General features: G+C 35.2%; 112 protein-coding genes and 1 pseudogene (1 of these 113 running past the window's edge). 65 read left to right on the top strand and 48 right to left on the bottom strand.

What is annotated here, in order from left to right:
* Nucleotides 1-280: 280 nt before the first annotated feature.
* Genes glmS through FNW17_RS00015 form a run of 3 tightly spaced genes read right to left on the bottom strand, consistent with a single transcriptional unit; the run spans nt 281 to nt 4,579 of the window.
* Nucleotides 281-2,128, bottom strand: coding sequence for a glutamine--fructose-6-phosphate transaminase (isomerizing) (glmS, locus tag FNW17_RS00005; RefSeq protein ID WP_143389135.1), 1,848 nt, complete (start codon nt 2,126-2,128; stop codon nt 281-283).
* A 9-nt stretch (nt 2,129-2,137) separates the two neighbouring features.
* Nucleotides 2,138-3,751, bottom strand: a complete 1,614-nt coding sequence (locus FNW17_RS00010) for a DUF4270 domain-containing protein (RefSeq protein ID WP_144070584.1) — start codon at nt 3,749-3,751, stop codon at nt 2,138-2,140.
* A 21-nt stretch (nt 3,752-3,772) separates the two neighbouring features.
* Nucleotides 3,773-4,579, bottom strand: coding sequence for a glycogen/starch synthase (locus FNW17_RS00015; RefSeq protein WP_143389133.1), 807 nt, complete (start codon nt 4,577-4,579; stop codon nt 3,773-3,775).
* 108 nt (nt 4,580-4,687) lie between these two features.
* On the opposite strand from FNW17_RS00015, the gene panC reads away from it, so the two are divergent.
* The 6 genes from panC to FNW17_RS00045 all read left to right on the top strand — a co-directional run bounded on the left by panC (nt 4,688) and on the right by FNW17_RS00045 (nt 12,574).
* Nucleotides 4,688-5,536, top strand: a complete 849-nt coding sequence (panC, locus tag FNW17_RS00020; RefSeq protein ID WP_143389132.1) for a pantoate--beta-alanine ligase — start codon at nt 4,688-4,690, stop codon at nt 5,534-5,536.
* A gap of 14 nt (nt 5,537-5,550) precedes the next feature.
* Complete coding sequence (gene panD / locus FNW17_RS00025) at nt 5,551-5,901, top strand: aspartate 1-decarboxylase (protein ID WP_143389131.1); 351 nt, start codon at nt 5,551-5,553, stop codon at nt 5,899-5,901.
* Nucleotides 5,902-6,069: 168 nt separating this feature from the next.
* A complete protein-coding gene (locus tag FNW17_RS00030) occupies nt 6,070-7,218 on the top strand; it encodes an alpha/beta hydrolase (RefSeq protein ID WP_143389130.1) in 1,149 nt (382 codons plus the stop codon).
* Entirely contained in the window at nt 7,218-8,579 is a 1,362-nt protein-coding gene (gene radA / locus FNW17_RS00035) for a DNA repair protein RadA (protein WP_144070585.1), read from the top strand. Before FNW17_RS00030 ends, radA begins: the two co-directional genes overlap by 1 nt.
* Nucleotides 8,580-8,627: 48 nt before the next feature.
* On the top strand, nt 8,628-10,265 hold the full coding sequence (locus tag FNW17_RS00040; RefSeq protein ID WP_144070586.1) for a carboxylesterase/lipase family protein: 1,638 nt from the start codon (nt 8,628-8,630) through the stop codon (nt 10,263-10,265).
* Between the two features lie 347 nt (nt 10,266-10,612).
* Nucleotides 10,613-12,574 (top strand): transglycosylase domain-containing protein, encoded by a 1,962-nt coding sequence (locus FNW17_RS00045; RefSeq protein ID WP_144070587.1) that lies wholly within the window; start codon nt 10,613-10,615, stop codon nt 12,572-12,574.
* Nucleotides 12,575-12,831: 257 nt separating this feature from the next.
* Here FNW17_RS00045 and FNW17_RS00050 read toward each other — a convergent pair whose 3' ends face one another.
* The 3 genes from FNW17_RS00050 to FNW17_RS00060 form a co-directional block, all read right to left on the bottom strand.
* On the bottom strand, nt 12,832-13,869 hold the full coding sequence (locus FNW17_RS00050; protein WP_144070588.1) for an aldo/keto reductase: 1,038 nt from the start codon (nt 13,867-13,869) through the stop codon (nt 12,832-12,834).
* Nucleotides 13,870-13,971: 102 nt separating this feature from the next.
* Nucleotides 13,972-14,913, bottom strand: a complete 942-nt coding sequence (locus FNW17_RS00055) for an OmpA/MotB family protein (protein WP_143389124.1) — start codon at nt 14,911-14,913, stop codon at nt 13,972-13,974.
* 46 nt (nt 14,914-14,959) lie between these two features.
* Nucleotides 14,960-15,724, bottom strand: a complete 765-nt coding sequence (locus FNW17_RS00060; RefSeq protein WP_143389123.1) for an exodeoxyribonuclease III — start codon at nt 15,722-15,724, stop codon at nt 14,960-14,962.
* Between the two features lie 115 nt (nt 15,725-15,839).
* Here FNW17_RS00060 and FNW17_RS00065 point away from each other — a divergent pair, with 115 nt between their 5' ends.
* Complete coding sequence (locus tag FNW17_RS00065) at nt 15,840-17,642, top strand: GNAT family N-acyltransferase (RefSeq protein ID WP_143389122.1); 1,803 nt, start codon at nt 15,840-15,842, stop codon at nt 17,640-17,642.
* A 94-nt stretch (nt 17,643-17,736) separates the two neighbouring features.
* Here FNW17_RS00065 and FNW17_RS00070 read toward each other — a convergent pair whose 3' ends face one another.
* The 4 genes from FNW17_RS00070 to FNW17_RS00085 form a co-directional block, all read right to left on the bottom strand.
* Nucleotides 17,737-18,201, bottom strand: coding sequence for a DUF2752 domain-containing protein (locus FNW17_RS00070; protein WP_143389121.1), 465 nt, complete (start codon nt 18,199-18,201; stop codon nt 17,737-17,739).
* A complete protein-coding gene (locus FNW17_RS00075; protein WP_143389120.1) occupies nt 18,176-18,559 on the bottom strand; it encodes a DUF4234 domain-containing protein in 384 nt (127 codons plus the stop codon). Before FNW17_RS00075 ends, FNW17_RS00070 begins: the two co-directional genes overlap by 26 nt.
* Nucleotides 18,560-18,629: 70 nt before the next feature.
* Nucleotides 18,630-19,037, bottom strand: coding sequence for a DUF805 domain-containing protein (locus FNW17_RS00080; protein ID WP_144070589.1), 408 nt, complete (start codon nt 19,035-19,037; stop codon nt 18,630-18,632).
* Between the two features lie 143 nt (nt 19,038-19,180).
* Nucleotides 19,181-20,134: a 2-hydroxyacid dehydrogenase gene (locus FNW17_RS00085; protein WP_144070590.1), complete on the bottom strand. Its 954-nt coding sequence runs from the start codon at nt 20,132-20,134 to the stop codon at nt 19,181-19,183.
* 165 nt (nt 20,135-20,299) lie between these two features.
* Here FNW17_RS00085 and nhaA point away from each other — a divergent pair, with 165 nt between their 5' ends.
* Complete coding sequence (nhaA, locus tag FNW17_RS00090; protein WP_144070591.1) at nt 20,300-21,475, top strand: Na+/H+ antiporter NhaA; 1,176 nt, start codon at nt 20,300-20,302, stop codon at nt 21,473-21,475.
* Nucleotides 21,476-21,548: 73 nt separating this feature from the next.
* Here nhaA and proC read toward each other — a convergent pair whose 3' ends face one another.
* From proC to FNW17_RS16205, 10 genes are all read right to left on the bottom strand, one after another.
* Nucleotides 21,549-22,325, bottom strand: a complete 777-nt coding sequence (proC, locus tag FNW17_RS00095) for a pyrroline-5-carboxylate reductase (protein ID WP_143389116.1) — start codon at nt 22,323-22,325, stop codon at nt 21,549-21,551.
* A gap of 93 nt (nt 22,326-22,418) precedes the next feature.
* Nucleotides 22,419-23,771 (bottom strand): magnesium transporter, encoded by a 1,353-nt coding sequence (mgtE, locus tag FNW17_RS00100; protein ID WP_143389115.1) that lies wholly within the window; start codon nt 23,769-23,771, stop codon nt 22,419-22,421.
* Nucleotides 23,761-24,540, bottom strand: coding sequence for a 16S rRNA (adenine(1518)-N(6)/adenine(1519)-N(6))-dimethyltransferase RsmA (gene rsmA, locus FNW17_RS00105; RefSeq protein ID WP_143389114.1), 780 nt, complete (start codon nt 24,538-24,540; stop codon nt 23,761-23,763). The genes mgtE and rsmA overlap by 11 nt, the downstream gene beginning before the upstream one ends.
* A 66-nt stretch (nt 24,541-24,606) precedes the next feature.
* Nucleotides 24,607-24,927, bottom strand: a complete 321-nt coding sequence (locus FNW17_RS00110; RefSeq protein ID WP_144070592.1) for a hypothetical protein — start codon at nt 24,925-24,927, stop codon at nt 24,607-24,609.
* A 65-nt stretch (nt 24,928-24,992) separates the two neighbouring features.
* A complete protein-coding gene (locus FNW17_RS00115; protein WP_143389112.1) occupies nt 24,993-25,304 on the bottom strand; it encodes a DUF4286 family protein in 312 nt (103 codons plus the stop codon).
* 84 nt (nt 25,305-25,388) lie between these two features.
* Nucleotides 25,389-27,167, bottom strand: a complete 1,779-nt coding sequence (locus FNW17_RS00120) for a tetratricopeptide repeat protein (RefSeq protein WP_144070593.1) — start codon at nt 27,165-27,167, stop codon at nt 25,389-25,391.
* 187 nt (nt 27,168-27,354) lie between these two features.
* On the bottom strand, nt 27,355-28,626 hold the full coding sequence (gene serS, locus FNW17_RS00125) for a serine--tRNA ligase (RefSeq protein ID WP_143389110.1): 1,272 nt from the start codon (nt 28,624-28,626) through the stop codon (nt 27,355-27,357).
* Between the two features lie 269 nt (nt 28,627-28,895).
* On the bottom strand, nt 28,896-29,435 hold the full coding sequence (locus FNW17_RS00130; protein ID WP_143389109.1) for a DMP19 family protein: 540 nt from the start codon (nt 29,433-29,435) through the stop codon (nt 28,896-28,898).
* 135 nt (nt 29,436-29,570) lie between these two features.
* Entirely contained in the window at nt 29,571-29,798 is a 228-nt protein-coding gene (locus FNW17_RS00135; protein WP_143389108.1) for a CDGSH iron-sulfur domain-containing protein, read from the bottom strand.
* A gap of 118 nt (nt 29,799-29,916) precedes the next feature.
* Complete coding sequence (locus FNW17_RS16205; RefSeq protein WP_185964749.1) at nt 29,917-30,087, bottom strand: hypothetical protein; 171 nt, start codon at nt 30,085-30,087, stop codon at nt 29,917-29,919.
* Nucleotides 30,088-30,434: 347 nt separating this feature from the next.
* Between FNW17_RS16205 and FNW17_RS00140 the strand changes: the two genes are divergently transcribed.
* Entirely contained in the window at nt 30,435-31,322 is an 888-nt protein-coding gene (locus FNW17_RS00140; RefSeq protein ID WP_144070594.1) for a 3-keto-disaccharide hydrolase, read from the top strand.
* 233 nt (nt 31,323-31,555) lie between these two features.
* On the opposite strand, the gene FNW17_RS00145 is transcribed toward FNW17_RS00140, so the two are convergent.
* Nucleotides 31,556-31,867, bottom strand: a complete 312-nt coding sequence (locus FNW17_RS00145; RefSeq protein WP_143389106.1) for a hypothetical protein — start codon at nt 31,865-31,867, stop codon at nt 31,556-31,558.
* Nucleotides 31,868-32,109: 242 nt separating this feature from the next.
* On the opposite strand from FNW17_RS00145, the gene metG reads away from it, so the two are divergent.
* The 5 genes from metG (at nt 32,110) to FNW17_RS00170 (ending at nt 37,805) form a co-directional block, all read left to right on the top strand.
* Nucleotides 32,110-34,182, top strand: coding sequence for a methionine--tRNA ligase (metG, locus tag FNW17_RS00150; protein ID WP_143389105.1), 2,073 nt, complete (start codon nt 32,110-32,112; stop codon nt 34,180-34,182).
* Nucleotides 34,183-34,264: 82 nt separating this feature from the next.
* Complete coding sequence (locus FNW17_RS00155) at nt 34,265-34,951, top strand: HAD family hydrolase (RefSeq protein ID WP_144070595.1); 687 nt, start codon at nt 34,265-34,267, stop codon at nt 34,949-34,951.
* A 158-nt stretch (nt 34,952-35,109) separates the two neighbouring features.
* A complete protein-coding gene (locus FNW17_RS00160) occupies nt 35,110-36,366 on the top strand; it encodes an OmpA family protein (RefSeq protein ID WP_144070596.1) in 1,257 nt (418 codons plus the stop codon).
* 133 nt (nt 36,367-36,499) lie between these two features.
* Nucleotides 36,500-37,129, top strand: a complete 630-nt coding sequence (locus tag FNW17_RS00165; protein WP_143389102.1) for a chloramphenicol acetyltransferase — start codon at nt 36,500-36,502, stop codon at nt 37,127-37,129.
* Between the two features lie 160 nt (nt 37,130-37,289).
* Nucleotides 37,290-37,805: a ferritin gene (locus FNW17_RS00170; protein ID WP_143389101.1), complete on the top strand. Its 516-nt coding sequence runs from the start codon at nt 37,290-37,292 to the stop codon at nt 37,803-37,805.
* 370 nt (nt 37,806-38,175) lie between these two features.
* On the opposite strand, the gene FNW17_RS00175 is transcribed toward FNW17_RS00170, so the two are convergent.
* Nucleotides 38,176-38,508, bottom strand: a complete 333-nt coding sequence (locus FNW17_RS00175) for a single-stranded DNA-binding protein (protein WP_126563066.1) — start codon at nt 38,506-38,508, stop codon at nt 38,176-38,178.
* 232 nt (nt 38,509-38,740) lie between these two features.
* Here FNW17_RS00175 and FNW17_RS00180 point away from each other — a divergent pair, with 232 nt between their 5' ends.
* From FNW17_RS00180 to FNW17_RS00250, 15 genes are all read left to right on the top strand, one after another.
* Nucleotides 38,741-40,045: a TIGR00341 family protein gene (locus tag FNW17_RS00180; protein ID WP_185964803.1), complete on the top strand. Its 1,305-nt coding sequence runs from the start codon at nt 38,741-38,743 to the stop codon at nt 40,043-40,045.
* A 77-nt stretch (nt 40,046-40,122) separates the two neighbouring features.
* Complete coding sequence (locus FNW17_RS00185) at nt 40,123-41,655, top strand: carbon-nitrogen hydrolase family protein (RefSeq protein ID WP_143390499.1); 1,533 nt, start codon at nt 40,123-40,125, stop codon at nt 41,653-41,655.
* Entirely contained in the window at nt 41,655-42,203 is a 549-nt protein-coding gene (locus FNW17_RS00190; protein WP_143390498.1) for a YfiT family bacillithiol transferase, read from the top strand. Before FNW17_RS00185 ends, FNW17_RS00190 begins: the two co-directional genes overlap by 1 nt.
* A gap of 364 nt (nt 42,204-42,567) precedes the next feature.
* Nucleotides 42,568-42,918, top strand: coding sequence for a hypothetical protein (locus FNW17_RS00195; protein ID WP_144070597.1), 351 nt, complete (start codon nt 42,568-42,570; stop codon nt 42,916-42,918).
* 16 nt (nt 42,919-42,934) lie between these two features.
* A complete protein-coding gene (locus FNW17_RS00200; RefSeq protein ID WP_235893224.1) occupies nt 42,935-45,325 on the top strand; it encodes a M20/M25/M40 family metallo-hydrolase in 2,391 nt (796 codons plus the stop codon).
* A gap of 80 nt (nt 45,326-45,405) precedes the next feature.
* Nucleotides 45,406-46,089, top strand: a complete 684-nt coding sequence (locus tag FNW17_RS00205) for a hypothetical protein (RefSeq protein ID WP_144070598.1) — start codon at nt 45,406-45,408, stop codon at nt 46,087-46,089.
* Between the two features lie 120 nt (nt 46,090-46,209).
* A complete protein-coding gene (locus FNW17_RS00210; protein WP_144070599.1) occupies nt 46,210-47,067 on the top strand; it encodes a L,D-transpeptidase in 858 nt (285 codons plus the stop codon).
* A 61-nt stretch (nt 47,068-47,128) separates the two neighbouring features.
* The gene (locus tag FNW17_RS00215; RefSeq protein WP_144070600.1) at nt 47,129-47,986 is read left to right on the top strand and encodes an NAD(P)H-binding protein; all 858 of its coding nucleotides are present in this window, start codon (nt 47,129-47,131) and stop codon (nt 47,984-47,986) included.
* Between the two features lies 1 nt (nt 47,987).
* Nucleotides 47,988-48,911 carry a DMT family transporter gene (locus FNW17_RS00220; protein WP_235893225.1) on the top strand — a complete coding sequence of 308 codons (924 nt, stop codon included), beginning with the start codon at nt 47,988-47,990 and terminating at the stop codon, nt 48,909-48,911.
* 55 nt (nt 48,912-48,966) lie between these two features.
* Complete coding sequence (locus tag FNW17_RS00225) at nt 48,967-49,632, top strand: SCO family protein (protein WP_143390492.1); 666 nt, start codon at nt 48,967-48,969, stop codon at nt 49,630-49,632.
* Between the two features lie 82 nt (nt 49,633-49,714).
* Nucleotides 49,715-49,948 carry a FeoA family protein gene (locus FNW17_RS00230; RefSeq protein ID WP_143390491.1) on the top strand — a complete coding sequence of 78 codons (234 nt, stop codon included), beginning with the start codon at nt 49,715-49,717 and terminating at the stop codon, nt 49,946-49,948.
* 6 nt (nt 49,949-49,954) lie between these two features.
* Nucleotides 49,955-52,057 (top strand): ferrous iron transport protein B, encoded by a 2,103-nt coding sequence (feoB, locus tag FNW17_RS00235; RefSeq protein ID WP_143390490.1) that lies wholly within the window; start codon nt 49,955-49,957, stop codon nt 52,055-52,057.
* Between the two features lie 80 nt (nt 52,058-52,137).
* Nucleotides 52,138-54,363 carry a TonB-dependent receptor family protein gene (locus FNW17_RS00240; RefSeq protein ID WP_143390489.1) on the top strand — a complete coding sequence of 742 codons (2,226 nt, stop codon included), beginning with the start codon at nt 52,138-52,140 and terminating at the stop codon, nt 54,361-54,363.
* A gap of 372 nt (nt 54,364-54,735) precedes the next feature.
* Nucleotides 54,736-55,221, top strand: coding sequence for a PAS domain-containing protein (locus FNW17_RS00245; protein ID WP_143390488.1), 486 nt, complete (start codon nt 54,736-54,738; stop codon nt 55,219-55,221).
* A 13-nt stretch (nt 55,222-55,234) separates the two neighbouring features.
* Entirely contained in the window at nt 55,235-55,360 is a 126-nt protein-coding gene (locus FNW17_RS00250; protein WP_143390487.1) for a FeoB-associated Cys-rich membrane protein, read from the top strand.
* Here FNW17_RS00250 and FNW17_RS00255 read toward each other — a convergent pair.
* Together FNW17_RS00255 and FNW17_RS00260 are read right to left on the bottom strand one after the other, a co-directional pair.
* Entirely contained in the window at nt 55,354-56,013 is a 660-nt protein-coding gene (locus tag FNW17_RS00255) for a metal-dependent transcriptional regulator (RefSeq protein ID WP_143390486.1), read from the bottom strand. The genes FNW17_RS00250 and FNW17_RS00255 overlap by 7 nt on opposite strands.
* 128 nt (nt 56,014-56,141) lie before the next feature.
* Entirely contained in the window at nt 56,142-58,013 is a 1,872-nt protein-coding gene (locus FNW17_RS00260) for an Nramp family divalent metal transporter (protein WP_143390485.1), read from the bottom strand.
* Nucleotides 58,014-58,105: 92 nt separating this feature from the next.
* Between FNW17_RS00260 and FNW17_RS00265 the strand changes: the two genes are divergently transcribed.
* The 13 genes and pseudogenes from FNW17_RS00265 (at nt 58,106) to FNW17_RS00320 (ending at nt 71,067) form a co-directional block, all read left to right on the top strand.
* Nucleotides 58,106-60,382 (top strand): TonB-dependent receptor, encoded by a 2,277-nt coding sequence (locus tag FNW17_RS00265; RefSeq protein WP_144070602.1) that lies wholly within the window; start codon nt 58,106-58,108, stop codon nt 60,380-60,382.
* Nucleotides 60,383-60,430: 48 nt separating this feature from the next.
* Nucleotides 60,431-60,895 (top strand): thioredoxin family protein, encoded by a 465-nt coding sequence (locus FNW17_RS00270; RefSeq protein WP_144070603.1) that lies wholly within the window; start codon nt 60,431-60,433, stop codon nt 60,893-60,895.
* A 141-nt stretch (nt 60,896-61,036) separates the two neighbouring features.
* Nucleotides 61,037-61,447 (top strand): BrxA/BrxB family bacilliredoxin, encoded by a 411-nt coding sequence (locus tag FNW17_RS00275; RefSeq protein WP_144070604.1) that lies wholly within the window; start codon nt 61,037-61,039, stop codon nt 61,445-61,447.
* Nucleotides 61,448-61,593: 146 nt separating this feature from the next.
* Nucleotides 61,594-61,980 carry a hypothetical protein gene (locus tag FNW17_RS00280; RefSeq protein ID WP_143390481.1) on the top strand — a complete coding sequence of 129 codons (387 nt, stop codon included), beginning with the start codon at nt 61,594-61,596 and terminating at the stop codon, nt 61,978-61,980.
* 124 nt (nt 61,981-62,104) lie between these two features.
* A pseudogene (trhO, locus tag FNW17_RS16210) lies at nt 62,105-63,139 on the top strand (oxygen-dependent tRNA uridine(34) hydroxylase TrhO); the annotation flags it as partial.
* Between the two features lie 63 nt (nt 63,140-63,202).
* Nucleotides 63,203-64,417 (top strand): peptidase U32 family protein, encoded by a 1,215-nt coding sequence (locus FNW17_RS16215; RefSeq protein WP_185965256.1) that lies wholly within the window; start codon nt 63,203-63,205, stop codon nt 64,415-64,417.
* Entirely contained in the window at nt 64,417-64,647 is a 231-nt protein-coding gene (locus tag FNW17_RS00290) for a ferredoxin (RefSeq protein ID WP_143390479.1), read from the top strand. Before FNW17_RS16215 ends, FNW17_RS00290 begins: the two co-directional genes overlap by 1 nt.
* A 184-nt stretch (nt 64,648-64,831) precedes the next feature.
* Nucleotides 64,832-66,151 carry a PSP1 domain-containing protein gene (locus FNW17_RS00295; RefSeq protein WP_144070788.1) on the top strand — a complete coding sequence of 440 codons (1,320 nt, stop codon included), beginning with the start codon at nt 64,832-64,834 and terminating at the stop codon, nt 66,149-66,151.
* Entirely contained in the window at nt 66,135-66,614 is a 480-nt protein-coding gene (locus FNW17_RS00300) for a gliding motility lipoprotein GldH (RefSeq protein ID WP_143390478.1), read from the top strand. Before FNW17_RS00295 ends, FNW17_RS00300 begins: the two co-directional genes overlap by 17 nt.
* A gap of 9 nt (nt 66,615-66,623) precedes the next feature.
* Nucleotides 66,624-68,936: a penicillin-binding protein 1A gene (locus tag FNW17_RS00305; protein WP_143390477.1), complete on the top strand. Its 2,313-nt coding sequence runs from the start codon at nt 66,624-66,626 to the stop codon at nt 68,934-68,936.
* 189 nt (nt 68,937-69,125) lie between these two features.
* Nucleotides 69,126-69,824: a CoA transferase subunit A gene (locus tag FNW17_RS00310; protein ID WP_144070606.1), complete on the top strand. Its 699-nt coding sequence runs from the start codon at nt 69,126-69,128 to the stop codon at nt 69,822-69,824.
* A 68-nt stretch (nt 69,825-69,892) separates the two neighbouring features.
* Nucleotides 69,893-70,351, top strand: coding sequence for a hypothetical protein (locus FNW17_RS00315; RefSeq protein ID WP_144070607.1), 459 nt, complete (start codon nt 69,893-69,895; stop codon nt 70,349-70,351).
* A 59-nt stretch (nt 70,352-70,410) separates the two neighbouring features.
* On the top strand, nt 70,411-71,067 hold the full coding sequence (locus FNW17_RS00320) for a CoA transferase subunit B (RefSeq protein WP_144070608.1): 657 nt from the start codon (nt 70,411-70,413) through the stop codon (nt 71,065-71,067).
* 86 nt (nt 71,068-71,153) lie between these two features.
* Here FNW17_RS00320 and FNW17_RS00325 read toward each other — a convergent pair whose 3' ends face one another.
* Both FNW17_RS00325 and tnpA read right to left on the bottom strand, forming a co-directional pair.
* A complete protein-coding gene (locus FNW17_RS00325) occupies nt 71,154-72,755 on the bottom strand; it encodes a fumarate hydratase (RefSeq protein WP_143390473.1) in 1,602 nt (533 codons plus the stop codon).
* A gap of 346 nt (nt 72,756-73,101) precedes the next feature.
* Entirely contained in the window at nt 73,102-73,563 is a 462-nt protein-coding gene (gene tnpA / locus FNW17_RS00330) for an IS200/IS605 family transposase (protein ID WP_143390472.1), read from the bottom strand.
* Between the two features lie 49 nt (nt 73,564-73,612).
* On the opposite strand from tnpA, the gene FNW17_RS00335 reads away from it, so the two are divergent.
* On the top strand, nt 73,613-73,822 hold the full coding sequence (locus FNW17_RS00335; RefSeq protein WP_144070609.1) for a hypothetical protein: 210 nt from the start codon (nt 73,613-73,615) through the stop codon (nt 73,820-73,822).
* Nucleotides 73,823-73,934: 112 nt separating this feature from the next.
* On the opposite strand, the gene FNW17_RS00340 is transcribed toward FNW17_RS00335, so the two are convergent.
* The 14 genes from FNW17_RS00340 to hemA all read right to left on the bottom strand — a co-directional run bounded on the left by FNW17_RS00340 (nt 73,935) and on the right by hemA (nt 88,284).
* A complete protein-coding gene (locus FNW17_RS00340; RefSeq protein WP_144070610.1) occupies nt 73,935-75,374 on the bottom strand; it encodes a nucleoside recognition domain-containing protein in 1,440 nt (479 codons plus the stop codon).
* A 184-nt stretch (nt 75,375-75,558) separates the two neighbouring features.
* Nucleotides 75,559-76,272: a 3'-5' exonuclease gene (locus FNW17_RS00345; protein ID WP_143390470.1), complete on the bottom strand. Its 714-nt coding sequence runs from the start codon at nt 76,270-76,272 to the stop codon at nt 75,559-75,561.
* A 103-nt stretch (nt 76,273-76,375) separates the two neighbouring features.
* A complete protein-coding gene (locus FNW17_RS00350; protein WP_144070611.1) occupies nt 76,376-78,733 on the bottom strand; it encodes a glycoside hydrolase family 3 N-terminal domain-containing protein in 2,358 nt (785 codons plus the stop codon).
* Nucleotides 78,734-78,823: 90 nt separating this feature from the next.
* A complete protein-coding gene (locus FNW17_RS00355) occupies nt 78,824-79,333 on the bottom strand; it encodes a methylated-DNA--[protein]-cysteine S-methyltransferase (protein WP_144070612.1) in 510 nt (169 codons plus the stop codon).
* Nucleotides 79,334-79,471: 138 nt separating this feature from the next.
* Nucleotides 79,472-79,876: a c-type cytochrome gene (locus tag FNW17_RS00360; RefSeq protein WP_143390467.1), complete on the bottom strand. Its 405-nt coding sequence runs from the start codon at nt 79,874-79,876 to the stop codon at nt 79,472-79,474.
* Between the two features lie 2 nt (nt 79,877-79,878).
* A complete protein-coding gene (hemB, locus tag FNW17_RS00365) occupies nt 79,879-80,874 on the bottom strand; it encodes a porphobilinogen synthase (RefSeq protein ID WP_144070613.1) in 996 nt (331 codons plus the stop codon).
* 56 nt (nt 80,875-80,930) lie between these two features.
* The gene (gene hemF / locus FNW17_RS00370) at nt 80,931-81,833 is read right to left on the bottom strand and encodes an oxygen-dependent coproporphyrinogen oxidase (protein ID WP_143390465.1); all 903 of its coding nucleotides are present in this window, start codon (nt 81,831-81,833) and stop codon (nt 80,931-80,933) included.
* Entirely contained in the window at nt 81,833-82,666 is an 834-nt protein-coding gene (locus tag FNW17_RS00375; RefSeq protein WP_143390464.1) for a BRO-N domain-containing protein, read from the bottom strand. Before FNW17_RS00375 ends, hemF begins: the two co-directional genes overlap by 1 nt.
* A gap of 51 nt (nt 82,667-82,717) precedes the next feature.
* The gene (locus FNW17_RS00380) at nt 82,718-83,098 is read right to left on the bottom strand and encodes a hypothetical protein (RefSeq protein ID WP_143390463.1); all 381 of its coding nucleotides are present in this window, start codon (nt 83,096-83,098) and stop codon (nt 82,718-82,720) included.
* A 9-nt stretch (nt 83,099-83,107) separates the two neighbouring features.
* Entirely contained in the window at nt 83,108-84,136 is a 1,029-nt protein-coding gene (gene hemE / locus FNW17_RS00385; protein ID WP_143390462.1) for a uroporphyrinogen decarboxylase, read from the bottom strand.
* Between the two features lie 41 nt (nt 84,137-84,177).
* Nucleotides 84,178-84,840, bottom strand: coding sequence for a uroporphyrinogen-III synthase (locus FNW17_RS00390; protein WP_144070614.1), 663 nt, complete (start codon nt 84,838-84,840; stop codon nt 84,178-84,180).
* 3 nt (nt 84,841-84,843) lie between these two features.
* Nucleotides 84,844-85,986: a PDDEXK nuclease domain-containing protein gene (locus FNW17_RS00395; RefSeq protein ID WP_143390460.1), complete on the bottom strand. Its 1,143-nt coding sequence runs from the start codon at nt 85,984-85,986 to the stop codon at nt 84,844-84,846.
* A gap of 7 nt (nt 85,987-85,993) precedes the next feature.
* Nucleotides 85,994-86,923, bottom strand: a complete 930-nt coding sequence (gene hemC / locus FNW17_RS00400; RefSeq protein WP_143390459.1) for a hydroxymethylbilane synthase — start codon at nt 86,921-86,923, stop codon at nt 85,994-85,996.
* Nucleotides 86,924-86,979: 56 nt separating this feature from the next.
* Nucleotides 86,980-88,284, bottom strand: coding sequence for a glutamyl-tRNA reductase (hemA, locus tag FNW17_RS00405; protein WP_143390458.1), 1,305 nt, complete (start codon nt 88,282-88,284; stop codon nt 86,980-86,982).
* A gap of 224 nt (nt 88,285-88,508) precedes the next feature.
* On the opposite strand from hemA, the gene FNW17_RS00410 reads away from it, so the two are divergent.
* The 7 genes from FNW17_RS00410 (at nt 88,509) to FNW17_RS00440 (ending at nt 94,973) form a co-directional block, all read left to right on the top strand.
* A complete protein-coding gene (locus tag FNW17_RS00410; RefSeq protein WP_144070615.1) occupies nt 88,509-89,381 on the top strand; it encodes a helix-turn-helix domain-containing protein in 873 nt (290 codons plus the stop codon).
* A 24-nt stretch (nt 89,382-89,405) separates the two neighbouring features.
* The gene (locus FNW17_RS00415; protein ID WP_143390456.1) at nt 89,406-90,506 is read left to right on the top strand and encodes a PDDEXK nuclease domain-containing protein; all 1,101 of its coding nucleotides are present in this window, start codon (nt 89,406-89,408) and stop codon (nt 90,504-90,506) included.
* A gap of 94 nt (nt 90,507-90,600) precedes the next feature.
* Nucleotides 90,601-91,614, top strand: coding sequence for a ferrochelatase (gene hemH, locus FNW17_RS00420; protein WP_143390455.1), 1,014 nt, complete (start codon nt 90,601-90,603; stop codon nt 91,612-91,614).
* Between the two features lie 27 nt (nt 91,615-91,641).
* On the top strand, nt 91,642-92,196 hold the full coding sequence (locus FNW17_RS00425) for a CopD family protein (protein WP_143390454.1): 555 nt from the start codon (nt 91,642-91,644) through the stop codon (nt 92,194-92,196).
* 3 nt (nt 92,197-92,199) lie between these two features.
* Entirely contained in the window at nt 92,200-93,672 is a 1,473-nt protein-coding gene (locus FNW17_RS00430) for a sensor histidine kinase (RefSeq protein ID WP_235893226.1), read from the top strand.
* Nucleotides 93,673-93,684: 12 nt separating this feature from the next.
* Nucleotides 93,685-94,467 (top strand): enoyl-CoA hydratase/isomerase family protein, encoded by a 783-nt coding sequence (locus FNW17_RS00435; protein ID WP_144070616.1) that lies wholly within the window; start codon nt 93,685-93,687, stop codon nt 94,465-94,467.
* Nucleotides 94,468-94,574: 107 nt separating this feature from the next.
* Nucleotides 94,575-94,973 (top strand): hypothetical protein, encoded by a 399-nt coding sequence (locus FNW17_RS00440; RefSeq protein ID WP_144070617.1) that lies wholly within the window; start codon nt 94,575-94,577, stop codon nt 94,971-94,973.
* A gap of 69 nt (nt 94,974-95,042) precedes the next feature.
* Here the strand turns inward: FNW17_RS00440 and FNW17_RS00445 are convergent, their stop codons facing one another.
* The 4 genes from FNW17_RS00445 to FNW17_RS00460 all read right to left on the bottom strand — a co-directional run bounded on the left by FNW17_RS00445 (nt 95,043) and on the right by FNW17_RS00460 (nt 98,497).
* On the bottom strand, nt 95,043-95,696 hold the full coding sequence (locus FNW17_RS00445) for an HD domain-containing protein (protein ID WP_144070618.1): 654 nt from the start codon (nt 95,694-95,696) through the stop codon (nt 95,043-95,045).
* 139 nt (nt 95,697-95,835) lie between these two features.
* The gene (locus FNW17_RS00450; RefSeq protein WP_143390450.1) at nt 95,836-96,822 is read right to left on the bottom strand and encodes an acyl-ACP desaturase; all 987 of its coding nucleotides are present in this window, start codon (nt 96,820-96,822) and stop codon (nt 95,836-95,838) included.
* Nucleotides 96,823-96,890: 68 nt separating this feature from the next.
* The gene (locus FNW17_RS00455; protein ID WP_143390449.1) at nt 96,891-97,625 is read right to left on the bottom strand and encodes a lysophospholipid acyltransferase family protein; all 735 of its coding nucleotides are present in this window, start codon (nt 97,623-97,625) and stop codon (nt 96,891-96,893) included.
* A 137-nt stretch (nt 97,626-97,762) separates the two neighbouring features.
* On the bottom strand, nt 97,763-98,497 hold the full coding sequence (locus tag FNW17_RS00460; RefSeq protein WP_143390448.1) for a lysophospholipid acyltransferase family protein: 735 nt from the start codon (nt 98,495-98,497) through the stop codon (nt 97,763-97,765).
* Nucleotides 98,498-98,623: 126 nt separating this feature from the next.
* Here FNW17_RS00460 and rnpA point away from each other — a divergent pair, with 126 nt between their 5' ends.
* The 4 genes from rnpA to FNW17_RS00480 all read left to right on the top strand — a co-directional run bounded on the left by rnpA (nt 98,624) and on the right by FNW17_RS00480 (nt 102,399).
* Nucleotides 98,624-99,016, top strand: coding sequence for a ribonuclease P protein component (gene rnpA / locus FNW17_RS00465; RefSeq protein WP_143390447.1), 393 nt, complete (start codon nt 98,624-98,626; stop codon nt 99,014-99,016).
* A gap of 63 nt (nt 99,017-99,079) precedes the next feature.
* Entirely contained in the window at nt 99,080-99,967 is an 888-nt protein-coding gene (locus FNW17_RS00470; protein WP_144070619.1) for a DUF4349 domain-containing protein, read from the top strand.
* Between the two features lie 3 nt (nt 99,968-99,970).
* The gene (locus FNW17_RS00475) at nt 99,971-101,608 is read left to right on the top strand and encodes a S41 family peptidase (RefSeq protein WP_144070620.1); all 1,638 of its coding nucleotides are present in this window, start codon (nt 99,971-99,973) and stop codon (nt 101,606-101,608) included.
* On the top strand, nt 101,608-102,399 hold the full coding sequence (locus FNW17_RS00480) for an OmpA family protein (RefSeq protein WP_144070621.1): 792 nt from the start codon (nt 101,608-101,610) through the stop codon (nt 102,397-102,399). Before FNW17_RS00475 ends, FNW17_RS00480 begins: the two co-directional genes overlap by 1 nt.
* Before the next feature lie 566 nt (nt 102,400-102,965).
* Here the strand turns inward: FNW17_RS00480 and FNW17_RS00490 are convergent.
* The 4 genes from FNW17_RS00490 to FNW17_RS00505 all read right to left on the bottom strand — a co-directional run bounded on the left by FNW17_RS00490 (nt 102,966) and on the right by FNW17_RS00505 (nt 107,762).
* Nucleotides 102,966-103,412, bottom strand: a complete 447-nt coding sequence (locus FNW17_RS00490; RefSeq protein ID WP_144070622.1) for a GNAT family N-acetyltransferase — start codon at nt 103,410-103,412, stop codon at nt 102,966-102,968.
* A gap of 9 nt (nt 103,413-103,421) precedes the next feature.
* Nucleotides 103,422-104,399, bottom strand: a complete 978-nt coding sequence (locus FNW17_RS00495; protein WP_144070623.1) for a DUF4837 family protein — start codon at nt 104,397-104,399, stop codon at nt 103,422-103,424.
* Nucleotides 104,400-104,478: 79 nt separating this feature from the next.
* Nucleotides 104,479-106,467, bottom strand: coding sequence for a LysM peptidoglycan-binding domain-containing protein (locus tag FNW17_RS00500; RefSeq protein WP_143390439.1), 1,989 nt, complete (start codon nt 106,465-106,467; stop codon nt 104,479-104,481).
* Between the two features lie 107 nt (nt 106,468-106,574).
* Entirely contained in the window at nt 106,575-107,762 is a 1,188-nt protein-coding gene (locus FNW17_RS00505) for a phosphoglycerate kinase (protein ID WP_143390438.1), read from the bottom strand.
* Nucleotides 107,763-108,655: 893 nt separating this feature from the next.
* Between FNW17_RS00505 and FNW17_RS00510 the strand changes: the two genes are divergently transcribed.
* The 11 genes from FNW17_RS00510 to FNW17_RS00560 all read left to right on the top strand — a co-directional run.
* Nucleotides 108,656-109,801, top strand: coding sequence for a DNA polymerase III subunit (locus FNW17_RS00510; protein ID WP_143390437.1), 1,146 nt, complete (start codon nt 108,656-108,658; stop codon nt 109,799-109,801).
* A gap of 4 nt (nt 109,802-109,805) precedes the next feature.
* The gene (locus tag FNW17_RS00515; protein ID WP_143390436.1) at nt 109,806-110,189 is read left to right on the top strand and encodes a DoxX family membrane protein; all 384 of its coding nucleotides are present in this window, start codon (nt 109,806-109,808) and stop codon (nt 110,187-110,189) included.
* Nucleotides 110,190-110,359: 170 nt separating this feature from the next.
* Nucleotides 110,360-110,869 carry an acyl-CoA thioesterase gene (locus tag FNW17_RS00520; RefSeq protein WP_143390435.1) on the top strand — a complete coding sequence of 170 codons (510 nt, stop codon included), beginning with the start codon at nt 110,360-110,362 and terminating at the stop codon, nt 110,867-110,869.
* Nucleotides 110,870-110,958: 89 nt separating this feature from the next.
* The gene (locus tag FNW17_RS00525) at nt 110,959-111,297 is read left to right on the top strand and encodes a type II toxin-antitoxin system RelE/ParE family toxin (protein ID WP_143390434.1); all 339 of its coding nucleotides are present in this window, start codon (nt 110,959-110,961) and stop codon (nt 111,295-111,297) included.
* Nucleotides 111,287-111,601, top strand: coding sequence for a helix-turn-helix domain-containing protein (locus tag FNW17_RS00530; RefSeq protein ID WP_235892962.1), 315 nt, complete (start codon nt 111,287-111,289; stop codon nt 111,599-111,601). The genes FNW17_RS00525 and FNW17_RS00530 overlap by 11 nt, the downstream gene beginning before the upstream one ends.
* A gap of 145 nt (nt 111,602-111,746) precedes the next feature.
* Entirely contained in the window at nt 111,747-112,046 is a 300-nt protein-coding gene (locus FNW17_RS00535) for a nucleotidyltransferase family protein (protein ID WP_143390433.1), read from the top strand.
* Nucleotides 112,039-112,752 carry a GNAT family N-acetyltransferase gene (locus tag FNW17_RS00540; RefSeq protein WP_144070624.1) on the top strand — a complete coding sequence of 238 codons (714 nt, stop codon included), beginning with the start codon at nt 112,039-112,041 and terminating at the stop codon, nt 112,750-112,752. Before FNW17_RS00535 ends, FNW17_RS00540 begins: the two co-directional genes overlap by 8 nt.
* Before the next feature lie 206 nt (nt 112,753-112,958).
* Nucleotides 112,959-113,963: a recombinase RecA gene (recA, locus tag FNW17_RS00545; protein WP_143390502.1), complete on the top strand. Its 1,005-nt coding sequence runs from the start codon at nt 112,959-112,961 to the stop codon at nt 113,961-113,963.
* A gap of 190 nt (nt 113,964-114,153) precedes the next feature.
* Entirely contained in the window at nt 114,154-114,564 is a 411-nt protein-coding gene (locus FNW17_RS00550) for a hypothetical protein (RefSeq protein WP_144070625.1), read from the top strand.
* Nucleotides 114,565-114,576: 12 nt separating this feature from the next.
* On the top strand, nt 114,577-115,119 hold the full coding sequence (locus FNW17_RS00555; RefSeq protein WP_143390430.1) for an RNA polymerase sigma factor: 543 nt from the start codon (nt 114,577-114,579) through the stop codon (nt 115,117-115,119).
* Nucleotides 115,116-115,343: the beginning of a hypothetical protein gene (locus FNW17_RS00560; protein WP_144070626.1), read on the top strand. 1,173 nt of this gene lie beyond the right edge of the window; 228 of the gene's 1,401 nt are visible here — the first part of the coding sequence; the start codon lies at nt 115,116-115,118; its stop codon lies off the right edge, out of view. Before FNW17_RS00555 ends, FNW17_RS00560 begins: the two co-directional genes overlap by 4 nt.

Below are 115,343 nucleotides of genomic sequence, written 5' to 3' on the forward strand. Positions count from 1 at the left end.
GGTATTTTGAAGAAAAATTATTCGATAGGCTAGTAATAGCAAGCATTACAGGGTTATGACTAAAAACGGACAATCAAAAAAAAAATTTAATATTATACAATTTCATTATAAATAGTCTTTTTAAAAAACATTAAACTAATTTATGATATTTAGTTAAATTAATGCGATTTGTTATGCGTGCATATAAAATAATATCTTGAAAATGGTGTTTTCATAAAAAATAGACAAAAAAAAAAGCGAGATAAAAACCTCGCTTTGGATGGAAACAGTAGAATATTACTTACTCAACCGTAACTGATTTAGCTAAATTACGCGGCTGATCAACATTACAGCCTCGCATAACGGCAATATGATACGATAATAATTGCAACGGTATTGTAGTGATTAATGGTGATAAAGCATCCGAAGTTTCAGGAATTTCAATGATATAATCTGCCAAACCTCTTACTTGTGTATCTCCTTTTGTAACCACTGCTATAATAATACCGCTACGCGATTTAATTTCTTGAATATTACTAACAATTTTGTCATAATGTCCTTGTTTTGGTGCAATAACAATAACTGGCATATGCTCATCTATCAAAGCGATTGGACCATGTTTCATTTCGGCCGCAGGATACCCTTCGGCGTGAATATAAGAGATTTCCTTTAGTTTCAATGCACCTTCGAGCGCAACTGGAAAATTATATCCTCTTCCTAAATACAAACAGTTTTGAGTGTTTTTGAAAATCGCAGCTATTTCTTTCGCTTTTGCATCTGTTTCCAAAGCTTCTTTTACTTTTTCAGGAATAATTTCTAATTCTTGTAAGTATCTATGAAAATCCGTTTTAGACAATGTCCCTTTGGCTTTAGCCAAACGTAACGCCATCATTATCAATACTGTGATTTGCGTAGTAAATGCTTTTGTCGAAGCCACTCCAATTTCTGGACCTGCATGAGTGTGTGAACCTGCGTGTGTTTCTCTAGAAATTGAAGAACCAACCACATTACAAACTCCATATACAAAAGCTCCTTTTTCTTTGGCCAACTTAATTGCCGCCATAGTATCAGCAGTTTCTCCAGATTGAGAAATGGCAATTACTACATCTTTTCTGTTGATAATTGGATTCCTATATCTAAACTCAGAGGCATACTCAACTTCAACAGGAATTCTGGTAAATTCTTCAAATATATATTCAGCTACAAGTCCTGCATGCCAAGAGGTTCCGCAAGCGACAATTATTATTCTTTCGGCGTTCAGAAATTTTTCTAAATTATCCTCTACTCCCGACATTTGAATAATACCTTCGTTTGCATGAAGTCTTCCGCGATAAGTATCAGTAATAACGCTAGGTTGTTCGTAAATTTCTTTTAACATAAAGTGGTCGTAACCGCCTTTTTCTATTTGCTCCAAATTCATTTGAAGCTCTTGAATATAAGGATCAACTAAAGAATCGTCTTTAATTTTTCGAACTTTCATAGGTTTGTGCAATCTAATATTAGCCATTTCTCCATCTTCTAAATAAACTGCATTCGAAGTATATTCGATAAATGGTGAAGCATCAGACGCAATAAAGTACTCGCCTTCTCCAATTCCTATTGCCAATGGGCTTCCCAAACGGGCAACCACAATTTCATCAGGATTTTTTCTGTCAAAAACAGCTATTGCATAAGCTCCAAAAACTTGGTTTAATGCTACTTGAACTGCTTTTCCCAGTTTTAGATTTTCCTTTTTTTGAACTTCTTCGATAAGATTTACCAGAACTTCGGTATCGGTATCTGAATGAAAAACATAACCTCTTTTTATTAATTCTATTTTAAGAGGTGCATAATTTTCGATAATTCCGTTATGAATAATTACTAAATCTCCTGAATTAGAAACATGAGGATGAGAATTCACATCATTTGGAACTCCGTGTGTTGCCCAACGAGTATGACCAATACCAATAGTTCCATTTGTGGAAATTTCGTTTGCTGCTTTTGCTTCAAGATCAACAACTTTGCCTTTTGTTTTAGAAAGTTTTATATTGTCTCCGTCATATAACATAACGCCAGCACTATCATAACCTCGATATTCCAATCTTTTTAATCCTTTTATCACAATAGGATAAGCTTCTCTGTAGCCAATGTATCCAACAATTCCACACATAGTTTTGGTTTATTTAGGTTTTGTATAATAAATTTCTAGTTGTAATCTTTTGCTGTAATTTGCATCAGTATCGGGAAAGTTACTACCGTAAAGGATTGTTCCTAGTGGATTCATAACACTTGCTTTGGGGGCTTTTGAAATAAAAGCATTTCCTGTCTTCAACATTTTGAACTCTGCAAAATTCATATCTTCGGTTACGACAACGCCTAGCTTAACATTTTTTGCTTCAGAATTTTTTACAAGGTTTCTAATGTGATTCGTAATATTCATTTTATAAGAAACCCCTCTTTTTAATGTTGCATTTTTAGTTAAATATCCACCAAATAGATATTTAGAGGTGTTTTTATTTGCGGTTGATGCACCTAAATAATAATCCAAAATAGTAGTGTTGTTGGTATAATCATACAAGTATATTCGGTCTGGCTCGTAGCTATCTTTCATTGTTTTAGCATCAATATGAAAAATAAGATTGGCATCATTAATCAACCATCCTTCTTTTCTCATTTTATCCAATTCATCCGAAACATTGTTTGGACCTGTTAGGTTTCCGTTTGCATCATATCCTATCAAATCCTTTTTTTCAAATAGCTCTAAAACCGCTAATGATCCTTCGCCTCCTTTTAAATACAATTTTTGATCACCAAGATCTCTATTTGGATTGCCTGTAATTGAAGTATAATCAGTATTTGGATTGCTTTGTTCTAGCAAACTCGCAGTGGCCCCTGACATATTAAGAATTAAGGTTTTTTCGACTCTAGTGACTGGGGTTGTAGATGAATCTTCTTTATATTTGATTGTTATGGTTCCTTTTTTAAAATTAATCACGGCTAAACTTCCTTTGTCAGCACCTGATTGTTCTACTTTGAAATACAAACCTCTGAAATATTTATCAAAAACATTTTGAACGGATAGTGTACCTGTTGGAGCGTTAAAAATTTTATTTTGAAAAAAAGCAACATTCAATTTTAATCGCATACCAGGCGCTGAATAAGAAATTGTTTCTTTTTCAGCAGCATCTTTTGTCGTGACAGAATTTTGAGCAGGATTATAGAAAAACTCATCATTTTGTGACTTGTCGGAATCATCATTCAAACGATTTCCAATTTTATAATTATCGAAATCAGAATTTTGATTGGTATAAAAAGTTTGAGCCACACCGTCGCTATCCATATCAAGACCTGACTCAAAAACACTCAATTTGATTTTTGCCAATTTTTCTCCATATATAGAGTCCAAAACATAAGTATTTCCACCTGTAGTAATTGCTGCTGTTTGAGTAGCATCTACAAAATAAGGCACATCAATATATACACTTTCAATTAATGGATTTGCTCCAAAAGTTGGATTTAATGTTCCTAAAGCTAATTGAGTTACGAAGTTCGCAGTTGTTTTACCAAAAGCAGGATTGTCATAAATTCCCAATGCATTTACATCAAGATTATCAGATTCTATTGGGATAATTTTTTCGTTGTGAGCCACCACATTCGATGGGTATTTGACTAATTCGAAATTATTATCACCAATTAATGCGTCTCCAATTGCACTGTACTCTTTGTCACAAGATACAAAAAGAAGGATGCCTGCAATAAATAATAGGGACTTGAAAAGGGAATTATTGTGCATGTTTACTAGAAAATGTTTAATTTATAGAACAAAATTTTTATAAAAGTTAGAATACGTTTCAGCAAATTTATCTTTCGAGGCGAAAGGTAAAAAAGGTTTTCCTGAAGATTCTATAAATTTTGTTAAACTTGGTGAGAGGTTTTCTGATGCGATAATCACAGCGTCAGAATGAATGATGGTGGCTCTCATAATGCTTTCGTAATCTGGAGATTCTAAATCTGCAATTGATTCATTCGGAATACCATCAAATTTTATTTTATTGATCATTTCAATATCCAAAGTTCCTTCGAAAGACTGACTGTAAACCGATGTTACGATTTTTGTGTCGGAAAATAAGGCTTCATTTTTATAAAAATGTTTCATATAAATGGGCAACATTGCAGCCATCCAACCATGAACATGAATAATATCGGGAACCCAATTCAATTTTTTTACAGTTTCAACAACGCCTTTGGCAAAGAAAATAGCTCGTTCATCGTTATCTGGAAACATCACTCCATCTTCATCTGTAAATGTGGCTTTCCGTTTGAAATATTCGTCATTATCAATGAAATAAACCTGAATTCTTTCTTTTGGGATAGAAGCTACTTTTATAATCAAAGGCATATCCAAGTCGTTTACTACCAAATTCATCCCCGAAAGTCGAATTACTTCGTGCAATTGATGCCTTCTTTCGTTTATATTACCATACCTTGGCATGAAAATTCTAATTTGTCCACCTTGATTATTAATCATTTTTGGCACTTCGTAAGACATTGAAGAAACCTCATTTTCAGCTAGATAGGGCACCACTTCAGATGATACATATAATATCCTCTTATCTTCCATATTGTAAATTACTTAATTTATTGGCAATAAAAACCATGCAAAATTACAAAAATTTATGCAGTTATAGACTAAAATCTTATGTTTGCATATTATATCAACAAATAACCTATGCATATTTTCTACGGAAAAGCAGCTTTGATAGACTTTCTAAAATCTATTAAAACAAACCATTCATCCATCGGCTTTGTACCCACTATGGGCGCATTACACCAAGGCCATTTATCATTGATGAAACAATCAATAGCAAATAACAACACTACTGTGATGAGTATTTTTGTCAATCCTACCCAGTTCAATAATCCCGATGATCTTGCAAAATACCCGAGAACACTAGAAGATGACCTAAAAAAAATTAGTACATTAAGTCCCGAAATTATAGTTTTTGCCCCGACTGTTGATGATGTTTATGAAGGAAAACCTTCGTCGCAATTTTTCAATTTTGACGGTTTAGAAAATCAGATGGAAGGCAAATTTAGACCCGGACATTTCAACGGAGTGGGAACAATTGTAAAACGTCTGTTCGAAATTGTTCAACCTACAAACGCCTATTTTGGTGAAAAAGATTTTCAACAATTGCAAATTGTGAAGAAAATGGTCGAAAAAACCAAGTTAAAAGTCAACGTAATTGGCTGCCCAATTTACCGAGAGGCCAACAAATTAGCAATGAGCTCCAGAAATGCACTTTTATCTCCTGAAGAAAAACAGGAAGCTTCATTCATCTACAAAATATTAATCGAATCTAAAGAAAAATTCAAAAAACAGAGTGCTAAAATGGTAACTGAATGGGTTCAAAAAGAATTTGATAAAAATAATACATTCACTTTAGAATACTATCAAATTGCCGACGAAGAAACGTTGCTTCCTTGCATAAGAAAAAACAAAAACAAGAAATATCGCGCTTTTATAGCCGTATTTGTCAACAATATTCGATTGATTGATACCATTTCATTAAATTAATTTACTTTTGCACCATGCAAATACAAGTAGTAAAATCAAAAATTCACCGTGTAAAAGTCACTGGAGCCGATTTAAATTATATCGGTAGCATCACTATTGACGAAGCATTAATGGAGGCTGCCAATCTCATTGAAGGCGAAAAAGTATCGATTGTAAACATCAATAATGGTGAGCGTTTTGAAACTTATGTCATTATTGGCGAAAAAAATTCAGGCGAAATAACACTCAATGGTCCCGCAGCTCGAAAAGTGCAAAAAGACGATATCATCATCATCATTTCCTATGCAACTCTAGATTTTGAAGAAGCCAAAACCTTCAAACCATGGATTCTTTTTCCTAATGAAACTGACAATTCATTGACTTAATCTTTAGTATTTATCCTCAAAATCCAGGCAACGTTTCTAATTTGACCTTTTTAGATACATTCACTTTTATCTTGTTCTACTTTTAAAAAAGCAAATAAAATTAGTATATTGCTACTCTTTTCGAACCTTATAATTCGGAAGAATATTAATTTCCAAACCCCTGAAATTATGAAGCAAATAGTACTATTTTTGTTTTTTTCAACTTCCCTGTTTTCACAAAAAACAATTGAAATATTCGAATCAAACAAATTAGGCAAAAGTCGAGAAATCACAATTGGCCTGCCTGATTCTTATGAACAAAACCCAAACAAAAGCTATCCAATACTTATTTTACTCGATGGAGATTACTTGTTCGACCCTTTTTATGGCGCTCTGAACTATGGTGCCTACTGGGAAGATATGCCCGAAACCATCATCGTTGGTATTAGCCAAAACACAAATGAGGAACGAGTAGACGACAGCAATTATGATGACGCAAACGGCTTACCTTCAGGAAAAGGTGCCGCTTTTTTCAGTTTTATTGGTAGCGAATTGCTTCCTTATATCGAAAAAAAATACCGTGTTGCCCCATTCCGAATTATTGCCGGACACGACACCACTGCTGGTTATTCAAATTTTTTTCTATACAAAGATTACTCCATATTTAATGCCTATATTTCTTTAAGTCCAGAACTAGTTCCTGAAATGGACACCATAATTCCAGAACGGTTTTCCGCATTAAAACAACCTCTTTTCTACTACCAATCTACCGGCGATGGCGACATAAAAGAACTTTTGGAAGACGTAAAAAAACTGGATGCTAACATTAAAACCGCCAACAATCCACTGATTAATTACAAATACGACCAATTCAAAGGAGCTTCACATTATTCTGCCGTTCTTTATTCGATTCCAAGTGCATTGAACCAAATTTTCGAATGCTACAAACCGATTTCAATGACTGAATTTTCAGAAAAAATAGCCATCCTTCCAAACGGACAAGTAAAATATTTGACCGATAAATACGATCTCATTACCAAAATTTTAGGACTAAAAGTTGCCATTAGAATATCCGATTTCAAAGCTATCGAAGCCGCAATTCTAAAAAATAAATCCTACACAGAATTAGATAAATTAACCGAATTAGCTCGAAAAAATTATCCAAAATCTATGCTCGCCGATTATGAAATAGGTCTAATGCATGAGAAATTGGGAGATTCAAAAAAAGCGGCAAAAGCCTATCAAAAAGCATCTCAATTAGATGAAATTGGGGATTTAACCAAAGATATGATGCTAGAGAAATTTGACGAGATGCAAAGTCTAACACCCAAAAAATAATGTCCAAAGTAAAAACTTCCTTTTTTTGCCAAAACTGTGGCGCTCAATATTCGAAATGGCAAGGCCAATGCAACTCCTGCAAAGAATGGAATACCATTGCTGAGGAAATTATTCAAAAAGAAGAAAAAGTAGCTTGGAAAACCGAATCGGCTTCCAATTCCAAAGCGCCAAAACCTTTGCGAATCAACGAAATTGACTCCGCCCAAGAAATCCGAATGAACACTACTGACGGCGAACTCAATCGCGTATTGGGAGGCGGCATTGTTCCTGGTTCCTTAATACTTTTGGGAGGCGAACCCGGCATTGGAAAAAGTACACTTTTGCTCCAAATTTCATTAAAACTTCCTTATAAAACCTTATACGTTTCGGGTGAAGAAAGTCAGAAACAAATAAAAATGCGTGCTGAAAGAATCACGCCAAACGGCGACAATTGCTACATTCTGACCGAAACCAAAACCCAAAATATCTTCAAACAAATTGAAGCCATCGAACCCGAAATCGTCATCATCGATTCCATTCAAACACTTCATACCGATTATATCGACTCAACACCAGGAAGCATTTCGCAAATTCGAGAAACTACTGCCGAGTTGATAAAATTTGCCAAAGAAACCAATATTCCCGTAATTCTCATTGGTCATATTACTAAAGACGGAAACATTGCCGGTCCTAAAATTTTAGAACATATGGTCGATACCGTTTTGCAATTCGAAGGCGATAGAAATCACGTATACCGAATTTTGCGTTCCCTCAAAAACCGTTTTGGCTCCACTGCCGAAATCGGAATTTATGAAATGCTCGGAAACGGTTTGCGCGAAGTTTCAAACCCATCCGAAATATTAATTTCGCACAAAGACGAAGAATTATCCGGAACTGCCATCGCTTCCACTCTCGAAGGAATGCGTCCGCTGATGATTGAAATTCAATCCTTGGTCAGCACGGCAGTTTACGGAACACCGCAACGCAGCACAACGGGTTACAATGCTAAAAGACTGAATATGATTTTGGCCGTTTTAGAAAAACGCGCTGGTTTTCGTTTGGGAGCCAAAGACGTTTTCTTGAACGTAACAGGCGGAATTTCGGTAGATGATCCTGCTATTGATTTGGCTGTTGTTGCCGCCATTTTATCATCTAATGAAGATATTCCCGTGAATAAAGATTTTTGTTTTGCTGGCGAAGTTGGGCTTTCAGGCGAAATTCGTCCTGTAAATCGTGTGGATCAACGCATTCAAGAAGCAGAAAAACTAGGATTTTCAACCATTTTTGTGTCAAAATACAATAAAATTGCCTTGAAAAACACGATAATAAAAGTTCGTTTGGTGGCGAAGATTGAGGATGTGGCGAGCGAGTTGTTTGGGTAGAAATGTTTAAAAAAATCAGTATTAAAAACACACAATAAAACATAAATTATGAATCTTAAATTTCCCTTTATTAGTTTGCTACTTATAGCAATTCCATTCTTTTCGACTGCGCAACAGTCCGTAAATCCGAATGCTTTTCCTGTTCAAATAACCACTACAAACGGCGTCATCGAAGGTGAATTCGACGTTACAAAGAATATTCAAAGTTTCAAAGGAATTCCTTTTGCACAACCGCCAGTCGGCAATTTACGTTGGAAAACGCCTCAACCTGTTACGAATTGGACAGGAGTAAAACAAACCAAAAAATTTGGTCCAAGAGCCGTTCAACCCTATTTATATGGTGATATGGGTTTCAGAAGCGACGGAATCAGCGAAGATTGTTTGTATTTAAACGTTTGGTCACCAGCTAAATCTTCGGACGAAAAATTGCCTGTTTTAGTTTATTTTTATGGAGGCGGTTTTGCTGCTGGCGATGGATCAGAAAATCGTTATGATGGCGAAAATATGGCCAAAAAAGGAATCGTTACATTAACCGTAAATTATCGTTTGGGTATTTTTGGATTTTTTTCCCATCCTGAATTGACTAAGGAATCGCCTAATCATGCTTCTGGAAATTATGGTTTGCTAGACCAAAATGCCGCTTTGAAATGGGTTCAGGCCAATATTGCACAATTTGGTGGCGACCCAAAACGAGTAACAATAGCTGGTGAATCGGCAGGTTCTATTGCGGTGAGTACTCAAATGGCTTCGCCTTTATCCAAAAATTTATTTGCAGGCGCCATTGGCGAAAGCGGGGGTTCTTTTTATCCAACGTTGGCACCTGTTCCATTAGTCGAAGCCGAAAAAACAGGTTTTGAATTTGGACAAAAAATTGGAGCAAAATCATTGAAAAGTCTTCGTGATATGTCCACTTTGGAACTCTATCAAAAATCAAACGGAACAAATAGAACCACCTTTAAAACCACTATTGACGCGTATTTTATGCCCAAATCATTACCAGAAATTTTCGAGTCCAAACAACAAGCAATGGTTCCATTATTATTGGGATGGAATTCAGAAGAAATGACTTATCGCGCTTTAACGATGGGAAAAGACCTCACCAATGAAAGTTATGTTGCAAAAATCAAGGAATTATACGGTGATAAAGCCGAAGAAGTCTTGAAACTATATCCCGCAGGAACTCCTGAAGTTACAGAGCAATCTGCCACTGATTTAGCAGGCGACAGATTTATTGCATACAGCACCTGGAAATGGTTTGATTTGCATCGAAAAAATAGTTCACAAAACGTTTATCGTTATTATTTTTCGAAACCTAGACCCGAAATTCGTGACAAAGATTTAGAAGCTGGTCTTGCCGGTGGCGTCATCAAAAAAGATAAAAACGCGCCAAAAGCTCCCAAACCAAAAGGCGCTGTTCACTCGGCTGAGATTGAATATGCTTTGGGAAATCTTCCAACGAATAAAGATTATGCTTGGACGGAAGATGATTATAAAGTTTCGGAAACGATGATGAATTACTTCGCCAACTTTATCAAATCTGGAAATCCAAACGGCGAAAAATTACCAGTTTGGCCAATCGCAAAAGATGAAAAAAATCCAGAAATTATGATTATCGATATAGAATCAAAAGCTAAGAAAGCTGAAAATGATGCTCGTTATTTGTTTTTGGATAAAGAATATAAATAGAAAGAATCAATTATTGTCGTATTTAAACAGTAACACATTTAATCTTACCATATAAGGCATATAAGTTCACATAAGCGATTCAATCAAAAACTTAAATGTTCTTATATGCCCTTATATGGTAAAAAAAACGACACTATTTTGTTCTCATTACTTATGAAGAAATAAGTTTTTTTATTTTTAAAAAAACTTTCAGAAAAGGCAATTTCATTCCGTTGATATTGCCTTTTTAATTTTTAAATTAATTTCAACACATCAACTTAAACTCTAAAGAGAATCATAAAATTAATTCTCTTTCTCTTTTTTTTGCGTTCCTTTATGCACCGAAAATTTCAACTGCTAACTACTGTATGAGAACCCGAAAACAAAAAATAATCTTAGCTGTAAAAATAGTTGCTATTTCCTTTTTGGCAATAATTATAGCTCTTTTTGTTTTTAGAAATGAAGTATTGAAACAAACCATTGCTAAGATTTCTTTTAAAATGGCAAGCGAGTACAACAGCACTTTTACGGTAAAAGAAGCTTCATTTGTGGGACTTTCGGGTTTGAGTTTTTCCGAAATCATTCTAGTTCCCAAAAATGCCGACACGCTTTTCAATATCCATAAAATGAAAACTAGCGTCAATCTATGGCGATTGTTAGTTGGCGATATTCAATTGGGAACTTTAGAAATCGAGAACGGTTATGTTCAATTGGTCAAAAATAAAAAAGGTCGCAATTTTGACGCTTTTCTAAAAAAAGACAAAAGCTCAACTTCTTCCAACGAAAAAAGAGATTATGCCAAAGTTGCGTATATACTCATTTCGAAAGTACTGAATTTGGTTCCAACAGATATGAAAGTCGAAAACCTTTCGTTCCGCCTGAATGATAATGGCAAAAAAACGACCATTAATTTCCAAAAACTACGTTTGGTAAACAAGCAATTGGAAACTTCCATTAAAGTGGAAACTAAAGCTTTCACGCAACGAATTCGAATCGAAGGTTTTGCCGATCCAAGAAACAAAAAAGCCGATATTCGGTTTTTCAATATCGATACTGGAGCGATAAAAGTCCCTTATCTTGACGAACGATTCGGACTAAAATCCAGCTTCGATTCCATTCGACTCAACATTCAAAACATAGATAAATCGGGCGGTGAATTGCACGTTGACGGTTTTGCATCGATTGCCAATTTGATGATAAATCACAAGAAAATCGCCAACAAAGACGTGGTTATCAAAAATGCAAAATTTGATTTCCGCTTCCTTTTGGGTTCTGATTTTATTTCCATTGACAGTAGTTCGACCGTACAATTCAACAAGGTAAAATTCCATCCTTATTTAGCTTACGAAACCGAAGAAGACACGATTTACAAACTCAAAGTAGCTATTCCAAAAATGAAAGCGCAGGATTTTATCGTTTCGCTTCCCGATGGTTTGTTCACCCATTTTCAAGGAATGGAAGCCGAAGGCAATTTCGAATACAATTTAGACTTTATGTTCAATAAAAACAAGACGAATACGTTGGTTTTTGACAGTAAATTGAACAAAGAAAACCTGAAAATCACCAAATACGGCGAAGCCAATCTCAACAAACTCAACGGGGAATTTATCTATCGAGCTATCATCAACAACGTCTTGCAACGACCAGTTTTAGTGGGTTCTGGAAATCCAAATTACACGCCTTTAGATCAAATTTCGCCTTATTTGCAAAAATGCGTTTTGACCTCCGAAGATCCCTCGTTTTTCTCGCATCGCGGTTTTATCAATGAAGCGTTCAAGCAATCAATTCTCAAAAATATTCGAACCAAAAAATTCTCTCGTGGCGCGAGTACGATAAGTATGCAATTAATCAAAAACGTATTTCTAACTCGAGAGAAAACCGTTTCCCGAAAATTGGAAGAAATCTTATTGGTTTACATCCTCGAAAACAATAGAATCGCAAGCAAAGAACGAATGCTCGAAGTCTATTTCAACGTTATCGAATGGGGACCAAATGTGTACGGCATTGGCGAAGCTGCACAATTCTACTTCCAGAAAAGCCCAATAGATTTAACCTTGAAAGAATGTTTGTTTTTGACCACCATCGTTCCAAAACCAAAGAAATTTATGTGGCAATTTGACAACGAAGGAAACCTAAAAGCATTCGCCCAACAACAGGAAAAATTCCTTAGCAATTTGATGTTGCGAAGAGGAATCTTAACCGCCGAAGACACCTTAGGCGAATCCATTCCGCTGCAACTTTCAGGAAATGCCCATTCGCTTTTGAATATAAAAGTACAAGATTCTGTTTCTGTTGACTCCTTGGCAGTGGAAATGCCTTTTGAGTTTTAAGGCTTAACCACAAAGGACACAAAGTAAGCACGAAGCCCACGAAGGTTTTAAATAATAAAATCCGTTTTTATCAGCGTTTTTGCTTTAGCAAATCCGCGCAATCTAATCCGTGCCCTGTTTTTTTGCCACAGATGAAACGGATTGAACAGATTTTCACAGATACAGAATCAATATTAATACAACGAAAAAAATCCACAAAGGAAACATACTTTCTTTGTGGACTTTGTGCCTTCTTAGTGGACTTTGTGGTTAAAAAACTAAGGAGCTGGATCAGGAATTACAGCCTGAATATCATTAATTTCTGCTATAATTTCATCGGACAAAACCACATCAATTGCGGCGATATTTTCTTTTAATTGCTCCATAGTTGTAGCGCCAATAATGTTACTCGTTACAAAAGCTTGTTGATTTACGAATGCCAAAGCCATTTCGGTTAAAGTCAAACCATTTTTTTGAGCAACTTCCTGATATAATCGCGTTGCTTCAATAGATTGTACACTATTATACCTTGAAAATTGCGGAAACAAAGCGATTCTAGAATTTGGTTGACTTTCGCCCGACATAAATTTACCTGACAATCTACCAAAACCCAAAGGAGAGTACGCCAATAAACCCACATTTTCTCGCATACAAACTTCGGCATTACCTATTTCGAAAGTTCTATTTAATAAAGAATATGGATTTTGTACGGTTTTGATTTTGGGTAGATTTTGGTATTTGCTTTCCTCCAAAAAACGCATAATTCCCCAAGGCGTTTCATTCGAAAGTCCAATATGGTTGATTTTCCCTTGCTTGATAAAACCATCCAAAGTTTCCAAAATAGAATGCACATTGTCTTTCCAAGAATCGTTTTGGACTTTAAAACCGCGTTGACCAAAAAAATTGGTTTTACGTTCCGGCCAATGCAATTGGTACAAATCGATATAATCCGTTTGTAAACGCATCAAACTTTTGTCAATGGATAAAGCAATACTTTCGGGCGAAAAATCCATATTTTCTCGAATATGAGCCAAACCTGGATTGGGTCCGGCAATTTTGGAAGCCAAAACTATTTCTTCTCTTTTTCCAGTTTTTTTGAACCAAGTTCCAATGATTTTCTCGGTGCTTCCGTAAGTTTCCTTGCGTCCCGGAACCGAATACATTTCGGCGGTGTCAAAAAAATTGATTCCTTTTTCGAGGGCATAATCCATTTGAGCGTGCCCTTCGGCTTCGGTGTTTTGTTGACCAAAAGTCATTGTGCCAAGGCAAATTTTACTGATTTTTATGTCGGTATTGGGTAAAGTGGTGTATTTCATTTATTAAAATTTATGTCCAAATATACAAAGGAAATTCCAAAGAAAAAGGTTCGTAGAAAAACCACGAACCTTTATGTAATTTAGTTTAAAATTTGAGTTTTCTTAATTAATATCCTTCAACATATCGGCGATTTCGTCTAATCTTGGTGTCAAAATAATTTCGATTCTACGGTTTTTAGATTTCCCTTCCGCAGTAGCATTGCTTGCCAATGGAGAGAATTCACCACGACCAGCAGCAGTTAAATTTTGTTTATTAACTAATTTATTTTCGCTTAAAATCGCAACAATGGCAGTAGCTCTTTTGGTCGATAAATCCCAGTTGTCGGCAATGGGACCTGAACCTCCAAATGGATCATCATCGGTGTGACCTTCAATCAAAACGGCAATATCGGGATTGTCGCCCAATACTTTTCCTACTTCGACTACCGCTTTTTTACCTTCGGAACCTACAGCCCAACTTCCAGAGTTGAAAAGCAATTTGTTCTCCATAGAAACATATACTTTTCCGTTTTTTTGCTCCACGGTCAAACCTTTACCTTCAAAACCATTCAATGCTTTCGAAAGTGTTTCTTTTAGTTTTCGCATACTGGCTTCTTTGGCAGCAATCAAATTTTCCAACTCTTTCAATCGTTGGTTGTTTTTGTTTAATTGCTCTTGTTCCAATGCCAATGCTTTTTCTTTGGCACCCAACTGATCCAATAACTCACGGTTTTTGGCCATATTGGCTTTCAAAGATTCACTGCTATTTTTTTCTAAAGCGGCGTAAGAATCTTTCAGAACATCCATCTTTTTGTTTAAAGCGGCATAATCAGCTTGCAATTTTTCGCGTTCCGATTTTACTTTCGCCAATTCTTTAGTCAAAGCTTCTTGGTCTAATTCGAGTTGACTTTTAGTTTTCAGTAAATCGGTGTTTTCGTCTGAAATACTTCTGTTTTCTTTTTTTAAATCGGCATATTTACTTTCTAGATCATTGTATATTTTCTTGGAAACGCAAGAGGTTGAAAGTGCTACAATCAGCAATCCGAGGGAAATTCTTTTTATCATTTTTACTTGTTTTTATTGGAATTGGAATTGATTTTTGATATTTTAATTATTCTATTTCCACCAAACTCGGACAATGGTCGGAGTGTTTGGCTTCGGGTAATATAACGGCTCTTTTTATTTTTTGTTTTAAAGGTTCGCTCACTAAACAATAATCAATACGCCAGCCCTTGTTTTCTAGTCTTGCCGATGGAAATCGCATGGTCCACCAAGTATAATTACCGGGTTCTTTGTTCAAAAATCGGAAGCTATCGATGAATCCGCTTTTCATAAAACCGTCCAACCAAGCTCTTTCTTCGGGCAAAAAACCCGAAACTTTTTTGTTGCGAATGGGGTCGTGAATATCGATTGCTTCGTGACAAATGTTGTAATCGCCACAAATCACGAGATTGGGAATTTCTTTTTTGAGTTCATCTATATAATTTTGGAAATCGTCCATATACATAAACTTGTGTGACAATCTTTCGATATTGGTTCCCGAAGGCAAGTACAAACTCATCACCGACAACTCGTCAAAATCAACCCGAATGTTTCTTCCCTCAAAATCCATATGTGGAATTCCTGTACCAAAAACTACATTGTTGGGTTTTATTTTAGACAAAATGGCCACACCGCTATATCCTTTTTTAGTGGCAGGAAACCAATAATGATAAGGATAACCTGCAAGTTCAAAGTCTAAAAGCGGAATTTGCTCTGGAGTGGCTTTTATTTCCTGAAGGCAAATCACGTCGGGATTTGCTTGTTGTAACCAGCTGATAAAACCTTTAGAGATTGCCGATCGAATACCGTTGACGTTATAGGAAATGATTTTCATGTGTATTTTTTGAGTTTCAAATGTAATAAAAACTTCAAAGATTGATTGCCTTTAAACAAAGAAAATGGACTTTTTTGCTATCTTTGTTTTTCGCTCAAAAAAACAAAAGCAATATATGGGTTTAGTTACTCCAAAAGAAGTTTCAAAAGCAATAAACACTGAGAAGTATGGAATATTAGGTACTTTTTCGGGTTGGTTATTGATGAAAGTTTTGAAAATTTCTACCATCAACAAAGTATATGACAGAAACAAACACTTAAAGGATTTGGACTTTCTGAATGCCCTACTGAATGATTTACAAATAAAATTCGAAATTCCCGAACAAGATTTTAAAAGACTTCCTAAAGACGGGGCATATATTACCATTTCTAATCATCCGCTTGGGGGAATTGACGGTCTATTACTCTTGAAATTAATGCTGGATCAAGAGCCAAATTTCAAAATAATTGCTAATTTCTTGTTGCATCGAATTGATCCGATTAAGCAATATATTATGCCTGTAAATCCATTCGAAAATCATAAAGATGCTAAATCAAGTGTGATTGGAATCAAGGAAACTTTACGGCATTTGAGCGACGGGAAACCACTAGGAATGTTTCCAGCGGGAGAAGTTTCGACCTATAAAGATGGCAAATTGATGGTGGACAAACCCTGGGAAGAAGGCGCTATAAAAGTAATTAGAAAAGCGCAAGTTCCTGTTGTTCCTATCTATTTTCACGCCAAAAATAGCTGGTTGTTTTATCTTCTTTCAAAAATTAGTGGCACATTGCGAACAGCAAAATTACCCTCAGAAGTATTTAGCCAAAAACATCGAACTATAAAAGTACGCATTGGTAAACCCATTTCGGTTACAGAACAAAATGAATACAAATCCATTGAAGAGTATTCGGAGTTTTTAAGACGAAAAACATATATGTTGGCCAATCCTTTCGAAAAGGAAACACCGTTTTTGCCAACACCCACTTTAAAACTTCCAAAGAATCCAAAGGAAATTGTTACTGCTGCAAGTCTAGAAAAAATCGTCAAAGAGGTGGATACTTTGCGAGAAAATGACTGTCGATTGTTGCAAAGCAAGAACTACGAAGTCTTTTTTGCCAAAGCCAAAGAAATTCCAAACGTGCTTCACGAAATAGGTCGTTTGAGGGAAATTACCTTTAGGGAAGTGGGCGAAGGAACCAACGAATCCATCGATATTGATTCCTACGACAAATATTATCGTCATCTGTTTTTGTGGGATGCCGATGCCAAAAAAATTGCGGGTGCATATCGAATGGGCCTCGGTGCAGAAATCTTTCCAAAATATGGAGTCGAAGGGTTTTACCTGAATGATCTTTTCCGTTTTGAACCCGAATTATATGATATGCTTCACCATTCTATAGAAATGGGACGTGCTTTTATTGTCAAGGAATACCAACTAAAACCGATGCCTCTTTTCTTACTTTGGAAAGGAATCATTCATACAACTCTGCGTCATCCAGAACATAAATTCTTGCTTGGCGGAGTGAGTATTAGTAATCAATTTTCGAATTTTTCGAAATCATTGATGATTGAATTCATGAAATCTAATTTTTATGATCCTTATATTGCTCAATATATTCATCCTAAAAAAGCATTTAAAGTCAAATTAAAAGACGCCGATAAGGATTTTATTTTTGATGAAGCCGAAGCCGATTTGAATAAATTTGACAAACTCATTGACGAATTGGAACCAGGAACTTTAAGACTTCCTGTTTTGATTAAAAAATACATCAAACAAAACGCTCGCGTGGTCGCTTTTAACGTTGATCCACTTTTCAACAATGCAATTGATGGATTAATGTACATCCGAATTTCGGACATTCCAGACAGCACCGTAAAACCAGTAATGGAAGAATTTCAGGCTGAATTAGAAAGAAAATTGGCCGAGAAAGAAGAGTAATGAGGTGGCAGACGGCAGATTTCAGATTTAAGGTTGCAGATTGCTGTAATCAAGTAAATTTTAGGGAGCAAATTTATCAAGCAGTCTATTAGTTTTACCTCCAAATAGACTGAAGCAAAATATCATCCATTGAATTATTATTTATAAAATATAAAATTCTTATAAAATGATAACTCGCTAGAAAAATAGCCAAACAATAGGCTAATTTTCTATTGAAAAGCAGTCCGTTGAAATATTCCTTCTTGGTGATTAATTCTGTGGCAAGAACCCCAATTGTTACGATACAAAACAGAATTACAAATGGTCCTAAAATATGATAATACAAACTCTTTTGTAAATCCCCCTCATAAAGATATACTAGCGATTTTGTGATGCCGCAACCCGGGCAAGGAAAACCGCTAAGCATCTTCAAAGGACATAAAGATTGATCCGTTTCGAGATGCGTATTTTGATCGAAAAGGATTAAAAAAAACGGAACCATCAGCGTAATGAATGCACCGATGATTCCGTAAATTTTACGTTTTGATTTTATATTAATTGTATAATTTATTGATGTCATTTTGAACAATCATTGCCGCTGCCATTGGAAAGAAAAACCCTAAAATAATCAATAAAGTGGAATCGTCTTTCTGTGGATAACCAATGCGTTTATACACTTGAGGCAATGCGTCTTTGCCTGCCAAATAAAAGAAATAAATATTCACAGGAAAACAACATCCTGCAAAAATTGCAATGGGTTGAGAAATAACTTCTCTTTCAGCCACAGCATTCAACACTTCGGCCACTTTTATATTCCAGTAGATAAGATACAATCCGCAGGTTATAAAACTTAAGATTAATACTAATACCGGATCAACTTTGAATACGGGAATTGGATTGTTTTGTCGGTTCCAATGTTCTGTTATTGTGTTTTCCATTCTTTTTGGTTGTTAATTGGTTTGCGTAAAAATATAAAATTTATTGAAATGATTTAAGTTTCAATTTTAATTATGCTTCAATTGTACCAATTTCTTCAATTTCATCAAATTCATTTTTAGGATCTGGACCATACGAATTTGTTCCTTGATCTCCTTCAGTACAAAACAAAACAAGTAACCAAATTGAACCAATCAAAGGAATTAATATAATAAAGAAAAACCAACCGCTTTTGCCCAAATCATGCAAACGTCTTACTGTTACTGCCAATCCAGGAACAATAACCAATAATGAATTCGCAAGATATAACCAACCATAAGGTAGTGGTTCAAAATTTAAACCTGCTACTTTGTCGATAATCATAGCAATTATGCAAACAATAATATTTGCTAAAGTGAAATACCAATACTCACTTCTTCTTGCTCTGCCATTAAAATTTGCGTAATTTTCAAAAACTACTTTTTTGTACCATTCAATCATAATTTAAAATATTTAGTTGATAACACCTACTCTTATGGATTTTCGGCTACTCCTCATTCTTTATAAAGAACTGTATTTGAATGGCTAATATATAAAATTTACGGAAAAGTCGTGTTATTAATATGTAAATTTTTGAATTTAAATTAAATATTTTTTAAATATTTTGCTTTGATTTTATCGACAATTACTTGCGCCAATCGTTCGTGGCTTTCAAATGTCCAACCAGCAATGTGTGGCGTGAGAATTACATTTTTTGCTTTCAATAAATATAGAAAAGTATCTGGCGTGTCTTTGTCTTGAAACAGTGTTTCGAAAGATAATTTTTCATATTCCAAAACATCTAAACCAGCACCAAGAATTTTTCGTTTTTTCATCGCTTCGACCAAATCGGCAGTGACAATGTTTTTTCCTCGGGATGTGTTTATTATCCAAAACGATTTGGCGAAAGCGTTAATAAAATCAGCATTAACCATTTTATCAGTTTCGGGAGTCCAAGGAATATGCAGACTCAAAACATCGGTTTTTTGCTGAAATTCTGTGAGTGAAACTTGTCGCGCATTTTCATCGCCCACATTTTCCAGAATGTCATAACACAAAACTTCTACTTCAAAACCTCGCAGTTTTTTGGCAAAAGATTTTCCCATATTTCCGTAACCAATGATGCCCACGGTTTTTCCGTCAAGTTCGTGACCGCGGTTTTTTTCTCGGTTCCAATTTCCTGATTTTATTTCGTTGTCGGCTTGATTCAAATTGTTGAAAAGCGACAAGATCATTCCCAAAGTATGCTCGGCAACCGCATTTTTATTGCCTTCGGGAGCGGCAATGAGTTGGATATTTTTGGATAAAGCATAGTCACAATCGATACTTTCTAAACCTGCTCCAACTCGTGCAATAAATTGCAAATTGGTGGCTTTGTCCAAGAAAGCTTTGTCGATTTTGAATCGGCTGCGAATGACGATGCCCTGATAATCGTGGATTTTGGCTTCGATTTCCGCTTTGGAAGAAGTGAAATCTTCGTGGTTGGAAAATCCTGCTTGCTGCAATTGTTCCCAAAGTATGAGATGATTGCTATCGATATGAAGGATTTTGATGCCCATAAAATATGTTTCTAAATTTGATTCACCAAAATAACAAAAAAATTGCGGTTTATCGTTTTGTTAAGAGGATTTAGTAGTTCAATTATGTAAATTTGTTAAATGAAAATGAATTAAATTTCCTTTCGAATCTTTCAATTTTCTCATGAAACTGTAAATAGCTTTAAAATGAAATTAACAAAAACCTTTAAATCTTTCTTTGAAAGCGAAAAATCGGGTGGAATTCTGCTTCTTTGTGTAACCATTTTGTCACTTTACCTTGCCAACTCTCCCATTCAAACCGAATATATTCAGATTTGGTCTACCGAAGTTGGACATCATTCCATCACACATTGGATTAACGATGGCTTGATGGCAATTTTCTTTCTATTGATAGGTTTAGAGTTAGAACGCGAAATTTATCAAGGGGAATTATCGAGCATTAAAAATGCTGCATTGCCTATTTTTGGAGCTTTGGGCGGAATGCTTATTCCTGCCGGATTATTTTTACTGTTGAATTTTGGAACCATAACTCAAAACGGTGCGGGAATCCCAATGGCTACTGATATCGCATTTGCCATAGGAATTTTGTCTCTTCTGGGAAGTCGTGTACCCGCTTCCTTAAAGATATTTTTGACCGCACTAGCTGTAATTGACGATTTAGGAGCCATTATCGTGATTGCCGTATTCTATACAACCTCAATTTCTTTTATAAATTTAGCCCTTGCTTTAGGTATTATGGGGGTTTTGTTTATTCTAAATCGGATGAAAATTTACAACCTGATTCCCTACCTGATTGGAGGCGTTGCGATGTGGTATTTTATGTTAAATTCTGGAGTTCACGCTACGATAACTGGGGTATTGTTAGCTTTTGTTATTCCTTTTGGAGACGGAAGCAAGAAATCACCTTCCTATATTTTACAACATTTTCTACACAAACCTGTGGCCTTTGTAATTTTGCCTTTGTTTGCCATTGCCAATACGTGTATTGCTATAAATTCAGGCTGGCAAGATGGTTTAAGCCATTCTAATTCAATTGGAATTCTATTAGGGCTTGTCATTGGAAAACCATTGGGGATCTTTCTTTTTTCATTCTTAGGAGTGAGTTTGGGACTTTGTGTATTACCCAAAGAATTAAAATGGAAAACCATTATTGGCGCAGGAATGTTAGGAGGAATTGGTTTTACAATGTCCATTTTTATTACACTTCTTGCCTTTAAAAATGACGGAGAAGAAGTGATTACCTATTCTAAAATTGCCATTTTAATTGCTTCTTTTGTTGCTGGAACTATGGGCTACTTTTGGTTAAAATTTACTTTAAAGAAAACATCGCTTCAAAAAGTAAAACATAAAACAAAGGAATAATTTGCTTCGTATTAAACACAAAAGGGAATTTAGTTAAAACTAAATTCCCTTTTTGTAATTTATATTCTAAAATTTACCCTTTAATTTGTTTCAAAGAAGTCTTAATTCCTCTAATCAATGAAGAACTGAATCCGTGCATTTCCATTTCATTCAGTCCGGCAATTGTACAGCCTTGAGGTGTTGTTACTCTGTCAATTAATTGTTCTGGATGGATGTTTTCTTCCAAAATCATTTCGGCTGCGCCTTTAACAGTTTGGGCAGAAATAGCCAATGCTGTTTTCCAGTCAAACCCTATTTCGATTCCGGCTTGCATCGAAGCACGAATGTAACGCAAAGCAAAAGCCGTTCCGCTTGCCGCCAAAACCGTAGCTGCATCCATTAATTTTTCGTCTATAATAGGCGCTGTTCCTAAATCTTGAAAAAGAGAAACTACATTTTGGGCTTGAGTTGCATGCCTTTCGTTAAAAGCAATACAAGTTGCCGAAGCACCAAATTGAGCCGCAATATTGGGCATAATTCGAATGGCACTGTTTGAATCTCCTATTTTGTTTTGAAGCGCTTCAATTGACAATCCACTTACTCCCGAAGCGATTACTTTATTGGTAACTAAGGGAAGGATTTCGGCCAAAACAGTGTTTACCTGATATGGTTTTATGGTCAAAATAATAACATCTACATCTTGAATATTGTGTTTGTTATCTTTTGAAACGGTTACACCCAATTCTTCTAAATATAGAATGCTTGTCGTGTTTCTTCTAGTAACGGTGATTTGGTTATTTTTCGAAAATCGAGTTAATCCTAATGCTATGGAAACTCCAAGATTTCCTCCTCCAATAATGTGTACTTTCATTTTTGTATATTTTCCTCTCCCCGACCCTCTCCAAAGGAGAGGGAGCCGATATGGGAAGGTGTTAGTTTTAAATTTGTTTTTATTTCTTTTTAATTAAAATCCTAAAATCAATCTTGCTATTGTAAAATAAATGAGAATTCCGCAAATATCATTGCTGGTCGTGATAAACGGCCCCGTTGCGAGTGCGGGGTCAATTCCGAATTTATCCAATAATATAGGAACAAATGTCCCGATGAGCGATGCTATAATAATTACCGAAATCAAAGCTATAGTAACAATAATTCCTATAATAATTTCTACGTTCAGTAGAAAATGGCTTCCCAAAAACAAAATGGTGGCCAGAATTACTCCATTCAACAAACTCAAGGAAACTTCTTTTATCAATCGGTTGAATAAGGAACCGCTCAAAGTATCGTTTGCCAAACCCTGCACAATAATTGCCGAAGATTGTACGCCCACATTTCCTGCCATCGCAGCAATTAGTGGCGTGAAAAAGAATAAATTTCCGTGATTGGTCATTGCCCCTCCAAATAATCCGAGGACTTTTACAGATACAAAACCTCCCAACAGCGCCAACACCAACCAAGGCAAACGGGCTTTTGTCAATTCCAAAATACTGTCATCGGCTTCAACATCTTGCGAGATACCGGCAGCTAATTGGTAATCCTCGGTTGCTTCGTCCTTGATTACGTCGACGATGTCATCGATGGTAATTCGACCCACCAACCGACCCATTTCGTCCGTAACTGGAATGGCTTCTAAGTCGTATTTTTGCATAATACGAGCCACCTCAACATCTTCTGTATCGACAATTACGGAGTTTAATTTCTTGATATAAACTTCACTAATAGGTGTTTTTGACGAAGTGGTTAACAAATCTTTGAGCGACAATCGTCCTAATAACATATCCTCATCATCAACCACATAAATAGAATGCACTCTGGAGATGTTTTCGGCTTGGATTCTCATTTGCTTGATACAAATAAAAACATTCCAGTTTTCATTAACCTTAACCAATTCTTTGTGCATTAATCCACCAGCGGTATTCTCAGGATAACGCAACAAATCGACAATGTCTTTGGCGTGTTCTTCGTCTTGAAGTTCAGAAATTACTTGATCTTTTTTTAATGAAGAAAGCTCTGCAATAATATCGGCGGCGTCATTTGTTTCTAGTTCATCAAGTTCTTCTGCAATTTCTTTTGGCGAAAGGCGGTTTAGTATTTTTTCCCGTAAATCTTCATCCAGTTCTAGCAGAATTTCGGCTGTTTTTTCAGAATCTAATACCTTAAAAAGATAAATAGCACTTTTGAAACTAAGCTTTTCGAGAATTTCAGCAATATCAGCATGGTGCATATCATTGAGCAAAACTTCCAATTCCTTTTTGTTTTTGCCCTTGATGAATTTTTTTAATTCTTTAAAAAATCCTTTGCTGATTTTAAACTCCATCGGCTTCTATTTTTTGGGTCAATTCGATAAATTGTTCTACGCTAAGTTGTTCCGGACGTAGGTTAAAAACTTCGTTTTCTCTTAAACCATCGGACAAATTTAGTGTTTTTAAACTATTTCTCAAGGTTTTTCTGCGTTGCTGGAAAGCGGTTTTTACGACCCTAAAAAACAACTTTTCGCCACAAGGCAAACTGTAATCTTCTTTTCTACGCAAACGCAAAACGCCCGATTTGACCTTTGGTGGCGGAATAAAAACGTGTTCATCAACCGTAAATAAATATTCGGCATCATAAAAAGCTTGTGCCAAAACGGAAAGAATACCATAAGTCTTGCTTCCTTTTTTCTCGCAAATGCGTTCGGCAACTTCTTTTTGGAACATTCCTGCGAATTCCGGAATTTGGTCGCGAAGTTCTAATGTTTTAAATACAATTTGCGTCGAAATATTGTATGGAAAATTACCAATAATAGCAAACTGTTTTCCTTCGAAAACTTCGTTGACATCGTATTTCAAGAAATCCTTGGAGATAATTTTCCCGTGTAACTTTGGATAATTGGCATCAAGATATTCCACCGATTCGGTGTCGATTTCGATAACATAGGTATTGATAGGTTTTTCCAACAAATACTTGGTCAAAACGCCCATTCCTGGTCCAATTTCTAATATATCATCATAACCTTCGAGATTCAATGTGTCAGCGATGTTTTTCGCTACGCTTTCGTCTTTTAAGAAATGTTGTCCGAGGTGTTTTTTGGCTTTTACTTTTTCCATATTATTTATTTTACCGCAAAGGCGCAAGGGTTTTTTACCGCAAAGACACGAAGGCGCAAAGGTTTTTTATATAAAGGGTGTTTTATTGTGTTTGGTTACCGTTTCAACTGTATTTTTACTCCAAACTAACAGTCCTCTTTTTCCAATTTTAACTAATCTATCAATATCTACATCATTTTTAGTAGCCCATTGAATCCATCTTTTAACAGAAAAACTCCAATAGATCCAACCCAAAACCATTCCAACAAGTAATGCAATTTTAAAATTCACATCAAAAAACATACTTAACCCAAATGCTGTAATAATAATAATAACTGTCACAGGCAAATTAACAAACAATTGACCTCGCAATGAAATGTCGTAATCCGAAAAATTTTTATTATTCATAATTCATAGATAAAATTGGTTTTTTATTCCCATCTAAACACTGCGACTGAAAACTAAACACTTTTTTAATGCTCCGAAATCAACTCCAATTCCGTTCTGAAAGAAAGCATTTTGTCTCCAAATAATTTTATTCCTTCTTCACGCAACGCTGGCGCATCTTCCAGATAATATTTTTGTAAAGTTTCCTTGCAATCCGTCGTGTATTGGACCGAATAAGTGGTTCCTCCCATTTCTTCTTCAATTAAAACGCGAGCCATTTTGGCCGAAGAGAATTTTCCCGTCGCCAACATTTCAGGAATGTGTTTGTGTTGCATCCAAATCATCCATTGATCTTGAACGCTTTCGTGTATATTGGTGGTAACGTTGTAAATTATCATTTTTACTGTTGATTTGGTTATTTGTTTAATCGGTTAATCGTTAATTCGGTTAAACAAATAAACAGTTAACCGATTAAACATTTTTTAAAGATTCTTATCTCCCCGCAATTGTCGGTATTCCTTTCGAGCATCAACAAAATAAATACTGTCTTGATGACTGAAAATTATTTTCTCATAAAGCGGCTTTGCTTTCTCGTGATCTTGTAACTTATTGTTATAAATATCAGCAGAAAAATATAAGGCTTCGTCAATATAAATTCCATCCGCGTGGTTGTCGATAATATTTTGATATTGGCTTAAAGCCAAATTGTATTCGCCTTGTTTTTCGTAAATTTTCCCCAAACGCAATAGCGTCACGGTTACAATTTGCTGTCCTTTGAAACTTTTCAAAATTGCCTGAAACTGCGCAATCGCTTCGGGATTCCTGTTTTGATACAAAAGATAATCTCCTTTGGCAAACTGTTTCAAAGCCGTTTGCGTCGAATCGGCTACTGTATTGTCATTGATTAAAAGGAAATATTCCAAAGCATCGTTGGCAATTAATTGCGTGCTCGCCGATTTTAATTCCTTGAACTGTTTCAAAGCCCATACAAAATCCCCTTGAAAATAACTCGTTTTGGCTGCCTTCAAACTCGCTTCGTGAGCTACTTCGTCGTTCTTTAAATTCTCTTCAATTTGCGAATAATAAATCAATGCTTGATTGAATTTTTCTTCGAAAAGCAATATATCAGCCAACTCCATTTTGGCATCAGCCGCTTCATAATCGTTCAATTGCAATTCGAGCGTTTTCTTGATTATGGCTTTGGCTTCCTCTGGTTTTTTCAAATTAAAAGCCACGAAATGCGCCTGAATCAGTTGCAAAGATAAGCTAATTGGACTTATTTCATATTCCTTGAGCAAACCCTTCAATTCGGAATCAATGGCAGCAAAATCTTTTTCTTGTGCCTTATCTATTTTCATTTCCATCAAATAGGAATTGGCTTGGATAAGCAACTCCAAATCTTTGGTGTTTTCCAAAACAAACCCTAAAATTTCTTTAGCTGCTTCGGCATCGTCCTCCTCAATGGCGAGTTGCCCCAAATTGACGATACTGGAAAGCGATTCGGGATTGCGTTTGTACACTGCTTTTTCCTGGACAAAGGCTTTTCCAAACTCTTTTTGCTGGACATAATACCAACTCAAATATTCGTTCCAAAAAACATCCTGATTTTTCTGCGCTCTTGTAATCAATGCTTTTCGCAAGGTTTCGTTGAACTTTTCATCGCCTTCTTCGACCATAAAACGGGCCAATTGATTTTGGATTTGTATCGTATTTTGAGGGTTGGCAAAAGCTTCATCCAGAAAGGTAGAAATCATCATTTCAGTATTGCCCAATTGTCCATAAAGCAAGGCTATTTGATAATTGAAATTATACTTGGGTTCTAAAGTTGTTGCTGTTTGATAGGATTTCAAGGCATAAGCCAACAATACTTTTCTCTCGAAAGAATTGGCAATTCCATACACTTCGTTTGGATTTTTCTTGATTCTTTCTATTGCCTCGTCATAGTACTTTTTGGCGGAAGCCTCGTTCTTTTGCAACTGGAAATTATAACCCAATTCGACCAAAAGACTGCCTTGTTTGTATTTGTCAAGCCGCTCTTTTATCAATTTTTCCGAAGCGGCGAAGTCTTGCAATTGCTGGTAACAGTCAACGATTCTAGTGAAATACAGGTAGTTTTGTGGAGTAGTTTTTAATAATTCTTCAAAACTGATTTTTGCTTTTTCGAAATCACCTTTCTCAAAATAATACTGAGCCAATTGCTCGTTTTGCGAGAAACAAACCAATGAAAAAAACAGGGCGATATTTATAAAAAAGTATTTCATTTCAAAAAGTGTTCAGTATTCAGTATTCAGTGGTCAGTATTCAGGGGTAGTTTTTTAGTGCTTTGTTTAATTTCGAAAACAATTATCTTCCATTCACTTATTATTACTTCCAACAAACTTATCACTGTATACTGAACACTTAATTATTTATTCAAAAAACTGATCACTGACCACTGAATACTGACCACTAATTTATTATATCAAACCCGCAATAACTTCGCAAAACCTCAGGAATCACAATTCCTTCTGCTGTTTGATAATTTTCCAAAATTCCAGCCAAAACCCTTGGCAAAGCCAATGAACTTCCGTTAAGCGTGTGAGCCAATTGGTTTTTTCCATCTTTGTCTTTGAAACGCAATTTCAAACGATTCGCTTGAAAAGTCTCAAAATTAGAAACCGAACTGATTTCTAACCAACGCTCTTGCGCAGTAGAATACACTTCGAAATCATAGGTCAAAGCCGATGTGAAACTCATATCGCCACCACAAAGACGCAATATTCTATATGGTAATTTCAATTCTTGAAGAATATTTTTTACGTGTTCGACCATTCCTTCCAAAGCTTCATACGATTTATCAGGATGTTCCACTCGCACGATTTCTACTTTGTCAAATTGGTGCAAACGATTCAAACCACGAACGTGAGCACCATAAGAACCTGCTTCACGACGGAAACAAGGCGTGTAAGCTGTAGTTAAAATTGGTAATTCGTTTTCGTTCAAAATCACGTCACGAAACAAGTTCGTTACTGGAACTTCTGCTGTTGGAATCAAGTACAAATCATCGGTTTTATCGTGGTACATTTGCCCTTCTTTGTCTGGCAATTGTCCCGTTCCATAAGCCGAAGCTTCGTTGACCATATGCGGAACCTGAACTTCATTGTAACCAGCAGCGGTATTTTTATCCAAGAAATAATTGATTAAGGCACGTTGCAACTTGGCTCCTTTTCCTTTGTAAACCGGAAATCCTGCACCAGTAATTTTGTTCCCTAATTCAAAATCGATGATGTCGTATTTTTTTACCAAGTCCCAATGTGGTTGCGCTCCTTCGTGCAAAACAGGAATTGCGCCTTCTTCGAAAACATTCAAATTGTCCTCTGGCGTTTTTCCTTCTGGAACAATATCGGCGGGTAGATTGGGTAAAGTATATAGTTTTTCCAACAAATCGGCAGCCAATTGATCGGCAGTTTCGGCCAACGCTTTGCTTTTTTCTTTCAACAAAACTGTTTTTTCTTTGAGAATAGCAGCTTTTGATTTTTCGCCCGCTTTCATCAATTCGCCAATATCTTTGGATAATTTATTAGATTCAGCTAAGGTATTGTCTAATTCTACTTGTGCAGCACGACGATTTTCGTCTAGTTTTACAACTTCTTCAACAACACTTGTGGCATCCATATTTCTTTTTGCCAAAGCGGTGATTACTTTCTCCTGATTCTCTCTAATAAATGCAATTTGTAACATAGCTTGATTTTTTTAACGCTAAATTTTATAATATTTGGTAGCAAATTTAAGGAAATGTTTGATACTTATAAGACAAAGTTTTGATGAAAATCAGAATATCCAAATTGAAACGTATTCAGTTTTTTTTAAACACATAGATTCATAGAAAATTTATGACTGAAAAGAGTTTGATAGCATTTCATTTACACATAGCTATACTTAACTATGAAAAATGAAATGACTTTTTTAAGAAACTAAAAACTATGTTTCTATGTGTTTAAAAAAAAGTTTTACTCTCTTTTAATCTCGTGACCCACAAATTCTTCTAAAGTGGCGAACATTTCATCGACGGAAAGCGCTTCGAAATCGGGGTGTGATTTTAGAAAATTAGCGTTTAAAGCAACCAGATTTTCATCTATTTCGAAAAAAGTGTCGGTGTTGAGCAAGTCTCGAGTAGGATTTACGCCTTCTAATTTCCCTTTCAGGAATTTATTGAGCTTCACGCTGCTCATTAGTTTTACTTTTTTGGATTGCTGTTGGAATAACTCCAAGTGCTTTTCGGCGCCAATCAATGCCAAACCTTCTTCAATTAATTCGTTCAGTTCGGCATTCCAACCCGAAGAATGTACAAATTGAGCAAAGTTTCCCGCAACATATTGCGAATAATAATAGTCTAAATAATAACTCATCAAGGCATCTTCGTGAATGAATTCGTCATCGATTTTTTCCTCCCGCATTAAGTTGATTACCGAAATATTGGAGTGAATCACGTCTTGAAGATTTTCACTATTGAAAGCTGTTTCCGAAACTAGTATTCTACCGAATTCCATATTTTAAGTTTTAAATATTGGGCAAATTTCCGTTAAATAAAAACAGAAACGAAATTTTACAAAGGTTTTGAGGAAATAAAAAAGCCACATCGATGAAAATGTAGCTTTGAAATTGTAAGTTGGAAAACGATTTATTTATTTTGTTTTCATTGGTGGCAAATCAAATGCTTTTGAATCACATTCGAAATTATTACGATGTGAACCGTCACAAAATGGCTTGTTGGATGATAATCCACAACGACAAAGACCCAATGCGGTTCTTCCCTCTAGGCCATAAACTACACCATCTTGATCCATTATTTCAAAATCACCTTCAATTTTAATCGATCCGTTTTTATTGATTATTAGTTTTGTCTTGCTCATATTGTTTTTAGTTTTTAGAGGTCAAAGGTTGTGAAAATTATCCGTACCTACGGCACTTTTTTAATAAATCATTAAATTTTGGATGGATTAAAATCCATCCCTACAATATTTGCCGAGCCTACGGCTCTATTGGTTGGTCATTATTCTTTAGCTGATTCATTTTGGTTACTAAAGCTTTTAATCGTGCTGCTTTTTCTTTTTTTTCTTCTTGCAATTTGGAGTTTTTCCGATTTAGCAATTTGGTGTGCAAAGCCTTGTTTTTAGTGTTTTTTTCAGGTCCTTTTGGCATAATATATAATCTTGAATAATTCCCTTTGCAAATATACTGCTTTCCAATTAAAAGTAGGGCGAATTAAACTGCCTTAGGTCAGAGCCCACGTGGTATTAATAAAGTTAAACACAAAATCCACAAATTTCCACAAACAAAACTCTTGTGGAAATCTGTAAATCTGTGGCAAAAAAAGAAAAAACGAAGTTGTAGTTCGAGGAATTAAATCTATAGAGATTAAAACGCATTCATTCCAAATAAACCAAGCCTATAGCTCTACTAAATCTTATTTTCAATTATTAAGGATAAACATGCTAATGTATTTTTTTGTAGATTTGAAAAGATTATCCAAAAAACCAACTAACTAAATGAAAAAATACTTCATACTAATAGCACTTGCCGTTCTTTTTAGTTTAACTTCTGTAACTAAAAACTCAAACCCGCCTAAAGAAGAAAGCTGGATAAAATTACTAGACAACAATCTCAGCAAATGGGAAATGTATCTCAGTTACAAGCACAAGAACGGATATTCTGGAAAAATTCCGACTGATATTAATGGAAACGAAATACAACCTGTTGGCTACAATAAAAATGTAAACAATATGTTTACGGTGATTCAGGAAAACAACGAACCAGTACTTAAGGTTTCTGGAGAATATTATGGTTGTGTTTTTACCAAAGAAAATTACAAAAACTACCGATTGAAATTACAAGTCAAATTTGGAACTAAAAAATGGGAACCAAGAACAGATAAACTTATGGATGCGGGTTTACTCTATCACTCGCAAGGAAAAGCGGGAGTAGATTACTGGCGTGCTTGGATGTTGTCGCAAGAGTTCCAAATAATGGAAGGTCATTTTGGTGATTACTGGAATATTGCTAACTCAGCAATTGATATAAAATCTTATATTCCAGAAGGTACAATGAATGCTGTGGCAGATGAAAGTCAGGAATTTATTCCGTTTGGAGCAAATACTGAAAATTCAGGATTTTGTTTGCGAAAAATGAATGCTGAAACACCTAACGGCTGGACAGAAATGGAGTTGGTTTGTTATGAAGGAAAAAGTCTTCACATTGTCAACGGTAAAGTCGTGATGGTTTTGCAAAATTCCCGTTATTTTGATGGTGAAAATTTTCGACCTTTAATCGAAGGAAAAATACAATTACAAAGTGAAGCTGGTGAAGTTTACTATAAAGACATCAAAATAAAACAAATTAACAAAATGCCTACTGAATTTGAAAATTATTTCAAATAAGAATAAAACACAAATATTTATTCCTAAAAAAATTCTATCCACAAAAAAACGGAAACAACTTTAAAAGTTATTTCCGTTATATACAACATCTCACTATGATTTATAATCTATCGCTGTATAAATGAATTATCTAATATACACTGAAACAGCACCATTGGACTCTTTCAATTTTAATTCAGAAAGCGTAAGATTAACTATATCATAAGTTGTAGTTGTACCATTTAATACAGTTGTTAATTTATTGCCTTATTTGGAATAAGTACTGACTTGGTTGTTAGTACACAAGGGCTTACAAGCGAACTATAATCTCCCGATGTTAATGAATTACCAATTTTTAGATTAATAAAATCGTGGTCACAACCTCTTGTGTTTTGCGGTGGATCACTCAATGTATCTTCACCATTAATATTGGTACCTACTTTGACAATACCCCATTTCCCTATTATAGGAGCTATTGTATTTCCATCATTTTCATTACTATTACAAGATACTGTAAATAATCCGATGCTTAATGCTGAGGCAATTATTATGCTTTTCGTTTTCACGTTTTCATTATTTTAAATTAATACGGACAAAATTAACGGTACGAATCTCGTAGAATGTTACATAATCATTGGTCTTACTTACATTATTACGTTGATGAAAAGGAATAGCGAGACATCTATAATTCAGCGAAGCCAAATAACTCCTAAAAAACATAAATTCTTTTACACAAGGACGTACAAGTCGGGACTTGTCCGTATCCTATCATAAAAAATCTTATTTTTGCAGCAAATTAAACTGAATTATGTTACAGAATCCAAAAAGATATACCATTACAGCGGCATTGCCTTATACGAACGGACCGATTCACATTGGCCATTTGGCGGGTGTTTACGTGCCTTCGGATATATATTCCAGATATTTAAGATTGCAGGGAAGAGACGTTTTGTTTGTTTGCGGAAGCGACGAGCACGGCGTGGCGATTTCGATGAAAGCCAAAAAAGAAGGCATTACGCCACAGGAAGTAATCGATAAATACGATGGAATTATCCGAAAATCATTCTCGGATTTTGGAATTTCGTTTGACAATTATTCCAGAACTTCGGCCAATATTCATCACGATACGGCTTCGGAATTTTTTAAAACGCTGTATGCCAAAGGCGATTTTATCGAGGAAGTTACCGAACAATTGTATGATGCCAAAGCAGATCAATTTTTGGCAGACCGTTTTGTGGTGGGAACTTGCCCGAAATGCGGCAACGAAGAAGCCTATGGTGACCAATGCGAAAAATGTGGTTCGACCTTGAACGCCACGGATTTAATTAATCCAAAATCGACCATTACGGGAGAAACGCCTATTTTGAAATCGACGAAACACTGGTTTTTGCCTTTGGATCGTTATGAAGATTTCTTGAAAGAATGGATTCTTGTTGGACATAAAAATGACTGGAAACCCAATGTTTACGGTCAAGTAAAATCCTGGATTGATGGCGGATTAGAACCTCGTGCGGTAACACGTGACCTCGATTGGGGAATTGATGTTCCGGTTGAAGGTGCCGAAGGAAAAAAATTATATGTTTGGTTTGACGCGCCGATTGGTTATATTTCTTCTTCAAAAGAATGGGCTGCGAGAGAAGGAAAAGATTGGGAACCGTATTGGAAAGATCAGGATACGAAACTGGTTCATTTCATAGGAAAAGATAATATTGTTTTTCACTGCATCATATTTCCAGCAATGTTAAAAGCGGAAGGAAGTTATATTTTGCCAGATAATGTTCCTGCCAATGAATTCCTAAATTTAGAAGGAAACAAATTATCTACTTCTAAAAACTGGGCGGTTTGGTTGCACGAATATTTGGAAGAATTTCCGAACCAGCAAGATGTTTTGCGTTATGCGTTGACATCGAATGCGCCAGAAACTAAGGATAACGATTTTACCTGGAAAGATTTTCAGGCTAGAAACAACAACGAATTAGTTGCTATTTTTGGAAATTTCATCAATCGTGTGGTGGTGTTGACCAATAAATATTACGAAGGAATTGTTCCAAGTCCAAACGAACTTTCGGAGGTAGACGAAGCGACTTTAACCGAATTAAAAGCCTATCCAGCGGTGATTTCGAGTTCACTTGAACGTTATAGGTTTAGAGAAGCTTTGAGCGAATTGATGAATGTGGCGCGTTTAGGAAATAAATATTTGGCCGATGAAGAGCCTTGGAAAATGATAAAAACTGATCCGGCTCGTGTTCAAACCCAAATGTATGTGGCGTTGCAAATTGCGGCGGCTTTGAGTTCCCTATGCGAACCTTTCTTGCCGTTTACCGCTACGAAATTGTCCAGAATACTAAAAATTGAAGAAAAAATAGATTGGAAAACAGTTGCTGACAATTCCGATTTAATTCCTGCCGAACACCAAATTGGCGAAGCTGAATTACTTTTCGCCAAAATTGAAGACGAAGAAATCCAAAAACAAATAGATAAATTGGAAGCTACAAAAACCGCTAATTTGGATGAGATTGCTGTGTCCCTGGCAATGACAGAACCACAAAAAGAATTAATTCAGTTTGATGATTTTGCCAAAATGGATTTGCGTGTAGGAACGATTCTGGAAGCAGAGAAAATGCCAAAAGCTAACAAATTGTTGATTTTGAAAGTAGATACTGGAATTGATGTTCGCACCATTGTTTCTGGAATTGCGGAGAGTTTTAAACCTGAAGATATTATTGGAAAGCGAGTAACTGTTTTAGTGAATCTGGCTCCAAGAAACCTTCGTGGCGTGGAAAGTCAAGGAATGATTTTGATGACCAATAACGCCGAAGGGAAATTAGTTTTCGTGAATCCTGATGCGGATAATGTTGGAAATGGAGAGACTATAAATTAAGGAAAATTCGCCGCAGATTCGCCGATTATTTTAATAAAATTAAATTAAAAATCTGTGAATCTGCGGTAAAATATATTAAGAAATGAATCTAAAAGTAATTGCTTTCGACGCTGACGATACCTTATTCGTGAACGAACCCTATTTTCAGGAAACGGAACAAAAATTCTGTGGTTTGATGAGCGATTATTTGTCGCATCAAGGGATTTCTCAGGAACTTTTTAAAGTAGAAATCGACAATTTAAAAATTTACGGTTACGGAATCAAGGCGTACACGCTGTCGATGATTGAGGCAGCGATGAAGATTTCGAACAATACTATTCCTGTTGAAGTCGTTGAGAAAATCATCGAATACGGAAAAGAATTACTCGAAAAACCCATTGAATTATTAGACGGCGTTGAAGAAACTTTAGACGCTTTGCATGGAAAATACAAGCTCGTTGTGGCCACCAAAGGCGATTTATTGGATCAACGCAGAAAACTTCATAATTCAGGGTTGGGACATTATTTTCACCACATTGAGGTGATGGCTGACAAACAGGAAAAAGATTATACGGATTTGTTAAAACGTTTGGAAATTCAACCCGAAGATTTTTTTATGATTGGCAACTCGCTAAAATCCGATGTTTTACCTGTTTTGGCCATTGGCGGTTATGCTGTTCATATTCCGTTTCATACCACTTGGGCACACGAAAGAATCGATTATAGAGTGGAACACAAAAACTTCTACACTTTCGAAAAAATGATCGATGTTTTAAAAAAACTAGATTAGTGTGAATTATTTTTATTTAAAATTATGAAAAACAGCACTTTAACTATATATTTACATGTAAAAATTATAAAATTATAATAATTACTTTCATAATTAACTGTTTTTTTTTTTTTTTTGGAATTCACGATGTATTTTTGTCAAGAATTAAATTCATAATCATGAAAAAAGTACTACTTACATTAGCTTTTGCATTCGCTATAAACACTATAAGCGCGCAAACTGAACCAGCTGAAAAAGCTATTGATTTTAATCAATGGTCTGTTGAATTATCTGGTGGTTTTAATAAACCGCAACGACCTATGACATCTGGATATTACACTACGGTGGTTAGTCCTTACACTGCCGATTTAGGTATTCGTTACATGTTCAACAACAAATTTGGTTTAAAAGGAGATTTCGGATACAACAGTTTTACTGAAGAAGAAGGATCTATACCTTTTGATACAAAATATTACAGAGCAGATTTACAAGGTGTTGCCAACTTAGGAAGAATAATGAGTTTTGAAACTTGGACAAACACATTTGGTTTATTAGCCCACGCAGGTTTTGGTTTATCCTTTTTGGAAAGAAAAGAACCTACATATGTAAAAGACAGAATGGGTAACTTTATGGTAGGTGTAACAGGTCAAGTTAAATTGACAGACAGAATTGTCTTAACTGGAGATTTCACATCAATCACAAATGCAAAACAAAGTTTTGCTTTTGATGGCGCAAGTCGAAATAATATTAACGGTTTCAACGGAAGTCTTTTTACGGGAACAGTAGGGTTAACAGTTTACTTAGGTAAAAAGGCCAAACATGCTGACTGGGTTATGGACAATGATGATAGATTTACCGCAATAAATGATAGATTTACTGCAGTTGAAAACAGAATGCTTGACTCAGATAATGATGGCGTAGCAAATTATTTAGACGTAGAAGCTGATACACCTGCTGGTACAATGGTTGATACTAAAGGACGATCAATTGATAAAAACAATAACGGTGTTGCTGATAAAACAGAAACTTACGTCTCAGAAAATTATGCAAGTAAAACTGATAGCACTCAAGTTTTAAACTATAATGACCAGATTAAAAGCACGATTAACAATGGTTATATTTGTACTTATTTTGATTTTAATGTAGCTAAACCTAATAATACTTCTACTGAAGGTATTGATTTTATCTTGACTTATTTAAGGAACAATCCTAGTGCTTCAGTTGATATTATTGGTCACTCTGACGAAGTTGGAAGATCATCATATAACGACAAATTGTCTAATGCAAGAGCTACCAATGTGAAAAACATTTTGTTAAAAGCAAACATTGACCCTTCAAGATTGAATGTAATTGCTGCCGGTGAGGACACTTCAGTTGATAAAACTTCCGAAGGCGCTAGAAAATTAGTTAGAAAAGTTACTTTCATAATAAAATAAACTACTTTTTAATATCTTAAAAGCTCTAAAGGAAATTTTCTTTTAGAGCTTTTTTTTGGCTCATCCTTAAAATTCCTGCTATAAAAATTAAAAGAATTGCTGTACTTTTGAAAAAACAAATTTTATCAAAATAGTGAAAACCCTTTTAGATTTAGAAAACTGGCCTAGAAAAGAACATTTTCTGTTTTTCAAACAATTCGAAGAACCCTTTTTTGGTTTAACCGTCGAAATAGACTGTACTAAAGCCTATGCTACTGCCAAACAATTAAGAACTTCCTTTTTTGTATATTATTTGCACAAAACCATCGTTGCTGTAAACACTATTGAATCCTTTCGATATCGAATAGTAGACGATTCCATTTATATTTACGATAGTATTGACGTGTCGGCAACCATAATGCGTGAAGACCAAACTTTCGGGTTTTCATTGATTGAATATTCTCCAGATTTTGAAGTTTTTTCTGCCAATACTTTCAAGGAAATCGAAAGAATTCAAAACACATCAGGACTTTTAACTAGAGAATTTCCAAACGATAATTTAATTCACTTTTCGGCTATTCCTTGGGTCAATTTTACCTCACTTTCTCACGCTAGAAGTTATACTTTCCCGGATAGTTGTCCCAAAATTTCTTTTGGAAAAATGACAATAGGCACTGACGGAAAAAGAACCATGTCAATTTCTATTCACGCGCACCACGGATTGATGGATGGTTTTCACGTAAGTCAATTTTTGAATTGCTTTCAGGAATTGATGAATCAATAATTTGAATTCATTCACTTTTTGACAAATATGGGTTCAAAAATTTCAATCTTTCCAATAAAACAACATTCATTTCGAAGGAATCCCAAGAAGTAAAATCTTTTCTAAAAGCAATCATCTGCTTTGAATTATTTTAATTAAATTTGCTAAAAATTACATAATTATGCTATCAAAAAACATAGAAATCGCTTTAAACAAACAAATTAGAATTGAGGCTGAGTCTTCTCAAATATATCTATCAATGGCTTGCTGGGCAGAAGTTAGTGGATTGGAAGGAATCGCCAAGTTTATGTATGCACAATCAGATGAGGAACGCCAGCATATGCTAAAATTAATAAAATATGTAAACGAGCGCGGAGGTCACGCTCAAATTACCGATTTATCTGCCCCAAACACTTCTTACGAAACTTTTAAAGGAATGTTTGAAGCGCTTTACCAACACGAACTTTTTGTTTCAAATTCAATTAATGAATTAGTACACATCACTTTTGAAGAAAAAGATTATGCCACACACAATTTCCTGCAATGGTATGTTGCAGAACAAATTGAAGAAGAAGCAACTGCCAAAACCATTTTGGACAAAATCAATTTGATTGGCGATGACAAAGGGGGTCTTTATTTATTCGACAGAGATATTCAGCTAATTGCTGTAGCTGCTAGTGCTACTGCTCCAAAATAGTTTCAGTTTAGATAAAATTTATAAAGTCTTAAAGAATTATATTTTTCTTTAGGGCTTTTTTTTTAATAAAATGACATTCCTTATTTAGAATAAATAAAAATAACATATATTTGTATAGATTATAATTCTTTACAAGGTGAGCAAGAAAGAGAAGGAAAAAGAAAAAAAGAATAAAAAGAAAAAAGACAGTCCTGACAAAATCAAGAAGGCTGAAAAATGCAAGTCTAGTTGTTGTGATAAATACAAAAAAGGAGAAAAAAAAAGGTGTGATAACTGTCCAATGTTTGATTTAAAGAAAAAAGTATCCTAATTAAAAATACAAATGCCCTCCTATTGAGAGGGCATTTTTTATATAAAAATTTCAGTTAAACTATTTACCCAAAAGTAATAATTCATTCACAACTATTTCTGTGATGTATCTCTTTTCACCGTTTTTATCATCATAACTTCTGTGGGTTAATTTTCCTTCGATTCCGATTTGGAGGCCCTTGGTCACATATTTTTCGATAAGGTCGGCCGTTTTCCCCCAGGCAACGACTTTGTGCCATTCGGTTTGTTCTACTTTTTCTCCTTTGTCATTTTTGTAACTATCGTTAGTAGCGATGGTTAAATTGGCTAATTTTTTTCCTCCATCAAAAGTTTTGATTTCTGGATCATTCCCTACGTTTCCGATTAACTGTACTGTGTTTTTCATTGCATTCATGGCGTGTAAAATTTAAATTGTTTATATATAGTTTGTTGAATTGTTCGTTCAAATCAACAGGGCAAAGATGCGACAGCTCAAAAACTTTATTCGGTTGATAACTATTTACTTTCGGTTGTAACTATTTGTAACCGTTTGTAAATGGAAATTATTTAGTATATTTGATTGATTTTTAAAGAATTATTAATTTTTAGAAGACTCAAACAATTTTTAATAAAAACGATTAAAAAGAATGATTTATAAAATATTAAAATTTACCGACCTTCATTCTGGAGAAGAAGACAAACAAAAAGTTTTAGAAAATGTAAAATCTAATATCTCTTTTCGAGGTTCAAACTTATGGATATTAGCCTGCGCCATTGTAGTCGCTTCGATCGGGTTGAATGTAAATTCGACAGCCGTAATTATTGGTGCAATGCTTATTTCTCCATTGATGGGGCCAATCATTGGTGCTGGCTTTGGACTCGGAATGTATGATTCTGAATTGGTAAAAAAATCTTTAAAAAACCTTATAATAGCTACAATCGTTAGTTTAGTAGTCTCAACAACTTACTTTTATTTAAGTCCTTTTAAAGAAACCCAATCTGAATTACTGGCGAGAACATCCCCAAATATTTATGATGTTTTGATTGCTTTTTTTGGGGGACTAGTTGGAGTAATTGCCATCACAAGAGTCGAAAAAGGAAACCCAATTCCTGGAGTTGCCATCGCTACAGCATTAATGCCACCGCTATGTACTGCAGGATATGGATTGGCTATTGGAAACTTAAAATTCTTTTTAGGCGCGCTGTTTTTATACATAATCAACTGTGTTTTTATTTGTATTTCTACCTTTCTAATTGTAAAATATTTGAAATATCCAGCTGTACAACAAGTCAATGCCAAACGCCAAAAACAAATAAAATACGGAATTACAGCCTTGACATTGATAATGATGATTCCGAGTATATTTTTTGCTTACATTCTAGTTCAAGAAAAAGAAACGAATCAGAAAATCAATCTCTTTATTGAAAATGAATTTACAAACAAAGGCTATACTATCCTGTATAAAAAGATAAATCTAAAAACCAATCCTAAAAAAATTGACCTTGCTTTTTTGAGAAAAAAATTCAATGCCGAAGAAATTAAGTCGCTCAACAAGACCTTAATTTATTACCAAATTAAAAATACAAAATTGAATATCAGTCAAGACACTACCGATATTAAGAAATACATATTAGACCAAATCAATTCGGGAAAAACTAATTTGGATGCAAAAGACATTACAATCAGCCAATTGAAAAATGCAATTGCCTCCAACAAATATAATAACAAAGCACTTCTGGAGGAAATAAAAATTATTTTTCCTGAAATTGAAAACATATCGCTGTCCAATCACAGTTTTAATAAAAATAAAGACAGTGCTTCTGTTCGTCCTGTTTTGATTTACGATAGTAAAACCAATTTGACCGATGAGTCCAAACGAAAACTAAAATTGTGGTTGCAAAAAAGACTCTCTAAAGAGAAAATAGAAATCTATAAACAAGAAAATAATTAATCAAAAAGTGTCTAACTCATTTGTCCTGTATAGATTTTGCAAACAAAGAGTTTTGTCAAGCCAAGTATCAAAAAGTTATGCAAACTAAAATAAAGAAAGTGGTATTGCGGAATCTGCAAATTGAAGACTACAAGGAGCTGAAGAAATCAATGAAAATGGCTTATCCCGAGTTTGAAAATTCCTACTGGAGAGAACAAGACATTGAAATTTTACTAAAGTTGTTTCCCGATGGACAAATAGTGGTTATGGCAGACGGAAAAGTGGTTGGTGCTGCTTTATCTTTAATTCTAGATGAAAATTTGGTCGACAAGAATCCTAATTATGCCAAAATAACTGGAAATTATACTTTTTCGACGCATAATCCAAAAGGCGAAATTCTATACGGAATCGACGTATTCATAAACCCTGATTATAGAGGTTTACGCCTCGGCAGACGATTGTATGATGCCCGAAAAGAATTGTGCGAAAAACTAAATCTAAAATCCATCGTTTTTGCTGGGAGAATTCCAAATTACAACGAACACTCCAAAAAGCTAACTCCCAAAAAATATATCGACAAAGTAAAACGAAAAGAATTGCACGATCCAGTGCTTTCCTTTCAGTTGAGTAATGATTTTCACGTGATGCGGATTATGAAAAACTATCTTGAAGGTGATGTCGATTCCAAAGAATTTGCCGTTTTATTGGAATGGAACAATATATATTATGACGAAAGTCCCGTATTGATAAACACCCCAAAAAGCACCATCCGACTCGGATTAATCCAATGGCAAATGCGTCCGTTGGCCAACTTGGAAGCGTTATTCGAACAAGCCGAATTTTTTATTGACGCCGTTTCTGGTTACAAAAGTGATTTTGCTGTTTTCCCCGAGTTGTTCATAGCCCCATTGATGGCAGATTACAATCATTTGTCCGAACCAGATGCCATCAGAGAATTAGCCAAATACGCAGACCCAATTCGCAAAAAATTTCAAGAATTTGCCATTTCTTACAACATCAACATCATTTCGGGAAGTATGCCTTATATGGAAAATGGCACTTTGTACAATGTTGGTTTTCTATGCAAAAGAGACGGAACTTCCGAAATGTATTATAAAATTCATATTACCCCAAATGAAGTCCTACATTGGGGAATGAAAGGCGGTTCGCAAATTAAAACTTTCGACACCGATTGTGGAAAAATTGGTATTATGATTTGTTACGACGTTGAATTCCCGGAACTCTCCAGACTATTGGCCGATGAAGAAATGAATATTTTATTTGTGCCATTTTTGACCGATACACAAAGTGGTTACACCAGAGTAAGACACTGCTCGCAAGCTCGAGCCATCGAAAACGAATGTTATGTCGCCATTGCTGGATGCGTTGGAAATCTTCCAAAAGTAAACAATATGGATATTCAATATGCGCAAACAGCCGTTTTCACACCATCTGATTTTGCTTTTCCAAGCACTGGAATAAAGGCAGAAACAACACCCAATACAGAAATGACGTTGATTGTCGACGTTGATTTGGATTTGTTGAAAGAGTTGCACGAACACGGAAGCGCCCGAATCCTAAAAGACCGTCGAACCGATTTATATGAAATTAAAAGAGTAAATAAAGCGTGATGAAAAACAATTTAGACCTCGAAAAACTAAAGTTTCCGACAGGAAAATGTCCGAAAATTGATGATGTGTCCGAAAATGATTTGGAAACTTGGATTGCTGTTATTGAAAATTTTCCAATCAAAATAAAAGCACTGACTTCAGTCCTTTCTGTCGAAGAATTGAATTGGATTTATCGTCCAAAAGGCTGGAGCATCAAACAAGTGGTGCATCATTGTGCCGATAGTCATATGAATAGTTTAATTCGATTCAAACTCGCTTTGACCGAAGATGTTCCCACCATAAAACCGTATGAAGAAGCTCTTTGGGCTGAACTCGCCGATGGCAATTCTAACGACATTTCGCCCTCCATTCAAATCATCGAAGGCGTTCACGCACGTTGGGTTTTAATTCTGAAAAGTCTTGGTTCAACAGCATTAAAACGACAATTTTTTCATCCAGAAAACCTTAAAATAGCCAATTTAGAGGAAACTGTTGGGGTGTATGCTTGGCATTGCAACCATCATTTGGCACATATAAAACAAGCCTTGTTGCACAAAGGTCAATTTTAAGAAATGAATCTATTGAGTTATATGAAAACATTTAAAATAAATTTCAAATCATTAATAAATTGTAACTATTTAGAATAACAATAATTTTCAATTGCCTCTAGCTTTAGCTGGAGGAGTAGGAAATGAATGTAGCATTGGCTTTAGCCAAAAACTATGCTGTTTTGGCTAAAGCCACAAAGGGCATCAACATTGCATACCACCAGCTAAAGCTGGAGTCAATTAATGTGTTGAAAATAGTATCTGCTGGATAGTTACAAGAAATTAAGGTTCATCAAGAAAAACATAAAACTTAATTTCTAAATGCCTCTTAATGGTTTAAAAAAATGTTTGCAATATTTACTATAGAATTTAAAAACAAAAAACTATGGACAAAACCTGCCTAGAATGTGGAGACAAAATTGTGGGTCGCGAAGACAAAAAGTTTTGCAGCGATGGTTGCCGCAACGCCTACAATAACAAAATAAACAAAGACAGCACCAATTTTATGCGCAACGTAAACAACAAATTGCGCAAAAATTACCGGATTCTATCAGCATTGAATGTCGACGGTAAAGGAAAAACTACCAAATCAAAACTGTTGAGTAAAGGTTATGACTTTGAGTTTTTTACAAATATTTTGGAAACTAAAACAGGAAACACCTATTTTTTTGTTTATGATCAAGGCTATCGTGTTTTAGAAGACGACTATTACATGCTTGTCAAAAAAGAACTTTAGACCCAATTCTATCCCTATGAAAAAAAATTATTCCTCCATTTTATCCGTATTGTTTATCCTTGGATTCCTTGGATTTACATTCTTCGCGATGATGCCCCAATGGACATCCGATGACGATGCTCCACTTGCTGAGTTTTCGACCAAAAGAGCTTTAGAACAAGTGAAAAACATTTCGCAAAAACCACATTTTGTGGGTTCCGAAAATCACGAGGTCGTGGCTAATTATTTGGTAGAAGAACTCCAAAATATGGGGTTAGAAACTTCCATTCAAGAAGGTTATTCTTTTTCAGATTGGGGAACATTGACCAAATGCAAAAACATCTTGTCTCGAATTAAGGGAACAAATAGCAACAAAGCCTTGCTCCTGCTTTCGCATTATGACAGCGCGCCACATTCCTATTCAAAAGGAGCTAGCGATGCAGGTTCTGGCGTGGCAACGATTCTCGAAAGTGTTCGTGCTTTTACTTACAACAAAAAACAACACCAGAACGACATTATTATTCTGTTTACAGATGCCGAAGAATTGGGTTTGAATGGTGCGGCGCTTTTTGTAACCCAACACAATTGGGCTAAAGAAGTGGGTTTGGTCTTGAATTTTGAAGCACGAGGTTCTTCGGGACCAAGTTATATGTTGATGGAAACCAATGCTGGAAATGCTGGATTGGTCAACCAATTCTCGGCCGCCAATGCCAAATATTCGGTTTCGAATTCCTTGATGTACAGCATTTATAAAATGTTGCCCAACGACACCGATTTAACTATTTTTAGAGAACAAGGCAATATTCAAGGCTACAATTTTGCCTTTATAGACGGACATTACAATTACCACACGGCTCAGGACGATGTTAATCATTTGAGTAAGAAAACCTTGACACATCAAGGAAAATATTTGATGCCGCTGTTGGATTATTTTTCGAATGCTGATTTAAATACGACACAAACCACTGAAGATGATGTCTATTTTTCGATTCCATTTAGCTTCATAAGCTACCCGTTTAGTTGGGTTTTACCAATGGTAATCATCGCTTTTGGGCTTTTGCTGATTTTACTATTTTTCGGAATTGCCAAAAGAATTTTATTCCTCAATGAAATCGCAAAGGGATTTATTCCGTTTTTGGGTTCGTTAATCGTTTCGGGATTAATCACGTTTTTGGGATGGAAATTATTATTGATAATTTACCCACAATACAACGATTTGCTCAACGGATTTACCTATAATGGACACGATTATGTTGCCGCTTTCACGCTGTTGACTTTGTCGATTTGTTTTGCTTTTTACCAACGTTTTTCTGCCAAAAAAGTAACGATGAATCATTCGGTTGCGCCCTTATTCTTTTGGATTCTGATCAACGGATTCATCGCATTCTTCTTAAAAGGTGCCGGATTCTTGATTATTCCCGCTTTTGCAGGATTGCTGATGTTGACTTCATTTGTATTAACACAAAGGTCAAAATGGATTTTGAACCTGTTTTTGAGCATTCCCGCTTTGTTGCTTATCGCACCGTTTATCCAAATGTTCCCAATAGGTTTAGGATTGAAAGTATTATTTGGAAGTGCCATTCTCACCGCTTTGACCTTTGGTTTATTGCTACCTATTTTTGGTTCGTTTATGCGAAAAGGAATGGCTTCTGTGATTTTTTTAGTATTGTCAATTGGCTTTTTTGCCAAAGCACATTATGAATCCGGCTATGAATTGGGCAAAGCCAAATCCAATAGTTTGGTCTATGTTTTGGATGCTGACAAAAACAAAGCAACTTGGGCTACTTACGACACCAATCTGGACGAATGGACGAAAACTTATTTAGGTCAAAACCCAAAAGACGCCAAAATTCTAAGCTCCATTTCGTTACCCAGCAAATACAAAACAGAATTCACTTTCTCTGCCGATGCGCCAATGAAAACCCTTTCGAGACCCATTGTAGAATTCCTGAAAGACAGCGTTGTTGGCGGTAATCGCTATTTGAAAATCCGAATCACTCCAACCCGAAAAGTGAATCGCTACGATGTTTTTGCCAATAAAAATCTAGTTTTTCAGAATTTCAAGGCCAATGGTTTGACGTTGTTGGGACAAAAAGGTTCCAAATACGAACGAAAAGGCAAGAAATTGTTGAGTTATTATGTGGTCGATCAATTGCCGTTGGAAATTGAATTCAGTGTTGCCGCTACCAGCATTTTGGATTTGGATTTAATGGAAAGCTCTTTCGATTTGATGAATAATCCTCTTTTTCCAATGGCAAAAAGAGCCGATTGGATGATGCCAACACCTTTTATTTTGAATGATGCAGTTGTAATTAAAGAGAAAATTAAACCATCGCCAAGATTGGTAAAACCCATTGCTGTGAAAGTTAGGAATGCCATTGAAAAAGATAGTTTGGGGATTCAAAAGGACAGTTTGAGGAAGCCGTAATAATGTGTGGTCACAAATATGAATCATTTGAACAAAGCTTGATGAAATTAAGAATCAATGGAAAATCGAACTAAATCAATTTGGAAGCCGCATTATTATATCAAGAACAGGCTGACAAAACTCGGGCAATTGTAAAAAAAGCCTTTGAAACAAATGAAACTGAAGTTCACTATAGCTTCAGAATAACTTTAGATGGTCTAATTAATTTAGTAGCAAAAAAACTAGTTGGAAAGTATGAAGAGCCGACAAAAGAATTTTTATATCAATTAAATATTGCCATTTCCTATATAAGATCACATTACATAATAAACGAGTTAATCCTTTCTGGGGATTTAATCGAAGCTTATACTTTAATAAGAAAGCAACTTGAAAAGCTAACAAGATTACACGAAATCGACAGTTTACCTCTCAAAATACTTATTGGACAAACACCAAAGGTCAACAATGTGTTTAAAGAGGTTGCAAAAGTATTATATAGAGAACTTTCTGAAGTTGCTCATTTTGGAAAGCCAAAAGTCAGTCAATTGATTTCGTTTCGTACTTCAGATGGAAAAAATGGACCTAGTCTATTTCCAACTTATAAAGAATCCGCATTAATCTGTTATGATAAAAATGCTTTTGTTGCTTTGTATTTCACTCACTGGTTAATTGAATTTACTATTAAACATAATAAAGAATATGAAAGTGAAGAAGATGAAAACACATTTTCTATACTTGAAAAAATGGCATTAGATTGTAATATTATTAAAACAGATAAAAAATAGGAACTATTAATAAACGAGACTCTGCGACATTTCATACCCGTAAAACCTACAACATTCCCCCATAATTATGTAACAATTTATTCTGTTTATTCCATCACTTTTACATAAAAGAAAAATGTTATGAAAAAATTGATTGTAATATTCGGAATTATATTAACACTTACCTCATTCTCTTGCAAAAAAGCAGAAGCTGAAAATTCGCAACAAACCTATAAAATTGTCAAAAAAGCACCCATTCGAAAAGCACCCAAAGCGGTTACGTATACTTTGGAAAACACCAAAGAGTGGTTGAAAATCAACAAAAATGCCGCAGACTTAGAAATTGTCATTGCCGTAAACAGAACCGATAAAACGTTTTTTACCAAAATGGATTCCGTGATTATTCCAACGGATAGGAGTGGCGACATTGCGTTTTATTTGCCTTTCCCCGTTGAAGTTCCCTATTTGGTGGATGTGGATAAAATTCTTTTCTTCTCTTATCCAACTCAAACTTTTGCGGCTTATGAAAACGGTGTTTTGATTTATACTGGCCCAACGAATATGGGTCGAAAAAAAGATCAAACTCCCACAGGATTATTTTTTACCAATTGGAAAGCAGAAGAAACCATTAGCACCTTTGATGATGAATGGAAATTACTTTGGAATTTCAACATCGAAAACAAAAAGGGAGTTGGCTTTCATCAATACGATTTACCAGGTTATCCAGCCTCGCATTCCTGCTTGAGGTTACTCGAAAAAGATGCTAAATATTTATATAAATGGGCGGATCAATGGGTGTTGGTCGACGATGAAAACGTAAAATTCAAGGGAACACCAGTTATAGTATTTGGAAGTTATCCTTTTGGCAAACCAAAACCTTGGTTGCAACTTGTAGAAAATCCAAAAGCCTTGACTATTGCCGAAAGTGAAATCGAAAAAGTTACCGAACCTTATTTGGAAACCATTTTAAAGGAACAGGAAAAAAGAAAGAAATCTTAAAACATATCGATTTTTAAATGGCTAACATTTAAACTACTTTTGAGGAATCAATTTTTTTACGATGACTCAAATTAGTATTCTTGGTTGTGGTTGGTTGGGTTTGCCATTGGCGAAAGCCTTATTGGAAAATGATTTTTCCGTAAAAGGTTCGACGACTTCTGTTGAAAAAATTTCGGTTTTGGAAAATTTAGGAATTCAGCCTTATTTAATTGCACTTTCAGAAAATGAAACGGTTGGGAATCTCAATGATTTTTTAGAAAATTCGACTATTTTAATTATCGATATTCCACCAAAACTTCGTGGTTCAGCAACTGATCCTTCGACTGCACTCAGGAAGACATTCGTTGAAAAGATTAAAAATCTGATTCCAAGTATAGAAAACTCCTCTATTGAAAATGTGCTTTTTATCAGTTCAACTTCCGTTTATGGCGACACTTCGACTGCGCTCAGTGTGACAGAGGAAACGGAATTAAATCCCGACACGGAAAGCGGCAAACAATTAGTGCAATCCGAGCAACTTTTGCAAAGTAATTCGAACTTTAAAACCACTATTTTGCGCTTTGGCGGATTAATTGGCGAAGACCGACATCCAATAAAATTCTTGGCTGGAAGAAAAAACATTGAAAACCCAAATGCTCCCATAAATTTAATTCATCAAGAGGATTGCATTGGTATCGTTATAAAAATTCTTCGTACTCCCGAAGTTTCGGGACAGAATGACAAATCAGAATGGAACGACACCTTCAATGCTGTGGCTCCTTTTCATCCGAGCCGAAAGGAATATTATACGCAGAAAGCGATTGATTTGAATTTGGATTTACCGGAATTTAATGCTGAAAACTCAATTTCAGGAAAGACCATTTTGAGTACTAAAATCGAAAATGTTTTGGAATATACTTTTGCAAAACCCCATTTATAAATTGAGAACTAAAATAAAAAACGCTTTTTTATCCAAGATTAACGCCATTGGATTACCCATTCTAGCTTTATGTTGGGTGAGCTTTTTTTGGGGAACGACTTGGCTGGCATCCAAAGAAGGCGTGAAACATATGCCCGCTTTGCAACTTGCGGGAATTAGACAATTCATTGGCGGAATCCTGTATGTTGGTTTCTTTTTATACAAAAAAACACCTTGGCCAAAGGGCAAACAATGGAAAGCAATAATCATTCTAAGCATTCTTAATTTTGTATTGAGTAACGGACTGAGTACTTGGGGCGTGAAATACATCAGCAGTGGTTTGGGGGCCATTATTGGAGCCATTTTCCCTTTATGGATTGTATTAATTACTGTTTTTAGAGGCGAAAAAATTGCCCGATTATCCATACTGGGATTAGTCATAAGTTTTGGAGGAGTTTGCGTTATTTTCTACGATCATCTGGCTGATTTTTTGAAACCTAATTTTAGATTTGGTATTTTTATTTCTTTAATTGCTACTTTTACTTGGGCTTTTGGAACTATGTACACTAGGAAAAAAGCGGCGAGTTTTAATCCGTATTTCAGTTTAGGATTGCAAATGCTGATTTCAAGCTTCATCACTTTGGCGATTATTGGCGCGACTGGAACTGGAGTAAATATCAGTTCGATTCCTGCAAATTCTTGGTGGGCTATTGGGTATTTAGTCATCATTGGATCCGTGCTCACCTTCATCGCTTATATTTATATGATTCAAAGACTTCCGGCAGAAATAAATAGTATTTACGCCTACATTAATCCAATTGTAGCGATTTTACTAGGTGCTGTAATTTATGGCGAACCACTCACAACGGCGATTGCAATAGGAGGTTCTATCACTTTGTGTGGGTTGTATTTGGTTAATTATTCGACAAGGAAGGCGAGAATTTAAAAAGGAAGTCTTTTATAAAATTCGGTTTTCGTATTTTTGTCTCAAATAATTATGTATGCAATCCTTTTTCTATAAATATCGAAAATTCTTTGGAGTATTATTGGTCTTTTCCATCATTACAATTTCCTTCTTTTATTCTGCATTAAAACCTAAAAAATCCTTACCAATATATAATCCATCGGATGTGAATCCAGAATTGGTGGATTCTACGGTGCAATACATCAGCAAATACCACACGATTGCCGATTTTTCGTTTACCAACCAAAACGGAAAAACCATCACTCAAAAAGACTATGAAGGCAAAATATATGTTGCCGATTTTTTCTTCACCACTTGCAAATCTATTTGCCCAAGAATGACAACAAATCTTGTCGATGTGCAAAAAGCGTTTTTTGATAATCCAAAAGTAAAATTGCTTTCCTTTACGGTTATGCCAGACGTTGACAACGTTTCGGTTTTGAAAGAATATGCAAAAACAAACGGTGTGATGGTCTCCAAATGGAACTTAGTCACCGGCGACAAAAAAGCGATTTACACCATGGCACGGAAATCTTATTTGGCTGTAAAACAAGGAAAACCCAAAGAGCAATACGATATGGTTCACACCGAAAATTTTGTGCTCGTGGATTCCAAAAAACGAGTTCGTGGTTTTTATGACGGAACCAAAAAAGAGGAAATCCAACGATTGATTGAAGACATCAAATGGCTTTGCGATAACTAAAAAGTACCAAACCTGACAATTATCACTTATTATTCTTTTATTTACATTACTTTTGTAATCTATATTCAATCTAAATAAGAAATTGAAAACCACGATTGCTAGCTTAAAAAAAGGAGAAAAAGCCATCATCAAAGATTTTGATGCCGATGTCATTCCTTTAAAATTATTAGAAATGGGTTGTTTGCCAGGAAACACCGTCCAATTACTTCAAATTGCTCCTTTTGGTGATCCTTTGTATTTAGATATAAACGGCTCACATCTAGCTATTCGCATCGAAACTGCCCGTGAAATTGAAGTAGATAGCATTACTAAATAACTCCAAATGAGCAAGCAAAATATCAATGTCGCTTTAATTGGGAATCCAAACGTGGGGAAAACTTCGGTTTTTAATCAGCTTACAGGATTAAACCAACAAGTGGGAAATTATCCCGGAATTACGGTCGAAAAGAAAGTTGGTTTTTGCAAATTACCTAATAATATCAATGCGAACGTAATCGATTTGCCGGGAACCTATAGTTTGAATGCAAGTTCCGCCGACGAAAGTGTGGTGATTGAACTTTTACTCAACAAAAAAGACAAACTGTTCCCCGATGTTATCGTTGTGGTTTCTGAAGTGGAGAATTTGAAACGTAATTTACTGCTTTTTACACAAATAAAAGATTTAGAAATTCCAACCATTCTTGTCATCAATATGATTGACAGAATGCAACTCAAAGGAATTTCGCTCGACATTCCATTTCTTGAAGAACAACTAAAAACGAAAATTGTGCTGGTAAGTTCCCGAAAAAAAATCGGTGTTGAAGCACTAAAAACACTAATCACTACTTACAAAACCATTTCGACAGAACCATGTTTGGATGCGTCTTCTATAGATGATGACTATTTTAATACACTTCGAAAAACGTTTCCAAACCAGTCCTTGTACAAACTTTGGTTGGTGATAACACAAGATGTGAATTTTGTGGATTTAAACAGAAAAGCTCTTGAAAAACAATCGTTTACAAAAACAAATTCAGAGCTTAAAAAATTACAACAAAAAGAAACCATCAAGCGCTACCAATTTATAAATAATACTTTAAAAATTGGTCAAAAAGTAGATTCGGCAAAAGCAACCGATTTCAGAAGCAAACTCGACCGAGTGCTTACCCATAAAGTATGGGGTTATCTCATTTTCTTTGTGGTTTTATTCGGCATTTTTCAATCCATTTTCGAATGGTCAAAAATTCCAATGGATTTTATCGATAGTAGTTTTGCCAGTTTGAGTTCATTGACAAATCAAAATCTACCTCCAGGAGCTTTTACCAATTTGATTGCTCAGGGAATTATACCTGGAATTGGTGGAATTTTAATGTTTATTCCTCAAATTACTTTTTTGTTTTTGTTCATTTCAATTCTAGAAGAAAGCGGTTATATGAGTCGTGTGGTTTTTTTGATGGACAAAATTATGCGCAGATTTGGCCTTTCCGGCAAAAGCGTGGTTCCCTTAATTTCAGGAACAGCTTGTGCTATTCCAGCCATTATGGCGACCCGAAATATCGAAAACTGGAAAGAAAGATTAATCACCATTCTGGTTACTCCATTTACCACTTGTTCAGCACGATTGCCTGTATATGCTATCATTATTGGACTTGTAATTCCTGATAAATATGTTTTTGGAATTCTAAATCTACAAGGTTTAACGCTGATGTTGTTGTATATTTTAGGATTTGGAATGGCAATACTTTCGGCTTATATGCTCAATAAAGTACTTCAACTCAATTGCAAAACCTTCTTTGTAGTTGAAATGCCCAATTACAAATTGCCGATGTTCAAAAACGTAATGATTACCGTTGTCGAAAAAACGAAAGCTTTTGTTTTTGGAGCGGGAAAAATAATCTTGGCAATATCGGTTATTTTATGGTTTTTGGCTTCTAATGGACCAAGCGAAAAATTCCGAAATGCCAAAACGATCATCACATCAAAAGCGGAAAACAAAAGTCTTTCAGTATTAGAAATCGAAAACAAAGTGGCGGCTTATAAACTAGAAAACTCCTATATTGGACTAATGGGAAAAACTATCGAACCCGCGATTTCGCCTTTGGGTTACGATTGGAAAATTGGTGTTGCCATTATCAGTTCGTTTGCTGCTAGAGAGGTTTTTGTGGGAACATTGGCCACAATATACAGCGTTGGCGGAAGCGATAATGAAAACACAATCCGTAACAAAATGGCAACGGAAACCAATCCTAAAACTGGGGAGAAAATATTTAATTTTGCCTCTGGAATTTCCTTATTGCTGTTTTATGCTTTCGCTTTGCAATGTATTAGTACTTTGGCCGTTACTAAAAAGGAAACTAACAGTTGGAAATGGCCCTTGGGACAATTGGTTTTTATGAGCAGTTTTGCTTACATTATGGCATTAATCGCGTATCAATTATTAAAATAAATTTCAATAAATTCCTTATTTATATTTTGTCTAAATAAAAATAATGTATATTTTTGCAGGACAAAACAAATAAATAAGAAATGAAATATCTATCTGCAGCCCTTTTATGCTTGCTTTTTGTAAAAATCACCTCCGCTCAAGAAGTTAAAAAGGATACCATAAATAAATTATCGACTGTCGTTATTGTTGTCAAACAACAAAGTCCTGAACGTATGCCAGAAATCAAAGACAACATCCTCTTTTCGGGTAAAAAAAATGAAGTTTTGAAACTTTCTAATCTTAATGCCAATTTAACCAACAATAATGCTCGTGAAGTTTTTGCCAGAATTCCCGGAGTAACTGTTTGGGAAAATGAAGGTTCGGGTTTACAAATTAATGTGGGTGTAAGAGGTTTAAGCCCTAATAGAAGCTGGGAATTAAATACGCGTCAGAACGGAGTAGACATTTCTGCAGATGTATTTGGCTATCCCGAGGCGTATTACAATCCACCTCTTGAAGCGGTTGAAACAATTCAAATGGTTCGTGGCGGCGCTTCTTTACAATTTGGACCGCAATTTGGAGGAATGCTCAACTATGTACTAAAAAGAGAAAAAGAAAAACCTTTTTCTTTTGAAACCCAGAACACTGTCGGCAGTTTTGGATTAGTAAGTTCTTTCAACGCTATTGGTGGAAAATATAAAAAATTCTCTTACTATGTTTACAATCATTCGAGAAGCGCTGATGGCTGGCGTGAAAATAACAGATTCACAGCGAGAAACACGCACGCCTTTGTGGAATATCGTTTTTCTGACAAAACAAAAATTGCTGCGGAATACACCAATTCAAATTATAATATGCAACAACCGGGTGGTTTGACCGATGATCAATTTAGATCTAATTCACGACAATCATTTAGAGAGCGCAATTGGTTTGGAGTGCCTTGGAACATTTTTTCTTTGAATTTCGATACCAAAGTAAATGCTAATTTTGATGTCTCTGTAAAAGCCTTTGGACTTATTGGTGAAAGAAATAGCGTTGGTTTTACAAATGGTCCAAATGTTGTCGATGCAATAAGCACTACAACAAATCAATATGCCAAACGTCGAGTAGATAGTGATATTTATAAAAATTTAGGTATAGAAAATCGAAATTTATACCGCTACAAACTTGGCAAAACTACTCAAAACCTTGCTTTTGGTGTGCGTTTGTATAAAGCAAACACTGAACGGTTTCAAAAAGGTGTTGGCACAACAGGAAGTAATTTTGATATGAGTATCGAAAATAGATACCCAACTGATTTGACATTTACAACCAAAAATATTGCGCTATTTGCCGAAAATCAATTTAAAATCACTGAAAAATTTAGCGTTACTCCAGGTATGCGTTTCGAACACATTAATTCTACATCAAATGGTAGAATCGATATTGTTTCTGGAAACGACGTTACAATTTCAGAAAAAAACATAACTAGAAACCAACCTCTTTTCGGCGTTGGGTTTGAATATAAGTTACGACAAACTAATTTTTACGCCAATATATCTCAAGCCTACCGTCCTGTTTTGTTTAGCGATTTAACTCCGCCAGCGGTAACAGATGTGATTGATCCTGCCCTGAAAGATTCAAGAGGATTTAACGCAGATATAGGCTATCGCGGGGTTTATAAGGGCTTTTTAAACTTTGATATGAGTGTTTTTTACCTAAGTTATCAGGATCGTGTTGGAGGTATTAATCAATTTATAGACAATGACCCAAGTAAAGGTACTTATTTGTTCCGAACCAATTTAGGAGAAACACGAAACAAAGGAATCGAAAGTTTTGTCGATTTAAACATTACCAAAATGTTTGGAATTCACAAGCCATACGGTAATTTAGATGTTTTTGCTTCAATGTCATTTATCGATAGTCGCTATGTCGATTTTCCTGTAACTACAAAATCAGGTGCTGCTCCAAACATTGTAATAACCGAAACAAACTTAGCAGGAAACAGAGTTGAAAATGCACCACGTTACATCCATAATTTTGGAATGTCTTGGGGAAATAATAACTTTTCAGCAACTGTTCAATACAAAATGTCAGGAAAAATATTTACCGATTCCAATAATACTGCTGCTCCGTCTGCAAACGGGCAAACAGGACTTTTAAATGGCTACGAAATTTGGGATTTCTCATCTGAATACAAAATTTACAAAAAATTTAACATTAGATCGGGTATTAACAATATTTTAGATAAAAGTTATGCTACTCGTCGAGCTAGCGGTTATCCAGGGCCAGGAATATTACCAGGCGAAGGCAGAAGTTTTTACGTTTCGGTGGGTTATAAATTGTAAAAAAAGTGGTTTTCAAAAATTTTGAAACCACTTTTTTATATTGAATACAACAAATTTTTGCAGGTTTCACCGGTAACTGAAAATTCAAATTGAATTATTTGTAGTCTTTTGCTTTGTTTAGCAAAAACAAACAAGGTAATGAAAAAGAAATTTTGTTTTCGAACTACACCTTTTTATTATGATTAATTTTTACTGTAATAGATACGTTTTACCAAGAACTCATTCATCAGTACTATGAAAGCAAATCAAAAATAATTATAACAGCTACTCTCAAACAAGTGTTAATATTGATTACAAGTTTTTACTTTTCAAAGAGTTCTTATGCTTTTCGACCTTTTATGGAGTACTTTTGTTAATCTTAAATAATTTTTCATGAAACATTATGACAATGCTTGTGCTCTGTATTCGAGCAAATTAAGAATAAAGTGTTTGCCTTTGACCTCTTGGGAATTTAGGAATCACTCTTTCTCTGATGCTATTTTATTTGGTAGAATACAATCAAACTGGAATACAAAACAAGATTATCTAAAACAATCTCAAAAAGAAAACAGAGAACTTATCGTTACAGATAAAAATTTTAGAATTGTGTTTGCAACAAATACTATTTCTAAAATAAGCGGCTACAGGCTAAAGGAAATATTGGGGAAATCTCCAAGAATGTTTCAAGGCGAAGCTACTTCTAAAGACACCCAACAAAAAATAAAAACAGCATTAACCGAGTTAAAACCATTCAAAGAAGTCATTTTAAACTATCGAAAAAATGGCAATTCCTATTGGTGCGAAATTGAGGCCTATCCAATGTTTGATAAAAATGGTACATTCTTAAACTATATTGCTTTAGAAAAAATCGCATCTTAAACAATCTTAAATTATGAATTTTCAAGAAATTTTAACATATGTAACCCTGGTAATCGCAGTTGTTTTTTTGGTTCGAAAATTCTTTTTCAAAAAGAAAAAAACCGATAAAAACTGTGGTGAGGATTGCAATTGTCAGTAGCCCACTTTCACATAAAGATTATTGGCTATTTTATTCGAAATTGTTAATTCTTTTACCTCGTTTACCACAATTTTAGTAGATAAATCAAAGCTTTCTTTAGAAATAATTTCGATTTTTGAACCCAAAGAAATGGCTTGTTTGTCTAAATATTTCAAAAATTCGGCGGAAGAATCTTTTACTCCTACACAAATTCCTGTTTGATTTATCGCTAAATCCGAAAGTAATTGTTTGTCCATTTTGACCATTCTTCCTTGAGCATCTGGAATAGGATCGCCGTGTGGATCTTCGGTGGGATTACCCAGAAAATCATCTAGTTTGTTGATGAGTTGCTCAGACTTGATGTGTTCCAATTGTTCGGCAATATCGTGAACCTCATCCCAAGCAAAATTTAATTTATTGACCAAAAAAACTTCCCACAAACGGTGTTTTCGCACGATCATTTTGGCAGAAAGTCGCCCTTTGTCCGTCAAGGAAACACCTTGGTATTTTTTATAATTCACCAAATCTTTTTCGGCCAATTTCTTCAACATATCGGTTACTGAGGAAGCCTTAGTTTCCATAGTTTCTGCAATGGCATTCGTACTCACCTCGGCATCAGTTACAGTGGTAAGATGATAAATCGCTTTTAAATAATTCTCTTCTGAAAAAGTCATTTGGAGGTTAGAGGTTAGAAGTTAGAGGTTAGAAGTTAGAGGTTAGAAGTTAGAGGTAAGAGGTAAAAAGTAATACTTTACCAATGAATAGGTCTTACTACTTGATACTTTAATCTTAATACTTTCTGCTAATTTTTTACAATAAACAAAGGTATCGAAATCTTGTGTCTTAATTTATCTACGGTTGTGCCAAAAATTAAATCTTTGAAACCAGTGTGACCATGGGTTCCCATTACCAAAACATCAAAACTTCCCTTGTTGATGATTTCTGGAATCACATTATTAGGCTTACCATAACCTAATTTTGTTTTTACCTTAAACCCTTTCTGCGAAAGCATTTCCCTGTATTCTGCCAATAATTTAGCATCAATTAGGGTTTCTTGATCTTCAATATTTTTACCGTAAACCATTGCTCCTACAGTTTCTACAACGTGAATCAAGGTGTATTTTGCTTCCAAACCGCCTAGCTCGAAAGCGCTGTTTATAGCAACCTCATCGGCCGAAGAGAAATCTACAGTTATGGCAATTCGCTTGGTATTATAAGTGCCAATTTTAGAGAATTGAAGGTCTAAATTGTGAGGAGTATGATTTAGAAATTCATGTTTTGCTTTGGTTATAAACGGTTTAAAAACGATAAATAATAACAAAATCAAGAATCCAAAAGCTAAAGGAACTACCGTAAGCCAGAGAATGATTGGGTTTTCTGAGGTTTCAAGCCAACCTAAAATTTCATTATATACTAATTTCACATTCAGCGAAACTATAATCAAAGCTACAATCCAAGAACCAATTTGAGTTAACTTACTAATATGAAAACCCTTCATTTTAGACTTGTCGCTCACGAAATGTATCAACGGAATAATGGCAAATCCTAATTGCAAACTCAAAATAACCTGACTCAAAATCAAAAGTTTTCCGGTCACGCTTTCGCCAAAAATAGAAATAACAATTACTGCAGGAACAATCGCGATTAACCTAGTTACAATTCTTCGCACCCAGGGTTGAATTCTTAAATTGAGATAGCCTTCCATAACAATTTGTCCAGCCAAAGTCCCTGTGATTGTTGAACTTTGCCCTGCTGCAATCAATGCAACGGCAAACAAAATGGGCGCCCATTTCGTGCCTAGAATTGGAGCCAAAAACTGATGCGCATCCTGTATTTCGGCAACTTCAAACATTCCGTTTTTATAGAATGTGGCTGCCGCCAAAATCAAAATAGCTGCATTTACAAAGAAAGCCAAGTTCAGGGCAATTGTACTATCGATTAAATTGTATTTCAAAGCTTGCTTAATTCCGGCAACACTTCTGTCGAATTTTCGAGTTTGCACCAGTGAAGAATGCAGGTATAAATTGTGTGGCATAACCGTGGCTCCAATAATTCCTATTGCGATATATAGTGCAGCCGAATTGGGCATTGAAGGGATTAAACCATACATCACTTTGCCCATTTCTGGTTGCGCAAAAATCATTTGAAAAATAAAGGAAATTCCAATAATTGCAACCAATACAATAATAAAAGCTTCCATTTTTCGGATGCCTTTGTTAATTAGAAAAAGCAATAAAAAGGTATCTAAAACGGTAATCCAAACAGCAGTAATCAGCGGGATATCAAATAATAAATTGATCCCGATAGCCATTCCTAGTACTTCGGCAAGATCACAAGCGGCAATGGCTACTTCGGCAAGAAAATAAAGAATGTAATTAATCGGTTTCGAATAGGTTTCTCGTGAAGCTTGTGCCAAATCGCGTTGCGTCACAATCCCTAATCTGGCACTCAAACTTTGCAAAAGCAAAGCCATCATATTACTCATTAGTAAAACCCAAAGTAAAGCATATCCAAACTGACTTCCGCCAGCTATATCCGTGGCCCAATTTCCAGGATCCATATACCCCACGCTTATCAAATAAGCAGGTCCAAAAAAGGCAAGAATTTTTCTAAAAGTCGAGGTTTTATTTTGTGTAGCTACCGATTGGTTTACTTCTTCTAAAGATTTGCTCATAGCCGAAATTGAATTATTAAGACAAATATATACAAAAAAATTTTGTTTGAGTAATTATTTTTTTAGATTTGTCTAAAAATTAATTTACCCAAATGAAATATTTATTTTTATTATTAACAATATTCGCTTTTAGTACTCTATTTTCGCAGAATACGGCTTCTATATCTGGCAGAATTACTGTTGAAAATAAGGAAATGCAACAAGCAACTATTGAAATACTAAAAACCAAGTACAAAACCCAAACCGATAGTTTAGGGATTTATAAAATAGACAATATTCCTGCGGGAAATTATAAATTTCAGATTTCATCTCTTGGCCTGAAAACCATATCCAAAAACATTATTCTAAAAGAAAAGGAGAATGTTATTCTTGATTTTGAATTAAAAGACAATGAAAACGAACTCAATGAAGTCGTGGTATCGGGAACCTTAAAGGCCGTAAAACGACTAGAAAGCACCGTTCCAGTTGAAGTGTATTCGCCTGTATTTTTCAAAAAAAACCCAACAGCCAGTATTTATGAAGCTTTGCAAAACGTCAACGGAGTACGACCTCAGCTCAACTGTGGCGTTTGCAACACGGGCGACATTCACATCAACGGACTCGAAGGACCTTATACTTCAGTGCTAATTGACGGAATGCCAATTGTGAGTAGCTTATCGACCGTTTATGGATTGTCTGGAATTCCAAATTCGTTGGTGGAACGCATCGAAATCGTGAAAGGTCCCGCTTCTTCTTTGTATGGAAGTGAAGCCGTGGGCGGATTAATCAATATTATTACCAAAAATCCAAGCAATGCTCCCCTGTTTTCTGCCGATGTATTTACCACTTCTTGGCTAGAAACCAATGTCGATTTAGGGGCTAAATTTAATATCGGCAAAAAAACTACTTCGCTTTTAGGACTAAATTATTTCAATTACGATCAAACCATTGACAATGATACCGATGGATTTACAGATGTAACATCACAAAACAGAATTTCGGTTTTTAACAAATGGAATTTCACGCGACAACAAAATCGATTATTCACGGTTGCCGTTCGAGGGATGTATGAAGATCGTTGGGGTGGCGATGTGCGTTGGGAGAAAAAATACCGTGGTGGCGATGAAATTTATGGCGAAAGTATTTATACTAAAAGAGGCGAATTGTTAGGGAGTTATCAATTGCCCTCAACCGAAAAACTAATGCTGTCTTTTTCTGGAACGATGCATTTTCAGGACAGTCGCTACGGAACAACTTCCTACATTGCCAATCAAAAAATTGGATTTCTGCAACTCACTTGGGACAAGAAAATAGGAAAAAATGATTTGCTGACCGGAATTGCTTCTCGTTATACGTATTACGATGACAACACGCCATCTACCACAATTTTAAACGAAAACAATCCCGAAAAAACTTGGCTTCCTGGGATTTTTGTTCAGGACGAAATTACTTTTAGCGAAAAACACAAAGTGCTTTTAGGCCTTCGATACGATTACAATTCCATTCACGGGAATATTTTAACTCCAAGATTTGCCTATAAATGGAAAATTAATGATGATAATATTTTGCGTTTCAATGCTGGAACAGGTTTTAGAGTAGTCAATTTGTTTACCGAAGACCACGCCGCTTTAACAGGTTCGCGCGAAGTGGTAATTGCCAACAATCTAGATCCGGAAAAATCAGTAAATACCAATTTGAATTACATCAAGAAAATATACTTTCCGAACGGTACTTTTTTAGGGATTGAAACCACTGCGTTTTACACCCGATTTAGCAACAAGATTGTTTCCGATTACGAAACCGATCCCAACAAAATCATTTACAACAACATCGATGGTTATGCTTTGAGCCAAGGGATTAGCTTTAATGCCGACATTAATTTTACCAATGGATTAAAATTCATACTAGGCGCTACCTATATGGATGTTTCCAATGTAGAAAATGGCATCAAAACACGACCTTATTTGACCGAAAATTTCACAGGAACTTGGACGGCTTCGTATAAAATCAATCCAATTAAGTTAGCCATAGACTACACAGGAAATGTATACAGTCCGATGAAACTACCGTTGTTAAGCGATACTGATCCGAGAAATCCGAATTCGCCTTGGTACAGTTTACAAAACATTCAATTTAGTTATTCAGGCTGGAAAAACTTTGAATTGTATGCTGGAATAAAAAACCTGCTCAACTTTACTCCAAAACGAAACAATCCGTTCCTAATTTCCAGAACCGAAGATCCTTTTGACAAAAATGTACAATACGATTCGAACGGAAAAGTATTGGTAACACCTGACAATCCTTATGGTTTAACATTTGACACGACTTATGTTTACGGCCCTAATCAAGGGATTAGAGGATTTTTTGGATTGCGATATAATTTGTTTTAAAAAATTTTATACTTGCTCGTCAGTTCGAGTAATATTGATTTATTTTAGATGAAAACATGGTTTTACATACTACTAATTTTCTTTTGGGCCATTCCATCTGGTTTTGCCCAATTGAAAACGTATTCTTTTGAAGAAGTCGAAAAATTATCGAAAGAAAACCCCAAACCATTTGTGGTTTTTATTCATACTTCTTGGTGCAACTACTGTAAGATGATGGAAAATTCCACTTTCAAAAACCCAGAAATAATTACCTTTTTAAACGATAATTTTTACTTTATTTCATTCGATGCCGAAAGTAAAAAAGACATTCATTTTAATAATCATACATTCCAGTTCAAGCCAAAAGGACAAAATACAGGTATTCACGAACTCGCCACAGCATTAGCTACCATAAATTCTCAAGTGGTTTATCCAACAGTTACTGTTTTAGAATCTGATTTTTCGATTGTATTCCAAAAGCATTCTTTTTTAAGTAGTAAAGAGTTGCTTGTTATTTTAGAAAAAACAAAATAAAGAGTTACTTTTTGGAAATATTTTCTACATCGAAAAACCATCTTATCAAACTATAACAAAACTTTATAATTCAAACTTACAACTTGATTTGAATCTTTGTAACTTTGCAACTTTCAAACAATAATCTTAAAATATAAAAATATGTATCCAGAAGAAATGGTATTACCAATGCAAGCTGAATTGACATCAGTTGGTTTTCAAGATTTACATAGTGCCGGAGCGGTTGATGCTGCAATAAATGCAGAAGGAACAACATTAGTAGTTGTAAATTCTGTTTGCGGTTGTGCTGCTAGAAATGCACGTCCAGGATCGGCAATGAGTTTAGACAATGCTAAAAAACCAGATCATTTAATCACTGTTTTTGCAGGAGTAGACAAAGAAGCGGTTGATGCTGCAAGACAACATATGTTTCCTTTTCCTCCATCTTCGCCAAGTATTGCTTTGTTCAAAGACGGTGAATTAGTTCATATGTTAGAGCGCCACCACATCGAAGGTCGTCCAGCTGAATTAATTGCTGACAACTTGAAAGACGCTTTCAACGAGTTTTGCTAATATTTTTTTAGAAAAAGTTAACCTAAAGCACTATTAATTTAGTGCTTTTTGCTTTTTATAAAATTATAAATCATTGTGCGTTTGCTCTTTTGTGATAATTTTTTTTTAACTTTACAGTATTACAAACAACTCTTATTGTCCTAATTATGAAGTGGTTTTTTAAAATATTGGTGCTTTCAATCCTGTTACAAAGTTTTCAATGTACTGACACAAATGACTCATCTGAAAATATAACTTCAGCACAATTAGAAACCAAAAAGCTAGAAATTCAAAATTACATCAACAGTTTTAGCTGTTCAGAAAGTGGCGGTTGCAATTATATTGCCTTTGGATCAAAACCTTGTGGAGGTCCTAGAACTTATTTGGTTTTTTCAAATAGTGTCAACCTGAATCATCTACAAGATTTGGTAACAAAATACAACGAAATAGACAATTTGCACAATATTCAAACGAATGCAATTTCAGATTGTTCAGTTCCTTTGCCGCCAAACGAAATCAGATGTGTCAATGGAATTTGTACTATCATAAATTAAACTCCTTATACAAATGCCATAAAACCACGTTCGTTCGTGGTTTTTGTTTTTAATAAACCTTGTGGCTTTGCGGTAAACATTCTACCTTTGCGCAACTATTTTTCTCAACTTAATTGTTTATAGCATGCAACTGTACAACACTTTAAGCGCAGAAGAGCGAGTCCTCATTATTGATGACGCCGGAAAACAGCGACTCACACTGTCTTTCTATGCTTATGCGCATTTACAAAATCCAACCCAATTCAGGAATGAATTGTTTCTTGCTTGGAATCCACTCGATGTTTTAGGCCGAATTTATGTTGCCAATGAAGGAATTAACGCCCAGTTATCTCTTCCGGCAGACAATTTTTATGCTTTCAAAGACACTATCGAAAAGTACGAATTTATGAATGGGATTCGATTGAATATCGCCGTCGAACACGATGATTATTCCTTTCTGAAACTCACCATAAAAGTCCGTGACAAAATTGTTGCCGATGGTCTGGAAGACGAAACTTTCGACGTGACCAACATTGGAATTCATCTCAAAGCCAAAGAATTCAACGAATTACTAGAAGACCCCAACACGATTGTGGTCGATATGCGCAATCATTACGAATCTGAAATTGGTCATTTTACCAATGCCATAAAACCCGATGTGGACACTTTTAGAGAATCTTTACCCATTATCGAAGATCAACTTTCAGAACACAAACAAGACAAAAAACTTTTGATGTATTGTACCGGCGGTATTCGATGCGAAAAAGCCAGTGCCTATTTCAAACACAAAGGTTTCGAAAACGTCTATCAACTTGAAGGAGGAATCATTGAATACACCCGCCAAGTCAAAGCCGAAGGCTTAGAAAGTAAATTTATTGGCAAAAACTTTGTGTTTGATCATCGCTTGGGCGAAAGAATTACTGATGATATTGTCTCGCAATGCCATCAATGCGGAAAACCTTGCGACGTGCACACGAATTGTGTGAATGAAGGTTGTCACTTGCTTTTTATCCAATGTGAGGAATGCAAAACCGCTATGGAGGGTTGTTGTTCTGCTGAATGTATGGAAGTAATTCATCTTTCGGAAGAGGAAAAAAAAGACATTCGTAGAGGTATTAAAAACGGAAATAAAATTTTCAAAAAAGGAAAATCAGATGTTTTAACTTTTAAAAAGTCAGTATCAGAAAATGAATCTTCATTAAAGTTAGTGAAACAAGATAAAACGATTCGAAAAATTGAATTAATGGCTCCAGCTGGAAGCTTCGAATCGCTTCAAGCAGCAATCGATAATAATGCGGATTCGATATATTTTGGAGTTGAGCAATTGAATATGCGCGCCAGAGCCACAGTAAATTTCACAATAGATGATTTAAAAGAAATTGCCCGTCGCTGCAAAGCCAAAAAAATTAGAACCTATCTAACTTTAAATACTATTATTTACGATCATGATTTATCGGTCGTGAAAACATTATTGGCCAAAGCCAAAGAAGCTAATATCACTGCGGTGATTGCGTCAGACCAAGCGGTGATTGCGATGGCGAGAACCATTGGAATGGAAGTCCATATTTCAACCCAATTGAATATTACTAATATCGAAACTATAAAATTCTACAGCCTTTTTGCTGATACGATGGTTTTGAGTCGGGAATTGAGTTTGCGCCAAGTGAAAAATATCACGGAGCAAATCATCAAAGAAGATATTAAAGGGCCAAACGGAAAATTGGTAGAAATAGAAATATTTGGTCACGGAGCATTGTGTATGGCGGTTTCGGGAAAATGTTATTTGAGTTTGCATTCGGATAATTCATCGGCAAATCGCGGTGCTTGCAAGCAAAATTGTCGCAAGAAATATACTCTTACCGATCAAGAAACAGGTTTCGAAATTGAAGTAGATAACGAATATTTGTTGTCGCCAAAAGATTTATGCACCTTAGATTTTCTTGACCAAGTGATTGATTCTGGTATTCAAGTTTTGAAAATCGAAGGTCGTGGTCGCGCTCCAGAATATGTGGCAACAGTAGTAAAAACCTACCGTGAAGCGATAGACAGTTATTATGAAGGCACATTTTCTAAAGAAAAAGTAGCAGTTTGGATGGAAGCATTGGGCACCGTTTACAATCGTGGTTTTTGGTCTGGCTATTATTTGGGGCAAGAATTGGGCGAATGGAGTGATGTTTCGGGTTCGATGGCAACTCAGAAAAAAGTATATGTTGGAAAAGGAACGCATTATTTCCCAAAAGCCGAAGTAGGACAATTCAAAATCGAAGCTTACGATATTAAAATTGGAGATAAAATATTGGTTACAGGTCCTACTACAGGCGCACAAGAAATGATTATCACAGAAATGTTTGTGAATGATGTAACAGCAGAAAAAGCTGTGAAAGGCGATAATTGCACTTTCAAATTACCTTTTCGCATTCGATTATCGGACAAATTATATAAAATCGTCGAAGCCTAATGGTCATTGTAACGCTACAACGGGCCAAATGTATTGGGTGTAATTATTGCGTGGAAATGGCGCCAATTCAATTTCAAATGTCTAAAAAAGATGGAAAATCGGTGCTGATTAAAAGCGTCAATTCCAAGGGGTTTTTTACTTTTAAATCGCCCGATCACACTATAACCGAAAGTTGCGAACTGGCTGCAAAAGCTTGTCCTGTGAAAATTATTTCGGTGAAGGAAACGTAGTTTTTATTTAAATTGAAATTGAAATCAACTCCTTAGGGCGTCATTGGTCTCCCGTTTTTTTAATAAATAATTATGCTTTTTTGAAGTATTTAACCCTTGTAACATAAAATTAAAAAATACTATCTTTACAGATTAAACGTTTATGAACTTAAATTGCGTCTATCGCAATACTACATATAAAATTATGGCATGTACAAGTTGTTCAACTTCTGATGGTGGTGCACCAAAGGGTTGTAAAAATAATGGAACTTGCGGTACCGATAGCTGCAACAAATTAACGGTTTTCGACTGGCTTTCGAATATGAGTTTGCCTAATGGAGAAACTCCTTTTGACTGTGTCGAAATACGTTTCAAAAACGGGAGAAAAGAATTCTATCGCAATACCGAAAAACTAACTTTAAGTATTGGAGACATTGTCGCTACCGAAGCTTCTCCGGGACACGACATAGGAATTGTGACGCTGACCGGTGAATTGGTGAAAATCCAAATGAAGAAAAAAGGAGTGAATCACACCAGTGTAGATGTTGCTAAAATTTACCGAAAAGCATCTCAAAGAGATATTGATATTTGGTCAAGTGCAAGAGATAAAGAAGAGCCTATGAAGGTTCGCGCTCGTGAATTAGCAATTTCACAAAAGCTAGAAATGAAAATTTCTGATATTGAATTTCAAGGCGATGGCTCAAAAGCAACTTTCTATTACACAGCCAATGATAGAGTCGATTTTAGACTTTTAATAAAAGATTTTGCTAAAGAATTTAGCACCAGAGTCGAGATGAAACAAGTGGGTCTTCGCCAAGAAGCGGCTCGTTTGGGCGGCATTGGATCTTGCGGAAGAGAATTGTGTTGTTCTACTTGGCTAACCGATTTTAGAAGCGTAAACACCTCAGCAGCACGTTACCAACAATTGTCTTTGAATCCACAAAAACTGGCGGGACAATGCGGAAAATTGAAATGTTGTCTAAATTATGAGCTCGATACTTATATGGATGCCCTAAAAGGGTTCCCGGATTTTGACACCAAATTAGTAACCGAAAAAGGCGATGCTATTTGTCAAAAACAAGATATTTTTAAAGGATTGATGTGGTTTGCATATACCAATGATTTTGCCAACTGGCACGTTTTAAAAATCGAACAAGTCAGAGAAATTATTGCCGAAAATAAACTAAAAAACAAGGTTGCTTCTCTCGAAGATTTTGAAATTGTGATTGATGTAGAGCCTGAACAACACTTTAATAACGCAATGGGGCAAGAAAGTTTAACCCGTTTTGACCAACCGAAGAAAAAGAAAAAGTCAAATAAAAAACGTAATGCTGGTGATAATTTAATTGTTGCAAATAATAGCAATAATAGTGGCAATAATAATGGCAATAATAACAACAATAAACGGCAAAATAACAATAGTAACAAGCCAAACAACAACTCCAAGGCTAATAATTCAAATGATACAAAACCTGTAGTAGCCAGGAAACCTATAATTATTACTAAAAATGAGAATAAGGAATAGTGCGTTACTGCTTTTAATGGTAATTCTCTTTTTTTCATGTGACAAAAAAAGAGTTTTCGACGAGTACAAATCCGTGGGAAGAGCCTGGCACAAAGACAGTATAGTTTCTTTCGATTTACCCGAATTAGATTCGACAAAACAGTACAATCTTTTTGTAACTTTGAGAGACAACAACAACTATCCGTTCAACAATCTGTTTTTGATTGTGGCGCTAGAAATGCCAAATGGCTTTACAAAAGTGGACACTCTTGAATATGAAATGGCTAATCCAGACGGTTCGCTAATGGGTGATGGCTTTTCGGACATAAAGGAAAACAAACTTTTTTATAAAGAAAAGGTGCGATTTAGAGGAAAATACAAAGTGCACCTCAAACAAGCAGTTCGTGAAAACGGAAAAGTCCCCGGTGTAACAGCTTTAGACGGAATCACCGAAGTTGGTTTTAGAATAGAAAACAGAGATTAAAAAGTAATTATGGCTAGTCAAAAAAACAATATTCAGACAAAAAATACCGAAAAAGACATTAACTACTATAAAAAGAAATTCTGGAAAATTTTCTTTTATGGACTTGGAGGATTATTATTATTTTTCTTGTTTGCCTCTTGGGGACTTTTTGGCTCGATGCCTTCTTTTGAAGATTTAGAAAATCCAGATTCTAATTTAGCCACCGAAATAATCTCGTCTGACGGAGTGATTCTAGGCAAATATTTTGAAAAAAACAGATCTCAATTAAAATATTCTGACTTACCAAAAAACCTTGTCGATGCATTGGTAGCCACCGAAGACACACGTTTCTATGAACATTCAGGCATTGACGGAAGAGGAACTTTAAGAGCAATCGTGAGTTTAGGTACAAGCGGTGGTGCAAGTACCTTAACGCAACAATTAGCCAAACAATTATTCCACGGTGAAGGTTCAAAATTCTTGCCTTTTAGAATCGTCCAAAAAATCAAAGAATGGATAATTGCCATCCGATTGGAAAGACAATATACTAAAAACGAAATCATTGCTATGTATTGCAACGTTTATGATTTTGGAAATTATTCGGTTGGTGTAAGTTCGGCAGCGCAAACTTATTTTTCAAAGGCTCCCAAAGATTTAACCATAGACGAATCGGCAATATTAGTCGGAATGTTCAAAAATTCAGGTTTATACAATCCTGTTAAAAATCCTCAAGGCGTTAAAAATCGTAGAAATGTGGTGCTTTCCCAAATGGAAAAAGGAGGGATAATTACCGAAGGACAAAAAGAAAAGCTTCAGGCCTTACCTATCACTTTAAATTTCAAATTAGAAAGTCACCGCGAAGGAACCGCCACCTATTTCCGAGAATATTTGCGTGATTATATGAAAAAATGGGTAGAAGAAAACAAAAAAGCCGATGGTTCCGATTATAACATCTACAAAGATGGCTTAAAAATCTACACCACCATCGATTCTAGAATGCAATTACACGCAGAAGAAGCTGTCGAAAAACACATGGCAAATCTGCAAGAACAATTTTTTGACGAGGCCAAAACCAATAAAAACGCTCCTTTTGTAAACATTTCGAAAGCAGAAACCGACCGCATTTTGAAGCAAGCAATGAAAGCCTCTTACCGTTGGACAGTAATGACAGAACTAGATAAAAGCGAAGAAGAAATTATAGCTTCTTTCAGCCAAAAAACAAAAATGAAAGTCTTCACTTGGAAAGGCGAAAGAGATACAATTATGACTCCCTTGGATTCCATAAGATATTATAAACATTTCCTACAATCGGGATTAATGGCTATGGAACCACAAACGGGAAGCATAAAAGCTTGGGTTGGCGGTATCAATTACAAATATTTCCAGTACGATCACGTAGGTCAAGGCGCGAGACAGGTAGGTTCTACATTCAAACCTTTTGTATATGCAACCGCTATCGAACAATTAGGAATGTCGCCTTGCGATACTATTCTTGATGGTCCATTTATGATTCGAAAAGGGCGTCATCACGTGACCGAAGATTGGGAACCAAGAAATTCGAACAATTCGTACCGAGGAATGGTTACTTTGAAACAAGGATTGGCCAATTCTATCAACACTATTTCGGCAAAATTAATTGACAAAACTGGTCCAGAAGCCGTGATCGAATTGACGCATAAATTAGGTGTCAAATCCGAAATCCCTGCTCAACCTTCTATTGCTCTTGGAGCTGTTGATATTACCGTAGAGGATATGGTTGCTGCCTACGGAACTTTTGCCAATCAAGGCGTTTACGTAAAACCACAATTCATTAGCCGTATCGAAGATAAAAGCGGCGTCGTGATTTACGAACCAATTCCAGAATCTCACGATGTATTGAATAAAGACATCGCTTTTGCCGTAATCAAATTACTCGAAGGCGTTACCGAAACTGGCTCTGGAGTCCGATTAAGAACTGAAGGTGGCGGAAGCGGCGACAATCGCTGGACAGGCTATCCGTATCTATTTAGGAACCCAATTGCGGGTAAAACCGGAACCACACAAAACCAGTCCGACGGTTGGTTTATGGGAATGGTACCCAACCTAGTTACTGGAGTTTGGGTAGGTTGCGAAGACCGTTCGGCACGTTTCAAAAGCCTAACTTATGGTCAAGGAGCAACTGCTGCATTGCCTGTTTGGGGCTATTTTATGAAGCTTTGTTACGAAGATCAAAACCTGAAAGTTTCCAAAGAAGATTTCGACAGACCTGCCAATCTTTCTATAAAAGTAGATTGCTACACACCACGAGCAGTTGTAAAAGACACCACCGTCGTAGAACAAGAAACCGAGGAATTCGGGTTATAATTTTTTTATTTGGAGCTATTCCAGCTATCCGCTATATCCACGCTGAAAAAGCGTGGGATACCGCTCCTATCTGGGCTAGGGCATTTGTTTTCAAAATGAATAATCCTCAAATTAAACTAATTTGAAAACTTAATTTCCTTATCCCGATAACTATCAGGACTTAATGGTTTAAATAATCATTTAATAATTATGATTAACAAAGAAGTTAACAACGTACACGAAGCACTCCAAGGAATCGAAAATGGAATGACCCTAATGCTCGGTGGTTTCGGATTGTGTGGCATTCCCGAAAACTCCATTGCCGAACTCGTCAAAAAAGAAACCATCGATCTGACCTGTATTTCCAACAATGCTGGAGTCGATGATTTTGGATTGGGATTACTGTTACAAAAACACCAAATCAAAAAAATGATTTCTTCTTATGTGGGAGAAAATGCCGAATTCGAGCGCCAAATGCTTTCCGGCGAACTCGAAGTAGAACTCATTCCACAAGGAACTTTGGCCGAACGCTGTCGTGCAGCCCAAACCGGAATCCCTGCTTTTTTCACACCAGCAGGTTTCGGAACAGAAGTCGCCATTGGTAAAGAAACCCGAGAATTCAACGGAAAAATGCACGTAATGGAATTGGCTTTCAAAGCCGATTTTTCTATAGTAAAAGCTTGGAAAGGCGACACAGCAGGAAACCTCATCTTCAAAGGAACAGCCCGAAACTTCAATCCTTGTATGGCCGGAGCTGCCAAAATCACCATCGCTGAAGTCGAGGAATTAGTCGATGCCGGAACCCTCGACCCCAACCAAATCCACACTCCTGGAATATTCGTGCAACGCATTTTTCAAGGCGAGAAGTATGAGAAGAGGATTGAGAAGAGAACCGTGAGGAAAAAATAGTGGTCAGTATTCAGTTTTTAGTGATCAGTTCGAAAAAGAAAATAGTTTATACTTATAAAAAACAGAAAATGACTCGGAATTTATTTATTATGCTTTTTTTAATCTTAGTCTCTTGTAATAACTCTGAGTTCAAATCACATAGTATTAAATCAGGATTTATAAATGAGCCAGGTGAATATTCAATCTTTTTTAAAGATTTTAAAACTAGAAAAATAATAGTAAAACAACTTAAAGACGAATCTATAATATTTGCGATTACCGACAATTCAAATAAAATATTATTTCAACAAAATTTAAACGAAACCTTCAGTTCATATCATTATTGGTGTTTATATGTTGACGTAGATGCAAATATTTGGTTTTATAATTCGGATTATTCATCTTCTAAAGCAATTATCTTTAACAAAAAAACAGAGTTATATGAAATGAAAGATTTTTGCAATGAGAAATTAGTATTACCCGAAGAATTTAAAAAAGAATTAGACTTAAAAAGTACATTGCAAAGTTGTACCTCCATTAATAAATAAAGCAATAAAAAACTGTTTTGTGTTTGAAAATTCAGCGAATACCAAAAAACAAATCAATTATGCTAACAAAAGAAGATATCGCCAAACGAATCGCCCAAGAAGTCAAAGACAAATACTTTGTCAACCTCGGAATTGGTATTCCGACTTTGGTAGCCAATTATATCCCAAAAGGAATTGACGTCGAATTTCAAAGTGAAAACGGCGTTCTGGGAATGGGCCCTTTCCCGTTTGAAGGCAAAGAAGACGCTGATTTAATCAACGCTGGAAAACAAACCATCACGACTTTAGAAGGTGCTTCTTTCTTTGATTCAGCAATGAGTTTCGGAATGATTCGTGGGCAACACATCGATTTAACCATTCTTGGAGCGATGGAAGTTGCCGAAAACGGCGACATTGCCAACTGGAAAATCCCCGGAAAAATGGTCAAGGGAATGGGTGGAGCAATGGATTTAGTCGCTTCGGCCGAAAATATTATCGTAGCTATGATGCACGTCAACAAAGCGGGAGAAAGTAAAATTCTTAAAAAATGTACTTTGCCATTGACAGGTGTTGGCTGCGTGAAAAAAGTAGTAACGGAATTAGCTGTTCTCGAAGTAACTCCAAACGGCTTTAAACTCTTAGAACGCGCGCCAGGAGTTTCAGTTGAACACATCATCGCTTCCACCGAAGCTAATTTAATTATCGAAGGTGAAATTCCAGAAATGGTGATTGATTAGACTTTAAAAAAATAGCCACAGATTCACAGATTTTATAAAATTATAATCTGCAAATCTGCGGTAAAATAATACTTTGCTGATAAAAACTACAAATTCTCAAAGAAATCATTTCCTTTATCATCAGTAATAATAAAAGCTGGAAAATCTTTAATCGTGATTTTTCGAACGGCTTCCATTCCTAATTCTTCAAAATCAACAATCTCGACTGAAAGAATATTTTCTTTGGCCAAAATAGCGGCTGGACCACCAATAGAACCCAAATAGAATCCACCGTATTTCTGACAAGCTTCTTTTACTGCTGCCGTTCTATTGCCTTTGGCAAGCATTACCATACTTCCACCATTTTTTTGAAACTCATCAACATAAACATCCATTCTACCAGCAGTTGTTGGTCCAAAACTTCCAGAAGCCATTCCTTCCGGTGTTTTGGCTGGTCCTGCGTAATAAATTGGATGGTTTTTAAAGTATTCTGGCATTGGTTTTCCGGCATCCAATAATTCTTTGATTTTGGCGTGAGCAATATCACGAGCTACAATTAAAGTTCCGTTTAGTTTCAAGCGTGTTTTTATTGGATATTGGGATAATTTTTTTAGAATATCAGCCATTGGTTGGTTCAAATCAATTTCGACAGCTGGTTCCAAATGTGGCGCTGTTTCTGGCAAAAATTGTTTTGGATTCACTTCCAATTGCTCTACAAAAACACCTTCTTTGGTAATTTTTCCTTTAATATTTCTATCGGCTGAACAGGAAACTCCCAATCCAACTGGACAAGATGCTGCGTGACGAGGCAAACGAATTACTCGAACATCGTGTGTGAAATATTTACCACCAAATTGTGCTCCAATAGCACTTTGTTGGCAAATTAACTGTACTCTTTTCTCCCATTCTAAATCACGGAAAGCCTGACCTGACATATTTCCAGAGGTTGGCAAATGGTCAAAATAACCAGCTGAGGCTTTTTTAACAGCAGCCAAATTCGCTTCTGCCGAAGTTCCTCCAATCACTAAAGCCAAGTGATACGGCGGACAAGCCGAAGTTCCCAAATCCTTAATTTTGGATTGAACAAAAGCATCCAATGATTTTTCATTCAATAGAGATTTCGTTTGTTGGTACAAGAAAGTTTTATTGGCAGAACCGCCTCCTTTTGCCAAGAACAAGAACTCGTAAGAAGCTCCTTTTTTGGCATAAATATCAATCTGCGCCGGAAGATTCGAACCCGAGTTTTTTTCTTCAAACATACTAATAGGCACAATCTGGGAATAACGAAGATTTCTTTCCTGATAAGTGTTAAAAATTCCTTTTGATAACCATTCGGCATCATCGACTCCTGTGTATACATTTTCCCCTTTTTTGGCCATTACAATTGCTGTTCCGGTGTCTTGGCAAGAAGGTAATTCTCCATCAATGGCAACAACAGCGTTTTGCAATAAATTGTAAGCCACGAAACGGTCGTTGTCTGTTGCTTCTGGATCATCAAGAATGGCTTTTAATTTGGATAAATGTGCTGTTCGTAACATAAAAGAAACATCTTTCAGAGCTTCTTGAGACAACAATTCTAAACCTTTTGGGTCAACGGTCAAGATTTCTCTGTCTCCTAGTTTTTCGGTTTTTACAAAATCGGAAGTGATTTTGCGGTATTGGGTATCGTCTTTTAAAATGGGATAAGGATCCTGGTATATAAATTCCATAATATGAGGTTATTTTTAGAACGTCAAATATAAGAATTGTAGAAAGAATTTCTTGAGATTTATATCAAGTTATGCTTTAGAATTGTTATAAATTAAAGAGGGTTAAGTTGTCTAAAATGATTGTATTCTATTCCAAAAATTGAATTTGATTAAAAAATTCATTGCAAAAATATCGATCTTTCTACTCCAACGGATTAAAATCCGTTACTTCAACATTTGTCGTTCCTACGGAACTTTAGCATTTTCATAGACTTCTTAGAGCCATCGGCTCGGAACATATTGTAGCAACGGATTTTAATCCGTTGGAAACAATCAAAAATAATCAACAAAGAGCCTTAGGCTCGGCTCATATTAAATCTTCAAAAACATATCTCTCATCAAACGGAACTTCGAACTTATCTAAAAACTCCAAATATTCCTTCTTGAAAGTTTGTTTCTTGTGATGTTCTTCTTGGTTGGCAATATATTTATAAACTACATCAACTTGAGAATGACCATATGAAAACGCACCATAACCTTCCTGCCATTCAAACCTTGATTTAGTCAAATGATGGTCATTAATGTATTTTGATGATTTTGCTTTTACCGTTTTCATTAGTTCCGAGATTGAAACTGTAGGTTTTAAACCTAAAAAACAATGAACGTGATCTTTAACTCCATTTACAATGATCGTTTTACAACCCGTTTCATTTATCAAATTGCCAATAACTCCAAACACTATTGATTTCCATTCATCAGCAATTACAGCTTCGCGATATTTTACGGCAAAAACAACCTGAATATACACTTGATGATAGGTGTTTGCCATATTTTTAATTTTAATTTTTGAATCCGTAGCAAAAAAATGTTCCGTTCCTATGGAACTCCGTTGCTTATTATTTCATATCATCAACGGATTAAAATCCGTTGCTACAATATGGATCGTTCCTACGGAACTTTTACGTACTTCAAAGAGCCAGCGACTCGGAACATTTGTAGGCTGGATTAAAATCCGTTGCTACAATATAGATCGATCCTACGGAACTTTTACGTACTTCAAAGAGCCAGCGGCTCGGAACATTTTGTAGGCTGGACTAAAATCCGTTGCTACAATATGGATCGTTCCTACGGAACTTTTACGTACTTCAAAGAGCCAGCGGCTCGGAACATTTGTAGGGCTGGACTTTAGTCCAGTTAATTCTAAAAAAACCAGCTCGCCACAAAAATCGCCGTAATCACGCAAATCAAATCAACTAATAACATTGTTTGCAATGCATAACGGGTGTTTTTGATATTTACCGATCCAAAATAAACTGCAATTACGTAGAAAGTGCTTTCGGCACTGCACTGAAATATAGAACTCAACCTTCCCGTCATAGAATCGGCACCAAAAGTATTCATCGAATCAATCAAAAATCCTCTTGATCCAGCAGAACTAAATGGTCTCAACATCGCAACAGGCAAAGCATCTGTAATTTGTTTATTGACACCCATATTCGAAAAAGCAAAAGCAATCCAATTGCTAATAATTTCAAACAACCCACTATTCCTGAATAAAGAAATAGCCACCAACATTCCCAATACATAAGGGAAAATGGTCACTCCTGTTTTAACACCATTATTAGCACCTACTACAAAGGATTCATAAACAGTCGTATTGGCATCTGTGAATTTTTTCTCTTTAATGAAAGAAAAGATCAAAGTAAAAACAATAATTCCAACCAATATTAAAGCGGAAAGATTGGAGGTGAAATAGTTTTTTCCAATTAAATCCAGATGATTTACATACATCAACAAACCTATAATGGCTGCAATCAATACCATCAACCCAATAACCAAAGAAGCACTTTTGAAATTAATTTTTTGTTTGATTCCAACAATCAAGAAAGCAGCAATTGTACCAATAAAAGAAGTGATGATACAAGGTAACATTACATCGGCAGGATTACTGGCACCAGCGGCAGCACGATAACCAATTATGGAAGTTGCGATTAAAGTAAGTCCCGAAGCGTGCAAACACATAAACATAATTTGGGCATCACTCGCCTTGTCTTTTTCGGGATTTATTTCTTGTAAACTTTCCATTGCTTTTAATCCAAAAGGAGTTGCGGCTGAATCCAATCCTAAGAAATTGGCAGCAAAATTTAAAGTCATATAGGAAATCGATGGGTGATTTTTTGGAATACTTGGAAACACTTTTACGAAAACGGGACTCAATACTTTTGCCAGTTTTTCTGACACTCCCGAAATGATTAAAAGCTCCATCAAACCGCAGAAAAAAGCCAAATACGCCATAAGTGGCAAAATCAAATCGAGTAAAGTGCTTTTGCAAGTGGGCAATAAACCATCGGATTTTTGAACACCACTAAAAATTTTCACTACTTTATTTTTATAAACATAAGTAGAATCTGCATTTAGCGTATCTCTATTGACAATAAAGGTTTTATCTTCCGATTTATTGATGCTATCCTTTATAAAAGCAGGAATCTGATCGATATATTTTTCTGAAATCAGAATAGGATCGTCTTTTTTTCCGTTCAAAACATGGTCGATCGTGTAGCTGTTGCCAGAAAACAAACTAAAAATCACAAATACAATTGACGAAATGAAAATTACCAACCAAAATCTACTCAATACCATAATATATAATTTTTGTAAATGTAATAAATCAATAGCAATTGCAATGGCAATGCCAATGGCAATAAAAAATTTCTAAATATGAAAACTCATATCTTCATTTTTAAAAGTCAATTAAAATTAAATATTTTTTCATTATCATTTTTCATATTGTAATTACAATTGAATTTTGATATTGCCATTGTTTTTACACGTGAATAATCTCTTCCTCAATTAATAAATCTTCGCGTCTTAATCGAAGGAAAATCTGCGCCACAGCAATGGTGTCTTTTTCGCAATAGGTTACAATTCTATCGATGTCTTTTTCTACATAAAAAACGTGACCCACTTGACTGCCGTCGATATCGCCTTTTGGAGAAGGGATTCCAAGGACTTTGCACATTAATTTCAAGGAAGTGAAATGTTTGTAATCGCCAAATTTCCACAATTCTAAAGTGTCTAAATGCGGAATTTCCCAGGGTTTTTTTCCAAATAAATTCAGCTTGTTGGGAATGGCAATGTTATTAATAATCATTCGGCGAGCGATAAACGGAATGTCGAATTCCTTGGCATTATGACCACACAAAACGTGTTGAGGCTGGTTGAAATGATTGTTCAAAAGGTTGATAAAATCGAGCAAGATTATCTTTTCTTCACCAAAAAAGGAAGTAACTCTAAAATTCCGAATATCGCCTTTGATGACAAAATACCCAACTGAAATACAGACAATTTTACCGAACTCGGCCCAAATTCCTGCTCGTTCATAAAAATCTTCTGGAGTATATTCGTCTTTCCGTTGGTATTGTGTTTTGTGTTCCCAAAGATCTTTCATTTCATCGTCAAGCGAATTGAAATCGGCTACTTCTGGAACGGTTTCTATATCGAGAAACAGAATGTTGTTGAGGTTGATTTTTTCTATCATAATTCATTTATTTAGGAATCATATTTTATTTGGCCACCCTTTTTAACGCGAAATTAACCGAAAAGACAACTTGATTAACGTTTTAAATCGTTCAAAAAACCACTCAATTTTCTACTTTCAAAATCACTTTTTGCAAGTCATTATCCGCAGAAGAACTACCTGCCATAATCTCAAAATCTCCAGCTTCAGTAGTATACTTCATCGACAAATCCCAAAGCGAAAGTTTATCTGGTGTGATGTCGAATGTAACTGTTTTACTTTCTCCTGCTTTCAATGAAACCCTCTTAAACCCTTTCAATTCTTTTACGGGAACAGTTACTGAACTTACTAAATCGTGAATATACATTTGAACTATTTCATCACCGTCCGTTTTTCCAGAATTTGTGATTGTTACGCTTACAGATGTACTCTCACCAATTTTGATAGTATTCTTGTTCAAAATTGGTTTAGAATAAGTAAAATGAGTATAACTTAAACCAAAACCAAAATTATAAAGTGGGGAATTTTCTTCGAAGTGATACCCTCTTCGAGCCGTTGATTTATGGTTATAATAGGCTGGGATTTGACCTGTAGTTCGAGGAAAAGTAACGGGTAATTTGCCACTTGGATTTACATTTCCTAACAAAACATCCCCTACGGCATTGCCCCCTTCTTGACCCAAATACCAACATTCTAAAATCGAATTGGCTTTTTCTTGCACATTTTGAATAGCCAATGGAGCTCCATTAAATAAAGTAACAACAATAGGTTTGCCTAATTTTGACAATCTATTTAGTAATTCATTTTGCTGACCAAAAAGTTCAATACTTGACCGGTCTCCTAAATGACTTTCTGCCCATCCTTCTCTATTTAATGCTTCGTCTGAACCTAATGCTAAAATAATGACATCCGCATTTTCAGCAACTTTAATAGCCTCTTCTATACGGGCTTTATTGTCTTTTTCTTCTGTAGGCGTTATAGTATCTTTGTACCATCTGTTCCATTCATTTTCTTCAATCAATCTGCAGCCTTCGGCATAAGAAACCTTTACTTTATCTCCAAACTTGTTTTTTATACCCTCCAATAAAGTTGTTACATATTTGGGAGAATCGCTATACCCGCCCAATTGCTTGCGATTTGCATTAGGACCTATAACGGCCAATGTTTTTATTTTGGATAAATCCAAAGGCAAAAAATCATCGTTGTTTTGTAACAAAACAATTGCTTTATCGGCAGCTTCTTTTGCTAATTTCTTACTTGATTCGAGGTTTGAAACTACTTCTGCATTGACAACATCTACATAAGGATTTTCGAATAAACCCATTAAAAATTTTGCTTTTAAAATTCTAGATACGGTTTCATCAAGAACACCCATAGATAATTTTCCGGATTCAACAGCTGGTTTCAAATATTGGTATGTTGTAATATCTGGAGTTTCAATATCAACGCCAGTTTTGAATGCCAAAATTCCTGCTTCGGCTTGTGTTTCTGTCAAATGATGGAGACTTTGAAGTTCCGAAATAGCACCATAATCAGAAACTACTAGGCCTTTAAACCCCCATTCCTCTTTCAAAATTTTCTTAAGCAAAAACTCATTTGCATGCGAAGGAACGCCATCAATTTCGTTATACGAAGCCATAACAGACTGTGCGTTTGCTTCTTTGATAGCCGCATAAAATGGGGGCAAAAAGGCCTCTCTTATTTCCCTCTCGCCCAAGTTTGCAGGCGATGTGTTATTACCTGCTTCAGGTTGTCCGTGTCCTGTTAAATGTTTCAGCGTAGCCATAACATGACTTTTATCTATTCCGTTTGTCGTATTCTCTCCTTGAAACCCTTTTACTGCGGCAACACCCATTCGAGAAACCAAATAAGGATCTTCGCCATAGGTTTCTTCAAAACGTCCCCATCGAGGATCACGAGCAATATCAATTACTGGAGCCAAAACATGATGAGCTCCACGAGAGCGAACCTCTGCGGCTACTGTTGTAAAAATGCGTTTTATTAATTCATCATCCCAAGTAGAGGCAAGCCCTATCGACTGAGGAAAACTAGTAGCGTCTTTGGCAGGTAAACCATGTAATGCTTCTTCGTGAAATAAAACGGGAATGCCTAAACGCGTATTCTTGACAAATAATTTTTGAATTGCATTTGTAATTTCGGCCATCTGCTTTGGGTTTCGGCCATAGCTTCCATTCAAAGAACCATTTGGATTTTCGCTTGGACGGTTTATTTCTCCTATTCCAAAAGGCAGATTTTTTTTTGCTTTTTCAATATCAAAATTTCCATTGGCATCATACAAAAACTCGTTCCGTTTTTTCCATATACTCATCGTTTGTGCTACTTTTTCATCTAGTGTCATTTTACTTAAGAGATCGCTTACGCGAATATCTATGGGTTGTTTTGGATCTTTATATAAAGGAATTTGGGCAGAAATAAAACAAGTTTCAAAGAGAAATAGCACAATACAGACAGTTTTTTTCATAGGATATTGATAAAAATATTTAATTTTTTTTGAATAGGTTTTCAGAATAATAGTCAATCTAGTTTTTTATATTTCAAATATACTTTTAATTTATAAGTCACTAAACAACCCTTGTTGCTTAGAGGGATTTTCGTGTTCCAAAAGCCATTTTTTGCGCCACAATCCTCCAGCATAACCCGTAAGCGAACCATCGGAACCGATGACTCTGTGACAAGGAACGACAATCCAAAGCGGATTTTTCCCGTTGGCCGAAGCTACGGCACGAATGGCTTTGACATCTCCTAATTTTTTCGATAGTTCCAAATACGACATTGTTTTCCCGAAAGGAATTTCGAGTAAGCCTTTCCAAACTTTTTGTTGAAATTCAGTCCCAGATGTATTCAATTTGAAGGTGAAATCGTTTCTTTTTCCTTCGAAATAATCGTTGAGTTGAGAAGCAGCTTCTTGTAAAACTTTTGGAATAGAATCTGACATTTGCTTCGCCTGTTCGAGCTTTGCTGTCGAGTCGCCTTCATCGGACACGGAAATTACTGAAACACCGTTTTCGTCTCCTATTATTTTGGCAATTCCTAAAGGAGTTTTGATGTAAGTGGTTTCCATATTTTAAAGATATGTTTTTTTTGGTTTGAATACAGATTTTTGTAAATAAAAAAAACCATCTCAGTTGAAATGGTTTAGATTTTTATCTCTAATAATTGAATTGATATCACAATTCTCCCGACAAATTCAGGATAATAATTATTTCAAATTCGTATAAATATAGGCTTCCAAAGCTTTTAATTCTTCATCCGAAAAAGTCTTTGTTATGACTAAATTTGGTTTCATCAGTTCGTATTGAGTTGGATCTACAATGGGTTCCCCTTCGCCTTTAAGGAAAGTTACCATATCACCTTTTTTTTCTTTATATGTTTTGGCAATGACCTGTAAACTTGGCCCAATGAGTTTAACATCGGGTTTATGGCAAGCAATACAAGCTCCTTTTCCATTAAAAATTTCCTTGCCTAAATCTTCTGGCTTTTGAATTTCGGATGTTGTCTCAGTTGTTGTTTCAGGCTTGCCAAAGGATTCTTCTGAACCGTCTTTTTTGCAAGAAACAATAGTTAGCATTCCTGCCAATAACATTGGTAATATAACTTTTTTCATTTTTATTTATTTAAAATTATTGCGGCTTCTTTAGCAAAATAGGTTGAAATTAAACTCGCTCCAGCTCTTTTTATACACATTAATTGTTCCATCATAATCTTGTCGTGGTCTAGCCAACCTCTTTCGGCAGCGGCTTTTATCATTGCATATTCGCCAGAAACGTGAAAAACAGTTACGGGAACGTTCACGGCATTTCTCACTTCGCGAACGATGTCAAGATAAGCAATTCCGGGTTTTACCATCACCATATCAGCTCCTTCTTCTACGTCCATTAAGGCTTCACGAATGGCTTCGATGCGGTTGGCATAATCCATTTGATAGGTTTTTTTGTCTTTTGGAACAACGATATCTGCCTCTTTTGGCGCACTGCCTAAAGCATCACGAAAAGGGCCATAAAAAGCCGAAGCATATTTAGCCGAATAACTCATAATACCTACATTCTGAAATCCTGCGGAATCCAATCCTTGGCGCAAACGCAAAACGCGACCGTCCATCATATCGCTTGGCGCTACAAAATCGGCTCCAGCCTGAGCGTGAGAAACTGCCATTTTTACCAATGCTTCATTAGTGGCATCGTTAGCAATATCACCGTTTTCGATGATGCCATCGTGGCCATAAATAGAATAGGGATCCAAAGCCACATCGGGCATTACAATCATTTCGGGACAAGCCGCTTTGATAGCGCGAATGGCTTGTTGCATTAATCCATTGGGATTCCAAGCTTCGACACCAGCATTGTCTTTCAAATTCTCGCTTACTTTTACGTAAATGTTTACAGCACGAATTCCTAAAACATAAATTTCTTTGACTTCTTCAACCGTTAAATCAATCGAACGTCGGAAGATTCCGGGCATCGATGGAATGGCAACTTTTACATTTTCGCCTTCGGCAATAAACATTGGAAACATAAAATCGGTTGGACTTAATGTGGTTTCGCGAACTAAGGAACGAATGCTTTCATTCACACGTAATCTTCTGCCTCTTTGTAATGGGAACATATTATTTTGTTTAAATTGTTTAAAAGTTTAAGGTTTAAAGTTGTTTTACTTTATGCTTAAACCCAATCTATTGGTTGTTGTAATACTTTCAGTAATTTCTCTTCTTCGCTTCCCGATTCTGGATGATGATCGTAAACCCACTGAACGTGTGGCGGCAAACTCATCAGGATACTTTCGATTCTGCCATTGGTTTTCAATCCAAACAAAGTGCCTTTATCGTGTACCAAATTGAATTCGACATAACGACCGCGACGGATTTCTTGCCACGTTCTTTGTTCTGGAGTATATTGTAAATTTTTTCTTTTTTCAACAATTGGAACATAAGCTTCCAAGAAACTGTTACCGACTTCGGATACAAAATTGAACCAATTTTCCATTGACATATCGTCATTTGCTTTGCAATAATCGAAAAACAAACCACCAATTCCTCGTGCTTCATTGCGATGCGCGTTCCAAAAATAGGTGTCACATTGCTTTTTGTATTTTGGATAAAAATCAGGATTGTGTTTGTCGCAAGCGGTTTTACAAGTCTGATGAAAGTGTTTTGCATCTTCCTCAAACAAATAATAAGGCGTTAAATCCTGTCCCCCACCAAACCATTGCTGGATCACTTTTCCGTTATCATCATACATTTCGAAATAGCGCCAATTAGCGTGAACCGTTGGCACCATTGGGCTTTTTGGATGCAAAACCAAACTCAATCCGCAAGCAAAAAAATCTGCTTCGCCCACGTTGAATAATTTTTGCATACTGTCAGGCAATTTTCCGTGAACTGCCGAAATATTGACACCGCCTTTTTCGAAAACGGCTCCGTTTTCAATCACGCGTGTTCGTCCGCCTCCACCTTCTGGTCGTTCCCAAATATCCTCACGGAATTTGGTTGCACCATCAGCATCTTCCAATCCTTTGCAGATTTGGTCTTGAAGGTTTTGTATGTATTGGTAAAATTTATTTTTCATTACTCCAATTCCTTTTTATTTTCCAAATAATCACTAGCATTCAATTTATTTACTACTTTCTTTCCTGTCTTTTCTTCAATTTGCTTGCGTGTATTTCCAGCAATTGTGCCTCCTTGCTTAGCAATTTTTTTATTTTCCACAAAGTTTTTAGGTTTCTTTTCCTTGCTAATTTCTGTTGTGGTAGCTTCTGCCAACATATTGAGTACTAATTCCAGATTACTCATATTGTCTGGCAAATTTTCTTTTTTTAACCCTTTATGATTTTTGTATTTTTTTACCGATAAACCACTCCAAGCTTTGGTGATTTCATCAGTAAGAATGGCATATTCTTGTCCTTTTTTCACACCTCGTTTGTCCCATTCATCGGTAAGATCTTTTCTTACTTCAATACTTTTCAAACGTTGGTTTACCCATTCTTTGGAATATCCTTTTTTGAGATAAGTTTCCATAAGCCTGTCAAAACCAAGTTCAGGGTCTTCAATTTCATCAATGCGTTCTCTTCCCACTTGAGCCAACCACAGTTTGAAAGGTTCTGCTTTTTTAGATGGAACAGATTGTATTAATCGAAACAGTTGTTCGGTATCGGCAACATCGGTCAATCGCATTTTTCCATCATCAGCAAGTAGTTTCAACTGTCCGATTTTTTCGGACACTTCACTTCCTTCTCTTATTAATTTAGATTTTAAATCACTCCAATATTTTCTTGGTCGATCATTTTCAATCAAAACTTGTAATACATCAACAATAGAAAAATACCATTTTTCTTCGTCATCAATCCAAATAGAACGAATTTGTTTTTGTTCGAATAGTTTAATGGCGGTTTCTTTGGTCATAATTTTATATTTTAATAAAATTTGTCTTGAAGGTTTTGAATTTATTGATCATTATAAATTTGCTTTTGCAGCAGCTGTCTTATTAAATATTTCAAACGAAAAAGTCTTGCTTTCCTGTTGAACATAATCATAAATGGCAATGGATTTTTCAGAAAAATCAAATTGATTTTCTTTCGAAAGTGCCATCAAGAAATCGGCAAATATTTCGAAATGATTCCAGTCAAAATGAAGGCGTTCCAAGTGAGAAATCAATTGCTTTTCGTCGAAATCACGAAGACTTTCGACATTCATTCCCAAATCTTTTAACTCATTTTCTAACTGCAACAAGTCTTCTAAATTCCAGAATTTAGGCACAAAAGTCAACGATCTCAACATTTTTAGAATATTGTCAATTCGAATACTTTCCTGATCTCGTAAGCCTTTGTTTAGCATTTTTTAAAACTACTTTTGTCTGTATTCCTTCACCGCGTCAACAAAAGCCTTTGCGTGATCCACAGGAATATTTGGCAAAATTCCGTGACCTAAATTGGCAATGTATTTGTCTTTTCCGAATTCGTCTATCATTTCGTGAACCATTTTCTTGATGGTTGGAATTGGCGAAAGTAATCTTGACGGATCAAAATTTCCTTGTAACGTTACATTTCCACCAGACAAATAACGGGCATTTCTTGGCGAACAAGTCCAATCTACTCCAAGTGCTGAAGCTTTACTTTTCCCCATTTCATTCAAAGCAAACCAACATCCTTTTCCGAAAACGATAACAGGCGTAACTTCGGCCAAGGCATCCACGATTTGGTTGATGTATTTCCAAGAGAACTCCTGATAATCCACAGGCGAAAGCATTCCTCCCCAAGAGTCGAAAATCTGGATGGCATCGCAACCTGCTTTTACTTTTTCTTTTAAATATAAAATAGTTGTATCGGTAATTTTTTGCAATAAAGTATGCGCTGCAACTGGGTTTGAGAAACAAAATCCTTTGGCAGTATCAAAACTTTTCGAACCTTTTCCTTCCACAGCATAACAGAAAATCGTCCAAGGTGAACCGGCGAAACCAATTAATGGCACCTCATCGTTCAACATTTCTTTAGTCAATTTGATGGCATCAAAAACGTAGCCTAAAGTTTCATTTACATCTGGAACATACACCTGGTTTACTTGCTCCATCGTACGAATAGGATTGGGAATAATGGGACCCAAATTGTCTTTCAATTCTACGTGAATTCCCATTGCTCTTGGTACTACCAAAATATCCGAAAACAAAATCGCAGCATCTGGTCCGACAATACGAATAGGTTGTACAGTGATTTCTGCGGCTAATTCCGGCGTTTCGCAACGGGTGAAAAAATCATATTTGTCACGCAATGCTCTGAATTCAGGCAAATATCTTCCCGCTTGACGCATCATCCAAACTGGTGGACGTTCTACAGTTTCTCCTCTTAATGCTTTTAAAAATAGGTCGTTCTTTATCATTTTTTATTTTTTTTCTAATTCCCCTTTCGGGGTTTGGGGGATTATTTATATTCTTCGATTACATCTTCGATCACATTATCAACCGAAGGCTGATCGGCGACTATTATATTTCTGGTTGTTTTTTCTAATGCTTCAGCGGTGGTTTCGCCAATGCAAAAACAAATTTCGTTTTTTATTTTGTTATCCTTCAAATAACTTTCAATGGCTGACGGACTGAAAAACAGGATTCCATCGACTGAAGTTTTTATTTTTTGTGGCGTTAATGTCGTTTCGTATACCTGAATTTCATTGAAATTAACTTTGGCCGCTTTCAGTGCTTTTGGCAAAGTTTCTTTTCGCAAATTTCCGCTGAAAAAAGTAAAACTTTCATTGGAATAAATCAAGGTGATAATTTCGGCCAAATCGGAAGCGTAATCTACGTAAACAACGACATTAAACCCGTTTTCTTCTAATAAATCTTTGGTTTTTATACCAACACAAAATACATTTTTGGACATTAATTCTTCCACTTTTGGATGAAGAAACACACTTTGAGCTGCATTTTGACTAGTAAAGATCAGGTTATCGTTGATTTTTTTTAAATCAAAATCAGAGTTTTCAGTTTTTATAAAATTAGCTTCGGTAACTGAAAAACCAGCGTCTAATAAGGCTTGCTTTTGATGACTCAAAAGTATTTTTGTGGAGAGAATGCTAGTTGTACTCATTTTTTATTTGTTTGGTTTTGTTTCAGAAATCAAAATACGTTGAAATTCGGCTACTGTTGGTAATTTTCCAATCATTTCTTCTGGCAATTGTTTGCTCAAAATGTATTCGGCAACTCCTATTGGTTTATTCGCATTTCTCAAAGTGTATTCTACTTCCAAATGGTTTTTCTCAGGAACTAATAAAATTCCAATACTCGGTTGGTCATCAAATTGTTTCAATTGTTCGTCCATCAATTGCAAATAAAAATCAAGTTTCCCAACAAATTCCGGCTCAAATTCTACGACTTTCAATTCTACAGCCACCAAACATTTGAGGATTCTATGATAAAAAAGCAAATCGATATAATAATCTTTATCGCCCAACGAAAGTCTATATTGGTTGCCAATGAAACAAAATCCATAACCCAATTCCAGCATCAGTCGCTTTACGTTTTCGACCATTGTGTTTTCTAATGCTTTTTCGGTAACGGGTTTGTTGATGTCTAAAAAATCAAGACTATAAACACTTTTTATGCTTTCCCGTGCTTGTTCCTGAAAATGTTCGGGCAAGGCTTTTGCGAAATTATGCTGTGATGGTTTTGTTGTGTAATGTTCGTAAGAGTTTGCTTTAATTTGATGTAATAAAACCGCTCGACTGTATCTATTTTTAATGGTTTGTTCTAAATAAAAAATCCTTGCTTTAGGCTCTTTTACCTTTTGAAGAATTAAAACATTGTGTTGCCAAGGAGTTGCAGCAATAAGTTTTTTTACATATTCCAAATGTGAATCAGCTTGATTCACATTTGCATTTTCTAATTGTGAAACCGGCGGTTTCACATTTGTGTTTTCTAATTGCGAACCAGCTTGATTCACATTTGAATACTCTGCAACTAATTGCTTCATAAATTGAAGATTTCGGGGCGACCAACTCACTCCTTCTCCAATTAACTGCGGTAAATCTCGACTCAATAATAAAATAACCGATTTTCCCCAACCAAATTCCTCTTGCTTTTTGATAATCAATTCGCCGATATTCCAATACAATTGGTTCGAAATAGTTTGCACCGACTGAATCGCCTGTACCCGATGTTGTTGGACAGCAGTTGCCACATCCGAAAGAAATTCGTTGTAAGCATCTGGCGAAATGTCTTTGTTCAACTGGGTCATAACTTGTTTACTTCTTCAAACTTTCCTTAATTATTTTCATCAAAGCCTCTCCACCATTTTCCAGAATTTCATTGGCACAATTGAAACCTAATTTTTTCCATTCTTCGACGGGCACAATTTTTTCAATTTCTAATTTTTGTTTTCCATCAATAGACAGCAAAGCTCCTTTGAAAGTAAAAGTGTCTTCTATTTCGCAATACTTAGCCAATGCGCCAATTGGTGCTGTACAACCGCCTTCGAGCGTTTTTAGGAATTGTCTTTCTATATAGGTGCAAATCTCAGTTTCCACATCATTGAGTTGCGAAATAGCATCAAGAGCAAAATCGTCATTTCCCATCGCTACAATTACCATTGCGCCTTGAGCTGGCGCTGGAATCATCCAATCGAGATTGATGAAATCGGTTGGTTTCAGGTTAATTCTTTCTAAACCTGCGGCTGCAAAAACGGCTCCGCTCCAATCGCTTTCGGTTAGTTTTTGCATTCGAGTATTCACGTTTCCACGCAAATCGACAACAGTATGATTGGGATATTTGTTCAACCACATCGATTGACGACGTAAACTTCCGGTGGCGATAGTTCCGTTTCCTTCCAGAAAATCGAGGTTTCCTTTGTGAACTAATATATCCAAAGTATTGGCTCTTTCGAGAACTGCAGCCTGAACAATCCCAATAGGCAAAGCCGTTGGGACGTCTTTCATCGAATGCACAGCAATATCGACTTGGCCATTTAGCATAGCAATGTCTAATGTTTTTGTGAAAATTCCAGTGATTCCGAGTTCGTAAAGGGGTTTGTCTAGAACAATATCGCCTTGTGATTTTACAGCAATAATTTCGGTTTTATATCCTAAATCGTTTAATTTTTTTTGAACGGTATGGGCTTGCCAAAGCGCTAATTCGCTATCGCGCGTTCCAATTCGAATTGTTTTTTTTGAATTCATTAAACCTTTTTTCTTTTTTTAAACCATAAAGATATTAAGGTTTGTTTAGATATTTACTATGAAAGGGTGATTTTGTATTTTTCTTCGATCGGTGAAGTTTTTTTTTGAGGAGTTTGTAGTCCTATTTGGAATACTTTTTCGATAAATTCTATGCTGTCGTCAACCGAAGTGTTTTCGTCTTTGAGGTGACTCGCGAAATGATTGGTGATTTTTTGGATAATTCTGGAAGTAAGCAATTCGGCTTGTTCTTCGTCAAAATTAGATAATTTTTTACGTTGGAAAGTCAATTCTCCGGCAACAATATCATTTAATTTTGCTTTCAATGCGTGAATGGTTGGCGCATATTTTCGGCCATTCATCCAAGTATTCAATTCTAATTTCATATCCTCGATAATGGCTTCGGCAGCAGGAATGTGTTGTTTTCTTCTTTCGAGTGTATCATCGGTCATTTGAGACAAATAATCCATATGAATTAAAGTCACCCCTGAAATTTGTTCCACATTTGCATTAACATTTTTCGGAATAGAAAGATCCAATATCAAAAGTGGTTTCTTTAAATTCAATAATGTTTTATCGATAGTAGGATTATGAGCGCCAGTCGCAACAACTAAAACGTCAGCTTTTTGTAATTCGAGATGCAAATCAGCATAATCTTTTACCACCAAATTCAATTTTCCTGCTAATATTTCGGCAGTACTTTTTGTTCTGTTTATCAAGGTAATTTGCTCATTTTTAGTGTGTTTTACTAAGTTTTCGCAAGTATTTCTACCAATTTCTCCAGTTCCGAAAAGAAGAATATTTTTATTTCCAATGCCCTCAATATTTCTAATAATGTATTGCACAGCGGCAAAAGAAACAGAAGTTGCTCCCGAACTAATTTCGGTTTCGTTTTTAATTCTTTTGCTGGTTTGAATAACAGTATTAATCAATCGGTCTAAAAAAGCATTGATTAAACCCATTGATCTGGATTCTTCAAAACTGTTTTTTAATTGACCAATAATTTCAAAATCACCAAGAATTTGACTGTCTAGTCCTGTTCCTACACGGAACATATGGTCTATAGCTTCCTGACTTTTATATACAAAACCTACTTTTTGAAATTCTTCAACCGACCCATTACTGTTCTCGCAAACCAATTTTATCAATTGGAAAGGATGATCGGCATAGCCATATATTTCGGTGCGATTGCAGGTAGATGTCACGATTAAACTCTCGATACCTTCTTCTTTTGCTTGGAGCAAAACTCTGGTTTTTGCTTTAGCATCAAGACTAAACTTACCTCTCACTTCGGCATCTGCCTTTTTGTAACTCAATCCTATGGAGTAGAAAGTTTTGTGTTTTGGTATGTTAAGGTTTTCCATATATTATTTTTCTGATGCAATTGGCAAAGGTAAAACTACTGTTTTTATTAAAACAACGCTTAAAGTACTATTTGTATCGCCAAATGATTTTTGTTTATAAATCTAATATTTTAATTATAAAAACACTATTTTTGTAATGAAATCAGGTGTTTGTAAAACAAAAATATTGTTTTTTTATTAACTATTACCTGATAATTATCATATTATTTAAAAAAAATGTCGCAATGAGTTCACAGGATATTATAACAATTGAAGACGACTTTACCCTACTTCGTTTTCAAAATGACAGCGACGAAGTGTATTGTACACAACGAGAAGTAAAAAGCGGATTGATACAATTTCACTTTGGTCTTAAAGGAAAAGCCAAATTTCTTTTCAATCAAGGAAGTTATACTTTGGACTTAAAAGAAGAAAAATCTTTATTGCTTTATAATCCGCAAAAAGAATTGCCTTTGAACCTAGAAATAGCTCCAAATTCTTGGGTGATTTCGGTGATTATTTCCATTAAAAAATTTCATAATTTGTTTTCTTCCGAAGCCAATTACATTACTTTTTTGAGTGACGACAACAAAGACAAAAAATATTATAAAGAAGGAGACATCAGTCCGTCGATGGCAATTGTACTGACCCAATTGTTTCATTACAACTTGCATCCATCCATAAAAAACTTGTATTATAAAGGCAAGGGATACGAATTATTGAGTCTCTATTTCAACCGAACCGAAGATCCAAACGCAGAACAATGTCCGTTTTTGATTGATGAAGAAAACGTCTTAAAAATAAAAAAAGCCAAAGAACTCGTTCTTGTTAATATCGCAGAACCACCCAGTTTACAGGAATTAGCCGACGAAGTTGGATTAACCCTGAAGAAACTAAAAATGGGTTTCAAACAAATTTACGGAGATACTGTTTATGGCTTTCTTTTTGACTATAAAATGAATTCAGCCCGAAAATTATTAGACAGTGGTTCTTATAATGTCAATGAAGTAGGTTTGAAAATTGGCTACAGCACCGGAAGCCATTTTATTGCAGCTTTCAAAAAGAAATTTGGCACTACTCCAAAAAAATATTTGATGGCTCTTAATCCGAATACTTAAGTTGTAAAATTAATAAGCTTTAATATGACGATTGAAAACACTCATTTGCAAACTATAAAACAATTAAAATCTGCTATTTTAGCCAGCAGGTATCGTGTGGCTGTTTTGGCAAACAAAGAAATGCTCGGTTTGTATTTTGCAGTAGGAAAACTAATTTCAGAAAAAGCACGTCAAGAAAAATGGGGCGCAAAAGTTCTCGAAATTTTATCGATCGATTTGCAAAATGAATTGCCAGGCTTGAGAGGTTTTTCGGCTTCGAATATTAAAAAAATGAGGCTTTTTTACGAAACTTGGTCTGGCTATTTTACAATTGGTTCGTCAGCAACGAACCAATTAGATAATTCACAAAATAATGAAAATCAACTATTTATAATTGGTTCGTCAGTAACGAACCAATTGGTAATTGAGTTTCAAAAGGTCGGATTTACACATCATTTCGAAATTTTATCAAAAACCAAAACTATCGAAGAACGGGTTTTTTACATCCAGAAAACAGCTGCAGAATTTTGGAGTGTAACCACATTAAGATACCATTTAAAATCAAATTTATTTCAACAACAAGGAACTTTACCTAATAATTTTGCCAAAGCAATTACTCAAGACGATTTAAGAGCCAAAGCTTTAGTGGCGTTTAAAGATGAATATTTATTAGATTTCATCAATATAGAAGATCCCGAAGAAGAAAATGAAAGATTAATTGAGAATGAAATTGTTCGCAACATCAAGAAATTCTTGCTTTCGCTGGGAACTGATTTTGCTTTTATTGCCAATCAATATCGGTTTATTTTAGATGAAACCGAATATTTTGTTGACTTGCTTTTTTACAATCGAAAAATGCAATGTCTAGTCGCTTTCGATTTAAAGAAAGGCAAATTCATACCCGAATATTTAGGAAAAATGAATTTCTATCTTTCCGCATTGGACGAAATGGTAAAACTGCCTCACGAAAATCCATCGGTGGGTATTATTCTCTGCAAAGAAAAAAACAATAAGGTGGTCGAATTTTCTTTTCGAGATGTGAATAAAGCAATGGGCGTTGCGACTTATAAAACCGAAAATGATTTACCAAATGAATACAAAGGATTATTACCCGATGCAGAAACACTCAAAAAATTAATGGATTAATCAATTTCTTATATTCAACAATCAATAAAAAATAGTTAATCCCAATTTACAAAAAGTAAGTTTGTTTACTTTTATAAAAAAATAAAACGATATTATGAAAGGTGTATTATTAGTCAACCTCGGTTCGCCGGAAAGTCCAACAGCAAAAGATGTAAAACCGTATTTAGACGAATTTTTGATGGACAAATACGTTATAGACGTTCCGTTTTTGTTGCGAGCATTGCTAGTTCGTGGCATTATTCTTCAAACTAGACCTAAAAAATCGGCGGCGGCTTATGCCAAAATTTGGTGGGACGAAGGTTCTCCGCTTGTCGTGATTTCCAAAAGAATGCACGAAAAAGTAAAAAAATTGGTTGACATTCCGGTTGCATTGGCTATGCGTTACGGAAATCCTTCTCTTTTATCTGGATTACAGGAATTACACGACAAAGGCGTAACCGAAGTAATGCTTTTCCCGTTGTATCCGCAACACGCAATGGCATCGACAACGACCATTTTAGAATTGGCTGAAGAGCATAGAAAAAAGTATTTTCCAGAAATGAAATTTACGATTGTTCCTGCTTTTTATAACAAGCCCGACTATTTGAAAAACCTTGCCGATTCTATTCAATCGCATTTGGAAGGTTTTGAATACGATCATTTATTGTTCTCCTATCACGGAATCCCGGAACGACACATTCGCAAAACTGACGTGACCAAATCACACTGCAAAATAGACGGTTCTTGTTGCAACACGCCCTCTCCAGCGCACGAATTTTGTTACCGTCACCAATGTTACGAAACTACGAAACAAGTGGTAAAACTATTAGGAATTCCCGAAGGAAAATACAGCCAGACTTTTCAATCTCGATTGGCCGGAGACAAATGGCTTACGCCTTACACCGATGTCGAAGTGAATAAAATGCCGGAGAAAGGCATCAAGAATTTGGCAGTGGTTACGCCTGCTTTCGTTTCGGATTGCTTGGAAACATTAGAAGAAATCGCAATGGAAGCCAACCACCAATTCAAGGAACACGGAGGCGAAAATTTTATGGCAATTCCTTGTTTGAATGATGGTGATGAATGGTGTAAAACGGTTGGGAATTGGATCGATGATTGGGCTAAATAAAAATGTTTAAAAGTTTAAACAAAAAATATGGAACTATACAACTACCTAAAATCCCTGCACCTCATCTTTGTCATCACTTGGTTTGCCGGACTTTTTTATATCGTTCGATTGTTTGTGTATCAAATTGAAGCTAACGACAAACCTTCGCCAGAAAAAGAAATTTTGCAAAAACAATACAAAATAATGACCTATCGTTTGTGGTACATTATCACTTGGCCATCAGCGGTTTTGGCTAGTATTTTTGCTTTTTGGATGTTGTTTTTTACCCCAACAGGAAATGCTTGGTTACAAATGCCTTGGATGCACGTAAAACTTGGCTTTGTTTTTGTGTTGTATTTGTACCATTACAAATGCCACAAAATATATAAGGAATTGCAAAATGACGAAGTAAAATATACCACAAATTATATGCGTTTGTGGAACGAAGGTGCTACAATCATATTATTTTCCGTTGTGTTTTTAGTCGTTCTGAAAAACGCTGTAAACTGGATTTATGGAGTTATCGGAATTATGTCGTTTTCGATTTTGATTATGTTTGGCTTTAAATTTTACAAACGAATACGAGAGAAAAACAATTCCTAAAAGATGTTCAAAAACTTCAAGATATCAATGCTTTCGTTGCAAATCAGGATCTTCCTTTCGATGATAGTATTGATTATTGTAGCTTCGATTGTATTGGCCACAATTTCGATTATTCAATTCAAGAATGAAGCCAAGCAATACCATCAAGAGCGATTAGAGCATAAAGAAGACGCCATAAAAGAGAACATCAATTATGTACTTACCAATACTACTTATCCGCTGACATCAAGCAATTTATCGCTAATTTTTAAAGATAAAATTCACGAATTATCAGATATTCACAATCTTGAAATCAATATTTACGACTTGGATGGTCATTTATTAAAATCTTCGAAATCGAGATTTTCTATCGATGCGGCAGCTCCACCTATTCCAAAATACATAATAAAACTGGTTCAATCCTCTATTGAAAAACGCTATGTCGATATCAAAAACATTGACGGAAAAAAGAACCGATCTTCCTACAGTTTAATTAAAGACGATAAGTTCAAACCTCTTGGAATCCTTAATTTACCTTATGTCGAAGATGACAGTTATTATCAAACTGAATTGCAAAATTTCTTAATGGGATTAGCACAGGTTTATTCATTTATGCTTTTGGTGGCTTTTGGGGTGGCTTATTTTCTATCTTCCTACATTACAAAATCGCTGAAAACGATTTCCGACAAATTAAGCGAAACGACTTTGAACCAAAAAAACGAAAAAATTGTCCTCGAAGCCAGTAGCAAAGAAATCAATCTTTTGATTAATGCTTATAATGCAATGGTGGACGAACTCGAAGAAAGCGCCTTGAAATTAGCCCAAAGCGAACGAGAAGAAGCTTGGCAAGAAATGGCCAAACAAGTGGCGCACGAAATCAAAAATCCGCTAACGCCAATGCGGTTGACGGTACAAAGTTTTCAGCGAAAATTCGACCCAAACGATCCCAATCTGAAACAAAAGATTAACGATTATTCTGAAACCTTGATTCAGCAAATTGATACGATGAGTTCCGTGGCTTCGGCATTTTCTAACTTTGCTTCGATGCCAGCACAACAGAATGAAACCCTGAATGTGGTGGATGTCATCGAACTGACTATGGATATTTTCAACGAAGAATACGTTCATTTTAAAGCGGAAGAAGATGAAATCATTTCGAAAATTGATCGAACACAACTCATTCGAATTATTACCAATTTGGTCAAAAATGCTATTCAAGCCATTCCCGAAAATCAAGAAAACAAGGCTGTTTGCGTCAACATAAAAAAAATGTCAGGCAATGTCGTTATCACAGTGGCCGACAACGGAATTGGAATTGGCCCCGAAAATTCAAATCGGATTTTCGACCCCAAATTTACCACAAAAACCAGCGGAATGGGATTGGGCTTGAGCATCATCAAAAACATTATCGAAAATTATAGCGGAACCATCACATTCGAATCCCAAAAAGGAAAAGGGACAACTTTCAAGGTTTCATTGCCCATCATAAACAATTAAAATCAAGAAGTTATGGCTCAGGAAAACATCATCTTAGAACACGAAAAAGGCATTGCTACCATTTATATCAATCGTCCAGAAAAGTTGAATGCACTAAACAAAGCAACGATTCAAGAACTTCACGAAACCTTAGAATTAATTGACAATAATCCCGATGTGCGAGTGATTATTATTACCGGAAGCGGAGAAAAAGCTTTTGTGGCTGGAGCCGATATTGCCGAATTTGCTCATTTTTCGGCGGAAGAAGGCGCACAATTGGCCGCAAAAGGGCAACACCTTTTATTCGATTTTATTGAAAAAATGAAAACTCCAGTAATTGCTGCTATCAATGGTTTTGCACTTGGCGGCGGATTAGAATTGGCGATGGCTTGTCATTTTAGAATTGCTTCCGAAAATGCCAAAATGGGTTTGCCAGAAACTTCCCTTGGAGTAATTCCAGGTTATGGTGGAACGCAACGTTTGGCTCAATTGGTTGGTAAAGGTCGCGCTATGGAAATGATTCTAACAGCTGGAATGATTGATGCTGATACTGCAAAAATTTACGGATTAGTGAATCACGTTGTGCCTCAAGAAGAATTATTTTCGGCTTATATGACTATTGCCACGAGGATTATGAAAAACTCTCCTGTCGCCATTTCTAAAGCCATCGAAGCTGTAAATGCCAACTATATTTCGGGCGTAAATGGATTTGATGTCGAAATCAAAAATTTTGGCGACTGTTTTGCCACTGATGATTTCAAGGAAGGAACAACGGCTTTTTTGGAAAAAAGAAAAGCAGAATTTAAAGGGAAATAAAAAAGTTGGCAGTATTCAGGAATTAGTGTTCAGTTGCAGTTGGCAGCCTAAAAAATTGTATTTTTGACAACTCATTTTTGAAAACAATTTATCAAAAAATAAAACCTATGTCCTTCCAACCTGTATTTGCCCAATTTTGGGAAAAAGTAAAAGAAAGCATCGAAAATAAAACCTACGCCAAATTAACTTTGGCAAAAACCATTGGCGACACGGAATTGAAAAATATTTATGTGCGTCCCGTTTTATTGGAAAATGACGTGTTTAGTCTTTCGGTTACGGCTCGTTACAAAACCGAAGAAGTAGAAAGTTTTCATTCGCTAGAAGAAGCTTTTTTCGTTTTGGCTCCCTATATGAACAATCCGTTTTTGACGGCATTGTTATTCACCACAGAAAATGACATTACCTTTAAACTCAACAAAAAACGTGTTGGAACTATCATCGAACAAGCACCCACTTTCAAGAATGCTTCGGACGTGATTTTAGAAATGAGGGAAAAAGGAATTTGATTGCTGATTTTTGATTAACGATTTTTAATTTCGTGAAGTTAAAAATCGTTAATCTACAATCTAAAATCCCTACTTCTCCCCGTCCCATTCTGCATAAAATTGAGAGAGGAAACCTTCCATATAATGATGTCTTTCTTTGGCAATTTGTTTTCCGGTTTCGGTATTCATTTTGTCCTTCAACAGCAATAGTTTTTCGTAGAAATGATTGAGGGTTGGCGCTTGGCTGTTTTTATATTCTTCCTTGCTCATATGAAGTTTTGGAGCAATATTCGGGTTGTAGATCGGTCTGTTTTTGAAACCGCCATAATTGAATGTTCTGGCAATGCCAATGGCTCCAATGGCATCTAATCGGTCTGCGTCTTGAACGATATCCAATTCGATAGAAGAGAATGTCTTTTCGCTATTTCCGCCCTTAAAAGAGATATTTTCGATAATATTGATGACGTGTTGAATGGTGGCTTGGTCAACCTTATTAGATTCTAAAAATTCTCGGGCCATTTTTGGACCCACAGTTTCGTTGCCATCGTGAAATTTACTATCGGCAATATCGTGAAGCAAAGCTCCTAATTTTACAACATTTGCATCACAAACTTCGCCATCTGCAATTAATAATGCGTTTTTATACACTCTTTCGATGTGAAACCAGTCGTGTCCTCCTTCGGCATTTTCAAGTTTTTGCTTTACAAAAAGAATGGTATTATTTATTAAATCTGAATTAGTCATATTTGAACTGTTTTTAGAAAAAAAGCTGATTTTTAAAGTCTAAACCTCAAAAATCAGCAATATATTAATGGCAATTGTAATAGCAAAAATCAACTTTCCTTTCCAACCAATCTAAAATCTACACTCTGAAATCTAAAAATTAAAGTCTCGCAGGTTCTACCCATTTAAATTGAAATGATTCTTGAGGAATTACCAATCTTTCTGAAATTCTAGCCATTCTAGCAGGTAATTTCATCAAATAATCTCGGGCTTTTTCGGCTTCATCGGTTAAACTTCCAATTTTGTCGATTTCCCATTTCTCAATCAATTTTTGCATAATATCTACATAATCATTGGCAGTATAAACGCCAATTCGTTGGGCAGAATCCGAAAAATGTTCGAAAGCAGAACTTATTTTTTGTCCTGATTCTCTCAAGAAATGCGCTGGCATCACGATTTTGGCTTTCATCATATATTGAAACGCAAGCATCATTTCGCTTGGATCAATTTTGAAAATTTGGTTTACAAATTCGCTGTAAGCCAAGTGATGACGCATTTCGTCGCCAGCAATCATTTTACACATTTTGGCTAATTTAGAATCGCCATAGCTTTTGGCCAATTGCGACACTCTATTGTGGGAAACATAAGTCGCTAATTCTTGAAAACTCGTATAAACAAAGTTTTTATAAGGATCTCTTCCGGTGCCTATGTCGAAACCATCGCCTATAAGGTGTTGCGTTGTCATTTCGATTTCGCGCATATTGACACGACCTGACAAATAAAGGTATTTATTCAATAAATCACCGTGACGATTTTCTTCTCCTGTCCATTGGCGAACCCATTGTGCCCAACCGTTTCGTTCCAGATTATCTACACCTTCTACTTCCATCAACCAGTTTTCGTAGGTTGGCAAAGCTTCTTCGGTAATCATATCACCTACCATAGCCACCCAAAAATCATAAGGTAAATCTTTGGAGATTTCTCTAAGTTCCTTAACTTCTTCTAGAAAATTATCGCTTTCAGAATTTGGTAAAAAATCAGATGGTTGCCAAATTTTTTCAACGGGAATTAAATATTGGTCAACATAAGTGCTGACGTTTTTTTCTAGAAGTTGCATTACTTCTAATCTTATGTTTTTAATTGACATATATGTTTTTGGTTTATTTATTTCTGAACTTGAGATTTCTCACAAGAATATGCAAAGTTAGCACATTTTTAAAGTTTTATCCCTTGAACGATAGTATTTTCAGTTTTTTCCATTATTTGAGCAAAGTCATACTCTTTTACTGACATAGCTTCGTGAATAGTAAAAGTGATATGATTTCCTAAATCATATGGAAAAGCGCCAAATCTAAAAAATTTCCAAGAATTATTAATGGAAATAGGCACAACATAGGCCGAAGGGGCATATTTACACAATATTTTCAATCCGCTTTGTGCAAATTCTTTGGGTTTTCCTGTTTTACTTCTGGTTCCTTCTGGAAAAATTACTGCTGAACGGTTGTGTTTTTCGATATATTCAGACAATCCTTTTATTGCCGGAATAGCTTGTTTAGGATCTTTTCTATCAATTAAAACCGAACCACCGTGACTTAAATTAAACGAAACACTCGGAATTCCTTTGCCTAATTCGACTTTACTGACAAATTTTGGATGAAATTTTCTCAAAAACCAAATCATTCCAATAACGTCATACATTCCTTGATGATTCGCCACAAAAATGATAGGAACTCCCGTTGGGATGTTTTCTCTTCCTTCTATTTTAAAATTATTAAACAAAACGTGACCAATTCTTAGCAAAAAAAAGTTTAGATAATCGACACTTTTTTTATGGGCTTGATACCCAAAAACGTTAAAGCAAATCCACTGAATAGGGTGAAAAATCACTAATGTCAATAAGAAAACCAGAATTGCAATAAAGGATATTGGATAGGATATAATTTTTTGCATTGATAATAGAAATTTTAGCAAAAATAAGAAATTTTATTTTGAATGTAGCTTTTTCTAAAAACACAACATTCAATTAACACAAGTGTTTTAATTTGAAAAAATGTTTTCGAAAAACATAAATTAATTACCCCAAGAAGCTATATTTTAATCGTTTGAATAATGGTTTTTTTTGTCTTTTCCATTATCTCAGCAAAGGAATAATCACTCACTTTTAATGGCTTGTGAACGGTAAATTTAAGATGATGCCCAAAACTTAAAGGAAAATAACCGTATTGATATACTTTCCAAGAATTATTGATAGTTATGGGAACAATGTAAGCTGAAGGTGCATATTTACACAAAATTTTCAATCCGCTTTCGGCAAATTCGTTTGGAATTCCTGTTTTGCTTCTTGTCCCTTCTGGAAAAATAACTGCTGAATAGTTTTCTTTTTCAATATATTCGGCCAATGATTTTATTTTTGGAATAGCTTGTTTAGGATTGCTTCGATCAATAAGAACATATTTCCCGTTTCTCAAAAAATAGGAAATACTGGGAAGGCCTTTTCCAAGTTCTTTTTTAGTAACAAATAGACAGTTAAATTTTCTCAAATACCAAATAATTCCAGCTGTATCTAACAAACTTTGATGATTGGCCACAAAAACAACGGGTACGTTTTTGGGAATCAATTCCCTATTTTCAAAAGTATAGCTTGTGCCTAAAATATGATTGCATTTTAAACTAAAATAGGCGACATAATCAAAGGACATTTTGAGTCCTTTATCACCAAAAACGGTAAAAGCAATCCACTGTATGGGCTGTATCGTACACAAAACCACTAAATAAGTAAGATAATATAGCAGTGTTAATGGGTATAATAAAATTTTATTCATCCTTTTTTAAATTATTCACAAAAGTAATCAATATTTTTTGCGTTAGATTTTAATACCAAAAATTTATCTGTTTAGGGTTTAATTGTACCTTTGTTCCCTAAAATCTTTGTCATATTTCAAAATTTAATGAAATTCACTTATCCAAAAATCGAAAAGCTTAAAAGTAAAATTACAATCGATTTACTTTTTTCTAAAGGCAAATCTGTGTCCAAATATCCATTGAGACTGGTTTTTGTGGAAAGTGATTATGGTATTCCTGAAGATTCAGACCAAATGCTAAAAATGGGTGTTTCGGTTTCCAAAAAATATTTCAAACACGCTGTGGATCGCAATTATTTCAAACGTGTACTCCGCGAAACCTATAGATTGAACAAACACATCCTGATTGACAATTTAGACAAAAAATATGCTTTTATGTTTTTTTACCAAACCAAAGAGCGATTGACTTACGAGGAAATCAATACCAAAACCATTCAACTGTTTGAAAAGTTTGTTTCACAGTTGAAAAATGAAGAATAAGATGGCGTTTTTTCATACGAATATTCATTATTTTTACGTTCTGATATTCTAAATCAAATTCTTATGAAAAATATTCTCTTCTTATTGTTATTTCTTGTATCTTTTTCTGGTTGTAAAAAAGCAGAAGAAGCTACTGATCAGATGATCGTTGCCGACGCTTATGCAGATGCAAAAGATGAAATTAGTGTAAATGAAAGTCTAAATGTACCGCCACCGCCACCTGCTCCAAAAGTTGATCAAGTAAAATTTGTTAAACCTGTAGTTGCAAATGCAGAAGAGATTGTTGATGAAAAACTTGAACAAAAAATCATCAAAACGGGCGATATAAAATTTGAAACAAATAATTTAGGAACAACTTACAACCAAATGATTACGGCAGTAAAAAAACACAATGCCATTATTCAAAACGATACCGAAGGAAAAGACTATGGCTCGGTTTTTAGAAGAATTACGGTTCGCGTTCCAAGCAAAAATTTCGATTTATTTTTGAGTGACATTTCAAAAGGAGTCACTTATTTCGACAACAAAGAAATTTCATCACAAGACGTAACCGAAGAGTACATTGACATTGATGCTCGTTTAAAAGCCAAAAAAATACTCGAAGCGCGTTATCTTGAACTTTTAAAGAAAGCAAACAAAGTTTCGGAAATGTTAGAAATCGAAGCGCAACTTTCGGCTATTCGCGAAGAAATCGAAGCCAAAGAAGGACAATTACGATATATGCAAAGTCAGGTTTCGATGAGTACCATAACCATCGAATTTTACAAAACTGTGGCTAATGAAGGCGGTGCAACCATTTCATATGGTTCAAAAATTTGGAATGCTTTCACCTCTGGATTCAATTCTATATCAAGTTTCTTCATCGGATTATTAAGTATTTGGCCTTTTCTGATTATTTTAGCGGCTGCGGTTTACTATATTAGAAAACGATTTAAGAAAAAAACGATATAAAAAATGACTTCTCCTTTCAAAAAAAAATATATTCTTCCCGTCATCGCTTCGGCGTTTTTGTTTGTAGGCGTTAGTTTCAAAGATGATTTTTTTGAAATTGCCAAGCAAATCGAAATATTCACAACCCTTTTCAAAGAGTTAAACAAAAACTATGTCGATGAAACCAATCCGGGCGATTTAATGGACAAATCCATCAAAGGAATGTTGGCTAGTCTCGATCCGTACACGGTTTATTTTAACGAGCAAGACGTAGTCAAATTCAAGATAAACAATACAGGCGAATACACTGGAATTGGAGCAATGATTACCCGAAAAAACGATAAGTTAATTATTCGCGAACCCTACAAAAATTTTCCTGCTGACAAAGCTGGGCTGAAAGCTGGTGACGAAGTAATCCAAATTGGCGATGTTCTTTTGTCTGATTTCAAGGATGACGCTTCGCAGCTTTTTAGAGGCGCAAAAAACACTAAAATCGAAGTCAAATACATTCGCCAAGGCAAAACCAATACGACTCAAATCGTTCTTGACGAAGTGGAAATCAAATCGGTCCCGTTTTTTGGAAAAATAGACGACAAAACGGGTTATATCGTTTTGGCACGTTTCAATCAAAAAGCTTCTTATGAAACCAAACAAGCTTTGGAACAACTAAAAAAAGAAGGTGTCGAGAGAATTGTTTTGGATTTAAGAGGAAATCCTGGTGGATTGTTGAATGAAGCGGTGAATATTTGCAATTTGTTTGTGCCAAAAAATGAAGTTATCGTAACCACAAAATCAAGAATCGAAAAACACAATAATACGTATAAAACTTCAAAAGAGCCTGTAGACACTGAAATTCCATTGGCCATTTTAGTAGATGGGAAAAGCGCTTCGGCATCAGAAATTGTTTCGGGAGCATTGCAGGATTTAGATCGTGCGGTAATTATTGGCAGCAGAAGTTTTGGAAAGGGATTGGTGCAAAGACCAGTAGATTTAACGTATGGAACGCAGCTAAAAGTGACTATTTCGCGCTATTACACGCCTTCAGGAAGATGTATTCAGGCATTAAATTATTCGCATAAAGACAAAAACGGGGTTGCTACAAAAACTGAAGCTAAAAATTATACCGCTTTCAAAACCCGAAAAGGAAGAACCGTTTATGATGGTGGCGGAATTCAACCGGATATTGAATTGGAAGAAACTAAGTGGAGTCCAATAACCGAAGCCTTGCAAAAAAACGACGGAATTTTCAATTATGTGACCGCCTATTATTACAAAAATCAGAATCTTGGAGATAAAATTCCAACGGTTTCTGATGCTGATTTTCAAAATTTTAAACAGTTTTTGAAAACCCAAAAATTCTCCTTTGACACCGAAACCGTATTGGCTTTGAAAAATACTTTGGCTACAGCCAAAAAAGAAAAAATTGACCAAAGTATTACAGTAGAGTACCAACAATTGCTAGAGGCGCTTCAAAAAACTGAAGAAAATTTATTGGATAAAAATAAAGTGGAAATCAAAAATTTAATTGTTGACGAAATCATTAAACGCTACCAATATCAAGAGGGGTTGTATCAATATTACCTGAAAAACAATTCGGAAATCAAGAAAGCAACCAGCGTGTTGAATAACAGTATTGAATATAAAAATATTTTAAAAATGTAATGAAAAAGAGCCTTCAAATAGTAGCTTTTTTATTTTTTGGCTCTCTCTCAGCTCAAATCAACACCGTTCAATCTGTGTATTTTGAATTGGATAAATTCACTTTAAACCAAAAAGAAATAAATCAAATGGTTAAGCTTTTAGACTCAACCACTTTTTCACGTTTTAAAGCCATTTATCTCTACGGATATTGTGACGATAGAGGAAGTGTAGAGTACAACGAAAAATTGTCGAAGAATCGAGTTGATTACATTCAAAAATTATTGATTGCGAAGGGAATTGCTCAAAATAAAATATTCATTTGCGAAGGCCGAGGAAAAGTAAATTTGGATAAAAATGCCCTAAAAAACATAAAAGAAATACGAGACAAAAACAGACGTGTCGATTTAATTTTCGTTAAAAATGTTTTTTACACTTCCATCCCAGAACATCCAAAAGTGGGCGATAATATTGTTTTAGAACGAGTACTTTTTGAAATGGGTTCGAGTGAACTTACTGTAAACGCCAAAAAAGAATTAGACCGAATCGCTATTTTATTAAAAAAACACAAGACGCTTCGTTTCGAAATAAAAGGTCACGTTTGTTGCACTTCAAACAAATTTTCCGATGCCATCGATAAGGAAACCCAAGACAGATCACTCTCTGAAAACAGAGCTAAAAATGTGTTTATGTATCTTCGCTCAAAAGGAATAAGTCCATATCGAATGTCTTACAAAGGTTACGGAAACCAATTTCCGCTGGGAAAAGAAGATGCTAAAGATAGACGTGTGGAACTTTATATAACCCAATTATAATTACCCTTCATAACTTTATTTGTGTAATTTTGTAAAAACAAACGCCTCTTATTATGAGTACTTTAGAATTAAAAAAAGAGCTACATCTAATTATAGACAACAGCGATACGAATCTAGTAGAAGGTTTTTATGCCATTATTACTGCCTATATCGAAAAATAGTCAAATGATAGCGGAATCCGAGGAAGATATTAAGTCTGGAAGAATACATAACCAAAATGAAGTTCGAAAAATAATTGAAAGTTGGAAAGAATAACTAAACCTGTTTTCTGGACAACCCGTGCAATAAAAGATTTAGAAAAAGCAACTCGATTCAATGCTCTTTTATATGGTTTTGATTAAGCCATCCAAATAGCACTTAAGCTTCAAAAAGGGACTGAAATATTAGAAAATCCGAAATATGACTTTAGCGAAATAGGTTCTATTGACGCTGAATTTGCTCACTTAAAAAGAAATTACCGAAAACTAATTGACGGCCATCTTAAAATAACCTATCGGGAAGGAAAAACAAAAATTTATATCAACAGAATTTTTGACACCAGACAAAACCCAAATAAAAACAAATAATTATTCCCTTTTCATCTCAATATGCGGAATATCATCTTCCAAATACATTTCGCTAGTTTGAACAAATCCGTGGTTTTCGTAGAATTTTTTCAAGTATAATTGTGCTCCAATAGTGATTTTACTTTCACCAAAATGCGATTGGATTCCTGCAATTGCCTCACGCATGAGATCGTGACCCCATTTTCTGTCACGATAATTCGCATCTACTACCACTCTTCCTATCGAAGCATTGTCAAATGAAATTCCTGATTTAAAAAGTCTAGAATGTGCCACGATTTTGCCTTCGAATTCACCAAAAAGATGCAATGCTTGTTTGTCTTTTCCGTCAAGATCGAGGTAAACGCAGTTTTGTTCAACCACAAAAATTTCACTTCTCAATCTCAAAATATCATAAAGCTCATTTACCGAAAGGTTTTCGAATGACTTTATTTTCCATTGAATTTTCATTTTTTACTCTTATTTTAAAATAACAATTGATTTAATTATTGACTCTAATTCGTGCATTAAATCCCGCTCTTTTTTAGACGGAGAATAGCAAAATCCTTCCAAAATCAAAATTCGATTGTGTTCCTCATCAACAATGGCATAATTGACAAATGACCCGGACATAAAATCATTTTTAAGCTCCCAAGTTCCTTTAGTTTCATATGTTTCTTTGCCATTTAGCTTTAATTTAAAAAGATAAGGCGAATAGCCTTCCTCGGTAATCATTGGAGTATCTAATTCGGTTCCACTAATGTATAATTTGCCAATAGAATCACGGATTCTGATTATATTAGTAATACTATTAAAACTATTTTTAATCGAATTTATAGGAACTTCATATATCAAAAGACTAGTATTTCCGCTAATAATTTCCTTCTTCAACCAGATAAATTTACTTTTTTGAAGTGCGTACGAATATCCGTTAGGAACTTCCAAAGAAATCTGAAATTTATTTCTAATGATTATCGGATTCATCAAGGATTGTCTGTTTATTCTTTGGCTTTCGGCAATTTCAGTTTCCTTTATGATTTGAATGATTTGAGGTGAGTGTTTTTCGATGATTTCAAGAATATCGCCATTGGTTTTGCCCGAAATATGAAATACGTTCTGAGGCGACGCATATTGATTTTTCCGTATTTCGAATTGGTTTTTATTTTCCTTTTTTACTACTATAATCGTTCGGCTATCGGTCATAAATCCTTCCATCAATTTGACCGGATATTGATTTATGGTGAAAAGTGGTTCTTCTTCTGGCAAGCCAATAACGGGTGAAGCAAACTTATTTCGAATGCTTTCACCAATCTCACCATTCCACAATTGATCGTCGATAATTACCGAAATAGTGTTGGTTTTTCCGGTTGCTTTTCGGGGTAAATTGTCTTCTTGTTTTTTGCAAGAAAAAAACAAAAGCGATAAAATGGAGCAAAATAAAAAGAGGTTTTTATTCATTATAATTAAATTATAAAATGATACCATTCAAAAAAAATGATGTCAATATAAAAACCCAAATGTATAGAAGATTATTGTATTATCCGTTAATTTTTAGTTTCATTCCTGGTTTCAATTCTTTGCCTTTTATATCATTCCATTTTTCAATATCTGAAATACTTACTCCAGGATATTTTTTTGAAATACTATACAAAGAATCTCCTTTTTTTACTAAATAATTGTTGCTTTTACTTTTTGAAGTCGCAGCTAAACTTTCTTTTTTGCTGAATGTGTTAGCAACACCATTGTTCTCTATAGCAACTTCGCTTTTGGCAACAATCAAAGAACTTCCCATTGCAATAGTGTTGTTTTCCAAGATATTCCATTGTTTCAAATCATCTACAGAACTACCGAATTTTTTGGCAATGTTTCCAAGATTGTCACCTTTTTTAACGATATATTCAACATTTTCTGTCTTCGTTGTAGAAGCAATTATTTCCTTCTCATTTACTTCTTTTTGAGTCACTTGCAAAGACATCCCCAATTGAATTGGAGCATTTGAAAGGTGGTTCCATTCTTTGATTTCGGCAACCGAAACGTTGTTCTTTTTAGCAATACTACTTAAATTATCTCCTTTTTGAACTACATATAAAGAAGCTACCGAGGTTGACAAAGTATCGGTTTTAATATCTACCGAAACATCGTTGGATTTGGATTCTTTTTTTACCGTTTGTACAACACTTTCGTTGGAAATTATTTTCAAACTTTTCCCGCTAGTTAGCATACTCCCTTTAAGTCTATTCCATTTTTTGATATCAGAAACTGTTACGCTATATTTATCGGCAATTTCACTTAAATTATCGCCACGTTTTACGGTGTAATATTTAGTTTTTGGATGTGTAACCCGTTGCGTTGAATAATTCATTGTGTCATTCAAGACAATCGCTTTTTGAACCTGAAAAGGTTTTTCACGAAAATCCAAATCACGTTGTAGATAAGCATAAATTTTGTCTTCGTTTGAGACAAAAACGGAAATTTTTTCCTTTGGTAATCTTAAAAAATGATCCTGATCTCCATAAACTGGAATCACATTCATTTTATAAGAAGGGTTCAAAAGTTGTAATTGTGCCACGGGAACATTGAGCAAATCGGATATTTGTTTGAACGACATTTGCTTTTTAATCATAATTGTATCCGTAGCAAAATGTTGTACTAAAGCTCTTTCTGGCTTAATTCCGTGTTCATTATGGTATTCATAAATGTACATAGTCGCTAAAAAAGCAGGGACATACCCTTGAGTTTCTTTAGGAAGGTTTTTTCTAATATTCCAATAATTTTGTTGACCTCCAGAACGACGAATGGCTTTAGCAACATTGCCTGGGCCAGAATTATAAGAAGCCAAAACCAAATCCCAATCGCCAAAAATGCCATACATTTTACTCATATATTGGGCAGCGGCTTCACTGGATTTTAATGGGTCGCTACGTTCGTCAACATAGGAATCTATTTTTAAATTGTATTGTTTTCCTGTTTGATACATAAACTGCCATAATCCTGTTGCGCCCATTCTAGAAACGGCTTTTGGATTCAAAGCAGATTCTACAATAGCCAAATATTTGATCTCTAAGGGTACATTTTGTTTGGCCAAAGCTTCTTCAAACATTGGAAAATAATATTCTGAAATAGCCATCAATCGGCCAAAAGATTTTTTTCGGTTCTTTAAAAAAGACTTAATAATATTTTCTAAACCGGGGTTGTATTCGATATTAAAAGGGGATTTTGCATCCATTTCAGCCAATCTTTGCTTGAGCAATTCGGTAGGCAATTCATAATCGACTTTTTCGTCGATATTGATGTTTTTTATATCGTCGGAAATAGCAGCAAATAAATCGAGATTTGTTAATTCCTTCAACCAAAGACTGTCAACACAAGAAGCGAGGTCGTCTTTTACAAAAGTTTTTTTGATGGAATCTAAATAGAAGTTTTGAGTTTCTGTTTTTGTAATCGTTTTATTTTCAGTGTATTTCTGCGAAAACGATTGAATTGAAAAAAACAAAAAAAGGAGTGGGGCTATATTTTTTATCTTCATATTTTTTAATCAACATATTAGCAACAAACAATTATAAAAAATTGTTTGTTGCTAATTTAATACGTTAAAACTATAATTTTTAGTAAATATTGTTAAAAACGTGTTTTTTAGTCCAAAATAGCAGCAATTCCGGGTAAAATCCTACCTTCTAGCATCTCCAACATTGCTCCTCCTCCAGTAGAAACGTAACTTACTTTGTCTTCAAAGCCAAATTGTTTCACAGCAGCAACTGAATCTCCACCACCTACAAGTGAGAAAGCTCCGTTGGCAGTAGCTTCAGCAATATATTCACCCAGTGCAATAGTTCCTTTGGCAAAACTTTCCATTTCAAATACTCCTAGAGGTCCATTCCAAAGAATAGTTTTAGACTCTAAAATTACTTTTTTGAATGCTTCTAATGATTTTGGTCCAGCATCAAGTCCTTCCCATCCATCAGGAATTTCGCGAACATCAACGATTTTTGTGTTGGCTGTATTCGAAAAATCATCCGCAGCAACAACATCAACAGGAATGTGGATTTGGACTCCTTTCTCTTTAGCTAATCTCAAGATTTCTAATGCCAATTCTTGTTTGTCATCCTCACAAATAGAATTACCGACTTTTCCGCCCAAGGCTTTCACGAAAGTAAAAGTCATTCCTCCGCCAATAATCATATGATCTACTTTATCCAAAATGTTTTCGATAACCGTGATTTTAGAAGATACTTTTGAACCTCCTAGAACTGCTGTTACTGGTTTTTGAGAATCTTTCAAAACCTTATTCAAGCTTTCGATTTCTTTGGCCATTAATAATCCAAAACATTTTTCAGTTGGAAAAAACTGTGCGATTATGGTGGTCGAAGCGTGGGCTCTGTGAGCAGTTCCGAATGCGTCGTTTACATAAATATCTCCAAATGAAGCTAATTCTTTTGCAAAATCGACGTCTCCAGCTTCTTCTTCTTTATAAAAACGTAAATTTTCTAATAATAAAATTTGTCCTGGTTTTAAATTTGCTACCGCTTTTTCAGCTTCTGCACCAATACAATCTGGCGAAAAATAAACTATTTGACCCAAAATTTCTGTAGCCTTTTTTACAATATGACCCAATGAATATTTTCTATCTACTCCTTTTGGTCTTCCCAAATGTGACATCAAAATTACACTTCCACCATCGGCAAGAATTTTGTCTATTGTAGGTTTTGCAGCTTCAATACGAGTAGCATCAGTTACATTAAAATTTTCGTCTAAAGGAACGTTAAAATCAACACGGATTATGGCTTTTTTATTTTTGAAATCGAAATCGTTAATAGTTTTCATTAGATATTATTTTTAGTATTATTTAATTATTTTGAAAGAAAAACAAATATATAACTTTTCAGGAACTTAAAAATAAGAATAGTTTAAAAATTAGCGTAACACATTAGCGAAAACGTTGTAAAATTAAATAATTGTTCCGTTTTTGAATATCAATTAAAATATCAATACTTTTATTAATTCTGAATTTAGAATCAATCCTTGATTTAGAAACTTAAAAACAAACTATGACACACTCCTTTTTTAAATGAGTTAGAAGCCATATATATATATGTATATATATATATAGCAATTATTTTGTTTTTTTTCAATGCTTACCGCGATTTAGATAGGCTACAAAATAGGCCTTAAAAAAACGAATTCAAAAAGGACTTTAATGCGTATTTAAATTCTCGAAAAAACTATTATATTTTAGAGAATGACGAAGTAAAACTGACTGCCTCATTGAAACAATCGGCTGCTAAAAGCTACAAATTATGGAGTTGAGTTACTTTTATGCAAAAGAAAAAAGATTACTTTATTCAGTCGATTATGATGCTGCCAGCTTTGAACGAGGTGTTTGATAGTGCCTCGAAATCGAATATGGTTTTGAATTCTAAAGTTCCCAAAACTATTTTTATTAATTGTTTGCTTTTTTGATAATAATTTCTTTTTTAATTGGCTATAATTTGGGTTTAGAGAAAAATAATAAACACCAAATTTATAACTGGTTTTTGTTTTCTAATCTGCATTGTCATTTTCATTACTTTGGATATAGATCAACCAAGACGAGTTCTGATTAAACTAGATACTAAATATCTCTGCTGCAAAAATTGAATCAAAAATAAAAAGATTTACTCTGATTTCATCACAAGAAACCTTTGCAGTTTTGAGACTTTTTATTCTATATTTGCCTTATGCAGTTTTCAGAAATTTTAGGGCAGGAACACATCAAAAATCATTTGACAAGAAGTGCTAATTTAGGTAGAATTCCCCACGCTCAGTTATTTGTAGGTCCCGAAGGATGTGGTACTTTACCAATGGCAATTGCCTATGCGCAATACATTTTGTGCAACAATCAAAACGGAGAAAATTCAGGTGTCAATGAAAGTTGCAATCTTAAATTCCAAAAAATTGCGCATCCCGATTTGCATTTTGTGTATCCAACTGTAAGCACAGATGACGTTAAAACAAAACCCAAAAGCATTGATTTCATTGGGGATTGGAGAGAATTTATAATTCAAAATCCTTACGGAGGTTTGTTCGATTGGTATTCCGTTTTGGGGGTTCAAAACAAACAAGGCGAAATCCGGGTTGATGATGCCCAAGAAATTTTGAAATCATTAGCTTTAAAATCCTACGAGGGCGGTTATAAAATTATGATTATTTGGATGGCTGATAAAATGAATACCGCCGCTTCCAACAAATTATTAAAATTACTCGAAGAACCACCCGAAAAAACAGTTTTTATCCTCATTTCCGAAAACGAGGAAGACATCATCCAAACGATTCGTTCGCGTTGTCAGGTTTTGCATTTCATTGGATTGAGCGAAAATGTGATTAGCGAAGCCTTGGTTTCTCGCGAAAATATGGAACCAAAACTAGCCACAAAAATAGCGCATCAAGCACAAGGAAATTATAGCAAAGCTTTGCATTTGCTCTTGGACGACAGCGAAGAATTCCCATTCGAGCAATGGTTCGTGGTTTGGGTTCGTGCTGCTTTTAGAGCTAAAAAAGACGCAGGAGCGATTGCTGATTTAATTCAATGGAGCGAACAAATAGCAGCTTTAGGGAGAGAAACCCAAAAGAAATTCTTGCAATATTGCATCGATATTTTCCGTCAAGGATTAATGCAAAATTATGAGGCAAACGATTTAGTCTATTTCGAGCCTAATGCTGATTTTAAATTTAAAAGTTTTGCGCCTTTTGTAAACGGCAACAACATCCACGAAATATTTCAGGAATTGTCCGATGCGATTTATCACATTGAGCGTAACGGAAATGCCAAAATAATCCTGACCGATTTATCTATAAAACTCACTCGTTTAATCCACAAAAAATAAGAATATGAACAACGCTGCCTCCATTTTACTTTTGGCTTTTTTGGCTATTACTTTTATTCAATCTGGCTATGACAAACTGTTTTATTGGAAAGACAATCTCGATTGGTTAAAAGAACATTTTGCCAAAACCCAGTTGAAAAATTTGGTTCGTCTTGCCTTGCTGAATATTCTAATTTTAGAATTAATCTCGGGGATTTTATGTGTTGTGGGCGGTATTGAATTGTTCGTAAGCAACGGAAGAACCTTTGGTTTGTATGGCGCTGTTTTTTCGAGTATCACTTTATTGATGCTGCTTTTTGGACAACGATTGGCCAAAGATTATGACGGTGCCAGAACCATTGTAATTTACTTTATTCCGGCCGTGATGGCGGTTTTATTGTTGAGTTAAAGACCTTTAAAGTTTACCATATTAGGAATATAAGGTCAATTAAGGCTAGACAACTTAGTTCTTAATGTGTTATTTACTCTATATAAACCCGTAATTTTACTCAAAAAAACTATTTATTACAACAAACTTAAATGACCTTATATTTCTTATATGGTTAAAAAACATAAAAAATGACTTCAAAACATCCTTCTGAATCCTTGACGATATTGACCGATATGGTTTTACCAAGTGAAACCAATGCTTTGCATAATCTTTTTGGTGGCGAATTATTGGCTCGAATGGATCGTGCTGCCAGTATTTCGGCGGGAAGACATTCGCGCAGAATTGCTGTAACCGTTTCGGTAAACCACGTGGCTTTCAACAAAGCCATTCCGTTGGGAAGTGTTGTTATTATTGAAGCAAAAGTATCCAGAGCCTTCAAAACTTCAATGGAAATTTACCTTGACGTTTGGATCGAAGAACGAGAATCTGGCGAAAGAATAAAGTCTAATGAAGCCATTTATACTTTCGTGGCGGTAGATGAAAATGGAAAACCTGTTGAAGTTCCGCACATCATTCCCGAAACCAAACTGGAACAGCACCGTTTTGATGACGCTTTGCGAAGAAAACAATTGAGTTTGGTTTTGGCTGGAAAATTGAATCCTCACGATGCTACAGAATTGAAGGCGTTGTTTGTGTGAAACACGCCAAAACATTACAACTTTCCGAATATTTCAAAAAACAAATAACAAAATGCTTATTGTGTTCCATAATTAGTTAACTTTGCTTAATGGAAAAAATCAGACAAATTCATTTTTACAAAAATCACTTCGAAGATTTCTTTGAAAAGCAAACCGAAAAAGTGAAAAACAAAATTGATGAAGTCCTATTTTTAATAACTGTAATTGAAAGAGTTCCAAGAAAATTCCTGAAACACATAGAGGGAACCGATGCTCTTTATGAAGTTAGAGTAGAACTTGGCAGTAATATTTATAGAATATTTTGCTGTTTTGACGACGGACGTTTGGTGGTATTGTTTAACGGTTTTCAAAAGAAAACACAAAAGACACCAAAATCTGAAATTGATAAAGCAGAGAAATTAAAATCTGAATATTTTAATGAAAAATAAAATGGAAACAAAGATAAAAAACACAACTACATTCGAAGAACATCTTGACAAGCGTTATGGAGAAGTTGGCTCTATTAAACGTGCCGAATTTGAAATTAAAGCAAAAGCATTTTCAATTGGTGAAATGATTAAAGAAGAAAGGCTTCTAGCTCATTTAACTCAAGAACAGCTTGCTGAAAAAACGGGAACTAAAAAAAGTTTTATCTCCAGAATTGAAAACGGACATAGCGATATTCAACTTTCAACACTTTATAAACTTTTAGAAATTGGACTTGGAAAAAAAGTGACTTTTTCCTTTAAATAAAAAACACCTTTTTTGTGTTGGCCGGAAAATTGAATCCTCACGATGCTACAGAATTGAAGGCGTTGTTTATATGAAATGATTTAGAACTTAATATAAAATAGAATCTAACTTATTTTATGTATTTTTGAAGATACATTTCACAAAAATGAACCTAATAGAAAGACTAAATAAAGATATCTTGGTTTTATGCAAAACGCATAAGGTTAAATCTTTGTATGCTTTTGGCTCAGTTTTAACGGATAAATTTAACGCTGAAAGTGATGTCGATTTAATAGTCGATTTTGAACCCATAGACGTTTTAGAATATGGCGACAATTATTATGACCTTAAATTTTCGCTCGAAAATATTCTAAAAAGAAACGTTGACTTATTAGAAGAAAAAGCACTCAAAAACCCCTATTTTAGAAAAACAGTAAATCAAAACAAAAAATTGATTTATGGATAGCGCTCTTAAAGTTAAATTTGATATTGAAAAAAGTGAGTTAGATGAAATTGAAAATTGGCTAAAAAAAGAATTACTAACTTCCAAAAACGGCTTTTATCACAATTGGACTTTGATTATAAAATCATATTCTGAAAAAAGAATGGCAATTCTAAAAAAAGAAAAAAATGTAATTGGATATTTAATTTGGAGTATTGGAGATATTTATGTTGAAATAGATATTTTTGAAATTAAACCAGTCTTTCGAAAAAAAGGAATTGGAAAATATTTTATAAATGAAATTTCGAGATATTTCAAAAAGAATAATTTTTTAGCACTAAAATTGTTTTGTGAACCAAAGGAATCAGAAGCATTTTGGAAAAAAACGGGATTTATAAAGTTTCCTGAAAGAGGATATTCAGAATCTGAATTGACATTTTTCAAACCATTGATAATAGTAAATAAATCACAAACAAATGTTGACGAAAATAACAAATTAGAATTATGGAACCTAGAACCTTATAAGGTTAAAGATTCAAAACCTAAATGGGTTTGGAACATAGATCAAAGTAATTTCATACCAATATTACATCCTTGTAATTCAAACTGGAATATTCGTTGGACAAAAAACGGAAAAATAGTAAAAGAAGATAAGGTTAAATATTTTACAAACAAAGATAACCAAATTGAATTCAGTCAATTTATTTACATTGAAAAGCTAATAGAATAACGTTAATATTTTAAATAATTACCAACCTAAAATAACCCAAAATATTCCCCTTGCCACTTCCAAAAAAAGAAGTATTTTTACAAAAAGATAAGTACAAAAAAAAAATGAAACGCCCAGTAAGATTACCTTTGAAAAACAGGTATATAGGCATTCCATCTTCCGATAAAAAAATAGTATAAACACAGATGAAAGAAAAGGTAAAAGAGATGAGTTCAGAAAAAGAAGCCAAATTAAAAGCACTACAGCTTACACTTGACAAGCTGGATAAAACTTACGGAAAAGGCACCGTAATGAAAATGGGCGACAAAGCCATTGTAGAAGTAGAAACTATTTCTTCTGGATCTTTGGGAATCGATTTGGCCTTGGGAGTTGGTGGTTATCCTAGAGGAAGAGTGATTGAAATATACGGTCCAGAATCTTCAGGAAAAACAACCTTGACCTTGCACGCCATTGCCGAAGCTCAAAAAGCAGGCGGAATCGCTGCTTTTATAGATGCAGAACACGCTTTCGATAGAAATTATGCCGAAAAATTAGGCGTTGATATCGAAAACTTAATCATATCACAACCAGACAACGGGGAACAAGCATTGGAAATTGCCGAGAACTTGATTCGTTCTGGAGCGATTGACATTGTAGTAATTGACTCTGTTGCTGCTTTGACTCCAAAAAGTGAAATCGAAGGTGAAATGGGAGATTCTAAAATGGGTCTTCACGCCCGTTTGATGTCTCAAGCCTTGAGAAAACTAACTGGAACTATCAGCAAAACCAATTGTACGGTATTCTTCATCAACCAGTTGAGAGAGAAAATTGGTGTTATGTTCGGAAATCCTGAAACGACTACAGGTGGAAACGCATTGAAGTTTTATGCTTCGGTTCGTTTGGATATTCGTCGTTCTACACAAATCAAAGATGGTGATAACGTTCTTGGAAACAGAACCAAAGTTAAAGTAGTGAAAAATAAAGTAGCTCCGCCATTTAAAGTAGCCGAATTTGATATTATGTACGGCGAAGGAATTTCGAAAACGGGTGAAATTTTAGATTTAGCTGTTGAATTCGAAATCATCAAAAAAGCGGGTTCTTGGTTTAGTTATGGCGAAACCAAATTAGGACAAGGTCGTGATGCTGTTAAAGGTTTAATTAAAGACAATCCAGAACTAGCAGACGAATTAGAAGCCAAAATCAAGGCTTTGATAAAAGAAAAAAACGCTTAATATTTTTAAGAAAATTATTAAATGCTCGGATATATTTTATCCGAGCATTTTTTTTTGTTTAATTTAATTTGATAAGTGCAATTGAAAGATTTTTTTTAACACTTATTTTAGAGCAATGACGCAACCTTTTTAATCCACTTTCATCTTATATAAAATGTTACGAAGTTATAAACCTAAAAAATGAAAAAAAATGAAAAAAATCCTATTCTTTTTAATTGTAATCACCTCTTTTTTAAGTTGTAGTCTTGATGATGACAGTCCAACTTATACTTATGAAATTCTACCTGTTGATAGCTATGTTGTACCTGCAAGTTTTACTTTAGGACAAACCTATGAAATAAAATTGAAGTACCAGAAACCAACTTCGTGTCATATTTATCAAGGTATTTATTATGAGAAAAACTTAAATACCAGAACAATTGCCGTACAAACTGCCGTACAAAACAATCAAGTTTGTACAATGGAAATTCCTCCTATTTCAGAAGTTTCATTTAACTTTATGGTTACCAATACTGGTTCTTATATCTTTAAATTTTACAAAGGCAAAGATACTGCTGGAGAAGATATTTTTGAAGACGTTGAGATTCCTGTAGTTCCATAAAAGAAAAAATCTGTGATATTAGAAAAGCTAATTAGTGAATGCCAAAAAAACCAACCCAAAGCTCAAGAACAATTGTATCGATTGTTTGAAAAAAAGTTTTTTGGTTTGTGTTTGAAATATTCATCTAGTTATGCCGATGCTCAAGATAATTTTCAAGAAGGATTCTTAATTATATTTCGAAAAATCAATCAATACAGCGGAAAAGGTTCTTTTGAAGGCTGGGCAAAAAGAATTCTAATTAACAACGCACTTCAAAAATACAAAGGAGTGCGTTTTATGGAAGTATTAACCGATAACATCCCCGATGTTGATTTAGAAATAGATGAAGAAGAAATATCTCTAGACTATTTAATGCAAATCATTCACGAACTCCCCGATCAGTACCGAATTGTTTTTAGTTTATATGTGTTAGATGATTATTCACATCAAGAAATTAGCGAAATGCTCTCCATTTCAACCGGTACAACTAAATCGAATCTGCATAGAGCTAGGCTAATCTTGAAAGAAAAAATTGAAAAAAAAACAGTGACTAATCTAAAAATATCGGCAAAATGAAAGAAAATAAAAATATAGACCGATTATTTCAAGAACAATTCAGAGGTTTTGAGGCTAGTCCGAACAATCAAGTTTGGCTGAATATTGAAGCTGAATTAAAAAAGGATAAAAAACGAAAAGTAATTCCGTTCTGGTTAAAATGCTCCGGAATAGCTGCGGCTTTTTTGCTTGGTTTATTCACTTTGAATACGAATCAACCTTTTCATCCGAAAACAGAAAACCAT

The sequence above is a fragment of the Flavobacterium franklandianum genome (assembly GCF_007097365.1).
Taxonomy (GTDB): Bacteria; Bacteroidota; Bacteroidia; order Flavobacteriales; family Flavobacteriaceae; genus Flavobacterium; species Flavobacterium franklandianum.

Coding starts and splice junctions, on each gene's coding strand:
- glmS (WP_143389135.1), bottom strand. CDS start 2,128: ATGTGTGGAATTGTTGGATACATTGGCTACAGAGAAGCTTATCCTATT.
- FNW17_RS00010 (WP_144070584.1), bottom strand. CDS start 3,751: ATGCACAATAATTCCCTTTTCAAGTCCCTATTATTTATTGCAGGCATC.
- FNW17_RS00015 (WP_143389133.1), bottom strand. CDS start 4,579: ATGGAAGATAAGAGGATATTATATGTATCATCTGAAGTGGTGCCCTAT.
- panC (WP_143389132.1), top strand. CDS start 4,688: ATGCATATTTTCTACGGAAAAGCAGCTTTGATAGACTTTCTAAAATCT.
- panD (WP_143389131.1), top strand. CDS start 5,551: ATGCAAATACAAGTAGTAAAATCAAAAATTCACCGTGTAAAAGTCACT.
- FNW17_RS00030 (WP_143389130.1), top strand. CDS start 6,070: ATGAAGCAAATAGTACTATTTTTGTTTTTTTCAACTTCCCTGTTTTCA.
- radA (WP_144070585.1), top strand. CDS start 7,218: ATGTCCAAAGTAAAAACTTCCTTTTTTTGCCAAAACTGTGGCGCTCAA.
- FNW17_RS00040 (WP_144070586.1), top strand. CDS start 8,628: ATGAATCTTAAATTTCCCTTTATTAGTTTGCTACTTATAGCAATTCCA.
- FNW17_RS00045 (WP_144070587.1), top strand. CDS start 10,613: ATGAGAACCCGAAAACAAAAAATAATCTTAGCTGTAAAAATAGTTGCT.
- FNW17_RS00050 (WP_144070588.1), bottom strand. CDS start 13,869: ATGAAATACACCACTTTACCCAATACCGACATAAAAATCAGTAAAATT.
- FNW17_RS00055 (WP_143389124.1), bottom strand. CDS start 14,913: ATGATAAAAAGAATTTCCCTCGGATTGCTGATTGTAGCACTTTCAACC.
- FNW17_RS00060 (WP_143389123.1), bottom strand. CDS start 15,724: ATGAAAATCATTTCCTATAACGTCAACGGTATTCGATCGGCAATCTCT.
- FNW17_RS00065 (WP_143389122.1), top strand. CDS start 15,840: ATGGGTTTAGTTACTCCAAAAGAAGTTTCAAAAGCAATAAACACTGAG.
- FNW17_RS00070 (WP_143389121.1), bottom strand. CDS start 18,201: ATGACATCAATAAATTATACAATTAATATAAAATCAAAACGTAAAATT.
- FNW17_RS00075 (WP_143389120.1), bottom strand. CDS start 18,559: ATGGAAAACACAATAACAGAACATTGGAACCGACAAAACAATCCAATT.
- FNW17_RS00080 (WP_144070589.1), bottom strand. CDS start 19,037: ATGATTGAATGGTACAAAAAAGTAGTTTTTGAAAATTACGCAAATTTT.
- FNW17_RS00085 (WP_144070590.1), bottom strand. CDS start 20,134: ATGGGCATCAAAATCCTTCATATCGATAGCAATCATCTCATACTTTGG.
- nhaA (WP_144070591.1), top strand. CDS start 20,300: ATGAAATTAACAAAAACCTTTAAATCTTTCTTTGAAAGCGAAAAATCG.
- proC (WP_143389116.1), bottom strand. CDS start 22,325: ATGAAAGTACACATTATTGGAGGAGGAAATCTTGGAGTTTCCATAGCA.
- mgtE (WP_143389115.1), bottom strand. CDS start 23,771: ATGGAGTTTAAAATCAGCAAAGGATTTTTTAAAGAATTAAAAAAATTC.
- rsmA (WP_143389114.1), bottom strand. CDS start 24,540: ATGGAAAAAGTAAAAGCCAAAAAACACCTCGGACAACATTTCTTAAAA.
- FNW17_RS00110 (WP_144070592.1), bottom strand. CDS start 24,927: ATGAATAATAAAAATTTTTCGGATTACGACATTTCATTGCGAGGTCAA.
- FNW17_RS00115 (WP_143389112.1), bottom strand. CDS start 25,304: ATGATAATTTACAACGTTACCACCAATATACACGAAAGCGTTCAAGAT.
- FNW17_RS00120 (WP_144070593.1), bottom strand. CDS start 27,167: ATGAAATACTTTTTTATAAATATCGCCCTGTTTTTTTCATTGGTTTGT.
- serS (WP_143389110.1), bottom strand. CDS start 28,626: ATGTTACAAATTGCATTTATTAGAGAGAATCAGGAGAAAGTAATCACC.
- FNW17_RS00130 (WP_143389109.1), bottom strand. CDS start 29,435: ATGGAATTCGGTAGAATACTAGTTTCGGAAACAGCTTTCAATAGTGAA.
- FNW17_RS00135 (WP_143389108.1), bottom strand. CDS start 29,798: ATGAGCAAGACAAAACTAATAATCAATAAAAACGGATCGATTAAAATT.
- FNW17_RS16205 (WP_185964749.1), bottom strand. CDS start 30,087: ATGCCAAAAGGACCTGAAAAAAACACTAAAAACAAGGCTTTGCACACC.
- FNW17_RS00140 (WP_144070594.1), top strand. CDS start 30,435: ATGAAAAAATACTTCATACTAATAGCACTTGCCGTTCTTTTTAGTTTA.
- metG (WP_143389105.1), top strand. CDS start 32,110: ATGTTACAGAATCCAAAAAGATATACCATTACAGCGGCATTGCCTTAT.
- FNW17_RS00155 (WP_144070595.1), top strand. CDS start 34,265: ATGAATCTAAAAGTAATTGCTTTCGACGCTGACGATACCTTATTCGTG.
- FNW17_RS00160 (WP_144070596.1), top strand. CDS start 35,110: ATGAAAAAAGTACTACTTACATTAGCTTTTGCATTCGCTATAAACACT.
- FNW17_RS00170 (WP_143389101.1), top strand. CDS start 37,290: ATGCTATCAAAAAACATAGAAATCGCTTTAAACAAACAAATTAGAATT.
- FNW17_RS00175 (WP_126563066.1), bottom strand. CDS start 38,508: ATGAATGCAATGAAAAACACAGTACAGTTAATCGGAAACGTAGGGAAT.
- FNW17_RS00180 (WP_185964803.1), top strand. CDS start 38,741: ATGATTTATAAAATATTAAAATTTACCGACCTTCATTCTGGAGAAGAA.
- FNW17_RS00185 (WP_143390499.1), top strand. CDS start 40,123: ATGCAAACTAAAATAAAGAAAGTGGTATTGCGGAATCTGCAAATTGAA.
- FNW17_RS00190 (WP_143390498.1), top strand. CDS start 41,655: ATGAAAAACAATTTAGACCTCGAAAAACTAAAGTTTCCGACAGGAAAA.
- FNW17_RS00195 (WP_144070597.1), top strand. CDS start 42,568: ATGGACAAAACCTGCCTAGAATGTGGAGACAAAATTGTGGGTCGCGAA.
- FNW17_RS00200 (WP_235893224.1), top strand. CDS start 42,935: ATGAAAAAAAATTATTCCTCCATTTTATCCGTATTGTTTATCCTTGGA.
- FNW17_RS00210 (WP_144070599.1), top strand. CDS start 46,210: ATGAAAAAATTGATTGTAATATTCGGAATTATATTAACACTTACCTCA.
- FNW17_RS00215 (WP_144070600.1), top strand. CDS start 47,129: ATGACTCAAATTAGTATTCTTGGTTGTGGTTGGTTGGGTTTGCCATTG.
- FNW17_RS00225 (WP_143390492.1), top strand. CDS start 48,967: ATGCAATCCTTTTTCTATAAATATCGAAAATTCTTTGGAGTATTATTG.
- feoB (WP_143390490.1), top strand. CDS start 49,955: ATGAGCAAGCAAAATATCAATGTCGCTTTAATTGGGAATCCAAACGTG.
- FNW17_RS00240 (WP_143390489.1), top strand. CDS start 52,138: ATGAAATATCTATCTGCAGCCCTTTTATGCTTGCTTTTTGTAAAAATC.
- FNW17_RS00245 (WP_143390488.1), top strand. CDS start 54,736: ATGAAACATTATGACAATGCTTGTGCTCTGTATTCGAGCAAATTAAGA.
- FNW17_RS00250 (WP_143390487.1), top strand. CDS start 55,235: ATGAATTTTCAAGAAATTTTAACATATGTAACCCTGGTAATCGCAGTT.
- FNW17_RS00255 (WP_143390486.1), bottom strand. CDS start 56,013: ATGACTTTTTCAGAAGAGAATTATTTAAAAGCGATTTATCATCTTACC.
- FNW17_RS00260 (WP_143390485.1), bottom strand. CDS start 58,013: ATGAGCAAATCTTTAGAAGAAGTAAACCAATCGGTAGCTACACAAAAT.
- FNW17_RS00265 (WP_144070602.1), top strand. CDS start 58,106: ATGAAATATTTATTTTTATTATTAACAATATTCGCTTTTAGTACTCTA.
- FNW17_RS00270 (WP_144070603.1), top strand. CDS start 60,431: ATGAAAACATGGTTTTACATACTACTAATTTTCTTTTGGGCCATTCCA.
- FNW17_RS00275 (WP_144070604.1), top strand. CDS start 61,037: ATGTATCCAGAAGAAATGGTATTACCAATGCAAGCTGAATTGACATCA.
- FNW17_RS00280 (WP_143390481.1), top strand. CDS start 61,594: ATGAAGTGGTTTTTTAAAATATTGGTGCTTTCAATCCTGTTACAAAGT.
- FNW17_RS16215 (WP_185965256.1), top strand. CDS start 63,203: ATGGCTCCAGCTGGAAGCTTCGAATCGCTTCAAGCAGCAATCGATAAT.
- FNW17_RS00290 (WP_143390479.1), top strand. CDS start 64,417: ATGGTCATTGTAACGCTACAACGGGCCAAATGTATTGGGTGTAATTAT.
- FNW17_RS00295 (WP_144070788.1), top strand. CDS start 64,832: ATGGCATGTACAAGTTGTTCAACTTCTGATGGTGGTGCACCAAAGGGT.
- FNW17_RS00300 (WP_143390478.1), top strand. CDS start 66,135: ATGAGAATAAGGAATAGTGCGTTACTGCTTTTAATGGTAATTCTCTTT.
- FNW17_RS00305 (WP_143390477.1), top strand. CDS start 66,624: ATGGCTAGTCAAAAAAACAATATTCAGACAAAAAATACCGAAAAAGAC.
- FNW17_RS00310 (WP_144070606.1), top strand. CDS start 69,126: ATGATTAACAAAGAAGTTAACAACGTACACGAAGCACTCCAAGGAATC.
- FNW17_RS00315 (WP_144070607.1), top strand. CDS start 69,893: ATGACTCGGAATTTATTTATTATGCTTTTTTTAATCTTAGTCTCTTGT.
- FNW17_RS00320 (WP_144070608.1), top strand. CDS start 70,411: ATGCTAACAAAAGAAGATATCGCCAAACGAATCGCCCAAGAAGTCAAA.
- FNW17_RS00325 (WP_143390473.1), bottom strand. CDS start 72,755: ATGGAATTTATATACCAGGATCCTTATCCCATTTTAAAAGACGATACC.
- tnpA (WP_143390472.1), bottom strand. CDS start 73,563: ATGGCAAACACCTATCATCAAGTGTATATTCAGGTTGTTTTTGCCGTA.
- FNW17_RS00335 (WP_144070609.1), top strand. CDS start 73,613: ATGGAACTCCGTTGCTTATTATTTCATATCATCAACGGATTAAAATCC.
- FNW17_RS00340 (WP_144070610.1), bottom strand. CDS start 75,374: ATGGTATTGAGTAGATTTTGGTTGGTAATTTTCATTTCGTCAATTGTA.
- FNW17_RS00345 (WP_143390470.1), bottom strand. CDS start 76,272: ATGATAGAAAAAATCAACCTCAACAACATTCTGTTTCTCGATATAGAA.
- FNW17_RS00350 (WP_144070611.1), bottom strand. CDS start 78,733: ATGAAAAAAACTGTCTGTATTGTGCTATTTCTCTTTGAAACTTGTTTT.
- FNW17_RS00355 (WP_144070612.1), bottom strand. CDS start 79,333: ATGGAAACCACTTACATCAAAACTCCTTTAGGAATTGCCAAAATAATA.
- FNW17_RS00360 (WP_143390467.1), bottom strand. CDS start 79,876: ATGAAAAAAGTTATATTACCAATGTTATTGGCAGGAATGCTAACTATT.
- hemB (WP_144070613.1), bottom strand. CDS start 80,874: ATGTTCCCATTACAAAGAGGCAGAAGATTACGTGTGAATGAAAGCATT.
- hemF (WP_143390465.1), bottom strand. CDS start 81,833: ATGAAAAATAAATTTTACCAATACATACAAAACCTTCAAGACCAAATC.
- FNW17_RS00375 (WP_143390464.1), bottom strand. CDS start 82,666: ATGACCAAAGAAACCGCCATTAAACTATTCGAACAAAAACAAATTCGT.
- FNW17_RS00380 (WP_143390463.1), bottom strand. CDS start 83,098: ATGCTAAACAAAGGCTTACGAGATCAGGAAAGTATTCGAATTGACAAT.
- hemE (WP_143390462.1), bottom strand. CDS start 84,136: ATGATAAAGAACGACCTATTTTTAAAAGCATTAAGAGGAGAAACTGTA.
- FNW17_RS00390 (WP_144070614.1), bottom strand. CDS start 84,840: ATGAGTACAACTAGCATTCTCTCCACAAAAATACTTTTGAGTCATCAA.
- FNW17_RS00395 (WP_143390460.1), bottom strand. CDS start 85,986: ATGACCCAGTTGAACAAAGACATTTCGCCAGATGCTTACAACGAATTT.
- hemC (WP_143390459.1), bottom strand. CDS start 86,923: ATGAATTCAAAAAAAACAATTCGAATTGGAACGCGCGATAGCGAATTA.
- hemA (WP_143390458.1), bottom strand. CDS start 88,284: ATGGAAAACCTTAACATACCAAAACACAAAACTTTCTACTCCATAGGA.
- FNW17_RS00410 (WP_144070615.1), top strand. CDS start 88,509: ATGAGTTCACAGGATATTATAACAATTGAAGACGACTTTACCCTACTT.
- FNW17_RS00415 (WP_143390456.1), top strand. CDS start 89,406: ATGACGATTGAAAACACTCATTTGCAAACTATAAAACAATTAAAATCT.
- hemH (WP_143390455.1), top strand. CDS start 90,601: ATGAAAGGTGTATTATTAGTCAACCTCGGTTCGCCGGAAAGTCCAACA.
- FNW17_RS00425 (WP_143390454.1), top strand. CDS start 91,642: ATGGAACTATACAACTACCTAAAATCCCTGCACCTCATCTTTGTCATC.
- FNW17_RS00430 (WP_235893226.1), top strand. CDS start 92,200: ATGTTCAAAAACTTCAAGATATCAATGCTTTCGTTGCAAATCAGGATC.
- FNW17_RS00435 (WP_144070616.1), top strand. CDS start 93,685: ATGGCTCAGGAAAACATCATCTTAGAACACGAAAAAGGCATTGCTACC.
- FNW17_RS00440 (WP_144070617.1), top strand. CDS start 94,575: ATGTCCTTCCAACCTGTATTTGCCCAATTTTGGGAAAAAGTAAAAGAA.
- FNW17_RS00445 (WP_144070618.1), bottom strand. CDS start 95,696: ATGACTAATTCAGATTTAATAAATAATACCATTCTTTTTGTAAAGCAA.
- FNW17_RS00450 (WP_143390450.1), bottom strand. CDS start 96,822: ATGTCAATTAAAAACATAAGATTAGAAGTAATGCAACTTCTAGAAAAA.
- FNW17_RS00455 (WP_143390449.1), bottom strand. CDS start 97,625: ATGCAAAAAATTATATCCTATCCAATATCCTTTATTGCAATTCTGGTT.
- FNW17_RS00460 (WP_143390448.1), bottom strand. CDS start 98,497: ATGAATAAAATTTTATTATACCCATTAACACTGCTATATTATCTTACT.
- rnpA (WP_143390447.1), top strand. CDS start 98,624: ATGAAATTCACTTATCCAAAAATCGAAAAGCTTAAAAGTAAAATTACA.
- FNW17_RS00470 (WP_144070619.1), top strand. CDS start 99,080: ATGAAAAATATTCTCTTCTTATTGTTATTTCTTGTATCTTTTTCTGGT.
- FNW17_RS00475 (WP_144070620.1), top strand. CDS start 99,971: ATGACTTCTCCTTTCAAAAAAAAATATATTCTTCCCGTCATCGCTTCG.
- FNW17_RS00480 (WP_144070621.1), top strand. CDS start 101,608: ATGAAAAAGAGCCTTCAAATAGTAGCTTTTTTATTTTTTGGCTCTCTC.
- FNW17_RS00490 (WP_144070622.1), bottom strand. CDS start 103,412: ATGAAAATTCAATGGAAAATAAAGTCATTCGAAAACCTTTCGGTAAAT.
- FNW17_RS00495 (WP_144070623.1), bottom strand. CDS start 104,399: ATGAATAAAAACCTCTTTTTATTTTGCTCCATTTTATCGCTTTTGTTT.
- FNW17_RS00500 (WP_143390439.1), bottom strand. CDS start 106,467: ATGAAGATAAAAAATATAGCCCCACTCCTTTTTTTGTTTTTTTCAATT.
- FNW17_RS00505 (WP_143390438.1), bottom strand. CDS start 107,762: ATGAAAACTATTAACGATTTCGATTTCAAAAATAAAAAAGCCATAATC.
- FNW17_RS00510 (WP_143390437.1), top strand. CDS start 108,656: ATGCAGTTTTCAGAAATTTTAGGGCAGGAACACATCAAAAATCATTTG.
- FNW17_RS00515 (WP_143390436.1), top strand. CDS start 109,806: ATGAACAACGCTGCCTCCATTTTACTTTTGGCTTTTTTGGCTATTACT.
- FNW17_RS00520 (WP_143390435.1), top strand. CDS start 110,360: ATGACTTCAAAACATCCTTCTGAATCCTTGACGATATTGACCGATATG.
- FNW17_RS00525 (WP_143390434.1), top strand. CDS start 110,959: ATGGAAAAAATCAGACAAATTCATTTTTACAAAAATCACTTCGAAGAT.
- FNW17_RS00530 (WP_235892962.1), top strand. CDS start 111,287: ATGAAAAATAAAATGGAAACAAAGATAAAAAACACAACTACATTCGAA.
- FNW17_RS00535 (WP_143390433.1), top strand. CDS start 111,747: ATGAACCTAATAGAAAGACTAAATAAAGATATCTTGGTTTTATGCAAA.
- FNW17_RS00540 (WP_144070624.1), top strand. CDS start 112,039: ATGGATAGCGCTCTTAAAGTTAAATTTGATATTGAAAAAAGTGAGTTA.
- recA (WP_143390502.1), top strand. CDS start 112,959: ATGAGTTCAGAAAAAGAAGCCAAATTAAAAGCACTACAGCTTACACTT.
- FNW17_RS00550 (WP_144070625.1), top strand. CDS start 114,154: ATGAAAAAAATCCTATTCTTTTTAATTGTAATCACCTCTTTTTTAAGT.